This window comes from Agarivorans sp. Alg241-V36 (assembly GCF_900537085.1).
Lineage (GTDB): Bacteria > Pseudomonadota > Gammaproteobacteria > Enterobacterales > Celerinatantimonadaceae > Agarivorans.
Genome location: NZ_UNRE01000008.1, coordinates 57,672 through 173,014 on the forward strand (window position 1 = coordinate 57,672; position 115,343 = coordinate 173,014).

Below are 115,343 nucleotides of genomic sequence, written 5' to 3' on the forward strand. Positions count from 1 at the left end.
ACTATCTTTGGTTTGGGAGAAAAGTGTTACATCTAGTTGGCCAAATGCGTCTCCGGCATACAGTTGTAAACTTGTTACTGAAGCCGCATTAATAAGCAGTGAAGCAATGTAGCCTGAACCGTTATAAACAAAATGCGCTTGTTGGCCATTAATAACAATCCGGTCTAACCCCGTTAGAGCCGTAGCATCAGAACTGTTATTAACCTCTAGGCCAACCATTATTTGTTCATTACTATTAGTTTCAAAACTGTTTATATTAAGTGGGATGTCGATGGCTATGCCTTCGTCAGAGCTTAAGCTTTCTGGCACTTCGAAGAACTGACTGTCATCACCGACTGGATTAACACCCACCACAAAGTCTTGAGTACTCACTTTAAAATCATTGTTTGCTGTTTCTAGGCTTATGGCTTCGAATATCAGCGGAATATCGCCGCTAAAATCGAGAGGTGGCAGTAAGTAGATTTCAGATAACTGATTACTGTCTACACCCCAGGCATGCGTTGGAGCACCATTGAAGCTTCCGCCATCAGCACCATTGTTTTGTAGTAGTTGATAACTGCTGCCATCAAAATAGCTGAGTACAGCTCCTTCTGGCACGCCGTGAATACTTAATGACGCAGTTTCTGAGCCATCTAAGTCTATCTGGTGGGCGGCTAACCCATCTAATTGAATATAGTTGTCTTCGTCTCCGCTGCTGTTTAGTGCATCTAGCAGCACTTGATCGGCAACCGGTTGAACTTCTATCGTTAAGCTGGTGTTTTTGGTTTGGGTATCAAGCAGGCCATCGGCTAAATCAGTGATGTTTGCTGCTATGTCTATGGTAAGTTGGCCACTAAAATTGTTGGGTGGTCTAAACTCAATTTCATTTAACCTAGATGGATCTATTACTGTCCACGTGTCATCTCCGTTATTAGTTATGATTGCTGAGTCACCAATAAAACTGCTATTGGCTGGAACAGCAAAGATTAAGCTATTCACGGTTTCTATACCTTCACCCGGTATATTCGAGTCGCCTAAAACAAAAGCCATATTGAGGTTTGTACTAGTATCTTCTTGGATGACGTTGTTAGTAATGGTAAGGGATATTTCGTCGACGATGGGTTGAACTAAAATACTTATGGCTTGTTGCTCGGAGATGCTATCACCAGTACAGGTATCGGTTACGATCACCGTAACAGGAATGTCTAACTGTCCTGCGTAATTTTCATCTAATCCGGTTATTGTCATCGTTTCTATGGCACTAGCCGAAATTGTATAGCCGGTAACGTTTCCTAATGCGTTGTATTCTGGATAGATTTCAGCGCCTTCTAACTCCACGCCTTCGGGTAAATCGTCTACAGATATGTAAAATGAAATAACGTCGCTAGGGTCATTGGCGATGTCGCCATTTAAATGACCGCTTACGTCTATGTCTTGTCCTTCGTTGGCATCAACGATTGAATTGGATAAATCTCCGGGGGCAGAAGGAGTACAAGGTACTATGTCTCCACCAGAATGACCGCTTACCTGAACTTGCAGTGGGGCTGAAATGTAGCGAGCATCTTCATCGTCTATCACTCTTGCTCTAATTGTAATAGTGACTTGATCAGTATTCAGCGCGCTGTATAAGCTTGCACCAGCCAAAATATCTGCCGCAGTTTCTGCCACAGAGTCACTGGTTAATCCATTTGCCGGAATAATCCAATTGTTGTTGGCTCCCATGATTGCACCGTTCGGGTGTTCTACTTGAAAGAATTCACCTTCTGGGATTACGATTTCTATATAGTCTAAGTATTCAGAACCATCTAAATCTGAATCAACAAAAAGTACGCTACCATCAAGTGAAATAGCGCTCCCGTCGTTGCTTTCTAAGGGGCTTGTGATCGCTTCTAAACGCGTATCCAGTTCAACCCTGCCTGCGACGTCTATTTGTAGGTTTGCAGTGAGAGTCTTAGTATCGGTAGCGCCAGTTGGCGAGTTATCAACTATTTGATAACTAATCGGAATAGTAAAGTCGCCACTAAGATCAGCGTCAGCTCGAATAGTTAATTGTCCGCTAGATAAAAAGTTGGTTAAGTTAGTGGTGTTAGGATCAAACAAGGTGCTTAAGTCTAATCCGCCTGGCGGAACCAGTGCAGGGACGCCATCGATAAATAAATGTAAGTCACTGGGTAAACTAGTGATGGTGTATGAAGTGATACTTTCACTACCATCACTATCTGCGCTTAAAGGAGGCATAAGGTTTAATGAAACATTTCGGTCTTCTACTGCTTGTGTGAATAAATTAGCGCCATCGTTTTCATCCACCGTCGGAGATACTTCTATGTTTACGGTGTATTCAAATTTACCGCTGTCGCCATCGGGCTCAGTAGAAATAGCTTTAATATCGAAGTTTAATTCACCACTAAAGTCATCATCGGTTTTTACAAATAGCTGTGACAGAATGCTATTGTTTACTTGATATATTGCACCTGTTACTGGGTCTTTCCCCACCACTTCTAATGGGTAGGGATTACCAAGGCTATCAACTAAACGTATATTGTCGGGTAGGTTGGTAAGTAGTAAGTTGATGTTCTCTGAGGCGTCATCGTCTGAAGTTGAGAACTCAAAGTCTAAGGCAAACAATTGGTCTTCATTAAAGCTAGCTTGATTACTTATTACATTGTTTACTTGGTCGATAGCCCAGTTACCGGCACCAGCGTCGGCTACCACCGGCGTATCAACTACACCTGTCAGTGATACTGTGATGAGTTGAGCAGAGCTTTCCGCAGTGACTGGAGAGGGAATGAGACCGTCGATGGTCGATTCGCTAGCAATTGCGGTTACACTTAGCGTTAAGCTCTCTGTAAAGGAGCTTATATCTGGCTTAGGTATTAAACTCACTATGCCAGCATCAAGTTCATTAGCTTGTACAAGGTAGGTGTTTGGGCTGCTCAATACTGTAGAACCACCAGATACTTGCCAGCCGTCTTGCACTACAATTTTGTAGCTTAAAGCCTCTGAACCATCGCTATCATTTAGCTGGCCTGCTATCACGTCGCTTAGGTTAATGGCTTGATCTTCTAAGCCTTTAATATTTCTCACTGAAAGGCTAGGTAAATCAGCTTCTGGTTGAACATTAATCGTCACTGTTTGGCTTGTTTGAGCTGTTTGATCGCTTGCAGCGGCAAATGCATTGCCAGCTTCGGTTGCTATGGCAATTAAGGTGAAGGTGAATTGGCCTGCCAAGTTGTTATCGGCTTTTACTGTTATTTGGTCTAGTTGGTTTTGGTTATAGCTTTTGCCTTCGGTTACTGGGTTGCCATTTAAACTAAGTTGAAGCCCGTCGGGTAAATCAGCAAATTGATAACTAAGTGTTTCTGAACCATCTATTGAATCGACTAAGTTAGCTGTAATGTCGAGGGTTTGGTTGCTATCGTCGTCTTCAACCATGCTGTATATATATTGGGATGACACACTCCAAGTTGGAGTGTCTGCTATAGGTAAAACAGATACCTCCAGGTTGCTGCTGATCACGCGGTCACCTGAAAGGGTAGAAATTGTAGAACTAATCGCTAAGGAGACTGAGCTGGTGGTATTGGACTCGTTTTCGGCTGGTTGATAGCTTAATACTCCATTGGGTTTAGCGACATTACCGCTAAACTGCAAATCGGTGATGGTAATAAACCCACCACTAGCAACTAATAAGGTATTGCCAAGAAATAGGCTACCGCCACTTAACGACGTTTCGTTGATAATAATATTGGTAACGGCTTCATTTTGGTCGGTATCGCCAGGGCGAACTTCAATAGATAAAGTAACACTGTTATCTTCTGTTGTTTCTGCATTTTCTGTTCTAATCACCCCTGGAGAATCACCTAGGTTTAAGGTGGCTGTGCTAGTTACCTGGTCGCCGTCATTGTCTTCTACTACGTAGGAAATGGAATCAAGCAATGCAGGAGATTCAGTGACATCGGATTCTGTTGTTAGAACTAGTTCGCCATTGGCGTGTAGGGTTAGTTCACCGTAAACTTCGCTCAACAAATTTGGATTTAGTAAGTCTATGGTCACAGAACTGTTCGCTGCTATAGCGTAGTTAGTTCCCATATAATTGAAGCTAACAATACTAGCCCCGTCGCTGCCACTAACAGTTTCATTAAGTAACTGAGTGCTAAAACTTTCGCCTTCAACCAAGTCTAAACTGCGGTTTTCACTTTGGGGCGTATCGTCGGTAACAGAGACACTAAAGTTTGTACTTGCACTAACATCATTATCTGCGTCCATAGCATTAGTGACAAAATCTAGCGCTAGCAAGTTTTCGCCATTTCCATCGGGATGATCTAAGGCTGCGTAAAGCTCAAATTCTGTGCTGCCATCAGTATTCATTTTTATTTGAAATATCGGTTCTGCTAGATCGTTTGTTGCTACGTACCAACCGCCGTTATTTGCAGCCGCTAGATTGACAGGGCTTCCTCCTGATTGAATACCTAAGGCATTAAATGCTGCTGTATCTAAAAGTATGTCGGTGATTTCATCGCTACCAGCGCTTACTTTAATGGTTGGGTTAACAGTAGAAATACCATTTGCAATGTTGCCATTGGCTAAATCGGATTCATTTACATCAATTTGCCCAGCGGTTTCAATTTTGGGCTCTCTACCATCATAAATAGTGACTATTGAACTTGCAGTAATGCTAGTGCCATCGGTATCGGTGGCACTTATTGGTAGGCTAAGCGACAGAGTTTGATCTTGCGATGAATCTAAATGATCTATAGCGCTGTATAGGTTAAATGTTAACTCTACGTCAATAGAACTATTGGCTGCTAACTCAAAGTCGTCGGGTAAGCTAAGGCTGAATACTACTGTATTGCCATAAACCGCATCGTAAGTGCCATTAGCATTATCTTGCCAGCTTAAGTCCTGGCTATTTTGACTGATGGTATTGCCTAAGCTATCTAAAACTGGGCTACCGTTGGTGATATCAAGGAACAGCTTTTCTATTGGGTCTTGATTAGCGGTTACCGAAACGGTGGTTGTGGCGGTTGAGTTAATAGTGAGCGCTGTGTCTGGATCACGCGGTGTTTCGCTTACTTGTAAGTCTCCTACAGTGACCGCAATGTTATCACTGTCAGTTACAGTTATATCAAGCGCTAGTGATTGGGTGTCATTATCGCTATCTCTTACATTTATCTTAATAGGGAAATGGCTACCGTTGTTTTGGTCTAGCCCTTTATACAGAGAAAACTCATAGCCTAGTGTTTGATTTTGATGATCATCGGCAAAATCGTCAATGACTATAGTGAATACAGGATCATTAACGTCATCAGTATAGGCTGTTAGGGTATTACCACTAGGGCTTACTGCAAATGATAGGCTTTCTCCACCACTGGTCACTGCCGTTTGCTGATTATCGAAAAACAACTCGTCAATCGCGTCACTACCAATAGTTAAATCTACACTGCCACTGGCTGTAACTGTGCCTAAGTTTAATTCCGCTTCATTTAAGTTTAGGCTTTCATTATTAGTTAATTGCGGGTCATTCCCGTCAGCTAGCACCCAGTCAATTAGGCCAGGTTCGTTTGCGGTGCCGTCTAAGTCGCTGGACAAAATAGTGAGCTTAATAAAGCTTAAATCACTGCTGCTAAATTGATTGATACTATCAAACATGGTTAGCGTTGTTTTGCCATTTACCTCGTTGCCATTCGCGTTTGCGCTTAAACTAAGAGTAAAAACCAAGCCAATAAACGGTACTTCTGCGCTAATGGTTTTGCCGTCATCACTCAGGCTGTAACTAAGGTCTAATAAATTATTACCGCTAGTCAGCACTAATGATTTTAAATCAACCAGTGTCGCCTCACTAAACTTAACGCTATCAGGATCTGGGTTGTCGCTACCTGGTTTAATTGTAAAGCTTTCTGTGAAAACGTTGGGCGAGTCACTAAGACTACCTTCGGTATTGTATTTAAAATCATTAACAAAGCTGCCTTGTGAGCCATCGCTAATCACAATGTTATTGTGTGCTGAGGCTGTGTCACCGGAGCTGTCGATCGCTTGGTAGTCAAAGCGCAATTCTTGTGCTTGTTGATGATCTAAATTTCGGTTAGCAACAAATAACCAATAACCTGAGTCATCAACCAATAGATACCCTTGCTCTGTAATGAATACCGCAGGCACAATTCCAACATCTTTAGTGACACCATCAACCGTGACTTGGTTAACCTTGAGCTCGCCATCCAAGCTATAGTCGTTGGCAATAACATTACCAAAAACGCTATCACCTTCTGTAACATGGGCATAGTCGTTAAAAAGCTGCGGCACCGAGTCTTTAACCAAAATTACTAGCGGGGTAAGAACGGTTTCGGTTGTTCCGTCTGTATCATATTGAGTGGCCGAGATTACTGGTGTTAAGAAGGTTTCATCGGTATCAAGGGTATTGTCTAAGGCTTTATAAATTAGGGTTTGAATGGAATTGTCAGCCAAAACACTAAATCTAAACACCAACTCATTAGTATCTGTGGTTCTGCCTTCGAGAACTTTACTGTCTGCTGAATTAAAGATGGTTAAGTTACTTCCGCCAGATTGGATGCTTACCAGCTCGGGTTGTAGTTCGGAAAAAGAGATCTCTTGAGCATCGTAAATATTAACGTTGGAGTTTGTAACTAATACACCAGCCTGATACAAGTCGGTTTCCAATAAGTTATGAGGGTCGGGTTCAGCAAGCAGCGGTAGGGCATCTTGCGTACTGTTTCCAGCTACATCACTCACCGAGCTAGTCAGTGTCCAACTAGCCAACTTATCTAGTTCTCCGGTATCTATATTGTTAGTTAGCCAATCACCGTTTTGATCAACGGTGGCTAAGGCAATAACAGTACGGGAGCCATCTGTGATAGTAATGCTTACTTGTTGGCTTGGCTCAACGCCGCTAGTCGTTCCTTGAAGGCTGGTTAAGACGCCAGCTTTAAATTGAAAGATACTAAAACCATCTAGAGTATCTATATCGATGGTGGGGATACTGGTGTCTAGGGTGATTACGCTGCTAGCTGACGCAGGGTTGCCAGCAATGTCGTTACTTGTGGCTGTTAACTGCAATTCACCGTCGGCCAAGCCACTTAAGTTTTCAACAACCTGCCAATGGTTATCTAAAGAGGTGGTGGTAAATTGTAAACTTGTGCCTAAGCTATCGGTAACGGTAATGTTTACTGGCTGGCCATCTTCTACATCAACCAATACTCCTTCTAAAAGGCTTTGTCCCACTTCGGCTTGGTTGAGCGCGTTATCACCATTTCCTTCAAAACGGGCGCTAATTGAGGCTTGAGTGTCTTTGATGATGCTGGTGGTTGCGGAAACGGAGTTTCCGGCAATATCACTCGTAGCTGCCGTTAAGTTAAGCTCGCCATCGGCTAGGTTACTTAGATTACTGCTAGGTATTAACCACTGTTCGTTGGTGACGGTAGTTTGTAGGTTAAGGCTTGCACCATTTATATCGGTAATTTGAATATTAACTAACTGGCCATCTTCAACATCACTTATTTCTCCAAACAACCGTGTGGCTGGTACTTCTATGGCATTTACATAATTGTCACCTTGGCCATCAATGTTTGCGCTGATGTTAGCTAAGGTGTCCTTATCTATGGTTGAGCTAGCACTCGCTAGATTACCCGCTATATCAGATGTGTTGGCTGTAATGGTTAAGCTACCTTCCGCTAAAGGTGTTAAATCAACATTACTGATTTGCCAGCTATTATTACCAACCGTGGTTTGAAAGCTTAGCTGCTCACCTTTATTGTCTGTAACCGTTACGCTAACAATTTGGCCATCTTCAACAGCTGCAACTTGGCCATATAGTAAAGTGGAAGGGGACTCTATAGCGTTTATATAGTTATCGTTAACCCCATCTATATCGGCAGTCAAGCTTGCGAGAGTATCTTTAATTATTGTAGAGCTGGCTGATGCAGGGTTACCGGCTATGTCTACAGCGCTAACATTAATGGTTAACTCGCCATCTTGTAAGGTCGTCAAATCTGCGCTGGCGATGTTCCAGCTGTTGTTTAGCACTTGGCTGGTAAAGCTGAGTTGCTGGCCTGACTCATCAACAACTTGAACCAGTACCACTTGATTGTCTTCTATCCCGATTATGTTTCCATATAAGGGAGTAATCGCTTGCTCATACAGATTTACGTAGTTGTCACCTTGGCCATCTATTTCCGCTTCAATAACAGCCGTTACATCTTTAATGCTTGAGTCGTTGGCATCGACAAACTGCCCAAAGTAATCTGTCACGCTAGCGTAAACATCAATCGCTCCTTCATTTAGCGATTGAATATCGAGATCTTGGTAGCTGTAGCTATTGTTATTTACAACAGCCTCTACAGTTAGCGTTTGCCCTGCAGAATCGGTAAGCGTAATCACTACGATGCGACCATCTTCTACATCTGGCGCTTCGCCGGTAATTAGTACAGCAGGTACTTCAAACTGGTTTTCGTAGCCATCGCCGCCATCAACAATATTCACTGTTAATTGCGCTTGGTTACTTAATGGAGGAATTTGGTCAGCTTGAGCACCCTGTTGATTGGCATTTGTTACACCTTGCTCTGTCGCTTGTGTATTAAAGCCTGCCTCTGGGAGGGTTTCATCTAATGTGGGCTGTACACGAACAATAAAGGACGCACTTTGACTACCTTGCTCGCCGCTAAGTGTGGAAGTATTCCCAGAGTACAAGGGCGGTCTATCTTGTTGGCTGTTATTAGTCTCTGTGGAGTCGAGTTCACTGTTTGCTAAGGTTTGTTCAACATCACTCACTAGGTTTTTGACTAGGGGGATGCTGATATCGATTATTTCAGTTGGCTCAACCTTGAGCCAACGTCCATCACCCATGACTTTCCAAATTTGACCTTCGATGTCAACGTAGACAACTGGCTTCATCCTTTAGCCCTTACAGTAAACAAAATATACCTAACATTATGTTTAGCACATATTTTTCAACATTGAGCAATTTGTAAACTAATTACTTAAGAAAGCCTTTGACGGCTTCATCTTGTTGTTTGTGGGGTGATGTTAACTTCAAAAATCAACTGTTTGCTAAAACAGGTTCTTGGCTCTCTTATACCTCTAAATAGTGTCCAAGCAACTAACAAACGCTGTGAAGTTGTGCGTACCGTTTACGACAAAGCCTACATTTGCGGCCCAAATTGTTTGTCTTACGTATTCAAAAAGAACCAGTGAATCAATGGTAAGTCTTTTAAATACAACGGTTTATGGCGGCTGCTGGGGTTTGGAACGGTTCTGGCAATAGTTACTGCGGGAACCGTTTATCAAGCTAATAGGGAAAAAATATTATGGCTATTCGTCAATGTGCAATTTACGGAAAAGGCGGTATTGGTAAGTCTACCACTACTCAAAACTTGGTTGGTGCTTTAGCGGAAGCGGGCAAAAAAGTAATGATCATCGGTTGTGATCCTAAGGCCGATTCAACACGCTTAATCTTACACGCAAAAGCGCAAAACACCATTATGGAAATGGCAGCAGAAGCTGGCTCGGTTGAAGACATCGAATTAGAAGATGTACTTAAAGTGGGTTACGGCGGTGTACGTTGTGTTGAGTCTGGTGGCCCAGAGCCAGGTGTAGGTTGTGCCGGTCGTGGTGTAATCACAGCGATTAACTTCTTAGAAGAAGAAGGTGCCTACGAAGAAGACTTAGATTTCGTATTTTACGATGTACTAGGTGACGTTGTGTGTGGTGGTTTTGCCATGCCTATTCGTGAAAACAAAGCGCAAGAAATCTACATTGTTGTATCTGGTGAAATGATGGCGATGTACGCAGCCAACAACATCTCTAAAGGTATTTGTAAGTACGCTGCAACTGGTAGTGTTCGTTTAGCGGGTCTTATTTGTAACTCACGTAAATGTGACCGTGAGGACGAGTTAATTGAAGCACTTGCAGCCAAAATCGGTACTCAAATGATTCACTTCGTGCCACGTGACAACGTTGTACAACAAGCAGAAATTCGCCGCATGACGGTTATTGAATATAACCCTAAATGTAACCAAGCCAATGAATACCGCACCTTAGCCAAAAAGATCATCGATAACCAACTATTCGTTGTTCCTACTCCGGTAACCATGGACGAGCTTGAAGAGCTACTAATGGAATTCGGCATCATGGACGAAGAAGACGAATCAATCATTGGTCAAGTAGCTGAAGAAGTTACTGCATAAGCACTATCAACAGTGATCTTATTGATGCTATAGGAGGCAGCAATGTCAGATAAAAAAGCAGAGACTCAAGCACTGATTGACGAAGTGTTAGAAGTCTATCCAGAGAAAGCCAAAGCCGATCGTAAAAAGCACTTAGGTGCGAACGATAGCGAAGGTGGTAGTTGTATTACGGCTAACCGTAAATCACTACCTGGTGTAATGACCGCCCGTGGTTGTGCTTATGCAGGATCTAAAGGGGTAGTGTGGGGACCAATTAAGGATATGGTGCATATCTCTCATGGTCCAGTCGGTTGTGGTCAGTATTCACGTGCTGGTCGCCGTAACTACTACACCGGTTATACGGGTGTAAATAGCTTCGGAACCATGAACTTCACCTCAGACTTTCAAGAGCGTGACATCGTATTTGGTGGGGATAAAAAACTGTCTACTATTGTCGACGAAATTGAAATGTTGTTCCCATTGGCAAACGGTATTTCTATTCAATCCGAATGTCCAGTAGGGCTAATTGGTGACGACATTGAAGCTGTGGCTAAAACCAAAGGCGCTGAGATTGGCAAAACAATCGTACCAGTTCGTTGTGAAGGTTTCCGCGGTGTGAGCCAATCACTAGGTCACCACATTGCTAACGATACTTTACGTGATTACGTATTGGATAAATCAGAAGGCAAGGAAGTAGCAACCACAGATTACGATGTAGCCATTATTGGTGATTACAACATTGGTGGTGATGCGTGGTCTTCACGTATTTTATTAGAAGAAATTGGTTTACGCGTAGTTGCGCAGTGGTCTGGTGACGGTACTTTACCTGAACTAGAAAACACCCCATCGGTAAAACTTAACTTGGTTCACTGTTACCGTTCAATGAACTACATCTGTCGCCATATGGAAGAGAAATATGGTGTGCCATGGATGGAGTACAACCTGTTTGGTCCAACTAAGTGTGAAGAGTCTTTACGCGCTATCGCTGCAAAATTTGACGAAACCATTCAAGCAAAAGCTGAAGAAGTTATCGCAAATTACAAAGCGCAATGGCAAGCCGTGGTTGATAAGTATCGTCCACGTTTGGAAGGTAAAAAAGTCATGCTTTATGTGGGTGGCTTACGTCCTCGTCACGTAATTGGTGCTTATGAAGACTTAGGTATGGAAATTGTTGGTGCCGGTTATGAGTTTGGTCATAACGATGACTACAGCAAAACGGTTCCAGAAGTGAAAGACGCCACGCTAATTTACGATGACGTTACCGGCTACGAGTTAGAAGCTTTTGCCGACAAACTTAAACCTGACCTTATCGGTGCCGGTGTAAAAGAGAAGTACATCTTCCAGAAGATGGGCATACCTTTCCGCCAAATGCACAGCTGGGATTACTCAGGCCCTTATCACGGTTTTGATGGCTTCGCTATTTTCGCCCGCGATATGGACATGACCCTAAACAACCCTTGTTGGGACAAACTAACTCCACCATGGAAAGCTAAAGCAGATAAAGCTGCAGAAGCTGCCTAGGCGTTAAGTTATATCAGGATGAGTGCTGTTAGCGCTTAAAAATTAACTCAATTCGTAGTTCACAGATGAGTGGCGCGAAAGGAGAAGTAAAATGAGTCAATCAGTAGATGATATCAAACCGGGTTATCCCCTGTTTGAACAGCCAGAATACAAGGATATGATGGCCCGTAAGCGCGCTGAGCACGAAGAAGGCGCAAGTGATGAAAAAGTAAAAGAAATCTTCGAGTGGACCACTACTCAAGAGTACCAAGATCTTAACTTTTCACGTAAAACTTTAACCGTAGACCCAGCCAAAGCTTGCCAACCTTTAGGCTCAGTACTGTGTGCACTAGGTTTTGAGAAAACTCTGCCGTATGTGCATGGTTCGCAAGGTTGTGTGGCCTACTTTAGAACCTACTTTAACCGACATTTCAAAGAGCCTGTTGCTTGTGTATCAGACTCTATGACAGAAGACGCAGCGGTATTTGGTGGCCAGAAAAACATGTTTGACGGCCTGCAAAACTCCTTAGCTTTATACAAGCCAGAAGTTATCGCGGTTTCAACTACCTGTATGGCAGAAGTAATTGGTGACGATTTAAATGCCTTTATCGGTAATGCCAAAAAAGACGGTTATATTCCAGAGGAATTACCTACACCGTTTGCTCACACTCCAAGTTTTGTGGGCAGCCACGTAACTGGTTGGGATGGCATGTTTGAAGGTTTTGCCAAGTACTTTACTGGCAACAAAATGGAAGATAAAACCGTAGGTAGCAACGGTAAAATTAACATTGTACCGGGCTTTGAAACCTACCTTGGTAACTACCGTGTTATTCACAAAATGATGCAGCAGATGGGTGTTGATTACAGCCTGCTTTGTGACCCTTCTGAAGTGTTAGATACCCCTGCAGACGGTGAGTACCGAATGTATGCTGGTGGCACTCCAATTGCGGAGATGGAAGATGCACCTAACGCTATTACTACTTTATTGTTGCAACCAGATCAATTGGTTAAAACTAAAAAATATGTAGAGGGCCAGTGGAAGCATGAGGTACCTGCGCTAAATATCCCAATGGGCTTAGATTGGACCGATGAACTGCTAATTAAAATCTCAGAATTAACAGGTAAAGAGATCCCTGAGTCATTAGCTACCGAGCGTGGTCGTTTAGTCGACATGATGACCGATTCTCATACCTGGTTGCATGGGGTTAGCTTCTCTATTTATGGAGATCCTGATTACCTAATGGGCTTAACCAAATTCTTGCAAGAATTAGGTTGTGAAGTTAAACACATCTTGTGTAACAACGCCGCTAAGCGCTGGCGCAAGAAGATGGAAGCATTGATTGCTCAATCTCCTAGCACAGCTAATGCCGAAATCCACGTAGGTAAAGACCTATGGCACTTCCGCTCATTGGTATTTACCAATAAACCAGACTTTATGATTGGTAACTCTTACGCCAAGTTTATCCAGCGTGATACCAAGGCGAAAGGTGAAGAGTTCGAAGTACCGCTAATTCGTCTTGGCTTCCCGATCTTCGATCGCCACCACCTGCACCGCAACACAACTTTGGGTTACGAGGGCAGCATGTACATGCTAACTACCTTAGTGAACGAAGTGCTGGAAAAACTTGATCAAGATACCAGCGAAATGGGTAAAACAGACTACGGCTTCGACCTAGTTCGTTAATCCTAATGCAGCAAAAGTATGGCCGGAGTCTTGCTCCGGCCACTTTAAGGAACAGAGATGCCAAACCTAATTATTAGCCGTGAAAGCTCAGGTGAACTACAAGCTTACATCGCAAAGAAAGATCTAGAGTTACCCATTAGCTCACTTCAATTTGATCAAGCTGATCAATGGGGCGGGGTGGTTGAGCTAAGTGATGGTAGTAGATTTTTTATAGAGCCAGTAAATCCAGCACCCAGCTTACCCAAAACATTTCGCGCAAGGCGTGCCTAGTTGGGCTAGACCGAGTGGCGATGGGAATAGGCTAAGGAGTACCGATGAAATCTAATATAAACGATAACTTAGCGTTACGATTAGCCGTAGCGTCTAAAGCGATATCTGATATCGAATTAAAACAGTTTGTGGCCTTGTTAGTGGGCCAATGTGGCGAACCTTTAAGTGAAAAGAAACTTAGATCATTAAGCCCAAAAGCCTTACGCGAGATGTTTCAAGCATCGTCAGTAACGGTAGAACGAAGCCAAGTTAACCAGTTACACGCGATCTTAAGTTCAGAGCAAATCAGCCCTATGGAAGCCCCAGAGCTGCCAGAACAAACTCTGCTAAATGGGCCGAAAGTACGGCTGGCCGTGAGCTCAAATAACCTAGAGCGAATAGACGGACATTTTGGTTCCTGTTTACGTTTTCTTGTTTACGAAGTAAGTGCCCAAGGTTTTCAGTTAGTGGATGTTCGCCCGGTAATCGAGAACTTAAGCGGTGATGCCCGCACCAGCTACTTAATTGAGCTAATCGGTGATTGCCAATTGTTAGCAACTTTATCGATTGGCGGACCTGCTGCAGCACGGGTTAGCCGCGCAGATATTTTGCCTTTAAAACAACTTACTCCTCAAGCATCAAGGTCGATATTAGAACGTTTACAAACAGTAATGGACTGCCCGCCGCGTTGGCTAGCAAAGTTATTAGACAAGCAACAGGAGCCTGAGTATGTCTGAGATAGCAGAAAAAAAGACCTGCAGCTGTAAGGGTGAACCACACACTCCAAAACAGCATCAGTGTACTTGTAGTAGCGAAAAAAACGAGACGAATTCACATGCATGCGGCTGTTCATCCAAGCAAGAGAAAGCGCTTGATCAATCTCTTATTGATGATTTATTAAGGCGCTTAGCCAATCAAGATGACTATCAAAAGAACTTACAATGTTTTAAAAAGCATCATGCCAATATACGAATCATTGAATGCAGTGAAGATGATATGGCTGAAAAAGAACCCTTTATGGCAGCAAGCTATTTTGACTTGTTTTTAATGGCTAACGGAACCAGTTGTGCCCGTTTGACCGACAGCCTTGATTTAGCCATAGGCTTGGTTATTGCGTTGCACGAACCTGAGTAGTGACTATGTTAGAAACATCAGGTGATCGTTATCTAAGCTTTTGTAATATCCAGTGTGATGAAAACGCTGATAGGTTTATGGCGATCTTGGTCCAGCATCTAAAGGCTAAACACGGTAATCCATTGTGGCAGGATTATTTTTGGCAAAAGATTGAAGAACAACAGCGTATCCAGCGAGATAACTTACATTTCATTGGTAATCAAACCAATCCTTTGTATGAATATATGGAGGAGTGTGGTGATCAGCAAGCTACAGACTTGCTATATAAAATTGAACAGGAGTGCTGCTAAGTAAATTGCTTGCTTCACTCCTATTTATGTCACTAGAAGCTTACCAGTATTCAGGTTTATTTAGCGCTGCAATACATTGGCTAGCACCTTCGATGCTTGGTATGGTTTGGGCGCTTAAGCTTTGAGCTAACCATCCTTCGGGATGACTTAACTTAAAGGGGGCTTCTATTTGTTGCTCGCTAATTGGGTTAAATCCAACCTTGCTGTAAAAGTTTGGGTCACCGTAGGTGATCACTAGGTTGACTTCTAGCTTGCGAAGTTGCTCTATACCGTGGTTGATAAGCTGTTGACCCAAACCTTGGCCCTGTTGATTGGTCGCTATGGCAACCGGGGATAAAATAAAGGCAACATCATCAGAAGCCAGCAGCATGCGGCTAAAGAAAATACACCCAACAACTTGTTCATTGCTGCTTGCTACAAAACCAATCAAATCTTGCTCTGGCGTGCTAGATATTATGTTGGTAACCAAATCCCCGATAACTTTTCCTTCTTCAGCGCCCTCAGAGTCGCTGAAAACTTGCTCAAATAAGTCTGTAACGGGCTTAGCTAAACTAAGATTGAACAGCGATAGCTTCATAGCGAGTCCTCATTAAAATTTGATTTAGCTTATACCACCAATAACGAGAAAAGTTTGCTTTAAGCCAAAGTTAAGCCATTCCTTTGTACATCGCTATCACACAAACTAAACATTCAATTGCATATTACTTAGATTTTTCTTAGCGTGTTTAGCTAGAGCTTTTAAGGCTATTCATCTAAAAGCAAGCTAGTTATACTATTGTTAGTAATTACTGTTTAAATAATAACTATTAAAGGCTTAAGGATAAGGGAATTATGTCGACAGCTGGTCTTAATCAAACCTCAACCAGTAGCGAACAGGTTATTCGACGCTTATATCAAGTTACCAATGCCCATAACCAAGGCTTTGAAGCTCAGATCCTAGAGCTGCTGCAAATGGGCTTAGAGCGATTCAATCTAGACATCGCTATTTTGTCGAAGATTCAAGCTAACGATTATGTTGTTCAATACTGTGTCACACCAGAAGCAGTAGAGCTAAAGCCAGGGGATAGTTTTACCTTAGATACCACCTACTGCGGTATTACCTGTGAAGCGCAAGCTCCGGTAGCCTTAGAGTATATTGGTGAAAACGATAAGTACGCCAAACATCCTGCCTATAAAGCCTTTGGCTTAGAATCATACATTGGTATGCCTATTCGCCTAAATGGTGAGCTATACGGAACCTTAAACTTTTCTAGTCCTGATCCTTATCCTCGCCACTTTCAAGAAATTGATGTTGATGCCTTGCAATTAATGGCGTCTTGGATCGAAGTTGAGCTGATTCGTAGACAACAAGAAGAACAGCTTAATAGACTCAATCAAAAGCTAAAACGATTAGCAAACTACGACAGTTTAACCGAGATACCTAATCGTCGCGGTATGTACAAAAAGCTAAAGAAAAGCATGAATCTACTCAGTCGTTCGGGCGGAGAGGGTACTTTAGCTATTGTCGACATCGACCACTTTAAAAAGCTTAACGACACCTATGGACATCAACTTGGTGATAAAGCCTTGGTAGAAACCGCTAAGCAAATATCCAAGTCATTGCGAGATTACGACTTCGTGGCACGTCTAGGCGGCGAGGAGTTTTTGATTTGGCTGCCAAGTAGCAATTTAGCCGGTTGCGCCACGGTGTTTAGTCGGGTGATGAAAGCAATTGGCAGTATTAGCCTAACCAAAGAGCCTATCACTGTTTCTATTGGCGCCTACCACCTCAGCTTTAATGAAACCAGTTTGCCAAGTGATTTTGAAATGCTAGCTGACAAAATGATTGCTGTAGCGGATCAAGCCTTATATGAAGCCAAAGAAACTGGTCGAAATAAGGTTGTAGAACGTGTCGGTGTGATTGAAGATCTATCGGTTTAATCGCTAGCTAGTCGCAACACAGCGACTTTTCTTATAGATTTATATTGGTGCTCACTGTAGTGGGCACTCGCTTAGCTAAGCTTTGTTACATTTAACACTCACGTCCATTCTTTCTCTATAGCAAACAGCAAGTCCCCTATTGGTGTTTACCTCGTTTACAAGAAAAGCACTGATGCCAACAGCCCTTTAGTCGAAAACCCAAACCCAAACTTAGCGTTTGTAGTGCGTTCTACAACGATACCTTATTAGACTTTTTATATTATTTATTGATTACTGTTTGGTCAGTGCTTATATAATTCTTCCTGAAAATGTTTACTTGGTGATCTAAGTCAAACGTTAATTAAAATTTGCGTTAAGTAATATATAAAACATGGTTTTATTGTAATTAAATACTCCAAATTTAATTAATGATTTTAATTAAATTGTCGGTTTTATTGTTGTTATTGTACAAATGGTGTGGATTAATAAATAGCTTATTAATATCCATTTAAAGTTGTGTTGTTTAAATGCTTTTAATGGAGTAACTAAACAAGAAATGGAAAACAACATGATTAACAGAAGCAAAATATCTATGGGTATCGCTTTAGCGATTACTGTGACAGCTCCTTTGTCTGCAGCTACGGTTAGCGATGCGGAGTATCGAAATATTGAAGTGAAACATAGTAGTAAGTGCGTCGATTTGTCGGGTGGTAACACCACAAACTTTGCACCGTTTGTTCAATGGACTTGTGGTGAGGATAACGCTAATCAACGATTTGAATTTGTTGAGAGTGGTGATGGGTTTTATAGTTTAAAAATTAAAACCAGTAATAAGTGTTTAGAAGTTAAAGATGGAAACGTAAGTAACGGCGCGCTTATTCAACAATTTGATTGCCAAGCTAACGACAGTAAACAGAATTGGTCATTAATAGATATGAATAACGGTTGGTTTAAATTAAAAAATCAACAAACAGGCAAGTGTTTAGATGTTGCCGGTGCCTATATTCAAAATGGTGACAAATTTCATCAGTGGGCTTGTTTAGCAGATCATCCAAACCAAGAATTTAGGTTTATCTATGATCAAGGCAGTAGTGATAATAGTAGCCCCGACGATCTTGTTGGCACCGTCACTATCCAAGCAGAAGACTTTGTAAGCCAAGGCGGTACATTTGACGACCAGCAGCAAACGCCAGTGAGTAAATATACTGTCGCAGGTCAAGGTGCAATCAACTACATCAATAGTGGTGACTTTGTAGACTACGCAGTAAACGTGGAAAAGGCGGGTATGTACCTAGTTAGTTTTAATGTAGGTACAGCCATTACTGAGAACGCCATTATAGAATTATTGGTAATGGAAAACGGAGTTTGGCGCTCTTACGCGCAGGCCTTTGTTCCAGCAAATGGTTGGGATAACTTTTCAGAGCTTACCGCAAATGGTGAAATAGCGTTACCTGCGGGCGCACAACAAATACGTATTCATGCACTTGGAAGCAACGACTGGCAATGGAACTTAGAGTCTTTTAAATTGGTTTGGCAAGGCGATCTAGATGGTCCAATTGCCCCGCCAGTTTTAGATGATGATAATGATGGAGTATTAAACGCTAACGATTTATGTCCAAACACTCCTGCTAATGAAGCTGTAGACCAAAATGGTTGTTCGCAAAGCCAACTAGATGACGACAATGACGGAGTAAATAACGCTATCGATCTTTGTCCCAATACCCCAGCGGGAGGCTTAGTAGACAATACCGGTTGTGAAGTATCTTCACCAAATATCATAGATGTGAATACAGCAGATCCAAATTTTCCGACATTCGTAAGTTTTACCAATACCACTCCTCAAGGTAAACGTTGGGAAAAAGTTGAAAACTTGTCTGATGAGTTTGAGTTTTGGAATGGCGCTAAGTGGTTAAAAACTAACTGGAATTATGGCAATACACCCGTCAACATGCTGAATAAAAACTCGGGCGTTAGTGATGGCAACCTTTGGATCCAAGCAACGCTAAATGCCGATAGCCCAAACCAATGGTTTGAAACCTCGAGAGTACGTTCAGTCGCTAAAATTAAGTTTCCAATGTATACCGAAAGTCGAATCAAAGTGGCTAACATTTCGGCTTACTCAACGTTTTGGCTAAATAACGGCGACATTAATAATCGTGATGAAATTGATATCATCGAAATTAATCCGGTTCCTACCTGTAATTGTCAGCCAGATTTCCCATGGAAAATGAACTCGCAATACTTTATCGCGAAGAATGGCTCAACTGAACGTAATCATGGTAACTCTGATAATCGCACCGACTTATCCGATGAAAACACTTTACAAGGTGTACTTTGGACCGAGGAGTACCATGTGTTTGGAGCCTGGTGGAAAGATGAACACACCGTACAGTTTTACCTAAATGGGGAACCTGTAAACAGCGTAACAACTCAACAACCATTCACCTTGGAACAGTTCATCATTTGGGATTTGTGGAGCCAAGACTCTAGCTGGGTAGGCGGTCTTCCACAAAAAGAGGATCTCTTAAACAACAATAACAACACCATGAAAGTAGATTGGATACGTACTTGGAAGCTAGTGAACGAGTAATTCATTAGCTAAATTACGCATACTTATAAAGGGCTTATCTTTACGGTTAAGCCCTTTTTGTTATTTGTAGTTACCTGTTGTTGTCTTCTCTTTGTGGTGTTTGCAATCGCTTTGTCGCATTTGCTACAAGATAATATCTATATATTTCAATAGCTAAGCATGTGGAATGCCAATTGCTACTTCCTAGCTGTAGAGCTTTAACAAACAAAGCTGCACGTTGTTATGAGGAGTATGCATGAAACGAAGCGATATAGCCGAGTTATTGGACGAACCTGCTTGCGAGCATAACACCGGAGAAAAATCGGGGTGCGCTAGGCCAGTACCAGGCGCCACTGCCGGCGGCTGCAGTTTTGATGGGGCGCAAATTACCTTATTACCTATTGCCGATGTTGCGCATATTGTCCATGGGCCTATCGCCTGTGCGGGTAATAGTTGGAACAACCGAGGCACTCGAGCATCGGGGCGCAATTTATTTCGCTTAGGTTTTACTACCGATTTGAACGAACAAGACGTCATCATGGGTAGGGCCGAAAAACGTTTACTACACGCGATAAAAACCGTAGTAGAAAAGCATCAACCACCAGCGGTGTTTGTTTATGTTACTTGTGTGCCAGCCCTGGAAGGTAATGATGTAGAAGCCATTTGTAAGCTTGCGCAAAGCCGTTGGCAGGTGCCAGTAGTAGCAGTTGATGCAGCTGGTTTTTATGGCAGTAAAAACCTAGGTAATCGAATTGCCGGTGAGGTGATGGTTAAACAGGTGGTTGGTAGTGCCGAGCCGCCAGCAAAACCGTTAATGCAGCACGACCCATCGCGGCAGGTAAACGATATTGTGCTAATTGGTGAATACAATATTGCTGGTGAGTTTTGGCATGTATCGCCCTTATTAGAACGCCTAGGTTATCGCGTGTTGAGTTGCATGTCGGGAGATACCCGTTTTCACGAAATTCAAACCATGCACCGCGCCGATGTTGCCATGGTGGTTTGCTCCCGAGCACAAATTAATGTTGCCCGAATGCTAGAAGAAAGCTGGAATATCCCTTGGTTTGAAGGCAGCTTCTATGGCATTGAAGATACCTCAGCGTCGTTACGCAGTTTTGCAAAACTATTAGGCGATGCGCAAGTTAGTCGCGAAACTGAAGTTTTAATAGCCCAACAAGAATCTCAAATCCGCCTGCAACTACAACCTTATATACAACGCTTAAAGGGCAAAAAGGCCCTGCTGTATACCGGTGGTGTTAAGTCATGGTCGATTGTGTCGGCGCTGCAAGAGCTTGGTATTAGTGTTGTAGCTACCGGAACCAAAAAATCTACTGCTGAAGACAAAGCAAGAATTAAACAAATAATGGGTGACGAGGCCTTAATGCTAGATGAAGGTGGAGCTCAAAATCTGCTTAATGTAGCCCAGCAACATCAAGCCGACTTAATGATCGCTGGCGGCCGTAACATGTATACCGCCTTAAAAGCGCGTTTGCCATTTCTCGATATTAACCAAGAGCGAGAACACGCCTATGCCGGTTATCAAGGCATGCTCACCTTTGCTAAAGAACTTTGCCGCACCTTAGACAGCGCGATTTGGCCGCTAGTGACAAGTGATGCCCCATGGACCAGCGCTGCGCCAACTAAGGAGAAGTAGCATGACAAAGAAAGTTACGATCAAGCGTACCGCTCTGGTAGAGCAACCCTTAAAAACCAGCGCTGCTACTGGCGCTACTTTAGCGTGCATGGGCTTAGATAACTCAATTCCTTTAATGCACGGCTCGCAGGGTTGTGGGGCTTTTGCCAAAGTTTATTTAATTCAGCATTATCGCGAGCCAATCCCGCTGCAGAATACTGCCATTGATCATATAGCAGCAGTAATGGGCGGAGACGACAATCTATCAAGCGCGCTTAAGCTACTGTGTGAAAAACACCAAGCCAGCCTAATTATAGTGATGACTACCGGCCTAACCGAAATGCAAGGCTGCGATGTTGCAAGAGTGGTGCGAGAGTTCAAAGTGCAAAATCCGCAGTTTGCAACAAGTCATATAGTCAGTGTTACCACGCCAGACTTTAGTGGGTCTATGCAAAGCGGTTTTGCCAGTACTATTGAAGCCTGTGTTCAACAGTTGTTAGTGGATAAACAGCTAAGTGTGCCAAAACCTAGCGAGCAGATTCAACAGCTAAACGTGTTTGCATCCTGTGCTTTAACCAGCGCAGATTTGGAGTTGATCACCCGCTATTGCGAGGCATTTGGTTTCAATGTTGTGTTGTTGCCCAACCTAAGTGATTCCTTAGACGGACATTTAGCAGAAGAGGACTTTTCGGTTACCTCTACCGGAGGAACCAGCCTAAGCAAGTTAGCAAGCAGCGTTTACAGTACTGCTAGCTTGGTATTTGGTGACTCTATGCTGCCAGCAGCAAGCCTACTTGAGAAACATTTCAATATTCCTAGTGTTGCTATGGGCACCGGTATGGGCATGCAGCAAAGCGACTTATTGGTGATGAAGCTGGCTGAACTTTCTAATAAACCGGTTCCGCAGTGGATTACACGGCAAAGAAAAAGGCTTCAAGATGCCTTACTCGACTGTCATTTTCTATTATCGGACGCTAAGGCCGCGCTTGCCTTGGAGCCAGACGCCGCTGCTGGTTATTGCACGCTTTTGGCTGAAGTAGGAGTGAGTGCAGAGCTAGTAGTCACCACGCTTAATACACCTAATTTAGACCAACTGGCTGCCCAAAATGTGGTAGTAGGGGACTTATCCGATCTAGCTGGCGTAGTGGATGACTGTGAGTTAGTGGTTGGTAATACTCATTGCGCCAATACGTGTGAGCCCAGCACACCAGTATTGCGAGCGGGTTTTCCGTGTCACGATCGATTCGGCAACAGCGACATCTTACAGGTGGGTTATGAAGGTGCTCGGCAACGGCTGTTTGCCATGGCTAACTTGCTAAAAGCTAATCATCAAGATGAAGTGCCGGCGCATAAAAGCGCTTATCGCTTTGAACCCGCTAGTTGTACTTCACTGCCATTAGATAGCTAGGGGCCAAATATGAATGCTATGCAAAGACAATTACGCATTATTGAGGATGGCCAACAACGAGAGCATGTGTTCAAAGTGGCCTTCGCTAGCGAAAGTAAACATTGTGTCGATCAGCATTTTGGTAGTGCCCACACCTTTTTAGTTTATGGCTTTGGCGAGCAGCATATTCAGTTGCTAGAAGCACTGCAGTTTGAGCAAGCTAAACCAGGCCACGACAAAGGCCGTTTGCAGCAACGAATCAACGCGCTAGCCGGTTGCGCAGCAGTGTTTAGCAATGCTTGTGGCCATAGTGCTAACCAACTGCTTAAGCAGCACGGTATATGCAGCCTAATGGTAGATAGCGACACCGAGCTGAGTGTATTGCTAGGAGACATACATTTACAGTTTGTTCACCAACCTCTGCCTTGGATGTATCCCCAGGCCTTAGATGCTTTAGAAAAAGAGCAGCGCTTAAATGAATTACTCGACGAGCCCTGGTAGGGCCCTCATCAACTTTTAAAATAAGGAAATTATCATGAGTGATGAAAAATACATGGGTTTAACCCGTGATGGAACGTCTTGGGAGCCGCAGTTTGTAACGGCGCTTGATCAAGATGCCTGTATTGGTTGTGGACGTTGCTACAAAGTGTGCCCACGCGACGTGTTTGACTTAGTTGAACGCGAAATAGATGAAGACGATGAAGCATATGATGACTACGAAGATGATGTAGTGATGGTGATGGAGCTAGCCAATGCCGGTGATTGTATTGGCTGCGCTGCATGTTCTACGGTTTGTGCCAAAAACTGTCACACCCACACTCCAGCAAGTGCCTTGGTTTAGGAGGCATTGTAGATGGCGCAAATAACAATGCAGGTTATTAGTGTCGACAATGGCAAGGTAGTGTTACAAGGCCAGCGTGCTAGTGCTTGCGCATCATGCGCCAGCAAGAGTACTTGCTTATCCGTTAGTGAAGAACAATCCGGTATGTTAAATGCCGAGTTCACCAGCACTGGCGACTTAGAGCTTGGCCAAAACATTAAGCTAAACTGCCAAGATAGCTTTTTACTCAAGGCTATCTTGGCAGTGCTTATGCCCGCGTTGTTAGGGTTAATTGGTTTTGCCTTGTTAGCTAATTACTTCTTTACTTCTAGCTTCCCAGAATCCATTGAGTATATAAACCTAGCGGCATCCCTATGTGGTTTTGCTTTAGGACTAATGCTTAGCCGACACTTAGCAAAACCTTTAATTAGCCAGCTAAATCAGCAACTGTCTTTTAAGTTATTGACAGAGCCTGAAAAGATTAATGCTCGTATCTTGAGACACTAATGTTAGCTTTAGTTAACTTTTCCCAATTTCAAACTTACTCGTCAAGCTACTTCAGCTTAACCAAGGTACTTTATTTTTTTGTTGTTTGTGACCATTTGCTCGCCATCAATTGTAGTCACTTGACGACAGCAATGAATGAATTTTAATCTATTAGAAACAAAGACAATGCTGGCTGCTTGGTCAAGCGCTTATCTATAAACCTAAAGGTTTGACGATGAATGGATACGATGAGTAATAGTCAGAATACGAATATCCCCTTGGTGTTACGTGAAAATGTAGAGTTTTTTGCATCAATGTTCAAAGAGATTGACCATAAAACTTATGACTTGATACGTGCAGCAATGATACCTAGTGATATTCATAGCGACGCAGATTATGAGTACTTACCAGAAACCTGTTTAAAGAATGTCTTAGAGATATTGGCACAACATTTAGCCAATGACCGGCTTGGTTGGCTATTTATTCGTTCTTGCAAAGAAACGTTTGTTCCTCGAATGCTGGCAACTATTCCCCAAACTGGCACAATCAAATACGCACTAGAACAGTTTTGTGAAGCCTTAAAGCATCAATCTACCGATGCAAATCTTTATCTCGAACAAGCGGGCAATACTTGGTGGTTGGTGCGAGAAAAACGAGGCGTCAATGAAAGCTGGTTTAAGTATGCAGAGATGTTTTCAGTTATTTGTATGGCGGAGTTGTTAAGAGCCCTAAGTGATGAGCAGTGGAGCCCAATGCAAATTGGCATACAAAGTTACAGTATTGAAGACTTTGCCAAACTACCTTCACTAGAACATGCTCAATTCTTTACGAAAAGGCCTGTAACGGCGTTAGAAATACCAGAAAAAATCCTTTTCTCACCAGCGATATTCAAACCTCAATTTCTAAAGAGCGCTTCCGATACGAACCTTAAAGCGATAGAGGCGCTAAGTTTTAGAGAGCAATTTATCTTTGCTATAAAACCTTATTTGTCGATGGGAAAACTGCCAATTAAGCTCGCCGCCGACATTTTGCGTTTAAATGTAAGAACTTTGCAGCGTAGGCTTAAAGCAGAAAACATTGTATATAAACAATTTATTGAAGAGTTAGTTTTTGAACAGGTGGAAAAACACCTGCAACATAACAACGAATCTATTACCCAACTGGCAAACCGTTTTGGATATTCAGATACCGCTCATTTCACACGTTCATTCAAGCGTATTTACAAACAATCTCCATCTACTTATCGCAAACAATTCAGCAACAAAAACTAGCTTAGGGCAGTGTCATCAAATGGCTATTGAGTAAGCGCTTTTATGTGCTAACTTGTTAATAGAGTTAATTTAGCCGGCACATTCTAGCAACCTATTGGTTACATCATCATTAGGCTATGCTTAATTTCAGCCCTGATACTTAGCCTAGTTATAAGAGCATGTTTGCCAAATCTCTAGAGATATCTTTTAAAAGACTAAGTTGCGCAGATTGGTTTGTTAGCTAAAAAACTCAATCACTCGTTAGGTTTCAACTATCGAAAGGATTCGGTTGAATGAAAACAATGTTTAATTTTAAGCAAGTACCTGCTGTGTGTATCGCTGTTTTCTGCGGCGGTATTACAGGGCCTTCTATGGCGGCAAATTTTGAAAGTCCAGATTCTGTAGAAAACACCATTGCTCAACAAAAAAATCAGCAACTAGGTTGGCGTGAAAAACTAGCTAAGGATGGATTTACCTTTGGAGCCGACTATTTTGCTCTTGGCCTAGCTTCCGGCGATGGTGCTAACGGTAATTCTGTAAATGCAGCTTCTGGTGTCGCTAGGCTTTATGGTGCGTGGAATCTAGTTAATCAAAACGCCAGTAATAGTGGCAGCCTAGTTTGGAAAATAGAGCATCGTCATGCGTATGGCGATAGCTCTCCAAAAAACTTCGCGTTTATTGACAATTTTTCAGGTAAAGACGGCCTTGGTTATGCTGGTCTTATTGCACCTGCTTTTAGCGACCAAGGCTTTCGAGTGACCGATTTAAACTGGAAGCAAAAGATAAACGGCGGTAAAGGTACCGTGATTATTGGCTGGCAAGATGTCACTAATTATGTCGATGTATATGCACTGGCGAGTCCTTGGTCAGGTTTTACTAACTTGGCATTTTCAACAGGGTCGGGGGTAATGGGCTTACCCGATGACGGTATTTTGGCTTTATCTGCTGGCCATATGCTGGGCGAAAACTTCTATGCTGTAGCTGGTATTGCTGACGCTAATGGAAAATCTGACGACTTACTTGATGGGTTTAATAGTGCATTTGGCAGTGATGCTGCTTACTTCTCAACCCTAGAACTAGGTTGGACGGCTTCACAAGAGCAAATCTACACTGACAATATCCATTTTACTTTATGGAATTTTGGAGAGGGCACTCGGCACAACTTAAACTACCCAGCCCCCGGTTATACCGATGGTGGCAAGGGGATTAACTTTTCCTGGAGCCAGTTTGTAAGCCCTCAGCTAATGCCCTTTGTTCGTGGTGGCGTATCTGAAGGGCAAGTCGCTCTTTATGATAAGTCGTTAAGTGCTGGTTTTGGGTATTTTGGTTTAGGCGCTGCAAAAAACAATTTGGGTTTTGCGATTAATTGGTCAGAGATTAATGAAGAAATTTTGAGACCTATAGCAAACACCGAAGAGCAGTGGACAACTGAGCTTTATTACAACATGCAATTTGGCGACTACTTACAAGTCACCCCTGATATTCAATTTATTAGAGACCCAGCATTTTCTAATCAAAGCAATGCTTTGGTTTTTGGCATTCGAGCTCGAGTATTTATTTAGATAAGTGTGTTTAACCTGGAACACGATGACTACGTTTAAGTTAAGAACAAACCCAAACTGTAAGGATACTGACATGAAGAAGACCTTAATCGCGTCATCACTAGCACTGATGACGTGTTTTGCCTATGCAGCAGAAGACACCCAACTCCCACAAACTTTGTTTGAGAATGTCGATATTTTTAATGGCACTGAAGACAAGTTATATGAAGATCATTTTGTTTTGGTGGAGGGCAATAAAATCACCTCTATTTCAGCTAAAGTGATTTCTGTTCGTGATGACGCTTTAGTTATTGACGGCAAAGGTAAAACTTTAACCCCAGGCTTTATTGAAAACCATGCTCACTTAATGCTGATGGGCCCAACTTTGCCGGCAATGGAGTCAAACACTACGTGGGAAGACTTTGCAATACACGGTACTCGTATGGCGGAAATGTATTTAATGCAAGGTTTTACAACGGTTCGTGATGCCGGTGGAGCTAATGGTGGTTTAAGAAGGGCTATTGATGCTGGAGAAATTGTTGGGCCTCGCTTCTACCCTTCAGGCGCTTTTTTAGGAACACGTGGTGGCCATGCTGACTTTGCAAGCTTTACAGCACCTGTTGGTACCGAAAGTAATTTCAGTCGACTAAATCTGGCGCAAGAAGTCGACAGTGTTGCTGAAGTGAAAAAGTATGCTCGTAACAACTTCCGTATGGGAGCCACTCAGTTGAAATACATGCAATCTGGTGGTGTTGTTTCAGCCTTTGACCCATGGCAACTATTGGCAGGGTCTCCCGAAGAAGTGGGTGCGGCAGTGCAAGTGGCAGAAACTTACGGCAGCTATGTTATGGCGCACTCATATAGAAGAGAAGCTATTATTGCAGCGCTTAATTCTGGGGTTAAATCCATTGAACATGGCTTTATGTTTGATTGTGAAATATCAGAGTTAATGGAAGAAAAGGGCGCTTACATCACCACAAACCTTACGGCCTTTGATCCAAACTTGTTGGAGATCCCAGCGGTTAAAAATGTTGCGTCTAGCTTAGCTAAAGCCAAATCAGCATCTGCAGCCTTTAAAGACTATATCCCCAATATGAAGGAATGCCCGGCTCCCCGTGGTTTTCAAACAGACTGCGTAGGCTCTGTGGATGCTTGTAACATTCAAATTGCTTATGAAAAGAAACTCAATAACGATTTCTTTGGTCCTTTTGAGTCACTAAAAACATTAACGTCGGTTGGCGGTGAAATTGCCAAATTGTCTGGTGACTTCATGAACCCTTACCCAGATGCAAAACTAGGTGTGATTGAGAAAGGAGCTTATGCAGATATTTTACTTCTTGATGGTAATCCTTTTGAAGATTTCTCGGTTGTAGGTACTGGTGACCAATGGTTTGGTGCAGAAAAGCGACCAGACTCACCAGAAACAATACAGCTTATTATGAAAGACGGTGTTATCTACAAAAACAGCCTTTAGTTAGCCAGATTGCTTCATTGGCTTTAATGAGTCAATGAAGCTTCTTCCCAAGATTTTAGTACCCACTCATAAGAGAACCTAAACCTTGAAGAGTTTGATAGTGCTTATTGTATCCCTTGTTTCATTTTATAGTTTTTCTGCTGAGCTAATACAGTTGGACTGGAAAGATTTGAAACCTGAATCCACACATCCACAAATTTCTTTGCCTGAGCTTAGCTACGACCAAAGATCTGCCTTACAGGAAGTATTTACACTCAGTCAATATGATGATGCTCAAACTGCTGAGAAACTCGCGGTGCTTAAAAAGGCGTTGAAAGCAGAAGGCTTAGATGCTGATGAGCTACTGATGCTTCGTGAAAAATACATTGAAGGCCAAAGGTTAGCGGCTGAAACAATTATTACTGATTTCGATGGAGAAAAAGTTCGTATCCCTGGTTTTTTAGTGCCCATTGAGTTTTCAGCTCCTTTAGTGGCAACTGAATTTTTACTGGTTCCCTATGCAGGAGCATGTATCCATATGCCACCTCCTCCTGCGAACCAAATAGTGCAGGTTTCCTATCCTGATGGATACGAAGTAGAAACGGTGCAATATCCTGTGTGGGTTGAAGGAGTTATTTCTTCAAAGCTAACAACGGATAATGTTTATCTCGTAGATGGTGAAACAAATGTAACAATGGGCTATTCAATGAACGCCTCTTCAGTCGTTAACTATCATTAACGGGTGAAACCACATTCTTTTGGAGTGCTAATCAAAGAGTCTCATGTTGACTCTGTTTTCTTTGCCTTTCATAGTTACTTTTAAGGTCTCGAATAAATACTAACTACCTGCTAACAAACGACAAAGCTCTGTAGTGAAGCTCACAATTTCTAACTAAATGTGATTTAACTCACACTGCGAAGTTTGTCGTACTGCACTAAAACCCCGTTATTACAAACACTTACGTGTTTATCGCCCTAGGTATCCCACTTGCAACACTCTACATAGGTGCTAACCCCTTGTTGATGAGTTTGCTGCCAATGAGCAAGAAACGCTGTGTTCTAGGTTCCCAATGGCTTATCAACACTCAGTTTTAGGCAGCATTTGTCTTTAGCAAGGGGTTATCACCACTACAAATTTATAAAACATTGTGGGGTAGCGTATGTGGAATTATTCAGAAAAAGTTAAACAGCATTTCTTTACACCTAAAAATGCTAAAGCTGTCGACCATGCAAACGCTATTGGCGATGTAGGCTCTATATCTTGCGGTGACGCTCTACGTTTAAGCCTTAAGGTCAATCCTGATAGTGATGTAATAGAAGATGCGGGATTTCAAACCTTTGGTTGTGGCAGCGCTATTGCTTCTTCATCAGCATTAACCGAAATGATCATTGGCCGAACCATCGACCAAGCAATGAGCATTTCTAATCAGGACATTGCCGACTTCTTAGATGGCTTACCACCAGAAAAGATGCATTGTTCGGTAATGGGAATGGAAGCGTTGCATGCGGCTGTGGCGCAATACCGCGGTGAAGAAGTCGCCGAAGAGCATGAAGAAGGCGAGTTAATTTGTAAGTGCTTTGCTATCGACGATGCCTTGATCAAGCGAGTAGTTGCGCAAAACAAGCTAGAAACCTTAGATGATGTTATTAACTACACCAAGGCCGGCGGTGCTTGTGCAGCTTGTCACGAGAAAATCGAGTGGGTACTTGAAGAATGCTTAGGCGCTCCCTTAGCTGAGCCAGAACCAGTTAAAGCCAATCCAACAGGCGCAACCAGCATTGTGGCGCGCATTCGAATTATTGAACAAACCCTAGAGCAGGTTAGACCTCAACTACAAGCCGATGGCGGAGATATTCAGCTGTCGGATGTAGACGATGACATGGTGTTTGTATCACTCACTGGTGCCTGTTCTGGCTGTGGTTTATCAGCGGGTACGCTGGCGATGATCGAGCAAAAGATCAGCCAAGCACTTGGCGAAACCATTACTGTTTATCCCGTTGGCGCAGCTAGCTTAGCGTAAGGAGCTTTAGCATGAGTACTTTAACCACCTTAACAAATCACACTGAGTTAGCTTATTTAGATAACAACGCCACCACCCAAGTGGACCAAGCGGTGTTGCAAGAGATGTTGCCTTTTCTTAGTGAGTTTTATGGTAACCCTTCGTCAATTCACCGTTTTGGTAGTCAAGTTGGCCAAGCCATCGAGAAAGCCAGAGAGCAGGTGCAAAAACTAATTGGTGCTAGCCATGCCAGTGAAGTCATCTTCACGTCGTGCGCAACCGAAGCCAGTGCTACGGCTATCCTTTCGGCAGTAGAGGCTTTCCCAAGCCGTAAAGAAATAGTTACCTCGGTAATTGAACATCCAGCCACCTTACAACTTTGCCAAATGCTAGAGCGCAAAGGCTACACCATTCATTGGATAGGCGTAGACCAACGCGGCCGTTTAGACATGGAAGCTTACAAGGCAGCATTAAGTGATAATGTCGCTATTGCCAGTTTTATGTGGGCCAACAATGAAACCGGAAGCCTATTTCCTATCCGTGGAATGGCGGAGTTAGCCAAGCAACATGGCATTGTATTTCATACTGATGCGGTGCAAGTGGCGGGTAAGTTGCCAATCCAGGTTGCAGACAGTGGCATAGATTTATTGTCTATTTCTGGTCACAAGTTCCACGCGCCAAAAGGCATTGGCGCTTTGTATTTACGCCGCGGCGCTAAGTTTAGGCCTTTATTGCGCGGAGGTCACCAAGAACGAGGTCGCCGAGCAGGTACCGAAAACAGTAGCGGCATTGTAGGTTTAGGCAAAGCTGCCGAGTTGGCAATGCAATCGATAGAGCAAGATTCAGCACGCATTAAACTAATGCGAGATCGCTTAGAAATGGGCTTGTTAGCGAGAGTGCCTAATTGCTTTGTAACCGGCGATCCTAAGCACCGAGTGCCAAATACCAGCAATATTGCTTTTGAATTTGTAGAGGGCGAGTCTATTTTGCTGATGTTAGACCAACAGGGTATTGCGGCGTCTTCGGGTTCGGCATGTACCTCGGGGTCACTTGAGCCATCACATGTAATGCGCGCAATGGATATTCCCTACACCGCAGCTCATGGCGCGATTCGTTTTTCATTGTCGCGCTTTACCACTGAAGCCATGGTTGATCAGGTACTTGCAGTGCTGCCGGAGATTGTTGAAAAACTTCGTATGCTGTCTCCTTATTGGGATGCCAGCAGCAATCAACCCGCTAGCGAAAGCTTTAGTCCTGTATACGCCTAGTTGTTGTTAGGGAGGGTATTAGCATGCTGATCATTAATGACACCACACTACGTGATGGCGAACAAACTGCTGGCGTGGCTTTTAATGCCGAAGAAAAGCTAGCGATAGCCTGTAGTTTAGAGCAAGCCGGCATTAGCGAACTAGAAGTAGGCGTGCCTGCCATGGGCGAGGCTGAGCGCGAAGTGATTAAAACACTTTGCAGTGAACTGAGCCTGGCAAAAACCATGGGTTGGAGCCGTCTGCATCAACATGATATCGCTTTGGCTGCTGGTTTAGGTTTAGATTTACTCGACGTGTCGATTCCTGCTTCTAAGCAGCAGCGGGAGTCAAAGCTAAAAGTGACACCTCATCACTTGTTTGCTCAACTAGAAAAGGGCATTAAACAAGCTTTAGACCTTGGATTGTCAGTTTGTGTAGGTATGGAAGATGCCTCACGAGCCAGCCTTGACGAGCTCTACCTAATTGCCGAAAAAGCCCAAAGTTTTGGTGCTAAGCGGGTGCGTTTTGCAGACACGCTTGGCTTGCTTGATCCTTTTGCCTGCGAAGTTTTCATTGGTAGTTTAAAACAGCGCAGCGATTTACAGCTGGAAATGCACGCCCATAACGATTTAGGCATGGCTACTGCCAATACACTTGCCGCAGTTAAAGCTGGAGCAGATTCAGTAAATACTACGGTAACCGGATTAGGTGAGCGGGCAGGCAACGCCGCACTTGAGGAAGTGTTAATGGCGCTAAATGTTACCCAGTTGGCCGGCAACCAAGTTATTCCACCGGTAGATCTAAAAGCGCTTAATCCTATCTGCGAGCTAGTGGCAAAAGCGTCTGGGCGCAAGTTAGGCTTGAGCAAAAGCATTGTAGGTAAACAGGTATTTACCCATGAGTCGGGCATTCATGTAGACGGTTTGCTAAAAGACCCAAACAACTACCAAGCCTTTGCGCCAGAGCTGATTGGCCGTAAGCACAGTGTGGTTCTAGGTAAACACTCTGGTGTGGCTGCGATTAAATCGGTTTATCAAGATTTGGGCATCGCTTTAAATTTTGCCCAGTGTCAGGCCTTGCGCTTAACCCTAAGTGCGTGGGCCGAAGCCAATAAACGCAGCCCTAACGCCAAAGAGCTGTTGGGGTTTTATCGCCATAGCATCAGTCAACATTTAGATGCAGTGTGCATTAGCTAAGGAAAAATATATGCAAGCAAATCCATTAGCTAAACAGAGCGAAGAAGAACTAGATATTAGTGAGCTAGCCAGCGCCGAAGATTTTCTTAATCACTTTGGGGTTAACTACCAAGCTAGTTTGGTTCGAGTTAAGCGAGTGTTGTTTATGCGCCTGCTTAACCAAGTATTAGTAAAGCAAGATTCAAACAGTTTTAGTGACTATCAAGCAGCGGTTAGCAAAGCATATTGTCTTTTAGAAAAAGGCGTTGTGTTGGCACACCAAGTGCCTAACTGTGACGCTTGCGAAGGCTGTGAATAAAGAGGTATAGCAGATGAATTCAGCAAAATTTGGTTACGGATGTAAAGTTCGAGTGGTTGAAAACATTCGAAACGACGGCAGCTTTCCTGGCTGTAAAAAAGGCGCTTTACTAGTGCGACGCGGCGCTACCGGCTATGTACGCCAATCGGGATACTACCTGCAAGATCAGATTGTTTATCAAGTGCAGTTTATTACCCGAGGATTAACCATTGGTTGTAAAGAGCATGAGTTGATTGATGCCGAGCTAGTTTGGCAGCCTAATCGGTTTGAATATGGCGACAAAGCCGAGTTAACCCTTAGTTTGTCTCAGCAGGGTGAAGTGGTCGCCAAAAAAGGCACGGTGGTAGATGTACTAGCAGTGCGTCGCAAAGCTAAAACCAGCCCTTGTTATCGTATTCAATATGGCGAGTTAGATGTAGAAGTGCCAGAGCGTGCACTTACAGCTTTGCAAGAAGAGGAAGCCGCGTATGTTAGATAGCAGCCAAGCCTATATCACCATGAAAACCAGTATTGCTTTATTTGATCTTAATACTGATCAGCTAAGTGAAAATCAGCACGCCGAGTTGCAGCGAGTGGTGTGTAAAACCATTAGCATCCAACAAAAGGTGTTAGCAGCAAAAGAGGCTGAAAAGGTTTATGTTGACGAGCCGCAATTAGATAAAGCCCTGGCACTGATTAAACAAAACTTCGAATCTAACGCAGCCTATGATCAAGCCTTGTTAGCCAACCAACTTTCTGAGTATGGTTTGCGAGAAGCATTGCGAAACGAGCTAAGCAGTGAAGCGGTGTTAGCCTATATAAGCAAAGACGTTCCGGAAGTAACAGACCAGCAGGCATTAGCCTTTTACCAGCGCTATCCAGAGAAGTTTTTACAAGTAGAGCGCCGCGCTGCTCATCATATTCTGCTTACCATTAATGAGCAGTTTAAAGAGAATACCCCGCAGCAAGCAAAGGCTCGAATTAGCGCGCTGGCCAATAAGGTAAACAGTAGCAATTTTGAAAAGCTGGCCGAGCGACATTCAGAGTGCCCGACTGCTGTGAATGGAGGTTATTTAGGCCTTGTGGCTAAGCAACAGCTATTGCCAGAGCTAGACGAAGTATTGTTTAAGATGCCAAGCGAAAGCTTTAGCCCACCCATTTATACAGGTATGGGCTATCACTTGTTGTGGTGTAAACAGCATCAAGCCGAGCACAAAGTAAGTTTCGACGATGCCAAAATAAAAATTCAGCAGTCTTTGTATCAGCAGGCACAAAAGCAGCAACAAAGATTATGGCTGAGCCGAACCTGTAAAGGTGAAAATTTAAACTAACGCTGTCTATACATTTTGCTTTCGCCACTAATAACTAAAACAATAATAGTGTTTTGGCTATAGCTTGAAATTAGTAGATTGTACTGGTTTGGCTTGCGCTCACTTCCTAAAAGTGTTGTCTGTGCTTGGTTACTCTATTGGAGGTAGTATAAGTTTCGACGCTTTACACGTTGCGCTTACTTATTGGTCACTATCTACTTACATAAATAACAAAAACTGAAATCTAAAGTTAACTCAAATGTAACAAATGACATTTAGCTTAATCCGCACAACAAAAGAGAGTACTCAACTAGGATATAGCAAAATGAGCAAGGAAATATTTAACCCAACTCGCTTCAATAAAAGTAACAACCCTACCTTTAATGAAGTATTAGACGTACGCATGTCTCGCCGTAAAATTCTTAAAGGAGGTCTTGGCCTAGGTGCTATGGCTACCTTTGGTGCCTTTGGTTTAGCTGGCTGTAACTCTTCTAGCAGCACTAATACTGGCGGCGCTGCAGCCCCTAGTGCAAGCTTAAACTTTAACTCTATTGCTGGTTCTAAACTTGACGCAGTAAGCGTTCCAGAAGGTTACACCGCTCAGGTACTAGCTCCGTGGGGCCAACCTATTAATGCTGTTGCATCAGCTTGGAAAGACGACGGCACTAACGATGCCGTAGACCAAAACAATGCCATGGGTATGCATCATGACGGTTTACATTTCTTCCCACTAAACGATGCCGGTACCGATGGCTTACTAGCGGTAAACCACGAGTACATCGACCAAAATGCCTTACACCAAAACGGTAGCGACCGAGATAACGCCGGTATTCGCAGCAGCGTAGACCAAGTACGTAAAGAAATTGCCGCACACGGTGTAAGTGTGATTCGCATTCAGTTGCAAGAAGACGGTCAGTGGATGATGGTTGAAAGCGACCCACTAAACCGCCGTTACACTGGCGCAACGGTTATGGACATTTCTGGCCCATTGGCTAACTCAAGCCTATTGGTTACGCCGTTCTCACCAGATGGAAGCCAAGCCCGCGGTACCTTAAACAACTGTGGTAATGGTTACACGCCTTGGGGCACTTACTTAACCTGTGAAGAAAACTGGCCGGGTTACTTTATCAACCTAGGCACCACCACCGAAGAGCAAGACCGCATTGGTTTAGATACCTCGGGTACTGCGCGTTATGGGTGGGAAACGTTGGCTGGTCATGCCGACGAGCGTGTAGACGAATTCTCTCGCTTCAACGTTACCCCAAGTGGTGCTAGCGCCATGGACGATTACCGTAACGAAGCAAACGGTCACGGTTACATTGTAGAAATTGACCCATACACGGCAAACTCTCGCGCAGTTAAACGTACCGCTTTAGGCCGTTTCCGCCATGAAGGTTGTACCTTTGGTACCCTAGAAGTAGGTAAGCCAATTGTATTTTATTCTGGCCACGATTCGCGCTTTGAATACATGTACAAATTTGTATCTACCGCAGTGTGGGAAGCAGCAGACGCAGAAGCAAGCGACCGTTTAGCCATGGGCGACAAGTACATGGACGAAGGTACTTTGTATGTTGCTAAGTTTGACGCCGAAGGCGTTGGCCACTGGTTACCACTAACCCTAGAAGCTGCTGCAGCTGAAGGTGGCACATTAGGTGACCACTTCTATTCTTTAGAAGCCATTATTCTAAATACCGCTGGCGCCGCTGACTTAGCAGGTGCTACGCCAATGGATCGCCCAGAATGGTGTGCAGTAGACCCAATCACTGGTTCGGTTTACTTAACCCTAACCAACAATACTCGCCGCGACGAAACTACTGGTACAAACCCAGCTAACCCACGTTTAAACAACAAGTTTGGCCACGTAATTCGTTGGGATGAAGGCGAAGCCGCAACCGACTTTAGCTGGGACATCTTTGTATTTGGTTCACCAGCAGATGGTGACGAAGCCACTAACTTATCTGGCCTAAGTGAGTTTAACCAGTTTGCTAGCCCAGATGGCCTAGCCTTTGATAAGCGAGGAATTATGTGGATTCAAACCGATAACGGCGCCGAAGAAGTAACTAACTACACCAATGACCAAATGTTGGCAGTAGTTCCTTCTACCATTAACGACGCAGACGGTAACGCCGATACCATTAACAGCGAGAACCAAGGCGAATTACGTCGCTTCTTCGTTGGCCCTAATGGTTGTGAAGTTACTGGCTTTACCATAAGCCCAGATTACACCACCATGTTTGTGTGTATTCAGCACCCTGGTAACTGGCCATACAGCAACAATGCTGCAGAAGAAACGCCGGTAGGCATGGATCTTCGTCCTCGTGCATCGGTTGTTGCTATTCGCAAAGCCGATGGTGGCGAGCTAGGTGTGTAGTTCAAACTAGCAACCTTAATAAACAGGCTCATTTGGGCCTGTTTTAGTGACTTGTTTAAGGAAAAAGAAATGGCTGGAATTAGTGTATGGCAACTAGCAATTATTGCAGTAATTGTTGCCCTGTTGTTTGGAACTAAGCGTTTACGCGGCTTAGGTGGCGATTTAGGTTCTACCATTAAGGGCTTTAAGCAAGCCATGAGTGACGAGAATGCATCGCAAAATGTTAGCAGCTCAGTAACTGCAGAGCAGGGCGACAGCAACAAACAACTTGGTAGCTAACTATGTTTGACGTTGGCTCTTTAGAGCTTGTGCTTATTGCTGTTCTAGGCCTAATTATTTTAGGCCCGCAACGACTGCCTAATGCATTACGCACCGGATTCGCCTGGTACAACAAAGCAAAAACAACGGTGGGCGATGTTTCAAGTAAAATTGAAAAAGAACTAGAGTTAAGCGATGTAAAAGAAACGCTTAACCAACAAGTAAAAGTACCCACCAAAATATCCTCTGCACCCTTAGTGAACAAAGACACTAGCAAGTAAGCTCAGCTAAGCTTTTACTAAACCCCACTAAGGCATTAAGCTAAGCAGCTGCCGTTTTCATCTAGCTAAAGCGGCACTTAATTTATATGAGCCTATAAATGCTGCTTAAGGAAACCCAGTGGAAACTGACATTTTGTCTAGCTTAGCCTTACACCTTACTATTATTTTGTGCGCTGTTGCCTTGGTAGTGTGGGGCAAGGTACTAAGAGACTGCAAAAGCTCTGCTGGTAATTCAGCATCCAGTAACGATACCTCTACCGGTACTACGCTCATTGTGTGTGGTGGTTTAATGGCAATAACCCAAGTGTTTAAATTACTTGAACTGTTTGCTTAAACACTGCAGCAAGCTTACTGCTATAACAAAGACTACATCTTAGATTAGGGAACGCTATGGCCATTACCGGCGAATGTTTTTGTGGTGCTATAAAATACCAAGTAGATGGTGAGTTACACGATGCACGCTCTTGCCATTGTTCCCGCTGCCGCAAGGCGTTTAGCGCCCAAGCCTCTGCTTATGCCTTAGTTAAACCGGGTGAGTTTTCTTGGTTAGCTGGCGAAAGTTTGCTTACTTCTTACATCGGAGAACAAGGCTTTGGTTTACAGTTTTGCAGTAAGTGTGGTTCAACCTTGGTAGGGGTATATCAAGAAGAAGTTCATGGTGTCACCTTGGGCTGCTTGAACGGAGACCCCAATATAAAGTTAAGTCGCCATATTTATGTAGATTCAAAAGCCAGCTGGGAACTGATTGCCGACGGCGTTCCACAGTTCAAGAAACAAGCCCCTTAGACCTTATCCTTAACGCTCATAGTTTTCCCCTCACAAAACCAGCTAGATTCGCAAAACTAGAAACAAAAGAAAAACGATAAGTCTTTATTTTTATACAGTGGTATTTGTTTTCCACGAAATTTGCCAATAAATTAATCCTAACTGTGCGCGTTTAGGCTTGAGCTGAAAAAATACAAGCGTAGTATCAATCACTTAGCTTAGTGTTAATTTAGATAATAGGTTTATTAACTGTGCATGCGCGTTTTGCCCAAAAGTGTATTGAACCTTTTTCCTATTTATTCATTAAATTCAGATATTTAGTTGTGCGCGTTTTTACTGGTCTAATGTAGTAAACGCGCATGCGCACTATACAAATGTTAAACGTCCTAAGGAGTTAGAGTGGCGATAAGCAAAAGTGAACATACATTAGAGTTAGTCCAAGATCTCTTGGATGATCTTGAGCTAGGTCGCTCCTCTGGTGAGAGCTTAATCCTTAAAGCATCACGCCTTGCTCGAATTGTTGGGGCTGAAGAAATTAAAGAATGGCTAAGATTCGAGCTAGGTGGATTTAAAAGTAATAATGATACGTCCTTAAAGTACATGGGGCTTACTGGCCGTTGGACTAAGCGGGAGGATAATAAGGGGTATTGGGTTCCACTCGCACAAATCGAAGCGCTCATTGAGGCTGAAAAGTCCAAGTTAGCAGTGATGCGAATTCCTGACTCTTCAGGTGATTATAACCATGCTGCTTCAGTGGCGACACGGGCAATGAATGACGCCTCGTCAAATATTTCCAAATTCAGCGGGATAAGAAGCAAGGTAATGGCTCGCTTACACCTCTTTGTTACGGATGTTTACTACGAGAAGGTGTTTGACCATCTATCAGAATCCATTTTCGAAAGTTACAAAAGAGATGTTGATAATCTAATTTCTGAAAACTGTGGTGATGTAATTGACCAGATCCCATCCGCGATGGAGCGGTTAGGATCAGGGGATTCCGAAGCCATTAGTCACGCTTTAACCACTTGCCGAAGAATCATTGAATCATTTGCTGATTCAATTTTCCCTTCTACGGATGAAACTATTGAGATTGGAGGGAACGAATTAAAACTAGATGCAGGTAAGCACCAAAATAGAATTAATGCTTATATACACAACAATTGTGGCAGCAAATCAAGGAAGCAGCGTTTTAGGCAGAATCTTTCAAACTTATTCGATAGGGTTTCGACTGGTGTACATAAAGATGTTTCAGCTGAAGAAGCAAAGGCGTTATTCTTGAATACATACCTTTTTCTAGGTGAAGTTCTGCACCTCAGAAAAGACGTTTAACAAGGCGCTGTTGTCTGACTGTTTTTCCGCTGCGCTCCAAAACAGCCGCAAAGCGCGGCGTTATAACTCTAAAAGGTAATAGAAGAGGTTATGGATTACAGGAAGGGATTGGACGCCATCGTACAGGCTCGAAGGGATGCTTTTAAACTATCACCTGCCATAGTTTTTTGTTTGGCTGCAGGAGTTATTGCTGGAAATTACGTTTCGTTCTTAGCCCCGATTTTTGGAATTGCTGCTTTTGGCATTTTCTATAGGCGCTTGTGGCTAGCTGCCAAAATTAACTGTCCGAGATGTAGTGAGCCATTCGGAACTGATTCAAAAGTTGTTTTTGGTGTTGGTACACATTGTTGTCAGAACTGTAGCTTAAGTATTCATCATGACAAATAACAATGCAAAACAAGAAACAGCGCAGCTTTCGGCTGCTTGGACTCGCTACGCTCATTTTTGTTTGCGTCGTTAAATGTATAGGAATATTCCCAATTTATTCGCTGTAACCTTTATTTTGTATACTGCGACAAGTGCTCAAGGCCAAAGTATGACTAATAGTAACGATTGGAAGTTAAAGCTTCGCTATGGGAAAGAAACAACTCTTTATACTCATTACACGGTTTTAGCTGAGGGGGTCTGTGGTGAAATTAAAGAGGGGTTTTCTTGCCCTAAAGGTAACGCGATTATGGGTATAAAAGTTTGGGCAACTGATATAGATGAATCCTCTGATATGGTTATTAGTATTGGCAACCAAATTGGTTTCGAAGTTACTGGTGAAATACAGATCTATTCAACCGAGCCAGAAGAACCGCCTAGAGAAAATCCACATGGCTATGACATTCAGTTCACGCCATTTGATTAGCCTTAACACATTTCACAAGGAATTTTAACGAAACAAAAAAAACAGTAGGTTACCTTTGGCTACACCATAAAACCCACCATTTTTGTCCGCTTAATGCGGCGTTAAATATCACAATAATGTATAGCTTCGAAGATATAAAAGAACGATCAGAATCAGAAAGTGAGCTTGTAGTTAGCTACGCCGATGCTATGGACTTACTTTTGCTTTTCGAACAAAGTGATACTCAAGTTCTTGGGTGGGACGGTTGGCTCAAATACGAAAATGGTAAGCTAGGTAGCTCTCAAAAATATCAAGGTACAGTTGATCTGTCTGATTTGCCAAACTCATCGGCAATAGCGCTTGTAAAAAGTACTATCATGCGGGCGCATACTGAGTGGGGAGAAGAACCGGAGGTTAATGGTGCAAGTTTACTATTTTGCATCACGACCGGCACTTAACAAGCAAAGCCAACATCGCCCTATAGGCTGAACGTACTAATGCGCTTTGATGTTTTGCGTGCTAGCTTGCCATTTGGGAAAGTCGAATTACAAGGATGTAAAATGCTTCAGAGAATTCAATCTAAAATTTCAGGAAAGCTAGTATTGGCGTTATTTTTTGCCGCTAATTTGGTATACCTGACAATGCTATTTTATAGCATCCCCATGCTCCTTAAGTATTCCGGTGGACTACCAATATTTGATATGTCTCCATTAGGATATAGATACCAAGAAGCGATGGCATTGTTAAAGGCACTAGGTGAGGAAGGCCGTAACGCCTATGCGTCTATACAATTATCACTGGATATACTTTATCCGCTGTTGTTTGCGCTTTGTTACTTCGCATTGCTTCAGTGGCTAATTCGCCTAGGTGAATTAAGTAATCGTTTTTGCTTGTATCTATCAATTATCCCCATTTTTGTATGTGTGTTTGACTACGCAGAAAACATTTGCATCTGGTTGATGATTCAGGCTTTTCCAACTATTTCCGAAAATCTAGTGCTTACTAGTAGCACTTTTACATTGTTAAAAAGTGTATCAACAATGATTTACTTTATCGGGTTGATATTGGTAGTTGTTTTTCTGATAAGTCGTCGGATAATTCGACTAGTGGTGGCGAAAGCAAGCTAACAAAACATCAAATCCTCTGCTCAAATGCTTGTCATTTTTTCTTGGTAAAGTCTGTGCCAAGCTTTCGTGCAGGTTTGTTAAGCAAGATGCGTTAACTAGAGGTGGTAAATTATATGGCAAGATTAATTTTGGTTTGTGGTCCTACTGGAGTGGGTAAAACAACGTACTCGCTGTCTCTAGCTAAAGAAATAGCAGCAATAAAATTTTCTATTGATCCATGGATGCAAACGCTATTTTCAAAAGACATGACCAGCCTAGATTTCGAATGGATGATGGAAAGAGTGAATAGGTGCTCAGAACAAATTTGGGAAGTGAGTCAACAGATTTTAGCAGTTAATGGAAACGTGATTTTGGATCTTGGTTTCACTACCAAGGACCAAAGGGATGTTTTTGCTAATCGTGCTAGAGAAATTGGTTTAGACCCAGAAATTCACTATTTGAACGCTTCTACAGATATACGTAAGCAGCGTGTTAATAAACGAAATACAGAAAAAGATCCAAGTGTTTATGCTTTCGAAGTGACAGACATGATGTTTAACTTTATGGAGCCAAGATTTGAGGTTCCTGATCAAGATGAACTCAAAAATGGTCGTACAATCAATGCATAGTAATCGGGCGAACTAAGGGCGCGTACTAGTTTGCAAGGTGTTATGCAGTAGCAGAGAGATATAAGTGGCATTAGAAATTTTCACAAACAAATGGACTTGGGCCGCTATAAGTAGCGCTGCGCTAATAGTTGCAGCTTTTCTACTTTATTTCGCCAGCTTTGGGCCAGTAACAGCTCAAGAAGCTAGAGACAACAAGGCCATCAAGGATTTTGGTCTATGCCTTACCGTTAGAGTGTTTTCTAAGAACTTGAGAGCGTGTGATCGTTTCTATTTAGAATATTTGCCAAACAAAACAGACCCCATCTTTAAGGAAGAAATTGTTGATGTGGAGAAGCTTGAACCACAACAGATAGTCGCTACTTATAGGGATGTGAATCGGCTGTTAGTGGACCACGGTTTAGAGCCATACCCAGAGCTCAACTAATTGTCCCATGGCCAACTAGTCGATTACATTCGATAACAATGTTTAAAGTAGAACAAATAGCGGCGGGCTGTTACTCATTTACCACCACCTTTAGTCAACCATTTTCTCTTAGATAGCCCTTAGGCTTATATGGATAGCGGACAGAATGAATCTAACAAATAAAGATGTTTTGCTTACAGTTTTTGCGACAGTTTGTGGCTTGAGCTTAGCGTTCTCTTCTGTGGCTTTAGCTCAAACAAGCGAATCAAAGGGACTTCATCTAGAGAGCTTTTCTATCTCTCCCAAGGACCAAGCTAATTCTGAGTTTGGATCATGGAAACTTAAAGGTTTAACCGTCGCTGATTTATGGGAGCCTCTGCAAAAGTTTGAAAACCGACACTTAGGCTACCAACAAGATGCTTCCATGTGGGTTTACTCGAACATGCCTTACGTTGTGAACCCTGAGGGGATAGCTGTTCATAAAATTTTCTGGCAGCGAGATAGAGTTAGCCTTGAATGGTTATACCCCAATAAACAAAGCTCGGAGTCGCCTTGGAGCGCGAAGCAAATACCTAAACCCATTAAAAGTGAATTGCTAAAGGACCCAAAAATTTCAAAATACGCTGAGTTCAATGAGGCGACACCGTATTATTTATGGCACGGGGCTGCGATTAGCTATGTTTCTGGATTGATTGAACCGCCTAATCTTAAATTGGTGATTAGAAACCAAGCAGAAACCCCAGCGAAGGTTTACGGTATTAGAGCGAAAAACGTGTACTCAACTGGCGGTGACGGAGGCGCTGGAGCAAGGCCTTCTGAAGCGGTGAATAAGCAGCAAACTATACAGTTAAATCACCAAAACCCAGTCTCTGATCTTATTTTTAACTCAGCTGTAGTTATCAAGTCTACTGATGCTGCCATGCTACAAGTTCAACCAATAGTCGTTGACGCCACGCAAGGTGATGGTGAAGGCGAGCTGACTTACAATCTATATATTCTTTACGACAATGGTGACGAAAGAGTGGAGCAGTTTGTGGGGACATTTGTGCAAAGTGATGCTCTAAGCCAGATGCCACTTTGGTAAGCCTTAAAGCATCTTCAAACTTTTAGTAAAGATACAGATATTGGTGTCATCACGCTTACTCAAAAAATCGATAGCTAACAAAACGCTGTAAGGAACAAGCCTTGGTATTTAACTTTGCAGAGCTAGAATCTGCTTCCGAAAATTGGACGTTAACAATGATAGCGGTTACGCCAGCTTGTATAGGGTGTGGGTCACTATGGCTAGAGGAGTTACAAGATATCTCTCTGATCTCTTCTACGGCTGTTTCCGAGCCAAGCACATTCGCGATACTGATGTTAGGGTTGTTTGGCTTGATTACCCGTAGAAAGCAACTGTAGCGTTTACACTATAATTGCTGAAATACGTATTGCTCATTACTTAAACGGAACCGCTTCGCGTTCATAACAATGATTAGTTTTCGTTTAGTAATGTTTTGTGTGGTAATAGACGTTTTTATAGTTAATCAATAAAGAGAATGAATATGGTAGATACAGCTATTAATAAGTACTGTCCTCGCTCAGGTAAAGCTGTTGTTCCTGATTCTCTTACGGAATATAAAGGCCTTACCGTTGGCTTTTGCAATCCAGGCTGCCGAGATGATTTTTCTCAAAATGTTTCCGACCGCCCAAACGACACTATTTATTTTGATGTCCTCATCAAAGAGAACAATCTGTAGTACTTACTGTAAATACAAAAGCTCACATTACAACGGCGTGTATGCTGGTTCATAAGCCACTTCGGCGACACGCTAGACTCCTCTTTTTTCCTCAAGCACCATATTTAGCCCTTTTGGTATTCTGCTACGAGTTAGAAGCAGGCTCGAGATTGATTGGTCTGTTCATGCTAATTAAGTCGTCCTGCCGACCATCGTAAAACTACATTGGCTGTGATTTCAACGAATCCACAAGCAAAATGGGGCGCGACCGTTTCTTGTGGAGTAGAGAGCCATAAGTGGCTCTTGAATCATTTCAGTTAGTAAATCTCTAACAATTGACTTTTATTCGCTTTTTAAGTAATTATTGATATTTATAATAATTAATAATATTCAATCAAATTAATCTTAAGAAAGGAATGACCATGCCTTTAAAACAATTATATAGGCTTGCAACACTGTTGTGTTTTGCCAGCTTTAGTTTACTGGTACATGCTAGCGGCGAGCAGCAAATTGCTTCAGCATATAAAAACAAAGTCAGCGACCTTCAAGTTAATAGCTCAGGTTACGTTGTTAGGGTGCTAAGTGACGATGAAGAAGGCTCTCGCCATCAGCGTTTCATTCTTAAGTTGGCCAATGGTCAAACCTTGTTGGTTGCTCATAATATTGATTTATCACCTCGCCTTAAGAATTTAAGAGTGGGCGATAAAGTTGAGTTTTACGGTGAATATGAATGGAATAGCAAAGGTGGGGTGGTTCATTGGACCCATCATGATCCCGCCGGACGCCATGTTGATGGTTGGCTTAAGCACCGAGGCGTGCAATACGATTAAGCTTACCAAGACCAAAACTGTATCAATTTTTTAAACAAGGAAAGCGTTGTATGTTTAAGCAGTATTGTAAAGCGTGTGGTGAAGACACAGACCATAAAGAACTAATGAAGCAGAAACCATCTAAATATGGCACCAGTAAAACAGAACGCTTTAAAGCATTTATGGAAGGATTTTTTGGTGGCACAGCAAGTACCTTAGGTGCTTCTCTAGATTTATTAGACCGCTACGTAGTTTGCCAAAAGTGCGGATGTAAAACCTTAGATAACAAGGGTGAAGAGTTTCAGTAAATGATGTAGCTTTGGATTCTATCCCATTTAGTTTGCTTACATTTGTAAACAATAAGAGTGCATTTTGTTGCACTCTTTTTATTTGTGAGCTTTTCATCATAATTGGTTTAACTTGCTGTTTTTTATTACAAATGATGCTAAATTCTTGCTCGGATTTTAAGTGAACCCTATCTTATAATGAGTGACAGTTTGCTTATATTCGACGATTAGATTTTTAACAGTAAAGGAATACCAATGAAGTTTTTTAGACATGTTGTAGCCGCGGTAGCTTGTGTATATTTAGCTGGTTGTGCTTCTGGTGCGCAAGTAGCAAATATGGTTAATAAAGGGGAACAACAGCAATTCCCTCAAGAAATACAAGAAAACCTAGCTTTGTCTTCAGTGACTGGTGGTGAAGAAACCAACCCCGCTTGGACTTCTGAGATTAGTGATAAAGCATTTTCAGAAGCGATTAAACAAAGCTTAGTAGAACAAGGTTTGTTTTCAGACGATGGTAATTACCAATTGGCGGTTGAAATGGTTGAAATTGAACAGCCTCTTTTTGGTTTAGATATGACAGTTACCACCACGGTTAAGTATACCTTGACCGACAAAGAAACAGGCAAAGTATTATTTGACGAGACGGTGAATGCTCCTTACACAGCAACCGTTGGTGATGCCTTTGCCGGTGTTAAACGCTTGCAACTGGCTAACGAAGGTTCTGGACGTGAAAACATTAAAGGTTTACTAGAGCTGCTTTCTAAACTAGATATTAACGCCGACCAAATTAGCATGGTTAAGTAGTTAGCGTTTGATTTACGCTAATTAGTTTAGTCAAAATAAGGCTCCGAGCTGCTTTAGCTTCGGAGCCTTTTTAGTGTTAAATACTAAACTCAGCTTTAAGCTGTTCTAACCAGCCAGCTAAACGCTCTGCATGTAACTCGCTTTGGTTATCGTTATCTAATACTAAGCCGGCAAATTTACCGTTTTCTAGCAGGGCAGTTGAATCATCAAACTCATAACCCTCTGCTGGCCACTCGCCAACTAACTCTGCGCCGGTTTCTGCAATGGCATCATAAAGTTCCCCTAAGCCATCGACAAATTCGCTGGCGTAGTTTACTTGGTCGCCCAACCCAAATAACGCTATCTTGATTCCCGAAAAGTCAGCAACGTCTAGCTGTGGTAAAAACTCGTCCCAGCTCTCTGCCTGACAATCTGCGGCTAAGCCGGGTAGTTGACCTTCACCTAAGGTTGGTGTGCCCAAAATAAGCATTTTGTAACTGCTAAGGGTGTCGATATCAACACGATTAATGTTAAGTGGCTTATCGCTTAGCTCTGCACCTAACTGTTGGTGAATTTGTTTCGCTATTTTGCGTGTGGTTCCGGTGTCGGTTCCAAAAAAGATACCTACATCTGCCATGATAGTACTCCTTACATTGCTGGCCTAGTTACTCTATTGCAAGATGTAATCCAATAATTATATTGTATAATTACAATGACTTATAATCATTAGATGGAGCTTTGTTTGAAATGGCACAGTGGAATAGCAGAATTTGTTTGTTTTAAGACGAAGCAAGTTTGTTAAATAGTAAAAATAAGCAATAAGGGTTTAGCTTATTGCTTACAAAAAAATAGAGTAGGGAGCTTGTATAAGTTAATCGTCGTCATCGTCTTCGTCTTCGATAGGCGGCGTCCAAGTGATTGGTCGGTAAACCTCTATTCGATCGCCTGCAACTAATTGACTCTCAAGGGTGACAAGCTTGCCAAATACGCCAACTTTTTGTTTATCTAATTCAATTTCTGGGCATAAATCTAAGATGCCAGATTGATGCAAGGCGTTAATAACGCTGCTTTCTTCTACTACATCAACATTAATACAAAGCTGCTGCTGTGGTGTTGCGTATGCGATACTAACTAACATTTTTATGCTCCTCTACTGAACGCTAACTTTTGCAGTGCAAGCCACTTGGGGTTTTGCTTTGTTCTCTAGTTTTTGTTGAATAATTCGGTGCAGGCTTAGTAAGCCGCCAAGAACTAAAAAACCGCCGGGTGGCAATATTACTAATAGTAAGCCTCGGTAATCCGGAATTATCGTGAATTCTATTGCCTTAAAAGCCGAACCTAACAGTATGTGAGCATCGGCGAACAAGGTGCCTGAGCCGAGTATTTCCCTGATGCCGCCTAAAAACACCAATACCCAAGTAAAACCAAAACCCATGGCTAATCCATCTACCACTGCAGGCAGTGGAGCTTGTTTACTGGCAAAGGATTCAACTCGGCCTAAAATGGCGCAGTTGGTTACAATAAGCGGAATAAACAAGCCTAGTACTTTATGTAGCGGGTGTACCCAAGCATTAAGCAGCATGTCTGTAATGGTTACCAGGGTAGCAATCATTAAAATATTGATGGGAATACGCACCGAGCGGCTTACGTAGTTTTTTGTTAGCGCGCTGATTAAGTTAGCCATTACCATTACGACTAAGCTCGCTAAACCAAGCCCCAAACCATTGGTAGCACTTGAGGTCACCGCCAGCAATGGACACAGCGCCAAACATTGGCCGAGCACTACGTTGTTATTCCATAGGCCGTCAGCAATGATGTTTTTGTAGTTACTCATGCTTTTACTCCTTGTTTAGCTGCTAGATCACTTAAGGCTTGGTGTACTGCATTAACCACTGCTCGCGGGGTAATGGTTGCACCGGTAAATTGGTCAAATTCGCCGCCATCTTTTTTCACTGCCCAGGCTTTGCTTGAGGTATTGCTTAAGCTTTTTTGATTAAAACTAAGGACCCAAGGGTTTTTAGCAATTTCGATTTTGTCGCCTAGGCCAGGTGTCTCGCTATGGCTTAGTACTCGTACCCCTAAAATGGTTAATGAAGCATCTACACCCACTAGCAAGTTAATTGGTCCGGCATATCCTTTGGCGCTTACTTGCACTACGTAACCGCTGGCTTGGCCTTGTTGATCTAAGGCGTTATATACCGTGTATTGCCGGTCATTCACTACAAAAGGATGTTCTGTAGCGAGTAAGGCGTTTTGGTATTGAGAACTAGGCATTACTCGTTCAATGGCTGCAAGTTTGTCTTCATTAACGCGTTGAGCGATAACTGGCGAGGTAATGGTGTTTAAGCCCAACAATAAGGCGCTGGATAATCCAACGGCCACGGCTAAGGATAATGATTGATAAATACTGCTATTAATGTGTTTTTCAACGCAAGGTAAGGTCATAACTAGGCTCCTTTGCTGCGTTTAAATAGAGATTGGCTGCCAAAGATTTTGGGGCGTAAATAATGGTCAATGACTGGCGTACCAGCATTCATAATCAGCACAGCAAAGGCCACGCCTTCTGGATAACTGCCAAAACTGCGAATTAGCCAAATGAGCAAGCCACAACCGGCGCCAAACAACAATTGTCCACGCGGGCTAGTAGGTGAAGTCACTAAATCAGTTGCGATGAAAAATGCCGCTAGCATCGCACCACCAGACAGTAAATGGGAGAAAGCTGAAGCGTAGTCTTGCGGATTAATCCAATGAGCGATACTGGCGGGGATCGCAATCCCAAGTAGCAAGGAGCAGGGGATGTAAGGTCGAATAATGCCGCGCCAAATTAAAAATAAACCGCCTAAAGAAATGAGCAAAGCGCTAGTTTCGCCTAAGCTGCCGGCATGGGTACCTATAAGCAATTCATTCCAAGCTTGAACTTGGTTTAAATCTGCCAAAGGTGTAGCAGCACTTACTCCGTCAATTCCCATCCATTGTTGGCTAAACGCTAATCCCTCAGCACCTAGGCTTGGGCTACTGGTAGCTTGCCAGTTGGTTAACTCGATAGGAAAGCAAATAAGTAACATTACCCGGCCAAGCATGGCGGGATTAAAAGGATTGTGACCTAATCCGCCATATACATGCTTGCCAATCATAATGGCAAATGCACAGCCAAAGCTTGCTATCCACCATGGCGTGCTGGCGGGTAAGCTCATTGCCAGCAATAGAGCTGTGAGTAGTGAAGAACCATCAACACTGCTTAGCCAGTTTTTGCCTTGTAGCTGTAAGCAAACTACTTCGCTTAGCCAAGCGCTGATGCAGCAACTCACCAGCACCGTGGCGGCAGGTAAGCCAAATAGCCAAACCCCGTGTAAGGCTGCTGGACTTAGTGCCAGTATTACCAAATACATGATGTTGGTGGTAGATAAGCCCGAATGGGTATGCGGTGCTGCTACTGGGTTATATGCGGCCATTAGCTTTCTCCTTGAGTACTGCGAGCGCGGGTGGGGCGTTTACGTTTTGCTGCTTTCGCCGCTTTTTTAGCTGCGGCTTCACGCGCTAAACGCTGTTGGCGAGCTTCGGTGAGTTGGCGAGCTAAGTTAGATTTTTGGGTCATGCTGCGTTGCGCATTGATATTGGATTTCGCATGTTGAAAATACTGCACCAAAGGAATACTCGAGGGGCAAATGTAGCTACAAGCACCACATAATAAACAAGAATCTAGACCAAACTCCTGCGCGCCCTGCCAGTCATCGTTGTTGCTATGCGCGGCCATTTGGAAAGGCATTAAACCCATTGGGCATACTTTTACGCAGTTACCACATCGCACACAGTCTTGGCTTTCCCTTTGATTAATTTTTTCTTCGCTTAACGCTAATAAACCGCCAACACTTTTATCGATGGGAACAAAAGGTGATGGCAATACTTGCCCCATCATTGGTCCACCAGCAATCATTCTTTTGGCTTCTGCTTTTAAGCCACCACATTCGGCAATGACCTGAGAAACTAAGCTTCCGATAGGTACGGTAATATTGGCTGGCGACTCTACTGCATCACCAGATACGGTGATCACGCGCTCGATCAATGGGCGTTGGTAACGTACCGCCTGATAAACCGCTTTTGCGGTAGCTACGTTGTGTACCAATATTCCCTGGGAGGTACTAAGCTGGCCAGGCTGTATAGCAATACCCGTTACGGCTTTAATTAAATGACGCTCCGAGCCCATTGGGTAAAGGCTGGGAACAATTTTTAAACTAATCCCGGTAAAGCCATCGCTGGCCTGTTTTATTGCACTTATAGCCTCTGGTTTGTTGTCTTCGATGGCAATTATGGTGGAGGTTGCCCCAATAGCCTTAGCCATTACTTTAATGCCGGCTATGATCTCGGCTGCTTGCTCCCGCATTAGCCGATCATCACAGGTTAAATAGGGTTCACATTCACCACCGTTAATGAGCAAGGTATGTACTTTTAACTTGCGCGCTAAACGAAGCTTTATACCGGTTGGAAATCCAGCTCCGCCTAAACCCACAACGCCGGCTTTAAGTACCCGTTCTACTATTTGTTCATGGCTAAGCTTTTGGTAATCACTGGAGGGATAATCTTCACCCCAATGTTTATCTCCGTTATTTGCAATCACCAAGGTTTGGCTTTTAATGCCCGAAGGGTGGCTGCTTAAAAAAGGTTTAATGTCTTCAACGGTGCCATTTACCGGCGAATGCAAAGGCACCGTCATGTCGTTGCTGCCGCGGGCGATAAGCTGGCCTTTTGTTACTTGGTCGCCAATCGCAACTAGGCTATTAAGCATTGAGCCATTGCGTTGCTGCATACCCAAATAAACGCGGTCTGGGACAAAGCTTTTACTAATGTCTTGTTGCTGGGTGAGTTCTTTATAACCTTTAGGGTGAACACCACCATTAAACGGTTTTGGTTTTAAGCTAAACATGTTCGCTCCTTAGGCCGTTTGCGGTTTTGGCCATTGCCAAGTATTAAGCTGAACTTGTTGGGCTTGCATGCTTAAACATCCTTGCTGGCAAGCCTTCTCGCATAAACGACAGCCGGTACATACTTGGCTAATTACCGTATGCATTTGTTTGCTGGCACCAACAATGGCGTCAAAGGGGCACGCTTTAAAGCATCGAGTACAGCCACTACATTGGCTTTCATCTATATAAGCAACTACCGGAACAGCATCGGGGTCATTGCTAACTTCTACGCCCAATAAACTGGCTATGCTTGCCGCTAAGGCGTTACCGCCTGGAGGGCAACTAGTTGGCGCTAAGTTACCTTTAACCATGGCTTCGGCAGCTTGGCGACAACCGGGTTCGCCACATTGGCCACATTGTCCGCCGGGTAACAAGGCTTCTAGTTCATCAACTCTTGGATCGCCTTCCACTTTTAAAGCCTTAGATGCCCAACCCAGTAACGCTCCTAGGCTTGCACCGAGCAAGATAAGTAAGATGATGGAAATAATAATCATGTTTGGCTCCTATTGGCTCACTAAGCCGCTAAAGCCTAAAAAGGCCATAGACAGCAAGCCAGCTGTAATAAATGCGATGGGAAGCCCCTCAAAAGCAACAGGCACTTTGGCAAGTTTTAGTCGCTGGCGTAAACCGGCAAACAACACAATCACCAAACTAAACCCAGCTGCAGAGCCAAAGGCATAACAAAGGGTTTCGATGAAGTTCATGTTGTTTTGTACAACCAGCAAAGCAACGCCTAGCACTGCGCAGTTGGTGGTAATTAGCGGTAAGAAGATCCCTAAGGCTTGGTAGAGCTCTGGGCTATTCTTTTGAATGATAAGCTCGGTAAGTTGAACTACTGCGGCTATTACCAAAATAAGCACTAAGATCCGCATCACTTGAATACCTAAAGGAGCTAATAGCAAAGCTTCAATTACCCAAGCGGCAATGGCGGCTAAACACAACACAAAGGTGGTCGCCAACCCCATTCCCAGCGCACTATCAATTTTGCTTGATACCCCCATAAACGGACACAATCCCAGGAACTTGCCTAAGACCACGTTGTTTACCACCGCAGTACTAATGAATATAAGCAGGTAGTCAGCCATTCTTTTCTCCACACAGTTTTGTTGCTAATGGCTGTGTTGCAGGGCGTGTACCAAGTTGGGGAGATGAACCAAATTGGGGAAAGAACCCAAGTATTACTAGGTTCTGGCGATGCTACGCCGGTGTAATCGCTAGTGTTTTAAGGGTGGTAAATACGACAAATTTAACTGATAAATTAGTTAAATTTGTTGTAAATCAAACAATGTTTATTCAACAAGCCCTTGTGGCACAGCGAGTTAGCGAAAGGAATGCCGCTTGCATTGCCCTTTGTGTTCAGCAGTTAAGCCAGCAATGCAAAGGATTGATTGAATGATGAATGAACTTAAATCTACCTTAGAGCAAGCTTTCGAAGAACTTGCTCCTTTAAGCGAAAGACAAATCCTATCGCAATGCTTTAGTGTGTTAGAGCAAATGCCAATGGCTATGTCGGTAAGTGACTTAGACGCAAACTTTATGTTTGTGAATAAACGTTTTGCCGAAATCACCGGTTATAGTCAAAAAGATTTGATTGGCAAAAACCATTCCTTACTAAGTTATAAAACCACCCCTAAAGAAGTTTACCAAGCGCTATGGGCTTGCATTAGTAGTGGAGGAAACTGGAATGGACGATTAGTTAATAGAAAAAAATCAGGCCTGCGTTACCTCGCGGAATTATCGATAACCGGCTTGAAAAATAAACAGGGTGCTATCACTCATTACGTTAGTGTCCATCAAGATATCAGCGAACGACATCAGCAGCACACCAAAGCGGCCAACCAAAAGTTGATGGTAGAGGCAGTACTAAATACCGCGCCGGTTGCGATTGCCTTATTAGACCAATCGCAACAAGTGGTACTAGATAACCTATCTTACAAAACTTTGCGAAGCGATTTTAACGATGAGCCCGTGAGCATTGCCTTAGAGCAACTAAAAGGAAATGATTCAAGCGATGGTGCTTTTAACGAAGGGCAAACCTTTAATGTGGAAGTAGGCAAGGGCAAACGTAAACGTTGGTTCAGTTGTTGCCTCTCTTCGGTGAATATTAATGGTACTGAGGTTGATGACTATTTTGTCCCAAAACTTAGTCGCTATTTGGTCATCACTCTCAGTGAGGTAAGTAAAGAACGGCGCAGACAAGCGCAGCAGCAGTTGTCGGAGTTGCGCCGCTCTACCGAAGAATCTGAAGCCTTGCACAGTATGCAAGAAGCTCTGCATGCGGCGATTCATCAGATTCAAGGGCCAATCAATATGATTGACTCTGCCTTGCAAATGTTTTGTGGGGGGGCTAACAACTGCGCTAGAACAGCAGCCATGCAGGCAGGCTTAGAAGCAGGGCACGCAGCCATTGCTCAATTAGAAAGCGCCTTACCGCGCAAACCACACGAGCCAACTCAGTCGCTTAATATTAATCAGCTGGTTCATGAAGTAACCGAGTTATCTAGCGACCGACTGCTAAATCGCAGCATCACTATGCAGCTTAGTTTAAATGGCACACTACCTTCGTTAACTGGGCAACCTTCTCGACTGCGCGTGGCCTTAAAACAGCTTATCGATAACGCCATTGAGGCAATTGATTATGGGAAGAAAACCCGCAGAGAAATTGTTTGCAGTACTCAATTGGTGGATGAAGAAATCGAAATCACCGTGGAAGACAGCGGCCCTGGCATTAAAAAAGAACTGCAACTGAAAGTATTTGAACCCTTTTACAGCACCAAACCCAGTAACAATAGCGGCTGTCGTGGCGTTGGTTTAAGCATTGTTCAGCAAGTGGTTAGCGAACATAGCGGTACCGTTCAGTACCTATCTACATCTTTAGGCGGCTGTAAAGCACGCATCGTACTTCCTCTTCGTAGACGTAAACGAGGTGAATAATGGAATATTCAACGAAACGCGAATCTCATATTGCAGAAAAACATTTAGCTGCCTTGTACGACGTTAGCAGCGTATTAACCAACAGCTTAGATTACAAACAAAGCGTGAACAAAGTGCTGCAGGTCTTGCACGATAAGGCCATGTTGCAACACGCTATGTTAGCGCTCATTGCAGAAAACGAACAAATGCTTAGCGTAGATACGGTGCACACGCCAAATCATGAAAATGGCAGTGTGGCTAAAAACATTCGTTATCGTCCGGGTGAGGGCATTGTAGGCACGGTGCTTACTCAAAAGCAGCCGATAGTATTAAGCAAGGTGTCTAATGATTTACGCTTTGCAGACAAGCTAGATCTTTATGCTTTAGATTTACCGTTTATTGCGGTGCCGATTAAAAAGTCTAACGAAGTATTAGGTGTGCTTGCTGCTCAACCGCAAATTGATGCGCCCGAAAAGCTAGCCTTGTTTACTCGTTTTCTTGAGATGACCGCTAACTTAATCGCTAAAAGCGTATTACTGGCCAAAGACGTTGCGGTGCAAACCGACCAACTAGAGGCTGAGCGCGATAGATTGCGCCGCAAGGTAAGAAGCAATTACAGCATGGACAACATTGTTGGCCACTCGCGGGTAATGCGCAGAGTATTTGAGCAGATCCGTTTGGTGTCTAAATGGGATAGCACGGTGCTGATTCGCGGCGAGTCAGGCACAGGTAAAGAGTTAATTGCTAATGCAATTCACTACAATTCGCCACGGGCTACTGGACCATTTATCAAACTAAACTGTGCTGCTTTACCGGATAACTTGCTTGAATCCGAGCTATTTGGTCATGAAAAAGGCGCCTTTACCGGCGCGGTTAAGCAACGCAAAGGCCGCTTTGAAATGGCCGACGGCGGCACCTTGTTTTTAGACGAAATTGGCGAAATTTCTTCTGCGTTTCAAGCAAAGCTATTGCGAGTATTACAGGAAGGAGAATTTGAAAGGGTAGGCAGCACTCAAACCATTAATGTTGATGTGCGGATACTTGCCGCGACTAACCGTAATCTTGAAGAAGAGGTAAAACAAGATCGCTTTCGAGAAGATTTGTATTACCGACTGAACGTAATGCCGATGTTCCCGCCACCGTTGCGCGATAGAATCGAAGACTTACCGGATTTGGCAGAGTTTTTAATTGATAAACTCGCTAAGCAACAAAGACGTGAGTTACAACTTACCGACGGTGCAATTCGTATGATGATGGCTTACGATTGGCCGGGTAATGTTCGCCAGTTAGAAAACTTGCTAGAGCGTGCATCGGTGATGAGTGAGAGCGGGGTGATTGACCAAGACTTGATCGTTATTGATGGCTTAGACGGGCCAAAAATAAGTCCGCGACCCAGTATGGAAAAAGTCACTCTGGATAGCCCTGAAATGGATGAAAGAGAACGGGTTATTGCTGCTTTAGAGCAGGCCGGATGGGTGCAAGCAAAAGCGGCGCGTTTACTTAATATGACGCCACGACAAATTGCTTATCGTATTCAAGTTATGAACATTAATGTAAGGCAACTTTAATGGAACAGCTGGCATTTTCCGATGTGGCGGACTTATGCCAGTTTATGCAACAGCGGCTTAGCTATACCAATCAACATCAGCGTTAGCAAGCCGCTTTAACCGGATAACATTGGAAAACTCCCTCAGAAACTCTACGTGAAGGTCATGACTTTTGTCATGACCTAGCCGCTTTGCCAAAAGACAGTTGTTCCCACCTTAGCTACCAGAACATGGCTAAGTTTATAAACTACTAGCCGCGTTAAGGCTGTCGTATTTGCAACAATTACTACAGACAAGCTCACAAGCTCCAAAAAAAATTGCATTTAAGTTACTGTAATTAAAAGAAAAGCTAGTTGGAATAGCCCTTGCACTAGTTACTTTATAGTAGTGAACAAGGAAGCTTTTCATGACAATACGAACACTTAAGCCATCCGATGGAGATAATCCATTAAGCTTAAAAGCCAGCGAGCAAGCCGCCTTGGTAGCGAAGCATCCTTGCTTTTCTAAAGAAGGCCACCAATATGCACGGATCCACTTACCGGTAGCGCCAGCGTGTAATATTCAGTGTAACTACTGTAATAGAAAGTTTGATTGCAGCAACGAAACCCGACCTGGAGTGGTGTCTAAATTACTGTCTCCCGCTGCAGCAGCTACCCGGTTTGTAAAAGTTAAACAGCATGTGCCTGAAACCCAGGTGGTGGGAATAGCAGGTCCGGGTGACCCACTGGCAAATCCAAAGGCAACCTTAGCCAGTTTAAAAGCGATAGCCAAGGTAGACGATGAAGTTCACCTATGTGTATCGACCAACGGTTTAGCCTTAGTCGATCAGCTTGATTCCTTACTTGCTGCTGGCGTTAAACACTTAACCATTACCATTAACTGTATTGATGCAGATATTGGTCAGCGAATTTATCCTTGGGTGTATTTCAATCAACGCCGCTTGCACGGACGCGAGGCTGCTCAAACCTTAATTGATCGTCAGCTACTAGGTTTAGAGGCTGCAATTAAGGCAGGAATGTTAGTTAAAGTGAACACCGTACTGATCCCTGGGATCAACGACTTCCACGTAGAGTCTTTGGCTAAAGAGCTCGGTCGCTATGGTGCCTTTATTCACAACATTATGCCTTTAATCTCTGATCCATCGCATGGTACTTACTTTGGATTAATGGGGCAGCGAGAGCCCAGCAAAGAGGAGTTAAACCTTGCAAGAGAGCAAGCAGGACAAAGCATGCAGCAAATGACGCATTGCCAGCAATGCCGTGCCGATGCAGTGGGTAAACTTGGCCAAGATGTAGATATTGGCGAGCTAGAAAGCAGTAGCACCTTACCAGTACCTAAGACCATAGAAGTCGCAGTTGCTAGCAAGAGCTTAAGTTTAATTGACCAGCATTTTGGCCATGCTACTCAGTTCTTGCACTATCAAGTTAGTGGCGACGAAATCAAACAACTTGATAACTTTATATGGCAACAATATTGCGAAGGCGGTCAGCAGTGTGACGAATCTGCAGCTAAAGACTTAAGCCAACTACAACACTTCGACAAAATTCTGTGTAGCCGAATTGGTTTTGCGCCTCAACAAGAACTCTCGGAGTTTAAAGTGCAAGTGAGTACCGATTATGCACTGCGCGATGTGGACTTAGCACTTAAAGAGCTTCAGCAAGATTTACGTTCACAAGCAGAAACTAGCAATTCACCTTGCAGCATGGGGGAGTGTAGCTAATGGCTTTAACTATCACTAAAGCATGTATCGCCTGTTATGCCTGTAAGGAAGTATGTCCAAGTAAGGCAATTATCAGTGATGATAAACAGTTTTCGGTTATCGCTCACCGTTGTGATGAATGTGCAAATAACCTTAACGGTGCCCAGTGCGCTCAAATCTGCCCAGTAGAAACCGCCATTGTTGATGCAAAAGGGCGTGCATTAAATCCGCCAGGCTCCTTAACGGGTTTGCCTCAAGACGCCAATGTTATCGAGCTAAGTTAGGAGGGTTTATGGAATCACAAATAGTTCAAGAAACTCAACAACCAATGAGTGAAGCGTGGCTTCAAGCCTTATCTCGTGTTTGCCCGCCAATGTCTTTACATAATCGCAATTGGTTTGAACAGATTATTCATAGCCAACTTAACGGGCAAGCGGAATTGCCCTATGGCCTGGGTTTAGATAACGCCAGTTATATGGACTTAAAGCGAGCCATTGCCAGCGACGATATAAGTAAACAAGAGTTGCTTTGGAAACAACCTTTTAAAGCTAGCCTTCGTAAACGCGCTCAAGTACTTGAAGAGGTTTTTGACTTGCGCATGCAGGAACGCAATGAGCTTAGTTCGCTGCTGTTTGCGCATTGTAACGACAAAGTGCCCTTTGCCTTTCAAATGGCCATTGTGGTGGCTACGGCGTGTTTATCTCAATCGCATCTTTGGCACAACCTCGGTTTACGTAACCGCAGTGAATTAGGTGACTTGCTTAAGTACAACTTTCCTTTATTGCATCAGCAAAATACCAACAACATGCGTTGGAAACGTTTCTTCTACCGCCAACTTTGTCAGCAAGGTGGAGATTACGTTTGCAGAGCGCCTAGTTGCCAAGAGTGCTCGAGTTACAGTGAGTGCTTTGTATAAGTGTGTTGTATAGGCGCTTTGTATACGCTCTTAAGCGTAGATTTCTAACATTATGAGTATGCTTACTGGAGTCGTAATGATGAATTGTAAAAAGCTAAGCAAATGCACAACGGCACTTTATTTAGCCTTTGTTGGAGCGTTTGCTAATGCTACAGAGGTACAAGTCGCCGTTGCCGCTAACTTCTACAAACCGATGTTGGCCATTGCTCAGATGTATGAAGCTGATTCTCAACACAAAGTGTCTATATCTGTTGGCTCCACCGGAAAACTTTACGCTCAAATAGCCAATGGTGCGCCTTTTGATCTGTTTTATGCTGCTGATCAACTACGCCCAAGCAAACTTGTAGAATTGGGTTTAGCCGAGCCTAACAGCCAACAAACCTATGCCTTGGGCCGTTTAGTATTATGGTCGAAACAAAGTAACTTGGTTGATAAAAATGGCGCTGTATTAAATTCCGAAAACTTTAACTACTTAGCGATTTGTAATCCTAAAACTGCACCCTACGGCGCTGCAGCGTTAAGCACTTTAACTAATATGACTTTGCTTGATTCCTTACAGAGCAAATTAGTAGAAGGTCAATCAGTGGGGCAAACATTTCAGCAAGTTAGCAGTGGTTCCGCCGAACTAGGGTTTGTAGCTCTGTCTCAAGTACTTAACGATGGCAAGTTAGAAAGTGGCTCGATGTGGCTAGTGCCAGACTCTTTTTATAAGCCAATTAAGCAAGACCTTGTGCTATTAAACCGAGCTGCTAACAACCCAGCAGCAACATCGCTGATAGCGTTTATGAATACGCCGAAGGTTAACGCGCTTATTAAACAGTTTGGCTATGGCTTGCCTGCACAAAGTGCTTTCAATAGGACTTAACTATGCCCGAGATAACGGTAGTGTTTTTAACCCTAAAACTGGCATTGGTGGTTACTGCTATTTTGTTGCTAATTGCTACGCCTTTGGCCTGGTGGCTGTCGCAATCTACATCTGTATTAAAGCCTTATGTAAGCGCTATATGCACCTTGCCCTTAGTATTGCCTCCGACGGTGTTAGGCTTCTATCTGTTGTTAATATTGGGGCCAAATGGCCCTTTGGGCGAGTTAGCAAACTACCTTGGCATAAAAAGTTTACCGTTTTCTTTTAGCGGTATTGTGATTGCCTGTGTAGTCCATACTTTGCCCTTTGTGGTTCAGCCAATACAAAACGCCTTTGAAGCCATTGGCCGTAAACCCTTAGAAGTAGCCAGCACCTTACGCGCTAACTCAGTGCAAACTTTTTGGCGAGTGGTATTCCCGCTAGCACGCCCCGGTTTTTTTACTGCAGCTGTGATGGGGTTTTGTCACACCATCGGAGAGTTTGGAGTGGTGCTAATGATAGGAGGCAACATAGCAGGAAAAACTCGGGTTATGTCTATAGAAATATACAATCACGTAGAAGCAATGGAGTACCGAGAAGCACATTGGTTAGCGGGTTGCTTGGTATTGTTTTCGTTTGTGTCTTTGTTGCTTATTCATGCCGTGAACGAGCGATACAAGGGAAGGGTATTAGCATGTGTTTAAAGCTTAAGATAAAAGCCCTACGTGGCGATTTTTACTTAGATGTTGATCTTGAATTAGCCAGTACCGGAGTAAGCGCTTTGTTTGGTGCATCTGGCTCTGGGAAAAGCTCTTGTTTGCGCGCTATTGCAGGCCTTGATAGTTTGCCAAATACCCTTATAAGTTTTAACCAAGAAGTTTGGCAGGATACTCAAGAAGGGCTCTGGCTAGCGCCACATAAACGTGACATTGGTTACGTATTTCAAGATGCCAGCTTATTTCCCCACTTAAGTGTTAAACAAAATCTGTTGTTTTCTGGTCAGCTCAACAAGCAAGAGCAATCTGAGTCCTTAACAGAAGTGTGCATGCTGTTAGATATACAGCATTTAATTAATCGTATGCCTGGCACTTTATCGGGTGGCGAGCGCCAGCGTGTTGCCATCGCCAGAGCTTTGCTTAGTAAACCTAAGCTCTTGTTAATGGATGAACCTTTATCAGCCTTAGATGACAAACTAAAACAAGAAATCATCCCTTACCTTGAGCAACTACATCAACACTTATCAATACCCATTGTCTACGTAAGCCATGACATTAACGAAGTAAAACGCCTAGCTGACACCATGATTGTTTTAGAAAAAGGCCAAGTAGTGAGCCAAACAAGCCTAAGCCAAAACCAAAACATAGCGCCTATTACCGCTAAGCCTTATCTAAAAGCAGTGTAAAAGGCCAATGCGAGTTTGCATTGGCCTAATACTGTTTATGAGCTTTTGCTTGCTTGTTCCGTGGCTATTTCTTGTTCCAGTAGTTGGGTGGTATGTCCCGGGGAATGAGTGGAGCGCGCCAGTAGTTGGTACATTGCGGGAATAACTAACAAGCTAATTACCGACGCAAAGGCCATACCGAACAGCACTACAGTTCCTACCGATATTCGACTTTCTGAGCCAGCGCCACTAGAAACAATTAAGGGTACAGCTCCGGCTACCGTGGTAAATGCTGTCATCATAATAGGCCTTAGTCGCCTTGATGCTGCTTCTAGAATGGCTTGATTAAACTCGATACCGCGATCGCGCAGTTGGTTAGCATACTCAACAATCAAAATACCATTTTTGGTTACCATACCAATTAACATGATCATGGCGATTTGGCTGTAAATATTTAAGCTTTCGCCCATCAAATACATGCCTGCCAGACCACCAAACACGCCCATAGGAACTGTTAGCATTACAATCATTGGATTAATAAAGCTTTCAAACTGAGCGGCCAGCACTAAGTAGGCGACTAACAAAGCAAGCAGGAAGATGATAGCGGTGCTGCTTTGATTTTCTTTGTAGTCTTTAGACTCTCCGCTGTAGTTAATACTGATATCGCTGGGCAAGGTGTCTTTTGCTAGCAGCTCTAAGTGATCAAGTGCGTCACCCAGTGTATAACCTTGATTAAAGCTGCCTGATAAAGTGACTGCTCGCTGTTTGTTTAAGCGACTAAGGCGACTTGCAGAAGCAATTTCTTGAATGTTGGTAACACTGTCTAGGGTAATCAAATCGCCCTTAGCGGTGCGTAAGTAAATTTTGCTAAGGTCGGTGGCACTGTTAAAACCTTCCTCACCGCCACGAATATAAACATCATACTCTTCACCGCGATCTACAAAGGTAGTTTCACTGCGACCACCAAGCATGATCTCTAAGGTATCGGAGATTTCGCTAACACTTAATCCCAGCTCGGCAGCTCGCTGCCTATCAATATTAACAATGAGTTCCGGTGTTTTTTCCGAGTAGTTAATATCTAAGGCGGTGATGCTAGGGTGTTGCTCGGCTTTCTCCATAATCACTTGTCCCCAGTGATTCAACTCCGAGAAGCTAGAACCTGCAAGCACAAACTGAATGGGATCGTCAGATTTACCTCTAAAGCCCGGTTGCCGTGGTCGAATAGAAATGTCGGCAATATTTCCTAAGGTTTTACGCAATAAGGCTACAACGTCTGCGGCATTCTCCTCACGATCTGCCCAGTCTTCTAATTGCACAATGATAAACGCGGTGTTATCACCGGCTCGGCCACCAAAAGCAGGGGTTTGCATGTTAAATGACTTGATCAAACCCTCGCCGACTAAAGGCATAATTTGCTGCTCAACATTGTCCATGTTGGTAGTCATTCTGTCGTAGCTGGTGCCTTCAGCCCCCTTAATCATGATCAACACTACGCCTCGGTCTTCTACCGGTGCTAGCTGAGAAGGGATAGCCTGGATTAGCCCAACACTGCCAATAACACAGAGAATAATCGCTGTTGGTGCAGCAGTTCGGGTATTCATTATTTTTGTTAGTAAAGCTTGATAGGCAGGAATTAGCTTGGCAAATAGCTTATCCATTAGCTGACTAACTCGGCTAGGGCGCGAATTAAGGCTTAGCAGCTTACTCCCAAGCACCGGGGTTAAGGTGAGCGCAATCAGTGATGACAAAATAACGGCCACAGATAGCAGCACCGAGAACTCGGTAAACATTTTACCTACCATGCCATCCATATAGGCGATGGGCAAAAACACCATTACCAATACCAATGTGGTTGCTATCACCGCAAAACCGACTTCTCGGGTGCCGCGATAAGCCGCAAGCAAGGGCGGTGTACCTTTTTCTATGTGATGGTAGATGTTTTCCACCACCACAATGGCATCATCGACCACTAATCCAATGGCCAAGATAAGTGCCATTAAGGTGATTAAGTTGATTGAGAAACCAAAACTTTGCGCAGCAATAAACGCAGCGATAAGTGAAACCGGCACCGTAATAGCGGGGATAATGGTGATTTTTGCTTGGCCTAAAAATATGTATAACACTATCACCACCAAGCCGCCGGTGATCATTAAGGTTTGATAAACCTCATCAATGGCTTGCTCGATAAATACCGTTGAGTCGTAGTCGACTTTTAGCTCGGTTCCGTCTGGCATAAAACTTTGTAAGCGGTCGACTTCTTGAGTTACTTTGGTAGCTACATCTAGCGGGTTTGCATCTAACTGAGTAACAATACCTAGGCTTAGGTTTAAAATACCGTCACTTTTAAAGGTAGAGTTTTCGTTTTCAGCACCAACAAAAACGTCGGCAACATCTTTTAGGTAAACGTGAGTACCGTCACCGCTGGTGCGAACTCGTAAGTATTCAAAGTCTTCTGGTTCTGCGTATAAACGCTCGGTGCGAACTGGCATTACGGTGGTGTCATTTCTAATTTCACCACCGGGTAATTCTAAGTTCTCTTGTTTTAAAGCCGTTACAATGTCGCTTGGCGTAACCTGCCTTCCTGCCATTAGTGTTGGATTAAGCTTTACGTACATAACCTTGTACAAAGCACCAGTGAGTTCAATTGAACTTACACCGCTAATCAGGTTAAACCGGTCAATCAATACGCGTTCTGCGTAATCGGTGAGCTCGGTTCTATCCATTTTGCTAGAGTTTAGATTGATGTAGATTGACGCTTCACCAGAACCGTTATCTTTTGAAACTACCGGGTCGGTAATGTCGTCAGGTAAGCTTCGTTTGGCACGTTCAACTGCATCACGTACATCGCTTACGCCTTCTGTTAGCGGCCAACCAAGAAGAAAGGTTACCGTTACACGCGACATACCATTACGCGAAACCGAATCTATTTGGTCTATTCCGCTAATTCCCGATAACTGATCTTCTATCACCGAGGTTATTTGGCTATCAATAATACTGGCCGAAACGCCTTCATAACGTGTTGAAATAGTAACAACTGGGTTTTCGACATCGGGCATTTCCCTTACCGCTAGCTGGCTAAATGACACTAAGCCAAATACACAAAGCAGCAAACTTAAAACTATGGCAACAACTGGGCGTTTAACCGAGACATCAGAGAGCAACATTAAATCTGCTCCTGATCTTTAGCCGATGACGACTCTTGAGCTTGAGAGTTTGCGAGTTGCGAAGACACATCTTTTACATTGGCGCCATCTCGAATATTGACTAAACCTTGCACCACGATGTTGTCGTTAAGGGCTAAACCATGCTCAATAAGGGCAAAATTATTTATTCGCGCGCCAAGCTGTACCTCAGTGCGATGGGCCACTTGCTGGTTGTCTACTACATAAACGTACCTTTTGGTGCCAGAGTATTCTATGGCTTGCACTGGGATCATTGCCTGGGTAGTTGGCGGCAAGGTGAGGGTGGTACGCATCATCATGCCGGGTTTTAACAGCTTGTCAGGGTTGTCGAAATTAACTCTTACTTTTAGGTTTAGGGTATCCCTGTCTACTCGGGGATCGATAACATCGATAGAGCCGTTAAATTGATGTTTAGGCCAAGCTGGAGTGGTCGCTTTTATTGCCATTCCTTTACTTAACAGCGATAGATACTGATCAGGAACATTTAAATCAAGCTCTAAGGTGTCTAGGTTATCGAGGTTTAACAAAGCTTGATTAGCAGTAATTAATTCGCCTTTGCTTATGTCGACTAAACCAATTACACCGTTAAACGGCGCTTTTAGGTGGTGGTCGTCAAGATTTGATTGAGCAGACAGTAATCTTGCTTCTGCGATAGCAACACTAGCTAATTGCGCATCGAAACTAGTTTGCGATACCGCTTTACGTTTTAGCAGTTGTTCGAACTCGTTAAGCTTACGTTTCTCATCTTCTAAATAAGCTTCGGCTTCGGCGACCATTGCTCGAGCTTTTACGTCATTTAACTTAAGCAGCTGTTGGCCAGATTTAACCTCTTGATTAGAGCCAACCTTTATCTGTTCTATTTTACCGGTAACTTCGGCGGCAATATGCACAGACTGCTTAGCATCAAGAGTGGCAATTAAGCTCAATTTTTGAGAAAGAGAATGCTGCTGAACTGACTCGGTAGTCACCAGTGTTGGCGCAGAGCGGCGAGGCGAGTCCTTATTGTCTGCTTGCAGATTAAAGTAAACAAAGGCAAGTAAACTAACAATTAACACCGGAGGCAAAACAAAACGTAAATACATGACAGCCTATAAAACGTAAATTAGGAGCCTTATTTTAACGTGTACTTGTTTCATTAGGCGTAAACCAAGTGTAAAGAAATGCAAAGCTTTTACTGAAATTAAGGTTTTCAATCAATGTACAGACAATAGACATCTACGCTAAGGATATACGTATTTTGATCGATGCAGAAAATATGGGGAGAATTTTAGAAGCTGAAAGTTTGGTATTCGCGAGTGGATTTGAACCACCGACCCCTACCATGTCAAGGTAGTGCTCTAACCAACTGAGCTACGCGAATATAGTTTTAAATTTTTGGTACAACCGAGTGGATTCGAACCACCGACCCCCACCATGTCAAGGTGGTGCTCTAACCAACTGAGCTACGGTTGTATTATTAGGTTTTACCCTACGCAGCGAAAGGTACTGTAACTCTAAGCGGTCGTCAACCGCTGTTAAAGAATATGAGAGTTGTATGCTCAATGATTAAGCAGTACTGGGTGACGTGCAAGAGTGAACTTGAATGTGGACTGTTTCTCTAAAGCTTATTTACAGCTTTCTATAATCAATTTCCATTGCGTTACGTGTTGTCGATTTGCCTGTTTAAATTCAACATGAATGGCGTGGGCACGCTCTAATAGCACGGGATGGGATTGTTGCATTAGCGGTGACAGAGAAGGCAACACTAAGCCGGCACTCTGGTCTAACTCTGCCAGATAATCTTGAACTTTTACCGTATAAACTTTGCTTAGTATGTTCTGCAGTATTTGATATTTCTCTTCACTCTCATGACAACTAAACTGACGAGACGCTAAAGCGGCAGCAACCTGACTAAGCCAAGCGCTTGTTGCGTTTAACTCTTGCAGCAAAGCAACAATGCTTGCTCCTTTCTGCAGCCTTTCACTTAAGCTTAATAACTGTTCTTTATCAATGGTGTTACTTACATTTAGCTGTTTATGAATATGGCTTAATTCCTGTAGGTTTAACGCTAACGCGCGATAAGCAGAGAGGGGGTTAACACTTAGCCTTTGTAGGCTAATCCACAAGTGTCTTAGACTTTGCTCATTGAGCAAGTAGTTATGCCAATACACATCAATTGCGGCTAACTTAGTTTTTAGAATATGCGCAAGAGAGAGCCTTAACTCCGGTTTAAGCTGAAGATCGTTTAAGCAAGTTTGTAGTCCACCAATAAATTCGGAGTGCCACACTAAGCGGTAATCTGCGCTGGCATGTTTACCTAGGCTTGAACTTTTCTCAAATACCAATTGGTCTAAACCACAAGATTTTAGCGCTAAGCTGTCTAGCAGCGAAAGTGTTAGCTCGGGCTCTACTTGTAAACCGTCTCGCCAAGAAATAGTAGGAAGGGTTGGAGTATGGTTTGGCGCTTCTATGGATATTGAAAGCACACGGTTTAGCCGTGTGCTGTAGTCTAGAAATAGCCGCTCACTAGGTGGCTTAAGCCAATGCAACACACCATAAGCACCTGCTGTTATGCTGGACAATATAAACAGGTATAGGGTGAGTTGCTTTTTACTCATGCTTCCTTATTGATTAGGTGAAGTTTGTCTGGGTTGTTACTTGCCCATATTAAGCGCCAGCATAAACCGATAGCACAGGCCGTTAGTGCTAATACAATAGCTATCCAAAAACCGATCACTCCCATAGGCTCTTCAGTGAAGTAACCTGTAAAGGTAAGTATAGAGCCCACGCCTAAACCTATTGGCCAAAAGCTAATAAGGGTAACAATTAAGATGAAGCGAGTATCTTGGTAGCCCCTAAGTGCACCGCCGCAACAAACTTGAAGCGAGTCGGATAACTGGTAAGTAGCGGCCAATAAAAAGAGTGGAGCCGCAATTGCAGCAACCGTAGTGTTTTCGGTATACCAACCAATAATGTTGTGACGAAATACAATGGTGGCGCTGGCAATAAATAGGGTAATGATAATAGACAATATAATTCCGCTGTAAGCGGTGATCTGTGCTTTATCTAGCGATTTCTCACCCATAAAGTTACCCACTCTAATGGTAAGTGCGATACCAATACTTAAGGGCAGCATAAATACCATTGAGGTAAAGTTAAGTGCGATTTGGTGGGCCGCTACAATGTCTGCACCAAGAGGAGAAAGTAGTAGGGCAATCATCGAAAACAAGGTCACCTCAAAGAATATTGCACCGCCGATAGGTAAACCTAGTTTGAAAATTCGTGAAACTATTGGCCAGTCTAGTCCGTTGTATCGCTCAAATAGCTTTAATGGCAGTAAGGTTTTGCTTCTAGTGGCATAGACCAACATCGCCAAGGCCATAAACCAATTCACCATAGCGGTTGCTACGCCACAACCTGCGCCGCCTAATTTGGGCATGCCATATAGGCCGTTGATGAAGATGTAGTTAATGGGAATGTTGATGAGCAAGCCTATAATACCAATCAGCATTATGGCCTTTATGTTAGAACATGCTTCGTTTACCCCTCTTAATACTTGGTATAAAGCAAAGGCGGGTAAACCAAAACTAACAAAATAGAGATATTGTTTGGTTAAGCCGACCAGTTGTTCTTCAACATCCATGATATTAAATACATTTGGCGCAAACCAAAGAACAACCCAAGCAACGGCAGCTAGAAGCATAGAAATCACTAAAGCTTGGCGAAAAATGTTACCACCGTTGTGCGCTTGCTTAGCGCCAATTTGATAGGCTACTAGCGGCGTTACTGCCATTAATATGCCTTGAAGTAGCAAGATTATTGGGTTAAAAAAGCTGGCAGCTACAGCTACAGCGGCTAAATCAGTAGGGCTTACTGACCCCGCCATAATCGTATCGACAAAACTCATGCCGGTTATGGTAAGTTGGGCAACTACAATAGGACCTGCCAGTCGTAAAATGGCAAAACACTCTTTAGAAAAACGTTGTTTAAAACCCAGGAAAAAATGCTTCATGTTCACCGGAATAGTTCAGAGTAAAAGAAAAGTTGTCAAAGTCGAGTTATCACCAGGTTTCATGCAACTCTGGGTTGATTTAGAGGATACCGAGGGCTTGAAAATAGGTGCCAGTGTTGCCGTTAATGGAACGTGTTTAACGGTGGTCAACATTAGCAAACAAGGTGTTCAATTCGACTTGATTCAAGAAACGCTAAGTCTAACAAACTTAGGCACAATAAAAGAAGGGGATTTAGTAAATATTGAACGCGCTGCGAAGGTGGGTGATGAGATAGGCGGCCACTTAGTCTCTGGTCATATTCATAGCACTGCCGAAATCCTTGAATTACAACACTCAGAAAACAACTTAGGCATTCATTTAAGCCTAGAAAAAGCTTGGAAAGACTACGTGATTTACAAAGGCTTTATTTCAGTAGATGGCGCTAGCTTAACTGTAGGCAAAGTAAGCGAGCAAGGGTTTTGGTTACATATTATTCCTGAAACGCTTCGGGTAACTACTTTAGGCAGCAAGCAAGTAGGGGATTTGCTGAATATTGAAATAGACAGCGGAACTCAGACAGCCATAGATACCATTAAAAAGCTTGCAGAAAACGGTGAACTAAAACGCTGGTTAGGCTAAAAGTACTGTTCGTCGTCGGCGTCTACAAAGGCTAATAACTTGTCGTTGCTTTCATCTACTTGTAAGCGACAATGAATTGGGTTGCAACAAACTCGGCAGTCTTCATAGAAATCTTGGTTACCATTGCTCGCATCAATAATTAGCGGCGTATGGTGACCACAGGTTGGGCAGGAAATCATTTTTTCGACATAGTTTTTCATAACAACTACTCCAATATGTCCACCTTTCAATTATGGTTCAAATTCGCAAGAACCACGAGTCTTCAGATCAATAAACCATAAGCTATTGAAGTTATCTGCGCAGACCTTTAATATTGCGCATCTTTTAAGTGCATTAAGTACTCAATTTTATCGACTAAATCATGTGATGTTGCGTAGGCATCACCACTGTATGAGCAAGGATAAATATGCCAGTTATTACTCTTCCTGACGGTAGTCAACGTCAATTCGAAAACCCAGTTTCAACTTTAGATATCGCTGCAGATATTGGCCCAGGCCTAGCTAAAGCGTGTATAGCAGGCCGTGTAAACGGCGAACGCGTAGATGCTTGTGAGCTTATTTCTGAAGATTCACAAGTAGCGATTATCACCGCTAAAGACGAAGATGGTTTAGAGATTATTCGCCACTCTTGTGCTCACTTATTGGGTCATGCCATTAAACAAATGTGGCCAGAAACCAAAATGGCCATTGGCCCAACAATTGATAATGGTTTTTACTACGACATTGATTTAGAGCACTCGCTAACTCAAGAAGATATTGAGAATCTTGAAAAGCGCATGAAGGCGCTGGCTAAAACCAATTACGATGTGGTTAAGAAAACAGTTCCTCTTGCGGAAGCAAAAGCGGTATTCGAAGAACGCGAAGAGCCATACAAGCTAGAAATTATTGAAGGCATTGAGGCAAGCGCTACTCCAGGCCTATATCATCACGAAGAATACGTAGATATGTGTCGTGGTCCTCACGTGCCAAACATGAAGTTTTGTCATCACTTTAAATTGATGAAAGTTGCCGGTGCTTATTGGCGTGGTGATAGCAAAAACAAAATGCTACAACGTGTATACGGCACAGCATGGGCAGATAAAAAGCAACTTGCTGCTTATTTAAAGCGCCTTGAAGAAGCTGCTAAGCGTGACCACCGTAAAATCGGTAAACAGCTAGATCTTTACCACATGCAAGAAGAAGCACCAGGTATGGTGTTCTGGCATGACTCAGGCTGGACAATTTTCCGCCAGTTAGAAAGTTACATACGCGAACAACTTTCTAAATACGAATACCAAGAAGTTAAAGCGCCACAAATCATGGACCGCAGCTTGTGGGAGAAATCAGGTCACTGGGATAAATACTCAGATGGCATGTTTACTACCCAATCAGAAAGCCGTGAGTACGCTGTTAAACCAATGAACTGTCCCGGTCATGTTCAAATCTTTAACCAAGGTTTGAAGTCTTACCGTGATCTTCCGTTACGTATGGCGGAGTTTGGCTCTTGTCACCGTAACGAGCCATCTGGCTCTTTGCACGGTTTAATGCGCGTACGTGGATTTACTCAAGATGATGCCCACATATTCTGTACAGAAGATCAAATTCAAGACGAAGTAGCCTCTTGTATCGACATGGTATACGAGACATACAAAACCTTTGGCTTTGAAGAAATTGAAGTAAAACTCTCTACGCGTCCTGAACAACGCGTTGGTGATGACGAAACTTGGGATAAATCTGAAAAAGCTTTAGCTGATGCACTAAGCTCTAAAGGTATCGAGTTTTCATACCTACCAGGCGAAGGCGCCTTTTATGGTCCTAAGATTGAGTTCACTCTTCACGATTGTCTCGATAGAGCATGGCAATGTGGTACCGTTCAACTAGACTTCTCTATGCCTGGTCGCTTGGCGGCTTCTTTTGTAGGTGAAGATAATGAACGCCATGTGCCGGTAATGATTCACCGCGCTATTTTAGGTTCTATTGAACGCTTTATCGGTATTTTAACCGAAGAATACTCGGGCTTTTTCCCGACATGGTTAGCTCCTCGCCAAGTTGTGGTGATGAATATTACCGATAAACAGGCCGATTTTACCCATCAAGTAGTAAAAAAATTAAATAAACAGGGCATTAGAGCCATTGCGGACTTGAGAAATGAGAAGATAGGCTTTAAAATCCGCGAACATACTCTAAAGCGTATTCCTTACTTACTGGTTGTCGGCGATAAAGAAGTCGAAAGTAATGAGGTTGCGGTTAGAACTCGTAAGGGCGATGACTTAGGCAAATTTGCAGTAGACAAGTTTGTTGAGAAGATTAAGCAAGAAATCGCCAATCGTGACAATAATTGTATTGAGGTATAAATTATAAAAACCGGAAGACGTGGTCAGCAACAAGCTGCAAGAGCACATAAGATAAATGAAGAAATTCAAGCCCAAGAAGTACGCCTTAACGGCTTAGATGGCGAGTCCATTGGCATTGTAAGTTTGAATGAAGCGCTAAACATCGCTGAAGAATCTGGCGTTGATTTAGTTGAAATTAGTCCGAATGCTGAACCACCTGTTTGTCGGGTCATGGATTACGGTAAGTTCATTTACGAGAAGAGTAAATCTGTAAAAGAACAGAAGAAGAAGCAAAAACAGATTCAGGTTAAGGAAATTAAATTCCGACCTGGAACTGACGAAGGCGACTATCAGGTAAAACTACGCAACCTGGTTCGCTTTCTAGAAGAGGGTAACAAAGCTAAAGTAACGCTACGTTTTCGTGGTCGTGAAATGGCACACCAGAGCCTCGGCTTTGATCTACTAAATCGCATTAAAGGTGATTTAGAAGAGTTAGCAGTTGTGGAAGCTTTTCCAAAAATGGAAGGTCGCCAAGCTGTTATGGTGTTAGGCCCTAAAAAGAAGTAACTAAGGCTTCCAAGTAACGAACAGCTTACTTTAACAGTAAGCTGTTTTTGTTCGCCTTTAGTTATATGTTGTTAATATCGCAATGCGGAGTGCATGTAAAATGCCAAAAATGAAATCGAACAAAGGCGCTGCTAAGCGCTTTAAGAAAACTGCTTCTGGTGGTTTTAAATACAAACAAGCTGGTCTTCGTCACATCCTGACTAAGCGCCGTACTAAGGTTAAACGTCACCTTCGTCCGAAGGGTATGATTGCTGCTTCTGATGTTGCATCAATTGTTCGCATGTTGCCGTACGCATAAGTTTAGAGGAAATTAAGAATGGCCAGAGTTAAACGCGGTGTACAAGCACGTGCACGTCATAAGAAAGTCTTAAAACAAGCCAAAGGTTACTACGGAGCACGTTCACGTGTTTATCGCGTAGCCTTCCAAGCGGTAATCAAAGCGGGTCAATACGCTTACCGTGACCGTCGTCAGCGTAAACGTCAATTCCGTCAATTATGGATTGCACGTATTAATGCTGCTTCTCGTCAAAATGGTTTGTCTTACAGCCGTTTCATTGACGGACTTAAAAAAGCATCTATCGAAATCGATCGTAAGATCCTAGCTGATATTGCTGTTTTTGATAAAGCAGCATTCACAGTATTGGTAGAAAAAGCAAAAGCTGCTTTATAAGTTTTATCAAGTTTGTGAAAAGGGAGCTTAGGCTCCCTTTTTTATTGCCTTTTTAGTCTCTCAAATTGGCTTGTTTAGCCATAACTCCTCTGACGACTCTATTGGTATCTAGCTACCTGCTTAAATAGCCAACAAACTCCTGTAAAAATCCTTATCAAACAAGCTTCGGCGCTAGCCAACAGCGATTCATTAAAGTACTATTTCCGGTCTTATTAAATACTAAAAATCAGCCGTTCCCTTGGCGGAATATGAGGAAATCATGCTAGATCTTGATGCGCTAATCAATCAGGCGAAGACTCACATAGAAGCAGCTTCTGCGATTAACGAACTAGATAACGTTCGCGTAGAGTACTTAGGTAAAAAAGGGTTAATGACTAAACAGCTACAGGGACTTGGCAAATTATCGCCTGAAGAGCGTCCTCAAGCTGGGCAACTTATTAACCAAGCCAAACAAGCTATCCAAGAAGCCTTAAATCAAAAACGTGAGCTGTTAGTTCAACAAGAACTAAACGCTAAATTGGCGGCCGAAACCGTTGACGTTACATTACCAGGTCGAACCGATGAATTAGGCGGTTTGCATCCTGTAACAAGAACCATTGAACGTATTCAAACGTTTTTTGGTGAGTTAGGTTTCCAAGTTAAATCTGGTCCAGAAATCGAAGATGGTTTCCATAACTTCGATGCACTGAATATTCCCGAGCATCACCCAGCGCGTGCTGACCACGATACTTTTTACTTTAATCCCGATTTGGTATTACGTACCCAAACTTCTGGTGTACAAATCCGAACCATGGAAACCGAAAAGCCGCCAATCAGAATTATTTCTCCTGGCCGAGTATACCGCAACGATTACGACCAAACGCATACGCCTATGTTCCATCAGGTTGAAGGTTTGATGGTAGACAAGAATGTTAACTTCACCGAGTTAAAAGGCGTGTTGTACGATTTCTTGCAAAACTTTTTTGAAGAAGACATGCAAGTGCGTTTTCGTCCTTCTTATTTCCCATTTACCGAGACATCCGCTGAAGTTGATGTACTAGGTAAGAATGGTTGGTTGGAAGTACTTGGTTGCGGAATGGTTCATCCAAACGTATTACGCGCAGTAAACATTGACCCTGAAGAGTACACCGGTTTCGCCTTTGGTATGGGTGTAGAACGTTTAACTATGTTGCGTTACGGCGTAAACGATTTACGTTCATTCTTCGAAAATGACTTACGTTTCCTAAAACAATTTAATTAAGGGTTAATTGAGATGAAATTTAGCGAATCCTGGCTAAGAGAGTGGGTTAACCCAAGTGTTTCTCGTGAAGAGTTAGCCGAACAAATTACCATGGCTGGCCTAGAAGTAGATGGCGTAGAGCCGGTAGCAGCTGATTTTAACGGTGTTGTTATTGGTGAAGTCGTTGAGTGTGGTCAACATCCAGACGCCGACAAACTTCGCGTTACTAAAATTAATGTTGGTGGTGATGAGCTGCTTGATATTGTTTGTGGCGCGCCAAACTGTCGCCAAGGTTTAAAAGTAGCGGTAGCTACTGTTGGTGCAGTTTTACCTGGCGATTTTAAGATCAAAAAAGCCAAACTACGTGGTCAACCATCGCACGGTATGTTGTGTGCTTACAGTGAACTGGGCATTAGCGACGAGTCAGACGGCATCATGGAACTACCTAGTGGTGCGCCTATTGGCACTGACTTACGTGAGTACTTAAAGCTCAACGACGTAATCATAGAAGTTGATTTAACCCCTAACCGAGCTGATTGTTTAAGCCTCCGTGGTTTAGCGCGTGAAGTTGGAGTACTTAACCAACTAGACGTAGCAGAACCGCAGTGGCAAAACGCTGCAATTAGCATTGAAGATACGTTCGCAGTAAATGTTGAAGCCACCGAACAATGTCCACGTTATTTAGGCCGTGTGATTAAAGGTGTAAACGTAAAAGCAGCTACGCCTCTTTGGATGCAAGAACGCCTACGTCGCAGCGGTATTCGCTCAATTGACCCGGTAGTTGATATCACTAACTACGTGTTAATTGAACAAGGCCAGCCAATGCACGCCTTCGATTTAGCTAAGTTAACTGGCTCAATTGACGTTCGTTTAGCGAACAATGGTGAAAAGCTGGTATTGCTAGACGGTAACGAAGTTGAACTTAAAGACAATACCTTAGCAATTTGTGACCAAAGCGGCCCAATTGCAATGGCGGGTATTTTTGGTGGCGAGAAAACCGGTGTCACCGAAACGAGCCAAGATATCTTTTTGGAATGTGCCTTCTTTAGCAAGTTAGCGATTACCGGTAGAGCTAGACAGTATGGTTTACATACTGACTCATCTCACCGTTATGAACGTGGTGTTGATTATCAACTACAAAATCAAGCAATGGAGCGTGCTACCCAACTACTGGTAGAAATCTGTGGTGGTGAAGTAGGTCCAGTGATTGAAGCCGGCGACCAGGCTAAACTTCCTAGCGCTAAAACTATTGTTCTTCGCCATGCTCGTTTAGAAAAAGTTGTTGGTTATAACTTTGCTAAACAGCAAGTTACCGAAATCCTTACCCGTTTGGGTATGTCCGTAACAGAAACCGAACAAGGTTGGGAAGCAACGGCACCAAGCTATCGCTTTGACATGGATATCGAAGAAGATCTAATCGAAGAAGTAGCTCGCATCTACGGTTACAACAACATTCCAAATGTTTCTCCGGTTGCTTCATTAAAGATGAGTCAACACCAAGAAGTAGAGTTGCCAGCAGCCAAAGTACGCCAACTACTGTGTGCCCGTGGTTACCAAGAAGCGGTAACTTACAGTTTTGTAGACCCTAAACGTCAACAATTGCTGCACCCACAACAAGAAACAATGGTACTGCCACACCCAATATCGGTAGAAATGTCGGTAATGCGTTTAAGCTTACTTACTGGTTTGCTAGACACAGTTTCTTACAACCAGAAGCGCCAGCAACCTCGAGTTAGAGTATTTGAATCTGGCTTACGTTTTGTACCTGATCAAAATGCAGAAAATGGTGTAAGCCAAACTGCGATGTTGGCTGGTGTTATTAGCGGTAATGCTAATCAAGAAGCATGGAATAGCACCGAACGTGAATTAGACTTCTTTGATATTAAAGGTGATGTAGAGGCACTGATTCAGCAAACTGCCGATGCAGAATCATTTAGTTTTGAAGTGACTCAAAATCCTGCTCTACACCCTGGCCAAGCTGCAAATATTTTACGTAACGGCGAAGTAGTCGGTTATGTTGGCGCATTGCACCCACAGCACCTTAAAGCTTTCGGCTTAAGCGGGAAGATTTTTGTATTCGAGCTTGAGTTAGCGGCTGTTACTGTGCGCAATTTACCAGATGCTCAGCCTGTTTCTAAGTTCCCGGCTAACCGTCGTGACTTGGCTTTATTGGTATCACAGCAAGTAAAAGCTAGCGATTTATTAAATTGCATTAAGAAAGTTGGCGGAAATCAATTAGTTGGCGTAAACTTATTCGATGTATACAAAGGGAAAGGCATTGCAGACGATATGCAAAGTATTGCTATCAGTTTAACTCTGCAAGAACAAAGCCGCACCCTTGAAGAAAAAGAGATTGCCGCTACAGTTGATACCATTGTAGAGGCGTTACGTACAGAGTTTGACGCATCCTTGAGGGACTAGTTATGGCATTAACTAAAGCTGACCTGGCAGAAAATTTGTTTGAAAACTTAGGCTTTAGCAAAAGAGAGTCTAAAGAAGTAGTAGAAGCTTTTTTTGAAGAAATACGGGTGGCTTTGGAAAGTGGGGAGCAAGTCAAAATTTCCGGCTTCGGTAACTTTGACCTAAGGGAGAAAAATCAACGCCCTGGTCGTAACCCGAAAACGGGCGAAGACATCCCCATCTCTGCGCGTCGAGTAGTCACCTTCCGACCTGGGCAAAAGCTCAAGAGTAGGGTAGAGAACGCCGAACCTAAGTAGATATTTAGGGTATTAAAAAAGGAAGCCAATTGGCTTCCTTTTCTTTTAGTGTCTTAAAGTATTGATTCTAGTGATTTAAAATCTGACTTAAGAACAACTTAGTCCGGTCAGACTGAGGATTTTCGAAGAACTCTACGGGCTCATTCTCTTCGATAATTTCACCTCTATCCATGAATATCACTCGGTCGGCTACCTGTTTAGCAAAGCCCATCTCGTGAGTTACACAAAGCATGGTCATACCTTCGTTCGCTAGCTCAACCATAACATCAAGTACTTCACGAACCATCTCAGGGTCTAAAGCTGAGGTTGGTTCATCAAATAACATAATAGATGGATTCATACACAAGCTTCGAGCGATAGCCACACGTTGTTGCTGACCACCTGAAAGTTGCCCAGGGTACTTATCGGCTTGCTCTGGAATTTTAACCCGTTCTAAGTATTTCATTGCTGTGGCTTCAGCTTCCGCTTTCGGTATTTTTTTCACCCAAATTGGCGCTAAGCAACAGTTTTGTAAAACCGTAAGGTGAGGGAACAGGTTGAAGTGCTGAAAACACATACCTACTTCACTTCTCACTGTTTCAATACTTTTAAGGTCACTTTGTAACTCTGTACCATTAACGACTATGTCACCTTTTTGGTGTTCCTCTAAACGGTTAATACAGCGAATCATGGTCGATTTACCTGAACCAGAAGGTCCACAAATAACAATTTTTTCGCCTTTGGTTACGGTAAGATCTAAGTCTTTTAGTACGTGAAACTCACCGTACCATTTGTTCATTCCCTTGAGCTGAATAACGACTTCAGGGTTTGTTTGATTAGATGTCATGTAAAATTTCCTTATTAATGCCCTGTGTGTAGTTTCTTCTCAAGATGAATCGAATAGCGAGACATACCGAAACAGAACACCCAAAATACAAAAGCGATAAATACGTACATTTCTGTAGAGAAACCAAGCCATTCGGGATCTGCTAGTGCAGATTGACCAATAGCCAATAAATCGAATAATCCAATAACTAATACCAGGCTGGTATCTTTGAAAAGCGCAATAAAGGTATTAACAATTGAAGGGATGGTAATCTTCAATGCCTGCGGCAAGATGATTAAACCCATAGATTGCCAATAGCTTAAGTTTAGTGCTTCACCTGCTTCGTACTGACCTTTGGGGATAGCTTGTAGGCCACCGCGTATTACTTCTGCCATGTAGGCTGATTGGAACATGATGATGCCGATCATCGCGCGAAGTAGTTTGTTAAAGTCTACTTCTGAGCCTACAAACAGCGGCAGCATTACAGATGCCATAAACAACACGGTGATTAAAGGTACAGCACGCCAAAACTCAATGTAAATAGTACAAAAGCTTCGTACTATTGGCATATGAGAGCGACGCCCAAGAGCCAATAAAATACCAAAGGGTAAGGCTGCTACAATGCCTACAATAGCTAATACCAAAGTAAGCATTAAGCCACCCCATTGGTGAGTCTCTACTTTAGGTAAGCCAAATGAATCACCGAGCAATAAGAAAAATACAATTACCGGGTAGATAACTAAGCTAAAAATTGCAATTTTAGGTTTATGCGGTGTTTTCTCATAGACCAATGCAGCGATTAGAATCAGGAAAGTAACAAAGACTATATTAACTCTCCAGCGCTCAGCAGAAGGGTAAAAGCCATAAATAAGCTGAGAGAAACGATCTGCTACAAACACCCAACATGCGCCATCACTGGTACAAGCATCTCGACTATCACCAATCCAATCTGCCTCTAAGATCACCCATTGGAATGCTGATACCAGTGGTGGAACGATTAGGTAAAGAATAAACAGCGTAAAAAAACTGTTTATCCATGAAGAAAACAAGTTTTTCTTTAGCCAACCCACTAAGCCTACACTGAGGTTAGGTGGAGCTAAATCAGGTTTAAATTGATGCTCTGACATATTAACGCTCCACTAAAGCCATTTTCTTGTTGTAAATGTTCATCAAGATTGAGGTAGTAATACTGATGGTTAAGTAAACCGCCATGGTTAGAGCAATTACCTCAATAGCTTGTCCGGTTTGGTTAAGGGTTGTCCCCATAAATACTGATACTAAATCAGGATAACCAATCGCAGTCGCTAATGATGAGTTTTTAGTAAGGTTTAGATATTGGCTGGTAAGTGGTGGAATAATTACGCGCATAGCCTGGGGAATGATCACCAGCTTTAAGGCCTGAGTGCGGGTTAAACCGAGAGATTCAGCGGCTTCACTTTGCCCCTTACTCACAGCCAAAATACCTGAACGTACAATCTCGGCTATAAAGGCGGCAGTATAGGTGGTTAAAGCAACGAGCAATGCAGCTAGCTCCGGAATTACCACCATCCCCCCTTGGAAGTTAAAACCTTTGAGTGCCGGGTAATCCAAAGAAATAGGCATACCCATTACGAAAAACACTAGTAATGGCAGTAGTACAATTAGTCCAGCGGATACCGAAAACACAGGAAACGGCTGACCAGTGGCCATTTGTCGTTTTTTAGCCCACTTGGCAATAATGAATGACCCAATAATTGCAGCAATAAAGGCAAACACAACAAGGTTTCCGCCGGCTTCCAAGACTGGACTAGGCATGTATAAGCCACGAACGTTAAGGAAAACGGCTTCACCTATATGAGCACTTTGCCTAGGACTTGGCAAAGCACGAAGTACCGCAAAGTACCAAAAGAATATTTGAAGTAATAGAGGAATGTTACGCATGGTTTCAATGTAAACCGTGGCAACTTTTGAAATTAGCCAGTTATTAGATAAACGCGCCACACCCATAATAAAGCCGAGTATGGTTGCGAAAATGATACCTAATATTGATATTAAAATTGTATTTAACAGTCCAACAACGAAAGTTCGACCAAAAGTGTGGCTTTCATCGTATTCGACTAAAGATTGAATAATGCCGAAGCCCGCTGTTTGGTTCATGAAACCAAAACCAGTGGTAATGCCACGTTGTTCTAAGTTGAAAAGCGCGTTACTGATGATGTAATAGAAGAAGCCAATAACACCGATAACGACAATAATTTGGAAAACTAGCGCTCTTACGTTGGGATCAAACCAGATCTTACGAAGACTATTTGCTGAGTTATCCTTTGAAGAAGGATGAGCAGCCATATGTTGTAACCTAGTAATGTAGGATTAAAACGAAGAGAGCAGGGCAAGCCCTGCTCTAATAAGGTAGAAATTAACGAATTGGTGGAGCGTATTGGAAGCCGCCATCATTCCATAGTGCGTTAACACCACGGGCGATTCCTAGTGGAGAGCTTGCACCTACGTTTTTCTCAAAAGACTCACCGTAGCTACCTACTTGCTTAACAATGTTGTAGCCCCATTTGTCATCTAAGCCTAAACCTTTACCTTTAGGGCCTTCTAAACCTAAGATACGACGAACGTTAGGGTTAGTTGACTTAAGCATATCGTCAGCGTTCGCTGAAGTTAGGCCATATTCTTCTGCATTGATCATTGCGAATAGAGACCACTTAACAATGTTTAACCATTGGTCATCACCTTGACGAACAACGGGTCCTAGAGGCTCTTTAGAAATGATTTCTGGCAATACCATCGCGCTATCTGGCTTAGCTAATTTGATGCGTAGTGCATAAAGCTGTGATTGGTCTGAGGTTAGTACGTCACAACGACCGGCTTCAAAACCTTTAACTGTTTGGTCTGAAGTATCAAATACTACTGGAGTGTATTTCATACCATGTTCACGGAAGTAATCCGCTAAGTTAAGTTCAGTTGTAGTACCTGATTGAATACAAACGGCTGCGCCGTCTAACTCTTTTGCTGAAGAAACACCCAGCTCTTTACTTACCATGAAACCTTGGCCGTCATAGTAGTTAACACCGGCGAAGTTCAAACCTAGTGAGCTGTCGCGGGTTAGCGTCCAAGTAGTGTTACGAGAAAGAATATCAATCTCTCCTGATTGAAGTGCTGTAAAGCGCTCTTTTGCAGTCAGGGGAGTATATTTAACTTTTGATGCATCACCTAAAACGGCTGCAGCAACAGCGCGACATACGTCTACATCAAGTCCTTGCCAGTTGCCGTCAGCATCTGGGTTTGAAAAACCAGGCAAGCCGGTACTTACGCCACATTGTAAGAAACCTTTACTTTTAACATTGTCTAACGTTCCTTCAGCTGCACTTGCGTTGGCAGCAAAAGCTAGTGCAACAGCAGCAACAGCTGCTTTAATATGCGTGTTTTTTAACATGTTTTCTTCCCTGTACAGTTTGTCTTCTATTGTGGGGTATATCACTCGAATAATTTGCTTGAGTGCTAATTTGAGCCAATAACAACATAAACATTCAAATATTGGGTGTCAACATTATTGTAACACCGCAATCGCGTGAGAATGCCGAATAACTGACCACTAGCGCAAATCTATTCAATATAAATGAATATAGTATCAAGCCGCTTAAGAATTTGGCTTATCAAGTTTTTATTGCGCTAGATCAAGATTAGCACAGCTGATGATAATTCCCTGATTTAGTTACCTTAAAAGTCCTAAAAGCGAGATATGTCGCAAAAGTTTAATTTTGAATGGCGTAATGGAAGTAGAAACTAGATATTTTGGTTTATGTCGAAATTCCTACTAGCTAGTATGTTAATACTTAGTTAATAAACAGTCTAAAGCGCGCTGTTACAACTTAAGTAGGATGGGGTCTTATGCTGGCTTATTATATATTTATAGTGGCTTGTACCTGAATTAGATGAAAAGAAGATGAATATGAAAAAAAATGTCATTGTTTTAACTGGGGCAGGTGTTTCTGCTGAGTCAGGTATCCAAACATTTAGAGATTCAGATGGCCTATGGGAAAAGCATCGGGTAGAAGATGTTGCCACGCCCGAGGCTTATCAGCGCTCACCAGATTTCGTTGACCAATTTTATAATCTACGCCGTAAGCAACTACAAGATGGCAATGTTCATCCAAACCCCGCTCACTTTGCATTAGCGGAGCTTGAGCAACATCAAGATATCGAACTACTGGTTATTACTCAGAATATTGACGACTTACATGAGCGTGCAGGCAGCAAAAATGTATTGCATATGCACGGCGAATTACTTAAAGCCCGTTGCCCAGTAAGTAATCAAACCACAATATGGAAACAAGATTTAGGGAGTGATGTACTGTGCACTTGTTGTCAGTTCCCAACTCGGCTTAGGCCCCATGTAGTTTGGTTTGGCGAAATGCCAATTGGTTTAGATAGAATTTATCACCAGCTGAACCACTGTGATATATTTATGGCGATCGGTACATCCGGTCATGTTTTTCCTGCAGGAGGGTTTGTTCACGAGGCTGCTAGCCATGATGCTCGCACTATTGAACTAAACTTAGAACCCTCGGAAATGCAAAGTGAATTTGGCGAACGTTATTACGGACCCGCCAGCGAATTAGTACCTGAGTTTCTTAGTGAGCTCACTTCAGAACTAAGAGTTAATAATTGAAAAGAATAATTTTACCGGGATTGCTAGCAGCACTTTTAGTTGCTTGTGAACAGTCCCCAGAGCAGCAAGCGCAATCACAAAACTTACCTCCGCTACACGAAATCGAAAATGTTCAACAGAAGAAGCAAACTTTTACCGACTTTATTACTCCTCTAATAGAAGCGAGTAATAGCAAAATTTTACAGCAACGCTCTGATGTAGAAGATATTAATGCCGAGCTTATTGCAGGCTCAGTTCTCTCTAACAAACAGAAACAAACTTTAAGCGAGCTTTCAGAGCTTTACCGAGTAGAGCAATCATTGGATGAAAAAGCCCAAGTGCAACAACTGTTAGTTAAAGTGGATTTAATTCCACCAGCATTAGTACTGGCACAAGCGGCGAATGAATCTGCTTGGGGAACCTCGCGATTTGCACGCGAAGGTAATAACTTGTTCGGTCAGTGGTGCTATAAAAAAGGTTGTGGTTTAGTACCTTTAAACCGTAACGATGGCGCGAATCACGAAGTAAGAAAGTTCGATAGCGTATATGAGTCAGTTAGCGTTTACATGAACAACCTAAATAGCCACCCGGCTTACAAAGGTTTCCAACAACAACGAAATCAGGCTCGCGCTAGCGGGGAACTAAATGCGATAGAGCTGGCTACTCAACTGAGTAGTTATTCCGAACGCGGCCAAGCCTACGTTGAAGAGTTACAGCAAATGATGAGGGTTAACCAAAAACTGTGGCCAACCCGCACACCGATAATAGCGGGTTAAAGCTCAACAACTTGAACAATACCAGCTTGGCTATGTTGGCTTGGCTGGTCTTCTAACTCTGGAGCATCAAAACCAATATCACCGCCGTTGATAATCCCGCTATCACGATTTATTGATTTAAAGTCGAACTGTTGATGGTCGAGTAGGTGCGAAGGCACAACATTTTGAACCGACCTAAACATTGATTCGATTCGACCAGGAAAACGCTTTTCCCAATCATTTAGCATTTGTTTAATTGCCTGACGTTGTAGGTTCTCCTGTGAACCACAAAGGTTACAAGGAATGATAGGAAAAGATTTTAGCTCAGCATATTTTTCCATATCGCTTTCTTTGCAATAGGCCATCGGGCGAATAACGACATGTTTACCATCATCACTCACAAGTTTAGGTGGCATGGTTTTAAGCTTGCCACCGTGGAACATGTTTAAAAATAAGGTTTCTAATATGTCGTCACGGTGATGGCCAAGGGCTATTTTTGTAGCGCCAAGCTCAGTAGCTGTTCGATACAATATCCCACGGCGCAAACGCGAGCATAACGAGCAGGTTGTCTTACCTTCTGGGATCTTATCTTTAACAATCGAGTAGGTATCTTCTTCTACGATTTTGTATTCAATGCCTAAGCCGTCAAGATATTCCGGCAATATATGCTCTGGAAAGCCCGGTTGTTTTTGGTCTAAGTTAACGGCAACAATGTCAAAATGTATCGGGGCATGAGCGCGCAAGTTCATTAGGATGTCTAGCATTGCATAACTGTCTTTACCGCCAGACAAACAAACCATTACCTTGTCGCCGTCTTCTATCATGTTGTAATCGGCTATTGCCTGACCAACATGACGACGAATTCGCTTCTGAAGTTTGTTGTGGTTGTATTGTTGTTTAGCTGTAACTGACATAGTGTGTTCCCAATAAAAAAGCGGGGCTATTATATAACCCCGCTTTGCTTAAGCAATGTTTTACGTCAGTTAAGCACTATCTATTTTTGGAAAGGACTCACAAAGTTTTGTGGTTTAAGCGCCAGCAGATCACAATCTAATTGGTCAATAACATGCTCAGCGGTATTACCAATTAGTGCTGCACTAAAGCCGCTTCTTCCAGATGTTCCCAATATAACGATTTCGGCATCTATATCGTTGGCCACCTCCGGGATTACATCGTCCGGCAAGCCTTCTTCCAGGTGGGGCGTTATCGTTTGTTCAAATTGTTCTTCAACAAACTTATTGAGTGCCGTTTTATGAAACTCCATAACGTTCTTGTTGTATTTTAGGGGATCAAAATCAGGTAGCTCTATAGCAATGTTTACCGGTGCAGCTGGGTAGGCTGTAACTACATGTAAGTTAGCATCGAGTAACTTGCTGAGATCTTTCGCCTCGTTGGCTATTCTTTCATTTAACTTGTGGTGTTCGTCATCTTCGGCGCCTGCGTGTATAGCAGCAATAATTTTGCCTTCTGTTGGCCAATCATGCTCTTTAACCATTAGCACAGGAGTGGGGCACTTACGTAAAATATGCCAATCGTTCGGCGTAAAAATAATCGACTGCAAGGTAGGATGTGGGTGAGTAGCTTTAACCACTAGGTCGTGACCAAAGTCTAGAACTTCTTCAATAACACTCTCGTATAATCGATTATTCCAAACTACCTTGGTTTCTATTTCTATCCCAGCGGTATTTGTTGCAGCTATTACTTCATTTAACCAAATATTACGTTCCTCTATAACGCCTGAGCGCATGGCTTCACGTTCTTCGCCTGAAAGCATAGAGGTCATTTCGTAAGAAAAGTCATAAATAGTGAGTAGAGCTTTGATTTTTGCCTTGTCTTCTTTTTGTGCAAGAAACACTGCACGAGACAAAGCCGCCTGGGTGTCGTGAAGGGGGTCTATAACCACCAAAATATTACGATACTTAATCATAAAGCAGCTCCTAGAATCGTCTGGAATAGCTACTTAACTTTAGCTCAATTTGTAGGAAATAAATTAGAGATAGTTAACACTGACCTAGATTTTTTACCATAGATTGATGTAAATCAGGTCAGTGATATTAGATACTTAGCTTTGTTTGGTACCAGCTAGTTGGCGAAGGGCATCACGATCTGTGATTGAAATATATTTACCTTTTACGGCAATCATATCGGCTTTTTGAAAACGTCCTAGTAAACGAGAAATGGTTTCTACGGTTAGTCCTAAGTAGTTACCGATATCACCACGCGTCATGGTTAAACGGAACTCTCTAGGAGAGAAGCCTCTTTCTGAAAAGCGTTGTGATAAACCATAGATAAAAGCAGCTAAACGTTCTTCTGCATTTTTCTTGCTTAACAACAAAATCATTTCTTGGTCTGCAACAATTTCATTGCTCATTAAGCGCATCATTTGACGGCGTAATTTAGGCATAGTGGCAGACAATTCATCCATGGTATCGAAAGGAATTTCACATACCATAGATGTTTCTAGTGCTTGAGCAAAACTTGGGTGCTCTTGGTTGTTGATAGCATCAAAACCAACTAAATCACCAGCTAAATGAAAACCGGTAATTTGTTCATCACCTTGTTCGGTAATGGTGTAAGACTTAATTGTGCCCGAACGGATGGCATATAAGCTTTTAAGCTTATCGCCAGCGGCAAATATTTCTTCGCCTTTCTGAATCGGCTTTTTACGCTCAATAATACTATCTAAGCGATCTAGCTCAGTCTCGTTAAGAGAGAAAGGGATACATAACTGGGCGATACTGCAATCTTGGCAGTGGATTTCACATCCACCAGTTTGGATTCTTTGACTAGCTTTTGGGTTAATGCTCATACTCAAACTGTGCTATAGGAGTTCGAGGCAATTCTACTCTTTATGTAATAAATTTTCTAGATCTATTGCTACAACAATGTAACAACTTGGTAGAGGCCTAAACTTAAAACACTTAGCCCTGAACAAATTTGTAATAGGCGATTTGTCATTAGTTTAGTCAGTTGTTGTCCTAACAACACAGCCAGCAACATCACACTAAAAGTGCCTAAACCAAAACTAAACATAACTCCGGCACCATTTAGCCAATTAGCTTGGCTCGCACTTAGTACTAAGGTGGAATAAACCAATCCACAGGGCAACCATCCCCAAACCATACCTAAAGGCAAACTGGCTAGCGGGTGTTGTAGTGCTAACACTTTGCTCGCCTTAGGTTGTAGCTTTGACCACAAGCCTTTGCCAAGTTGTTCAAAGGGAGTAAGTATTGACCACCACCGAGTCAGGTGGATGCCCAGCAAAATCAGCATTATCGCAGCAAACCACTGCAAACCAACCAACATATAAACCGAGCGATGAACTTGGCTAATGGCTTGAATGGAACCAGCAACAATAGCGCCGGCAATAGAGTAGCTTAAGATGCGACCGAGGTTAAAACCGATGCTCACTAACAATTTCTTTGAAGAGTTGTTAGCACGAGATCCTAATATGCAAGCAATGCCGCCACACATAGCAATACAGTGAGTAGCACCTAGCAAACCAGTGATAAAGGCAGCTGTAAAATCAGCTTGGGCTATCATCGTCTTGTTTGCTCTTATTTTTATCGTCAAACAGTATGTTGACGCCTTGACGGTCTAGGTCCTCAAACTGTTCGCTTTTTACAGCCCAGAAAAATACACCAATTCCTACACATACAAAGATGAGAGCGATAGGAATCAAGACAAAAATAATACTCATTGCTTGTTTAACCTTAAGGAATTAGTGAGTACCGCCAAAGACGATAACGACATACCAATAGCGGCCATATAGGGAGTAACTATACCCGCAACTGCTAATGGCAGTATCAAGGCATTATACCCCAAGGCCCAAGCGAGGTTTTGCGCAATAATCTTTTTGGTTTTCTTGGCAAGGTCTACTGCGGTAAGCAAGGTAGTAAGTCTGCTGCCTAACAACACGGCGTCCGCACTAGATTTTGCGATGTCGGTGCCTAAGCCCATAGCTATCGACAGCGGCGCAGCAGCCAACACTGGGCCGTCGTTTACGCCATCGCCGAGCATTAGCAGGTGAGGGGAACTTTGTGTTTTATTCTTCACAACGTCGAGTTTTTGTTGTGGCAATGTGCCACTGGCAATGTCTGTGATATGTAACTGTTTAGCAACATACTCCACTTGGGCGGAGTCATCTCCAGTTAACATAGAGAGCGAAATATCTCTTGCTTTTAAACCTTTCGAAAAACTCACCGCATCTTTTTTGATTGTGTCTGAGAGGTAGATTCTAGCAGACAAGCCATTATCAACCATCAATACCAATTCAAGCATTCCTGCAATCGGCTCTGCAGCTTGCTTACAAAAAGATGCCTTGCCTAATTTTAACTGTTTACCATCTACCATTCCGCTCAAGCCCAAACCGGTATGGTGCTCAATATTAGTTGCGGTTAAGCCTTGGTATTCACTAAAAGCATTAGCGATTGGATGGGAGCTTTGAGCTTCTAAAGCGCCAATTAGTTGAAGAGTCGTTGCCTCATCGGTGACGCCAAGGCAGTTTACTTGTTTAATTTGTAACTTGCCCTCGGTAAGCGTTCCCGTTTTATCAGATACCACAGACGTCACTTTAGCTAAGCTTTCTAATACGTGTCCACGTTTAACCAATAAACCAGTTTTAGACAATTTATGGGTGGCAGCCGTTAATGCAGCTGGTGTTGCTAAAGATAAGGCGCAGGGGCAGGTTGCAACTAAAACTGCCAAAGTAATCCAAAAAGCATCTTCTGGAGAATGGAAATGCCAGAAGGTGTAGGTGAGTGCGGCGATTACGAGTAAACCAAAAACAAAATAGCGGGCTACGCTATCGGCTATTGTTGCTATCTTAGGCTTTTCACTTTGGGCTTGTTCTTGTAAGCGCATAATATTAGCGATAAAGGTATTTTGAGATACCGCTTCTACTGCTAAATGAACCGTTTGCTCATGGTTAATAGTACCGGCAAAAACTTTGTCACCTAGTTTTTTTGTAATAGGTAAAGACTCGCCGGTTAGCGACGATTCATCAAACTCACTTTCGCCAAACACTACCTGTCCATCGGCAGGTACTACCTCGCCGGGCAAAATTACGATGATGTCTGAATGCTTAAGCTGGCTTGCAGCAATTTTTTGCTGTTGACCGGATTTATCCAGTCGCATGGCTAACTTAGGCACTAGTTTCAGCATATTTGAACTAGTTTCACTGGCCTTGCGTCTGGCTCGTAACTCAAGCAAACGGCCAAGCAGTAGCAAAAAGGTGAACATGGAAACTGACTCAAAATAAACTTCGCCAGTGCCGTTTACCGTGGCATAAAGTGATGCGCTATAGGCCCCCAATAAAGCGATGGAGACCGGTACGTCCATATTTAGCGTTTTAGCTTTTAAGCTTCGGTAAGCGCCAAAATAAAAGGGCTGTGCTGAGAACAACAATACTGGAGTCGCCATAATTAGGCTCACCCAGCGGAAATAATCTCGATAGATTAGTTCCATGTCATCAAACAGATCACCATAGAGGGCAATGGCAAACATCATTACTTGCATGGTGGCTAGGCCGGCGACGCCTAATTTGAGCAGATGGCTGTGGTATAGTTTGCGATCTATTTCTTCTTGCTTATCGGTTTGGAAAGGTGTCGCGTTATAACCAAGCTTATGCACACTTTGCAGTAGCTGACTTAACTTAACTTGCTGATCATCCCATACAAGCGTTGCACGTTGAGTCGTGGAGTTTACGTGAATTTTCTGAACGCCAGCGATATGCGATAACTGTTTTTCTATTAACCAAGCACAAGCGGCACAGGCAATGCCTTCGATAGAGAGCAGAACCTCTTTGCTGGTTTCGTTTTGAGCAACAAATTCTAACTGTACGCTTTCGTCGTCATATTCCAGCATTTTAACTAGAGCGTCTGGCACTAGATCTTGAGCGCTAGGTGCGGCAGCTGTTCTGTGCTGGTAATAGTCTTCTAAGCCGCTTTCTATAATTGTTTGCGCTACGGCTGCACAACCTTGGCAACACATTGCTTGAGAGCTGCCAAGAATTGAAACATGTAAATTTACGCCCTTGGGAATAACTTCGTTACAGTGAAAACACAGGCCTTGATTACTTGCCATCTATTTCTTCTGCTGTGTAAAGCGGGAGTTGTAACTCTTCCTGTAATCTCCAGGTATCATCCATTGGACTAATGCGAATAAACCAACGGCCAGATTCATTAAGATCATCGCCAAAGCGGTAGCGACCGTTTGCATCAGCAGTTACGACATAACTGCGGTCATTTTTAGCCAGAGTTTTATGCGCTAACTCGACTTTCAGTGGTTGGTTTTTTAAGGATTCAGGCAATGACATATCCAATACCAAACCATTGGTAGCAGGCGAAACAGATGCTTTGATCCCCATTTGTCCTGCTTTTTGGATTAACGATAAGTCAGCATTTATTGCCTTGCCTTTTTTGTAGTAAGACTCAACTACCATGTCGTTGTTGGTTGTAGCAGCAATATAAAAAGTAGTTAAGCTAGCAATTACTGCAGCCATAGGCAGCGCGATTAAAAACCACGGCCAAAATTGTTTATACCAAGCTTGTTGCATAACAGCATACTTCCATTCACAAGGGGGCTTAAATATAACAAAAAAAAACGACGCATAGGCGTCGCTTTTTATAAATTTTAAGTCTATTCGCTCTTAGAAAGCTGATATACGTAGGCAGAAATAAGCTGGATCTTATCTTCTCCTAGAATATCCTTCCAAGCAGGCATCACGCCGTTACGACCATAACGTAGAGTTTCTTCAACCGCGCGACGTGAACCACCGTATAACCAAATACCATTGGTTAAGTTTGGTGCGCCAAGCGTTTGGTTACCAGTGCCGTCAGCGCCATGACAAGCGGCACATACTGCAAAGCGGTTTTTACCGTTAGCTGCATCTACATCATTAACCTTACGGCCAGATAAGCTAAGAACATAGGCGGTAACTTCTTTAATCCCGTCATCACCCAATACTTCTTCCCAACCAGGCATTTGACCTTGGCGGCCATGCATAAGAGTAGTTTTAATCGCTTCGCCGCTTCCACCGTATAACCAATCACCGTCGGTTAAGTTAGGGAAGCCTTTGCCACCACGTGCCGAAGAACCATGACACTGCGAACAGTTTTGTAGATACAAGCGTTGGCCAATTTTAACCGCTGCAGGATCTTCAGAAAGTTCTTCTACGCTCCGGTACTCGCCAGATTCGTTGTAAGCAACTTGGCGGAAAACTTCTCCAAATCGAGCATCGGCTTTTTCAAGTTCACCTTGATATTGGTTAGCAACATTGCCTTCGTATGCGGCTACGCGTTCTTGGCCTTCAGCAATGCTCTTAATACCCATTTCTGAGCTCTTCCAACCAAGGAAACCCTGCCAGTTACCTAAACCTGGGTAGGCTGCTAAATACACCAACGAGAAAATAATGGTGATAATAAACATGTAAGACCACCACTTAGGAAGAGGGTTGTTTAACTCCTCAATTCCATCAAACTCGTGGCCCATTGACTCACCTTCTTTAATGCCGGTGTTGTTCTTGTTACACGCTCTAAGCAGCAAATAACATCCTAGAATGCTGCCTAAAGTTATTACAGTAATCCACACGCTCCAAAATGTGCTCATTTTTTCTGTGCTCCTTCAAATTCCTTTGTCGGGCTAGTTTTAGGCTCGTCGGCAAAAACCAAGTTGGCAGCTTCAGTAAAATCCTTTTTGCGTTTCTTGCTGTAGGCCCAGGCAAAAATGCCAATAAATATCGCCATTAAGAATGCAGTGTATAGGCCGCTAAATGTACCAAAGTCCATAACTAACTCCTTATTTTAATGCTGTACCCAACACTTGTAAGTAAGCTATTAAAGCTTCCATTTCGGTTTTGCCTTTAACGGCTTCTTCTGCACCTTCGACGTCAGCGTCGGTATAAGGCACACCAAAATGGTTTTTAAATAGCGCTAGTTTCTTACCAGTTAACGAGCCATCTACTAGGTTTTCCTCTAACCAAGGGAAACCAGGCATGTTTGACTCAGGTACTACATCGCGTGGATTAATAAGGTGTACGCGGTGCCACTCATCTGAATAACGTTGGCCAACACGTGCTAGATCAGGTCCAGTTCGCTTAGAACCCCACAAGAATGGATGCTCCCATACACTTTCACCGGCTACCGAGTAGTGGCCATAGCGTTCTGTTTCAGCACGGAAAGGGCGAATCATTTGGCTGTGGCAGTTACTACAGCCTTCGCGAATGTAAATATCGCGACCTTCCATTTCCAGAGCAGTGTAAGGCACTAGGCCGTCTACTGGCTCAGTGGTTTCCGGTTGGAAAATTAGCGGGGTGATTTGCACTAAACCACCAAAACTAATCGCGATAACAATGAATATGGCCAGTAAGCCAACATTCTTTTCGATTAACTCATGCTTCATGTTATGCCTCCTGTCCGTGTTCAATCGCTTCTAAAGAGCCTTTCTCTGCGGTAATTGTTTTATAAGCGTTGTAAGCCATAACAAACATACCGCTTAAGAAGAACACACCACCTATAAAGCGAACAAAGTAGAATGGGTAAGAAGCCTGCAACGACTCAACAAATGAGTAAGTTAAGGTGCCGTCTTCGTTTACCGCACGCCACATCAAACCTTGCATAACACCAGAAATCCACATTGCTACGATGTATAGAACAACGCCGATTGTAGCTAGCCAGAAGTGAGTATTAATCAGCTTGGTGCTGTACATACGACCTTGGCCGAACAACACGGGAATTAAGTGATAAACACTACCAATAGATACCATGGCTACCCAACCCAAAGCACCAGAGTGAACGTGACCAACAGTCCAGTCAGTGTAGTGAGATAAGGCGTTTACGGTTTTAATTGCCATCATTGGGCCTTCGAAGGTAGACATACCGTAGAAAGATAATGAAACAATTAGGAAACGTAGAATTGGATCGTAACGTAGTTTATGCCAAGCACCAGACAAGGTCATAATACCGTTAATCATACCGCCCCAAGAAGGAGCAAATAAGATAAGAGACATCACCATACCTAAAGACTGCGCCCAATCAGGAAGTGCAGTGTAATGTAGGTGGTGAGGGCCGGCCCAAATGTAAATTGATACTAGCGCCCAGAAGTGAACGATAGATAAACGGTAACTATATACCGGGCGACCTGCTTGCTTAGGAACGAAGTAGTACATCATGCCCAAGAAGCCCGCTGTAAGTAAGAAACCAACCGCGTTGTGGCCGTACCACCACTGAACCATTGCATCAACGGCGCCAGCGTAAATAGAGTACGACTTAGTCATAGTTAGCGGAATGGCAGCATTGTTTACAATGTGCAATACAGCAACGGTGATAATAAAGGCACCAAAGAACCAGTTAGCTACATAGATATGCGAAGTTTTTCTTTTGACCAAGGTGCCAAAGAAGACTATTCCATAAGCCACCCATACAATCGCGATTGCTATGCCAATTGGCCATTCTAGTTCCGCATACTCTTTTGATGTAGTGAAACCCATAGGCAGTGTTATCGCAGCCGATACGATAATCAAATTCCAACCCCAGAATACGAAGGAGGCGAGAGGGCCACCAAAGAGTCGGGTTTGACAAGTACGCTGTACCACGTAAAAAGAACAAGCCATTAATGCACTGGTACCAAATGCAAAAATAACGGCGTTTGTGTGAAGGGGACGTAACCGGCTATAAGTTAGCCAAGGAGTATCGAAGTTAAGGGCAGGCCAAATTAATTGCGCCGCAATTAATACACCAACACCCATGCCTACTATACCCCAAACAATGGTCATTACAGTAAACTGGCGAACAACCGTGTAGTTGTAATCAGTCTCTGTGCTAGCTGCTTGGTTCATAAATACATGCTTCCGTTGCTATTTATTATTTGTTTAAGCGAGTTTGATGCAATGGCATCAACAACATGAAACGAATTGTTAAACTACATTCACGTTTAGCACGAATAGAGCCTATAACCAGTAGCTTAACGGCGCGATCATACTTCATCGACTAAGCAAATAACAGTTTGAAAAACTAGTTATTTGCATATCTTCGCTAAATATTTAACAAATCTTTTCCAATCAACAAACCGCATTGATCTAGATCAATTATGAACCAATAATTTACATTCGCGTAACCAAAAAACTGCTTTGCGCAACATTATATTTCAGCCATGCGCTTTAGCTCGGGGCTAGAGCCAATAAGACCTAGTTCAAAACATTCGTGTTATTTTGGTGAAACGCTTAATTTTTATTCGTTGTTGTTATTAAATTGTTGATTTTAAGACTATAGTTACAACTGATTATTTTGATCGATGGATTGGTAAGCAAGGATACTTTATGGAAAACAGGGCCACTGTTCTTATTGTGGATGATACCCCAGAGAACATCGACGTATTGGCAGGCATTCTGCGAAATGATTATAAATTACAAGTGGCACGTAATGGCGACATGGCATTAAAGATTGTTTCTAAGGCCAATAAACCCGACCTAATACTGCTAGATATTATGATGCCAGGTATAGATGGCTTTGAAGTGTGTCGCCGCTTAAAAGAAGATTTAAGCACTCGCCATATTCCCGTTATTTTTGTAACAGCCAAAATTAGCCCCGCTGATGAACTAAAAGGTTTAGAGCTTGGCGCAGTAGACTACATCACCAAACCAGTAAGCCCCCCGGTGGTAAAGGTTAGGGTAAAAACCCAACTCGCTTTGTACAACCAAAACCGCGAATTAGACCGTAAAGTTAAACAACAAACCGATGTTATCAACACTACGCGATTACAGATCATTCAACGCTTAGGCCGAGCTGCAGAGTACAAAGATAACGAAACGGGTATGCATGTTATTCGAATGAGCTACTACTCTCGAATACTTGGTTTAGCCGCTGGAATGAGTGAAAGGGACGCCGACATTCTAATGAATGCCGCACCTATGCACGATATTGGCAAAATAGGCATTCCAGATCGGGTTTTACAAAAACCTGGCAAATTAGACGCCGAAGAATGGGAAATAATGCAGAGCCATGCCTTAATAGGTGGCGAAATTCTTGGCGAGGGCGATAGCTCAGAATTACTTGAACTGGCTCGAACAGTCGCTTTAACTCACCACGAAAAATGGAACGGAAAAGGTTACCCTAATGGACTTGCTGGGGAAGATATTCCCATTGAAGGGCGTATTGTAGCCATAGCAGACGTTTTTGATGCTCTCACTTGTGAACGTCCTTACAAAAAGGCTTGGCCAGTAGAACAAGCTATCGAACTCTTAGAAAGCGAAGCCGGCAGCCATTTTGACCCTAGATTAGTGCCATTGTTCATCGAAGCTCTTCCAGAAATACTAGAAGTAAAAGAACGATTTAAAGAGTCACTAGAAGAATAAAAGCTTAACCGCGAAGGAAGCGCGTTTACATGCAACTAAATAAACTTACCGTGCTAATCGTTGATGATATGGCACCAATAAGAAAAATCACTTACGAGCAATTAAGACGCTTTGGCATTGGCCAAGTCATACAGGCAGAGAACGGAGCGCAAGCACTAAATGTGCTAAAAAAGCGAAACGTAGATCTAATATTGTCTGATTGGAATATGCCGGTAATGACTGGTATTGAATTTCTAAAACAAGTCAGACAGTCAGAAACATGGCGGCATATTCCGTTCATTATGATTACCGCAGAAGCAGAACGCGATAGAGTTTCTGAAGCCATTGGCCAAGGCGTAACCGATTTAATTATTAAACCGTTCACCACCGCGTTGTTGCAAGCAAGGTTACAGCAAGCAGCAAAAGGCGATGTTAGAAATCGTCAATCACTCGTAAACGAAGACGAGCCAGAATTAGAAGAAGTTCAATTGGCCGACCCCGAGCCAGAGACTCCAGCCCCCATAGCTACAACTAAGCAAAACACCATATTAGTCGTGGACGATACTCCAGAAAATTTAACCTTGTTAGGGGGATTACTACGTGATGACTACCGTGTACTACTCACTAAAACCGGTAAAAAGGCATTAGAGATCTGTTGCTCAGAAACACCACCAGACCTTGTATTACTTGATGTAATGATGCCAGAAATGGACGGTTACGAAGTATTGGAGAAGCTTCGCCAACATCCTAACTCGCAACATATTCCGGTTATCTTTGTTACTGCTTTAACCGAAATTGGCGATCAAACCAAAGGCCTAGAAGGTGGAGCAATTGACTACATCACTAAGCCCATTCAACCAGAACTACTAAAACTTAGAGTGCGTAATCATCTGCGCTCAGTCGATCTACATAAACACCTACAAAGTGATTTAGATAATCTAATCGAAAAAGAGAAGCTAAAAAACAGTGTGGATCAGTTGTTAAGGCACGATTTAAAGGGCCCAATTGCCGGTATCGTTGCCTTAGCTGAACAAATAAAAACCGATCGTCAAGCAACTGCTAGTATTAACGAAAGCTCAGTGATGATAGACGAACTGTCTATGCAGTTACTCAACATGATTAACCTATCAACCGAGTTATATAAAATCGAGCAGGGCCGCTTTGAACTTAAGGCTAAGCCATTTTCTGTACATTTAATGCTTAAGAAAATGTTAACCGTAGTAAGAAAAACTTTTAGCACCAAGCAACTATTAATGTACTTAGAGCCAGAAGAAGAAGATCCAGGTAACGAAGTATTAGCCTTAGGTGATCAGTCCTTAAGTTATTCGCTGTTTTTTAATCTGCTTAAAAACGCCTGTGAAGCAGCACCTAGCCGCAGTCGAGTTTCAGTATCGATTAACGTTGTAGATCAAAAGGTTCAGGTGACTACTGAGAATGTAGGCGCAGTGCCCGATGCCATTAGAGAAAACTTTTGGGAAAAGTATGTTACGTCAGGAAAAGATACCGGCACTGGCTTAGGCACGTATTCGGTTAGCTTACTTAGCGATGCGCAAAATGGCGAAGTTAGTATGCGTACCAGCGATAAAGACAATACCACTACAATTACTGTGGCGCTGCCACTCTCAAATTAGTTTTAATCGGATAACGAGGAACTACGATGAAAAACCTACTCACAGCTTTTAGTGTCACCTTATTGTTTATTAGTAGCTTTAGCTTTGCAGGTGTAGAGGAAGACAGGGCTGAATACAATAAATCAGCCAACGAGACCATCGCTAAATTTAAACAAGAAAAGCCCGATATATCGGGGAAAATGTCCAGCGGTGTGGGCTATGCAGTATTCAGCAACGTGGGCGTTAATTTGTTTGTTATTTCGGCTGGCGGTGGAACCGGTATAGCGGTTGATAACGCCTCAGGTAAGAAAACCTATATGAAAATGGGCGAGGCTGGCGTAGGCTTTGGTTTAGGTGTAAAAGATTTCCGTGCATTAATGATCTTTAAAACTCGGGAAGCCTTTGACAAGTTTGTAGAAAGTGGTTGGTTATTTGGCGCCCAAGCAGATGCAGCAGCAACCGCTGGTGATAAAGGTGGTTCTGCCGAAGTAGAAGGCGCCATTGGTGATGTAGAAATTTATCAGTTAACTGAAGCCGGGCTGTCTTTAGAAGCCACCATTAAAGGCACCAAGTTTTGGCAAGATGGTGATTTAAACTAAAAATTGCAGCTACACTTTAATAGCCAGCGATAAGCTGGCTTTTTTATTAAGGGCTTCGCATGATGCAACTGGTCACTTTTACTCTCGTTGTCGCTTCGTTGTTAACTAGTGTTTTTGCCTGTGCTTTAGAATTCAAAGCTGTTTCAACTAACGCAAATGCGCTCATTCAACAATGGCACAAACAAGAGTTACAAGCGCAAGGTGGTGAGTTTGGCTCGCATGGTTGGTGGCCATGGGGAGTAGGCGGGTTTGACTACGACAACGACGGTGATGTAGATCTTTACCTTTCTCACCACGGTACGCCAGGTGGCAAGTTATTAGTTAATCAGTTGATACCTAGTGGCGTTCTAGAATTTAAAAGCCTTAGCACTAAGCAGAAATTACCAGGCGCCGACGACAAACCGTGGTTTTTTGATTTTAACGGTGACGGTTGGCTCGACATAGCGGCATTTTCTGATGAGAAAAAGAATCCCTATGTAATAAACAAGCAAGGCGAATTTAACGTAGCTTCGCCTAAAGAAACCTTTTCTCCAGTGTCCTATCCAAAAACAGTTACAGACCTTAATCAAGATGGCTACTTAGATTTAGATGCAGGGCGCAAAGGCGCGTTCTTATACCAAGTCGATAAACAAACATTCCAACGCGATAAAAGCTACGACTCTAGTGACAACAATCTTCTGCCTTTAAAATACCAACAGATTGAACAAGACTTTAAGGCCAACAATAAAAAGAACCGATTTTTCCGAGCAACTACCTACCAGCACTTTATAAACCGTTCACCAATACCAAGCCCAATGCTTGCACCTATTGATCTCAATAACGATCAACAGAAAGACATTATTGTAGCTGGACACGGCGGCTATGGCGGCGATCACCTAGGCTGGTATTTTCTAGCAAGTAACCAAGGTTACACATTATCAAACAAGTCGCTCAAGCTTCCAGAACACGCAACACCAATCTTTGTCGGTGATTTAAATGGCGATCATCGCCAAGACTTAATCACAACCGGTAAAGGAAAAGGCGACGTTTATCTGCAAACAGACAAAGGTTTTGTTAAGCAAAACTCCCCATTAAGCAAAATGCTAAATGCCGGTGCACCTTATCTTGTTCGAGTATTTGCAGTGGACTTTGACAACGACAGAGACTTGGATCTGCTACTTTCTAATCCACGGAAAAAGTACGGGAGAGTTTGGGAAAACGATGGTCAAGGGAAGTTTAAACAAGTACTAAGCTTTAATGGCTGGGATTCTAACCCAGTGTTTATCACTGATCTAAACAACGATTTACGCCAGGATATTGTGATAGGTGGAGCTAGCAATCAGCAGCTTCAAGTGTTCTTAAATACCGGGCAAAATCAACAAAACAGCCTGTACATTTACCCACGCTATAAACAGCCCAACCCATATGCAGTTGATGCAGTAGTTAAGATATATAACGGTGAAAACCTAATCGAGCAACAAAGGGCGAGGTGGGACGGTTTGCCTTTGGTCTTCTCGTTAGGAAAATTAAGCAAAGTTACTGCAGAGATAACATTTAGTGATGGAACAACAGATCGTTACCAAGATTTAGTCGCCAATCATAATTACACACTTATTTATAAAGGCGGCAAATTTATCGGTCATATTCCGGCTAACTTAGTAGCTCAGTATTAGTGGAAAAGGAGTAGGGCAAAGCGAGCACTTTGCCCAAACAACTAAAATTCTTTTGGTGCAAATCCGGTAACTTCTTTAACGCCCATTTCACGGCCTAGTGCTGTCATTGGGTGTACTACCACCAAACCTTTCACAGACTTCTTCAACTTACCCATATCTGCTTGTTCTTGTTTAGTCAGCACGCGGTTAAAGGGAAGGGACTTAACATCGCCGCCTTGTTGGCTTATTTTTTTGGTTTGCTGAGCTTTAACACTTTTTAGTTTTTTAGTTAGTGCGGTAATCGTAGTATTGAACTGATTAATCATCACAGTATCACCACGCTCGTGGGCGGCATCTAACTTACGTTTTGCCGTGTCTAATTTATTGTGAATTGATTGAAGTTCATTTTTTAAGTTCATTGTAAATCCTAAGGCTCACATCGAGCATTCATCATTCAGGCCTGTTAGCCAATCGCTTATTATAGCAGTAAGTTTGGCTTAGGTTTTACATTTATAGAGCAAACAATTTATGGGCCTAATGCCGATAATGCTATTTATCGGCAATTGCTTTTAAGGTTATAATGTCATTATTATTCAGTAGCTTATATTCGACCATGCTAATGCTTCCGCCGGCCATTCCACTGTTTGATTCCATTCAATATCTTGAAGACGGTAATGCAATCGTTAACCAACATCTTGCAGAAATCACCGTAAGTGCGGTTAGCGATGCAGGCTTCGTTTATGAATACGCAGTAGATTGGTTGCTGGAACAGCGTCACAGCGAAAACAATTACAAAACTTATCGAAGCGAACTCACCAGCTTTTTACATTGGGCTTATACCGTTGAGCAAATATCCTTATCTTTGGTGACGAGACGGGTACTTAGTAAATATTTAGACTACTGTTGCAAGCCGCCGCTGGAGCTAATCGCTTATCGAAATGTTGCCCAGTTTGTTGTAGATAAACAGTTAAAAGAACGAGTGCCAAATCCACAATGGCGGCCATTTTTAGGCAAAAAAATAGACGGTATTGAACAGCCTTATCAAATTAGTGACAAAGCGCTAAAAACCAAATTAGCGGTTTTATCTTCGTTTTATGCCTACTTAATTAACGAAGAATATACCGAACGCAACCCAGCTATGGCCTTAATGAAGAATGGTCGATTTAAAGCTAGCAGCCAGCACACCATTAGTGGCGAAGACCTAGAAGACATAAAATCTTTTAGTGACTTACAGTGGTCTTACGTTATGAGCGCTGCAAATCAATTGGCCAAACAAACGCCCGAGGAAAACCAACGCATTTTGTTTTTAGTTAGCCTTATGTACAGCTGCTATTTACGAATATCCGAAGTAGCAGCAAGGCCTGGCTTTTCTCCGATAATGGGACAGTTTAAACGCGATACTAAAACTTCTGTATGGGGCTTTTATATACCGCGCAGCAAAGGCGGGAAAAAACGAACCGTTGCTGTGTCTAAACAATTATTAGAAGCCTTACAGCGTTACCGACGTTTTTTGCAGTTAGCACCGTTGCCAACACCCAACGAGAAAACGCCATTATTTGTAAGACACCGAGCAGCAGGCCGTGGCAGAGACAGCGGATTACTCAATGCTAATCTAGGCATTCGCCAATTAAGAGAGCAAATCTACATTCTCATTGAACAAGCCGCCAAGCTTGCAGAGGCAGACGGCTTTAAACAAGACGCCAATGAAATTCGCCAACTAACGCCACACAGCATTAGACACACCGGAATATCTCACGACATTAACTTAGTCGGTCGACCGTTATCACATGTGCAAGCCGACGCTGGCCACGATAGCATCGACACCACATCTCAGTATTTGCATACCTCACGCGTAGAACGCCATCAGTCTGCTGAACATAAGCCTTTGGATCACCTAAAGTAAATGCTATTTCTACGCGGCATTACAGGCAAACTTCTGTGGATTGCTAAAATCACACCCATAAGGCGCATAATGTATATTATGTTAAATTGAATATATTGCTATCTATATAAATCAATCACTTACAAATACTGCAATTGCCGCACTCTCCAAGCCCCGTATTTATTGGGGTGAATATCAATAAATGTTGATTTTGCTCATTAGCGACAAAAACCAAATGCTATGTAATATAAATCGTTGAGTTAATTTTGACGGCAGCTATCGCCCAACTCAATGATTCTATTATAAAAATAATTTTGAGAAATATTGTAACTGTGAGCTATGTCACGCATATCAAGGAGTTTTGCACATGATTAATAGCCAACTTTATCCAACATTTAACGGTTCAGACTTAAGAAGCTACTTTGATTCACCGGCACAAGTTGCCGACTACTTCGGTATTCCAGAGCGTACTGCTCGTGATTGGTATAAAAAGAATCAAGCGCTCTCAACAGCTAAACGCCTAATGGATGTTGCCGCAAGTGGGTTTTTACCATGCTCTATGGGCTGGGAAGATTTCAGGATTTTTAACGGACTACTTTATACTCCCGCAGGACAATGTATAAAGCCTGAGCAACTGCAAGCAATTTGCACTGCATTTGATTTACCCCAATATGAACGCGTTCAGAAATGGCTTAATAATAGAAGAACAGCGAAAGTCCCCGACTGGGTTACCGAGGAGCAATCTAACTCAAAGGTTGTTTCATTTAAGTAATGGTTTTCTAAGTTGAGCTGTCAACATTAACTATTAGTTATACTCAACTATATCCACCTTGAACTCTGAAGGTATAGCAATGGCTTTGTAAATTGCTATATCTCTCCCTTTTACAGCATTTACAACTTTTAATTGATTTTCATTGGACATCCTTTCGCCAATACAGATAGAACGAATAACAGCTTTATCTAATTGGTAGGCGTTTCCTTTCATTACGTCGTCATTTGAAATTAGTCTGAGTTCTTCCTCATACCCCCATACACTATTTTTGGTTGCGTAAATTTTGTCACTATAGTCATGAATCCGCCTGCCACTTTCAAGCATTTCGAGCAGGTTTAATTTGAATGGCTTCTCTGTATAGTCAACATCACAATAACCAATGTTAAGAGGCTCTGGTTGCTTGTTTAAGTCATATTCTATGCACATCCCTTTTAGACCGTCCGCATAATGCCCCCATAACAAAGGATGCCTATTGGTTTTGGAGAGACTAAATATCTTTATACCATTTTTGATTCTTTCAAGTGCGCTCTTGTGAAGCGGAAAGAGAGCCCGCTCGAGTAAAAACAAGGTTTGCTCTTTTTCCGCTGTAGTCATGCTCCCTAAGAGCTTTTCAAAATCTTCTTTGATAAATTTATGTTCAGGGTTAGCGAACTCGAGAAATAAGTCTAGATTGGAATGAAAGTCTTGAATGCTAACCCCTGAAGTCAGGTCATAGAAAAGCTCAAAGGGGTCATTGAATTTTTCAACATACGAAAACCACAGTGTATTGTTGATGATTGAGCCAATGCTAAGTTCATTAACTTCTCTAAATTTATAAAGCGGTAAAAATTTCGTCACTAATTTGCCTTTAATGAAAGCCTGTAAGTTAGTCGAAAAACGTTATCGATTAGCATTAACCTCTATTACATTTTCTATTGTTGACTCAGGCGCTTCATCAGCTTGTGTAGGATTAACAAGAACCACTAGGAACAGCATAAAAGATATAGCTGCGATAACGGGGATAACTATATTTCTAGCATGCTTAAATTGCTTCTCGCCACCTTTAACCCTTTCCCACTCAGCCTTTAAAATATCCTGAGAGCACGAATTTGCTGAATCTATTGCTTGTAAAGCTAGTGTATAATCAGAGCCTTTTTCTTGGTTGATTTTATTTTGAGTTTGAATCACTTTATCTAGCAAACCATTCAACTCATTGTGCCTAGACTCCGCTTTATTCAACCGAAGCTTTATTCGATACAATGCGTCTGCGCCCTCAAATCTCATTTTTCCTACTTGGTCCGCAGTGAATCTAAAACGCGCTACATCCTCGTCTTCATTATCAGGGCTCCTAGCCTCTTGCATAACTCGACAAAGAGCTCTGGCTGATGAAAAAAAAGCTGCCAAGTCTACTCGCAAACCATCTATCCAAGCCTGCCTGAATTCTGAAGTCTTTTGCTCTTTGCTTAAAGTCAGGTTTACAAATGAAATGAGCGCGGTGATTAGCGCAGCCATGATTGTAGCAATAGGCGCTAAGGGTACATTACTAAATTCTATACTCATCTATCAATCAGACCCCATTATTTCATCAAGCTTCTTTTTGGCGTAGTGAGCTAGTAGCTTTTGACCACCATCGAATACTGTTTTAAAAGGAGCATCTTTGAGTTCATTTTTAATCTTTGCCATTACCTCTTTATTCTGTAAAGACTTTGAAAAATCATGACCCTTTTGAGTTAGACGGATATTGTTTTTGACTAGAATTACGGAGCGATTGCCATTTAGCCGTATTCCTGCTGTTAGTAGCCCATCGCGCAACCCGTGTTGATTACTTATCAGTTCATTATCAATTAACAGCTGCACATGAAATAGAAATTTCTCATCAATGAACTCGTCACCAATATCAATACCTGAATCCTTTATGTCAAAAATTGTTAAATGAGCCGTGTTGGATTCAAGAAAAACATTCAAAATCGATGCTATATAATCGTAATCTATCTTCATGTAACACCTAATAAAATGGTGGCTTGCTGACAATGAGCTTAGATTATCATCTTTGCAGGAGAGCATCAAAAAAGCCCGCTAATGCGGGCTTTTTTATTTAAACAACTTAAACGCTTTCTTGCGGCTGGTTTTTCGCTTAGTGGAGCGTTTTTTCTTGGTGGTTTTGCTCTTAGCTTTCGCCTTAACAATGCCGCCGCCTTTAGCATATTTATAACCTGGCTTAAGCTTGCCTTTCTTTGCGCCGCTTTGATAAGTGGCTTCTTTCTTACTCGCCATAATTAGCTTTCCTTTTTAGTGGCTAGCTCTTGCTGCCATTCATGTTTGTCCATGCGTGATAGCAAATCCAATTTAAAAAAGTGAAGCGGCAATGAGCAATTCAACCGGTGCAAAGCCTAGCTCGCCAAGTGTGTTAAACATGCCCTAACCCTCTATCACTTCGTTCAGCAAGATAAGTGCTGTAACAACTACGATATTTAAGTTCATCTTGGTTAAAGCAGTAGCACTTAGAGAGTAATCCTCTCACTGTCGCTCCTTTAATATAAAAAGTTTGTTTGTTGCTGAGATAACCATTGGTACCTATACTTTTTAGCTAGTGAGTCGCAACTTAATAAAGGGAGTTGATTATGGAAATTGCAATCGGTATTGCTGTTTTCGCCGCCATTATAGGAATTGGTATAGCCATTTTAGCCTTTTCGTTTATACGCCCACCTAGACCAGAACGTATTGAAACTATCAATATAGATCTTAAGAGTAATTTGAATTGGATATGTCGCTCATCGTACTGCAACTATGTGGGTGATTGGGCTGTGACTACGTCTGTTAATTTTGGTGAAGAAGCGGAGTTACTCGCAGTGTCGGTTCACTTAGTGCAATTTAACCAAGCAGGCGATAGAGCAGTTAACCAAGTATTGATTAGTGAGAACGCAACAGGCGACTTCGAATTAGCTACCACAAATAGACAGTTTTTTCCGGCAACAGGGCTTTATAAGATAAGTGTAAGAGCCCAGACAGTCGGCGGCTTTATCAACTCGAATACCATAGACGTATTTTTTAACTATGAAGACTCATTTCAATACATAGATTTTGGGCGTTCGTCAGGGAGCCCAAGTGTTTATATGGATCCACAACGCGCCTTTTACAGACGTGCATTTAGCTTTTTAGCACCAGATACAGAAAAAGTTGCAGTGCCAGAGCTAGTAGAGAAAGATAAAAGTTCAGCCATTATTAGAACCTGTCCAAAATCAATGAAACTAGAAAAAGTAGAATACCTTGAAGGTTACCACCCGGTACCAGGGTCAGATGATCCGAATTTAGGTGTACGTACGATCATTGTTTCGATATCTAGACCGGGCGATAGTTCTCCTGTGGAGACGATTGAAGTTCCAAGAGAATCAATTAAAGAGTTAGCGCAAAGCCTGATAGTTGAGCAGGGAATTGAAACCTTGGTTGAAATAAGGGACCCTGACCGCACCGGCTACTCAGTTTCAAGAACAACCTATAGTATCGCTTTTCATTTTAGTCGTATCCCATAAACGCAGGTGGTGACATAAAATACAGCGTCGTCTTTTTAATTCCAGCCAAAAAGCGGCTGCAGCCATTACCACCAAACCGCGAAACGTAGGCCGCTGTAATGGCTTACTTTTTCTATGGTTCCTTTGGTTAGATCTTGCTGTAGCTCTAGTTTATAAACGCGCTTATCCATACGATTAAGTAAGCGCCAATGCAGTACTAAGAAAAAAGCAATCAAGCCAGAGTGCAGTGTAAACTCTAAATCTGTTAAAGCCTGCCACATGCCCTAGCCCTTAATCACTTTGCCAAGCACGATAAGCGCCCTATCCTTTTCGTTCTAAGCCATATAAACCAGCCTTGATGGTGCCAATCATTGGATTGAGTCCGGGCCCTTATACAAGAGCTTTGCAGTGCTTAATCAATAATTGACCTTAGACATATTTATTTTGAATACAGTTTTAACTTCCTTTGGATGAACTAAAATCTAAAGGCTGAGTTTTTCTAAATACGCTGTTCAGCTGACTCTTAAACCTTTAACAACTTCCCCAGAGGATACAGTTATGAAAGAGCTGATTGTTTTAGCGGTGCATGGCATGGGGCAACGCAAACCTAACTTTGCCGATGGATTAGAAGAGAAACTGACTGATTACCTTGGCGTAGATGTAATGAATAAGGTGTCGTTACAACGCGTTAAGTATTACTCGGCCTTACAGGCCCCGCAAGACCAATTGTTGAATGACATTTGGGGTAAATACCACAATCAATTTAGCACTATATCCAACTTTGGGCGGCGTTTTTTTATGAACTCCTTTGCCGATGCTACAAGCTTAGAAGTAGCTGGGCGTAGGCAAACCGATGAGTACATGAATATTGTTAAAACAATACAAGCCGCTATGTTTAAGGGCATGGATGACTGCGGGTTTAACTTAAACGTGCCAGTGGTGATCATCTGCCATAGCCTTGGCGCTCAGGTCGTTTCTAACTACTTTTGGGATGCGCTAAATAGAAGTAACGCTAAGGTTTGGGATAAACACCACAATGACTTTTTGACGAATATTAGTGATGACAAAATCGCTTACCTAAAAGGTAGCCGAGTAAAACTGCTATTTACTACTGGTTGTAACGTTCCCTTGTTTTTGGGCGGTTTAAGCCAGCGACTGTGTTTTGATAAGCCTAACCCCCAGTTTAGTTGGCTTAACTATTTTGATGCAGATGATTGGTTAGGTTGGCCGCTGAATGACTTAGGCCCTAGTTACCAATTTGTGGTAGATAAGTGTGTTCAGGTTGGCGGGATTATTAGTGGTAATACTCCATGGAGCCATACCCAATACTGGACAGACGATAAGGTTTACCAACCTTTCGGCGACCACTTACGCGGCTATTTGGGCATGTAACAAAGCCAGTTGTTTAATTAGCCGTGCAATCTAGTTGGTTGCACGGCAAGTTGTTTACAGCACTTCGGTTTTGCCACTGCGATCGTATGAAATAACCGGGCTTAACAGTGGCTCGTCTCTACCGAGGTATTTGGCAAGAATAACCAGTAATACCACCGTGGTTTTAGGAAGAGCTTCGGTAAACAAGCCACTAAACCAACCTCTCACCTTTATAAAGGATTGCATTGTGCTAACCAGCTCCTCATTGGCTTGGTTAACCATGTTTATGTAGGCTTTTGGATCGGTACTGTCTAGCGATTCTATTTGCTCACTTAGCTTGCTATATATATCCACAAACTGTGAAAGACGCTGCGCGTTGCCTAATATGGTTTGTACTTTCTTTTGTAGAAGACTATGCGAGGTATGAGCGCCCGAAGGTGCCGAACTGGTAACTTCGGTATCTAAAAAGGCTTCTAGCTGTCGCTTATTGATCTCATCAGCTTTGCTGGCGTATTCGATTTGGCCTTTCTCGGTGCTAGATAATGTCATGTTGTAGAGTAGTTCTATTGCACTGGCTTCTATTTCATTTGGGATTGCCGCAGCTAAACTGCGGATATCTTTGGCACTTAAGCTTAACTGGCACTCGATAATGGAGCGCGACAATTGCTGGCTTTGGTGCAGTACTTTAAAGCGCTCAAGAGCTAATAGGTAACTTTTGCTGTCGATTAACGGCAGTGGCTCATGGCTTAAGGGCGCTAAAAACTGCTGCATTTCTGTTGGGGTCATTACCCCTTTGTCTTCAAAACTTAAACCAATACCGATGTTGGGGCTTGCGCCAAATTTAAGCGCCGCTAATACGTCGAAGGCACTTACAAACTCAGCGCTTCTGCTTTCTTTAAGGGTTTTAGAACTGTGCCTAATTACGTTGTCTGCCTTAAGTTCAAGCAGCTGACCGGTGTGATCAACTTTGGCTTTGGCTAATTTCTCAATCACACTTTGCTGGGAGAATTGAAAATCATCGCCTAAGTTAAATTTAAGGCCGACTTCTTTTCGTAGCTTACAGCTTTTTACTAACCACCCCGACAAATTGCTGATACTGCCTTTTGTCTTCATGGTATTAAGTGCGTCTATATCTATTGGCTTGCCCAATAGAAGATCTTGATACAGTTGTTGTGACGTTGCTGAGCTAACCTTTTGGATGTGAAAACTTAGCATTGCTTCGTTAGTGGTTTGCTTGCCTTGAGTGCCATACAAAGATAAACCAAGCTGTAGATCACCGGCCTTTTTAATGGCTAAGCTAAGGGTTGTGCGCGCTTGGTTGTATTGTTCTAACCAAGTGCTTACACAATCACTTAAGGCTGCATTTAATTGTTGCTGATTTAACTGATCTTTTAGTTTGGTTTTGGCGCTTTTGACTTGTTTAAGCGGCTTGAGCAATGGGCTTACTTTGTCTTGAGCTTGCTCGGCGATTGAGGCTATTTGTTCTGCTACCTTTTCTTTAGCCTTATTGCAGCCTTTAGCAACAAATTCATCGAGTTTTAGTCGGGTTAACATTGCAGGGCTTAAAAAGGTGTTTTCTTGTAAATAGTGACTTATTTGCTCAGACACATTATTAGGGTTACTCATCCACTGCATTGGTTTTAAGCTTAAAGCTAGCGAGAGCTTTTGTTTTACCACCTCGCCCAACTCTGCTGATATGCCTTCGTTATCGCCATCGGCGAGCAGTAAGGCGATGTCTTTCCAATCTTGGTCGCTAAGCGCTTGCGCTAAGTGATCGTCTAACTGCTCAACTAGCCAAGTGCCCGGCTCTTTGTAACCTTCAAGCAGGGATTGTAGTTGTTGCGCGGCACCGTCGAGCTTTTCTAATGGTGTTGTAAGGTAGGCTTCGGCTACTTTATCTAAACCTTCTAAGTTAAGCATTGCGTCTAGGCTTACGCCCTGTTCCTTACTACTGCTGGTAACTTGGTACATGGCTATTTGTAAGCCAATATCCGCAGGTTTTACGACTAGCTTAAACTCTCCGCTGAAGGCGTAATTAGCCTTAAACGATACGCCAGCTGTTGCGTTTAGCTTTATATCTAATACTTGGTTGCTGCTAGATACACTCCACACATGGCCTAAGGTGGCGGTTGTTGAGGTAGATATGGCTCTAGTTTGGTTAACAATGAGGCCTTGAACAGCATGCTTTGGATATTGCGCATTGATGGTTTTGGCTAGGTTTTCTAGCGAAAACAAAGGTAACTTTTCTTTGGCTAGTTGAGCCAAAAAGCCAATTAACTTTTGATCATGTGCCACGGCGCACACTACTTTGACTTGCCACTTAAGATGAGCGTTGCTGGTATTTGCTAAGTTAAGTAATTTGATTGGCAGATTAACACTTAGTCCGGTGTTTAATTGCAAGGCTTGATCAAGCGCTACAGTAGCCATATTAACTTGCTGAAACTCACTATATTGCTGGCTATCTGTTGGTTGTACTAGGTCAATGATTAGGTGGCCGCCGATGCGACCATTTATATCCAAACCTGTCGCTAAAGGCACTTTCCATTGTTCTGTTGCTAACACTAGTGAAGGATCGGTGGCTACCTGCTCGATAAATGAAAACAAGCTTTTAAGCTCTGAGGCATCTATACCTAGTTTGCCTAATAGTTTTTTAGCGCCATTGTCTAATGCTTCCCAGGCTTTAGCCTTGCCTTGTTCAACAACAATCCCCTCTACCTGCTCAACTTTTTCAACAAGCTTATTAAGCGCTAGATTTAGATCTAAAAGTGCCATTTTCGAATCCTTTCAACATGGTGGCTAGATAAAAACTGTGAGAGTAAGAACCACACTAAGCATAGTTTAGTTAGTCGTCAGAGCGTCTACAAACACGCTAGATTCAATCGTTAATACGGTACCCATGGTCAGCAATAACTAGTACCGGTTTGAAAGATGACCATCAAAATAGCCGACTATCTCCCTGCGAATATTAATATCTTTTATATCAATAAATCGTGAAGCGATTCACTTTCCTCACATTTGCTATCGATATAATCATCAACAAGGTTTGTAACCTTATTTGTACCTTTTCTACACATTTAAAAAATTCAAAGAGCTTGCTAACAACCGAAAGCCAAGAAAGGTACCTAACTCTAATAAAGTGGGAAAAACTAATGATAAAAAGAACCTTAGTAGGTAAAGGCTTTATTGGCCTTACATCTATGTTACTAATTAACGGCTGTATATTTGACGACGATGCCATAAGTTGTGAAGCCCCTTTAGCATCCAATGCTGACGGAACCGCATGTGTTAGAACCGCCCCCTACTCGGTGCCTTTGTTTTTAAAAGGTAGCTTTAGTGGATGGTCGGCTGAAGACCAATTTAAATTGAGCTTTAGCGAAGACATTTACCGCCTAGACAACGTAGAGTTTCTAGCCGGTGTGCATGAATTTAAAGTAGCCGACGAAAACTGGACTTTAGAAACGACCTTTACTGCAAATATTGACCAACTCACCCAACTTGATGCCAATACCGATTACCCGCTAACCACTGGCGAAGCTGCTGCAAACATGGCCTTGGTACTCGAATCTTCTGGCGTGTATGACTTTGTATTGAGTGTTGGTGAGGATTTAGCGTCACCAGTGTTTAGCTATAAAGAAGATGTTCCCCCTTTAGGGCAAAAGATTTACGTTCGTGGTGGCTTTAACGGCTGGACGAGTGATGATGAGCTTAAATACTTAGGCGACAACAAATACCAATTAACTAAGCAAATAGCGCCCGGTAATCACGAGTTCAAAATAGCCTATGCTGATTGGTCTAGCGAATGGGTTCTCGATAACGAAGATGCTGTGGTAGCTGTGCTTGATGAAAGCTATACCTTAAGTGAAGGTGGACCTAACAGTAGCTTTTTTGTAACCGAAACAGCCTTCTACCAGTTTACAATTGATGCTAGCCAACCGTCTGCCTTAGTGTTTATGGTTACCGAAACCGACGGCAGTGGTGATGTAAGCATTGATCCTCATTTAGAACACGAGCTCGTTCACGAGGTGGTTTACGACAATGTTTTAGATGACGGAACAAGCAAAGCTAAGTTTTCAGTTAAAACCGCCAGTGACGAACTTCGAGAATACGCTCAATCTACTTCTCAAGATTTACGTGATCCGGGCAATGATTACACTGTATATAAAGAACTGGAAGGACAACCTAGCTCGCGAACAGGCAACATAGCCTTTGATGCTCTATTTGCATTATCGTTGAACGAAACCCTGCAAAACAGCGTAAGTGAGATCGTAGATGATAACTATAACGGTGGCGAAGCTATTCCCTGTGATTGCTTTGAAACCGGAGCTAAATGGCATTATGTTTGGACGCGAGACTTATCTTATGCAGCTAATTTAGGCCTGGCTTTAATTGACCCTCAACGGGTTCAAAACTCCTTAGAATTTAAGCTTTCACCTTATCGAGATGGTCAGGCCAAACCTGTCTATGCCAAAGGCTCTAACGATGGCTTACAAATAGTGCAAGATACGGGCACCGGTGGAAGCTGGCCAATTAGTACCGACCGAGTAGCATGGGCTTTAGGTGCAGAAAAACTTCTCCATAATCTAACAGGGGAAGCGCGAAGTGGGTTTATAGCCAAAGCTTACCCTGCACTGGTAAACACCTTAGAGAATGACCGAATAGCGGCCTATGACGCTAACGACGAGTTATACAGAGGTGAACAATCATTTTTGGATTGGCGTGAGCAAAGCTATGCCAGCTGGATAGTAAATGACATATCTAGATTAGGTAGCAGTAAAGCCCTTTCAACCAACGTTTTGCACTACAAGGCAATGCTACTTGCCAGCGCATTAGCAAATGAGCTTGGCAACAGCGCTGATTCTACTAAATATCAAGAGTGGGCTAGCGATCTAAAAGCGGCTATTAATCGGGAGTTTTGGTTAGCCGATAGAGGCTTATACAGCAGCATCATTGCAGGCCATCAAGACGCTGCTCCCTTGTATAAATTTGACTGGTTAGGTCAAGCATTGGCAGTTGTAACCGGAGTAGCGGATGAGAGCCGTGCTGCCAGCGTTGTAGCCAATTATCCGCACGGTGATTTAGGCGCACCCGTAATCTATCCTCAGCAGCCTAATATAGCGATTTACCACAACCGAGCAGTATGGCCATTTGTAACAGCTTATGGTTTAAAAGCTGCGATAAATACCAACAACGTGGCTGTTGCTAATGCGGCCTACGATACCTTAATTAGGTCGGCATCGTTAAACATCTCCAACATGGAGAACCTCGAGTGGTTGAGCCTTAAACCTAATCTATTGGATATAGATAACCCTGGCTTATCTGGGCCAGTGATTAATTCTACACGGCAGCTTTGGTCAGTTGGTGCTTACGTTGGTATGGTGGTAGATGGAGTATTTGGACTGCAAACTGATGAAATGGGTTTAACTCTTAAACCGTTTATAACCAGTAAACTTCGTCGCAATCTATTTACCGATAGCAATAGTGTTCGCTTAGAGGGCTTAACTCTTCGTGGCCATAATATTAATCTGCAAATCACCTTACCAAGCGCTAGCGAGGATACCGGTTACTATCCGGTGCAAAGTGTTAGCCTTAATGGTGTAGATGCTAGTTCGTCAATTGATTGGAGCGCGCTGACCGAGACCAATGACATTGTGATTACCCTAGGTAGTTTACTTAACGGTAGAACGGATATAACTATGGTAACTGCTGCGCCATTAGAGAACGAAAACCCTGAAGTATTTGCGCCACTAGAGCCAAGCATTGAGCGAGTATATTTAGAAAACGGTTTATTGGCTGTAGAGCTAAGCGATAGCCAAAATACAGCCCAGGTAAACTACCGTATTTACCGCAATGGAGAACAAATAGCGGCCAACCAAGCACTAGGTGTTTATCAGGATAACATTGCGCCACAAGCTGGTGTTGCTGCTTGCTATAGTGCCGAAGCAGTGTTTGTTAGTTCAAACAACGTTTCCCACCGCAGTGAACCATTGTGCTTTAGCGCTAGTCAAGAAGTGTTGGTAGATGACTCTCGAGTAATCAGTAACTTAAGTATTAGCCCTGCAGATGACATCATCTCGCAACCTTACTTAAGCCAGTGGGGGCAGCCTGATGATACCTTTGTGTTAAACAATCTGCAGATTGATGCCAATGGTACTTACAACATCCAAGTTAAATACCATAATGATCATAACGCCATTAACTTAGGTGTGACTAACGCGACGAAATGGTTGCTTGTTCGCAATAGTGATGGTGATGTTGTTGCCGAAGGTCTATTGCAAATGCCTCATGCGCGCACCCGTAGCGGAACAAAGCCTTTGGTTTACTCCACACCTTTTACTGCTGATCTAGAGATGGGCGCATACAGTTTAAGCCTGCATGACTTTTACAATATGAGTTATCTAGAAGCTAACAGTACTTTTACCGACACTAGAGAATCAGCTATCAATCGTGTTGATCTTGCAGCAATCAAAGTAGAACCAAGCTTTTAACTAAAACGATAAGCCAGTGCTTAAATCACTGGCTTTTTTCTTCACTACTTAGCATGAAACGCGATAGGCCACATAAAATCTAAAGGCACGAAACCGTCTCCTAAGTATAGATTTGGTTTATCTGCCGAGGGTTGGGCGTAGTATTGCGGAGTTAGTTTGCCTACGGGTACCGAAAACGGAAAGTAGGTTTCTGTTTCTGGATTAATGGCTGCAGTAGCGTGGCAGGTGTGGCAAGAAGAGTTGAAGCTAGCCCAGTAACTAGGTTGTGCGGTGTTAGGCGCCCCTGCAAAGTCTTCCATGTCGGTATGACCCAATATTACCGGAACTTTCCCTTCGGCATTTACGGTATAACGTATTTGAGTACCATTGGGGGAATAGTGCTCAAAGCCAAAGTTACTAATACCACCTTGTTTAAGTATCTTATCTCTTTGCTTCTCTGACATTGGCTCACGTTGGGTGACAAACTTGTCGCGCACATGTTCTAAGCCTGGGTTACCGTTAAATTCGAATGTGGTCCAAAACCAGCTGGGTTCCTCGCTATAAAACAAATCATCATTGTTTTTTAGAGAACGCATTTTGATCATGATGTGCACTCCCCTCCACCAATACTCGCCAGACTCAAACTTAAATGTGAGAGCGCCTTTGGGTGCACCTCCAGGAGGTACTTTTAGCCATGAAGCTTTTAGTTCGATAGAGCCCACAGGCATGTCTACTTGATTACCAGCTTTTAGGTAAGTTAACACGCCAAGTTTGGTATTTAACTTGGCTGTTTCAGTTAGATACTTGTAGCCAACAACGTTACGGGTAACCTCTTCATTGGCAGAATCAGGGTCCGTCATCGATACTTCGCCGGCTAACACTTTCTTAGAAGTCACTTCGGTAATGTCGGCGCGATTTTTCTCTGTAAATTTAAAGGTTGGAAAGGTTTTAAATGTGTCATCATCAGTAGCCCATGCCATCCATTGGGGGACTAGATTTGATTTGGATACACCATGACCATCTTTGATTAACTGGTTAATTCTGGTGAATACCATCCATGCAAATTGTTCGCGAACTCTTAGATCATCATCAAAAGCCATAGTGGTGCAATCTGCAGCAAACTGTTGATCAGATTTGTTAAACCAATCATGTTCACATTGATCATAGTTAGAAGCTGAACAAGCAGTAGAAGCTATGGCTACACTTAAGCCAAACAAGCTTTTAGAAATAGTATTTAACTTTGTCATATCAGGTCCTTAGCCTTGTTGTTAAGCCCGATCCTTTGAGCCGTATTGCAGTTCTAATACTTCAAAGATCTATGTCGATGCTCTACAAAGGCTAGTTCGCACCAAACTAATTAACAAATCCAATATTAGCTAGTCAAGGCCTCGTACTTTGTCAAACTGTCAATGTTGACAGTAACCAAACTCCCCAGTAAGTGCTTTAATTTACTTAACTATTCGTAACAACGACTAGTTCTCGCGTTCTGTTCAACTTGAGAGTGGTTGGCTATGGCCACTCCCACCCCTAAATATTTTGTTGAATATGTTTTGCCTTTGTATTGCCACTTTTTTAAGTGGCTTTTTTTTGCTCGAATGACTCTCCCTTACAGCCTTAGCTTTAAAAGACCCCTTATTTAGTTTATTTGTAATAAATATTGCTGTATAAGCCTGCACTAATTAATTTGTTTCGGGGGAATATATGTCTAAGTTCTTTTTTAAAGGTCGCATTGAGAAAAAGCCAAAGCATGAAAGCTTTGGATTTAACACTAAGCGAGAAGTAAAAATTGGAACCGAAGAAAACCCTTTATCTCTGTTGGTAAACAGCGAAGAGCGTAAGCAGGAGCTGAGCCAGCGAGCAGCTGAGCATGAGCTATTTGTAGATGTAATCGTAGATAGCGAAGCTGAAGAAAATATTGAACAGCTAGAGCTGTTAATTGCTAAACCTAGCACCAAGGTGGTAGAAAAAACACCTAAACGCAATGACCCTTGCAGTTGTGGAAGCGGCAAAAAATTTAAAAAGTGTTGCGGATAAAAAGGAAGCGAAGGCTTCCTTTTTAAGGATTACTTTAAGCTCTTCCAGTGGATCTCTATTTCATTGTCGTCACTGGTTACATAGGCAGATTCTTCGGTAACCGTGACTGACATATCCATGGTGCGTTGAGTGAAGCTGGCTAATGTAACCATTTCTTCCCAGCTAAACTGCCACACTTCTGCGTCCAACAGCTTGATTTTATTCTCTGTTTGTTGCCACCAAGTGTCTGATTTTGAATTAAAACTGTATACCTTCGCTTGTTTCGCCAACCTTGTTGCTTTTTTAATTCGCTCTGGTGTTGGCTCACCTACATCTATCCACAGCAAGGTGTCGCCTTCTAGAGATTTTTGCCATATGTCGGGTTGCTCTACTTCGCTAAGCCCTTTGGTGAACTCTAGATCTGCTTCAGCATTTAAACAATAAGCCATAGTGCGCGCCATCATTCGCTCTAGGGTTTCAGATGGATGCTGAGCAATAGTGAGGTTGATAGTGTCGTAATAATTGCGGTTTAAATCTGATAAGGAAATGCGCAATTTATAGATTGTAGGTTTAAGTGCCAAAAGAAGGCCTTCTCAACAGTAATGCTAAGCAAGTCACTTAGCTGAATAATGCTGTGAGAATGCGCCTTTTAAGGATAAAACTCAATAAAAACTTAGTCTGGGTAAGCGTTTCTTATTTCTAGGAATTCATCAAAGTCATTGACAAGAATATCAACCAGTTGCGGATCGAAATGCTTGCCTTTTTGTTCGCTAATGAATTGTTTGATCTCGTCATTGCTCCACGGCTCTTTATAAGAACGTTTAGAGCCTAGGGCATCAAATACATCGGTAATAGCCATGATTCGCCCAACAAGTGGTATATCTTCTCCAGCAAGTTGACGAGGGTAACCGCTGCCATCCCATTTTTCATGGTGACACAATGAAATCTCTGCGCCTAAGCGGGCAATAATTTTATTTGAATCAGCCAATAGGTCATAACCCACTTGCGCGTGGGTTTGCATAATTTTCCATTCTTCGGCATCTAACTTACCAGGCTTATGCAAAATAGACTCTGGGATAGCAATTTTACCTAAGTCGTGTAACGGCGCTGCGTGTTTAAACGCTTCTACAAACTCTGGATCGAAATCGAGTTTTTTGGCCATTAACTCACAAATCAACGATACCCGTTTTACATGAGAACCGGTTTCTTTACTGCGCTGCTCAATAGCGTCACCAATAATGAATATCAGCTCTTTTTGAGTATCTTGAATTTCTTCTTTAATGGTGAGATTTTCAAAAGTGAGGGCAATATTGGTGGCGAATACCTCAAGTAAACCTTTTTCGATATCATCTAGAGGATTCTCGTGTTGTACGTACAACAAGCTCACACTTCGACTATCAGTTGGGTAAAAGCCTACGTAACAGTTATCTGTCACTAGTGTTTTCTTTTCATCTAGAGCACGTTTTAGTAACTGTTTTACTTCTTCCGGGATTTTACTTTGGTCAAAGTTGTATTCGTTATGCTCGTTGGTAACAAAATCACCGGTAGCAGCAAGCACATTAAAAGACTGATGACGAAGCACATCTTCGGTAAGTGTTGTGATGTACATAGCCGAGCTTTCAAGCTGAAACAGCTCAACCAATTGTTTTAGCACCGCAGAGCCAAAGTGATACAAGGTTTTACTTTTAAGCACCAAAGATGTGGACTCAATAACCTTTATCAAGCCTTGACGGTGGCGCTCAATAAACAAGATATCTCGGTAAGAGCGAATAGCAGAATAGGTAATGGTTTTAAGCTTAGTGGCGGTTAACTCGGTTTTACTTTTGTAATCATTAATATCGTAGTCTTTAATGACCGATTCTTCGGGAGCCTGCCCTGGTTGGCCGGTTCGCAAAATTAAGCGGGTTGCATGATTTTCTTTGGTTTCTCTAATCCACCTAACTAGTTCTAAACCAGCATGGTCGGTTTCCATGACTACGTCTACGAGTGCGATGGCAATATCGTTATGCTCTTCGAACATACGTTGTGCTTCTTCAGCACTGTAGGCCGACAAAAACTCGAGCTTGTAACCATCAATTTCCACATCAGATAATACTAATCGTGTTACAGAATGAATTTCTGCTTCGTCATCAATGACCAGTAACTTCCATGTTGGTTTGGTAACTTCTTCTGAAGGCTCGTCGATATCATCGATGAAAAGAAAGTCACTCATGCCCTGCTCCATTATTCTTAGTTACACTAAAATTAGAACAGCAACTGCATAATATCAAAGACTATTATGAAGTTGCTGAAGAAAACTTAGAGGCTAAGCGCGTTATTGCTTGGTTATTGATTCAAAAACTAGCAATAGTTCGATAAAATCAATTCAAACTCAATCACTTGAAATCTATGGAAAGTAGACTCACTAGCCAAAACATACTGCCTCCTGTAATCATCTTATCGATCGCGAGTGCACTGCTTATTTGGCATTCATCATTATCGGCAAGTACTCATGACATTATTTACTGGATGCCTTATGGCTTAGCAGCAATTACTGCAATGTTGGCACTGCAGTTTAACCGCCGACAATTAATCGCGGTGGTGATTGTAAACACCTTTAGCTACTGGCTCATCGCCAGTTATCTACAGCAACCGTTAAGTATCCCAGAAGCAAAGTTTGCCTTTACTGCTGTATGTTTATTTATCCCGATTAACTTAGTGTTAAACCAGTTCATCAATGAAAATGGCAGTACCACGCCTCGCGCACTAACTATTTATGGATTTTTGTTAGTACAAATGGCCGGCATCTCGCTAGCGCTAAACTTTTT

Annotated in this window: 110 protein-coding genes and 2 tRNA genes (2 of these 112 cut by a window edge); 70 read left to right on the top strand and 42 right to left on the bottom strand. The window is 42.8% G+C overall.

From position 1 onward, the window contains the following. Positions 1-8,880 carry the 5' portion of an RTX toxin gene (locus G6R11_RS17645; protein WP_163134394.1) on the bottom strand. The gene continues 846 nt to the left of window position 1, outside the view, so the window shows 8,880 of its 9,726 coding nt (coding positions 1-8,880); it begins with the start codon at positions 8,878-8,880; its stop codon lies beyond the left edge, outside the window. 413 nt (positions 8,881-9,293) lie between these two features. Here G6R11_RS17645 and nifH point away from each other — a divergent pair, with 413 nt between their 5' ends. The 7 genes from nifH (at position 9,294) to cowN (ending at position 15,008) form a co-directional block, all read left to right on the top strand. Next, positions 9,294-10,172, top strand: coding sequence for a nitrogenase iron protein (gene nifH / locus G6R11_RS17650; RefSeq protein ID WP_163134395.1), 879 nt, complete (start codon positions 9,294-9,296; stop codon positions 10,170-10,172). A gap of 42 nt (positions 10,173-10,214) precedes the next feature. Continuing rightward, positions 10,215-11,672, top strand: a complete 1,458-nt coding sequence (gene nifD, locus G6R11_RS17655; protein ID WP_163134396.1) for a nitrogenase molybdenum-iron protein alpha chain — start codon at positions 10,215-10,217, stop codon at positions 11,670-11,672. Between the two features lie 91 nt (positions 11,673-11,763). Further along, positions 11,764-13,335 (top strand): nitrogenase molybdenum-iron protein subunit beta, encoded by a 1,572-nt coding sequence (nifK, locus tag G6R11_RS17660; protein WP_163134397.1) that lies wholly within the window; start codon positions 11,764-11,766, stop codon positions 13,333-13,335. 57 nt (positions 13,336-13,392) lie between these two features. Then, positions 13,393-13,605, top strand: a complete 213-nt coding sequence (gene nifT, locus G6R11_RS17665; protein ID WP_163134398.1) for a putative nitrogen fixation protein NifT — start codon at positions 13,393-13,395, stop codon at positions 13,603-13,605. Positions 13,606-13,649: 44 nt separating this feature from the next. After that, complete coding sequence (locus G6R11_RS17670; protein ID WP_163134399.1) at positions 13,650-14,321, top strand: NifB/NifX family molybdenum-iron cluster-binding protein; 672 nt, start codon at positions 13,650-13,652, stop codon at positions 14,319-14,321. Further along, positions 14,314-14,718 carry a hypothetical protein gene (locus G6R11_RS17675; RefSeq protein ID WP_163134400.1) on the top strand — a complete coding sequence of 135 codons (405 nt, stop codon included), beginning with the start codon at positions 14,314-14,316 and terminating at the stop codon, positions 14,716-14,718. Before G6R11_RS17670 ends, G6R11_RS17675 begins: the two co-directional genes overlap by 8 nt. Before the next feature lie 5 nt (positions 14,719-14,723). Then, entirely contained in the window at positions 14,724-15,008 is a 285-nt protein-coding gene (cowN, locus tag G6R11_RS17680; RefSeq protein ID WP_163134401.1) for a N(2)-fixation sustaining protein CowN, read from the top strand. A gap of 40 nt (positions 15,009-15,048) precedes the next feature. Here cowN and G6R11_RS17685 read toward each other — a convergent pair whose 3' ends face one another. Next, complete coding sequence (locus G6R11_RS17685) at positions 15,049-15,585, bottom strand: GNAT family N-acetyltransferase (RefSeq protein WP_163134402.1); 537 nt, start codon at positions 15,583-15,585, stop codon at positions 15,049-15,051. Between the two features lie 254 nt (positions 15,586-15,839). Here G6R11_RS17685 and G6R11_RS17690 point away from each other — a divergent pair, with 254 nt between their 5' ends. The 34 genes from G6R11_RS17690 to G6R11_RS17855 all read left to right on the top strand — a co-directional run bounded on the left by G6R11_RS17690 (position 15,840) and on the right by G6R11_RS17855 (position 45,665). Next, positions 15,840-16,928 carry a sensor domain-containing diguanylate cyclase gene (locus G6R11_RS17690; RefSeq protein WP_163134403.1) on the top strand — a complete coding sequence of 363 codons (1,089 nt, stop codon included), beginning with the start codon at positions 15,840-15,842 and terminating at the stop codon, positions 16,926-16,928. Between the two features lie 547 nt (positions 16,929-17,475). After that, entirely contained in the window at positions 17,476-19,497 is a 2,022-nt protein-coding gene (locus G6R11_RS17695; RefSeq protein ID WP_163134404.1) for an RICIN domain-containing protein, read from the top strand. A gap of 235 nt (positions 19,498-19,732) precedes the next feature. Next, the gene (nifE, locus tag G6R11_RS17700) at positions 19,733-21,130 is read left to right on the top strand and encodes a nitrogenase iron-molybdenum cofactor biosynthesis protein NifE (RefSeq protein ID WP_163134405.1); all 1,398 of its coding nucleotides are present in this window, start codon (positions 19,733-19,735) and stop codon (positions 21,128-21,130) included. A 1-nt stretch (position 21,131) separates the two neighbouring features. Continuing rightward, positions 21,132-22,517, top strand: a complete 1,386-nt coding sequence (nifN, locus tag G6R11_RS17705; protein ID WP_163134406.1) for a nitrogenase iron-molybdenum cofactor biosynthesis protein NifN — start codon at positions 21,132-21,134, stop codon at positions 22,515-22,517. Positions 22,518-22,526: 9 nt separating this feature from the next. After that, positions 22,527-22,997 carry a NifB/NifX family molybdenum-iron cluster-binding protein gene (locus G6R11_RS17710; RefSeq protein ID WP_163134407.1) on the top strand — a complete coding sequence of 157 codons (471 nt, stop codon included), beginning with the start codon at positions 22,527-22,529 and terminating at the stop codon, positions 22,995-22,997. Between the two features lie 34 nt (positions 22,998-23,031). Then, complete coding sequence (fdxB, locus tag G6R11_RS17715) at positions 23,032-23,337, top strand: ferredoxin III, nif-specific (protein WP_163134408.1); 306 nt, start codon at positions 23,032-23,034, stop codon at positions 23,335-23,337. A gap of 12 nt (positions 23,338-23,349) precedes the next feature. Further along, entirely contained in the window at positions 23,350-23,823 is a 474-nt protein-coding gene (locus tag G6R11_RS17720) for a SoxR reducing system RseC family protein (protein WP_163134409.1), read from the top strand. A 227-nt stretch (positions 23,824-24,050) separates the two neighbouring features. Continuing rightward, positions 24,051-25,073: an AraC family transcriptional regulator gene (locus tag G6R11_RS17725; RefSeq protein ID WP_163134410.1), complete on the top strand. Its 1,023-nt coding sequence runs from the start codon at positions 24,051-24,053 to the stop codon at positions 25,071-25,073. A gap of 272 nt (positions 25,074-25,345) precedes the next feature. Next, entirely contained in the window at positions 25,346-26,614 is a 1,269-nt protein-coding gene (locus G6R11_RS17730; protein WP_205472909.1) for a carbohydrate porin, read from the top strand. A gap of 73 nt (positions 26,615-26,687) precedes the next feature. Next, on the top strand, positions 26,688-28,067 hold the full coding sequence (locus tag G6R11_RS17735) for an amidohydrolase family protein (RefSeq protein ID WP_163134411.1): 1,380 nt from the start codon (positions 26,688-26,690) through the stop codon (positions 28,065-28,067). A gap of 100 nt (positions 28,068-28,167) precedes the next feature. Next, on the top strand, positions 28,168-28,785 hold the full coding sequence (locus G6R11_RS17740) for a DUF3299 domain-containing protein (protein WP_205472916.1): 618 nt from the start codon (positions 28,168-28,170) through the stop codon (positions 28,783-28,785). Between the two features lie 421 nt (positions 28,786-29,206). Then, positions 29,207-30,067 (top strand): Fe-S cluster assembly protein NifU, encoded by an 861-nt coding sequence (gene nifU / locus G6R11_RS17745; RefSeq protein WP_163134413.1) that lies wholly within the window; start codon positions 29,207-29,209, stop codon positions 30,065-30,067. Positions 30,068-30,078: 11 nt separating this feature from the next. Then, a complete protein-coding gene (nifS, locus tag G6R11_RS17750; protein WP_163134414.1) occupies positions 30,079-31,314 on the top strand; it encodes a cysteine desulfurase NifS in 1,236 nt (411 codons plus the stop codon). 23 nt (positions 31,315-31,337) lie between these two features. Further along, positions 31,338-32,489 carry a homocitrate synthase gene (gene nifV / locus G6R11_RS17755; RefSeq protein ID WP_163134415.1) on the top strand — a complete coding sequence of 384 codons (1,152 nt, stop codon included), beginning with the start codon at positions 31,338-31,340 and terminating at the stop codon, positions 32,487-32,489. 10 nt (positions 32,490-32,499) lie between these two features. Continuing rightward, positions 32,500-32,787 carry a nitrogenase-stabilizing/protective protein NifW gene (locus tag G6R11_RS17760; protein WP_163134416.1) on the top strand — a complete coding sequence of 96 codons (288 nt, stop codon included), beginning with the start codon at positions 32,500-32,502 and terminating at the stop codon, positions 32,785-32,787. A gap of 13 nt (positions 32,788-32,800) precedes the next feature. Continuing rightward, positions 32,801-33,265 (top strand): nitrogen fixation protein NifZ, encoded by a 465-nt coding sequence (locus G6R11_RS17765; protein ID WP_163134417.1) that lies wholly within the window; start codon positions 32,801-32,803, stop codon positions 33,263-33,265. After that, positions 33,255-34,097: a peptidylprolyl isomerase gene (locus G6R11_RS17770; protein WP_163134418.1), complete on the top strand. Its 843-nt coding sequence runs from the start codon at positions 33,255-33,257 to the stop codon at positions 34,095-34,097. Before G6R11_RS17765 ends, G6R11_RS17770 begins: the two co-directional genes overlap by 11 nt. A 304-nt stretch (positions 34,098-34,401) precedes the next feature. Then, entirely contained in the window at positions 34,402-36,447 is a 2,046-nt protein-coding gene (locus G6R11_RS17775; RefSeq protein WP_163134419.1) for a PhoX family phosphatase, read from the top strand. Between the two features lie 69 nt (positions 36,448-36,516). Beyond that, complete coding sequence (gene tatA / locus G6R11_RS17780; RefSeq protein WP_163134420.1) at positions 36,517-36,726, top strand: twin-arginine translocase TatA/TatE family subunit; 210 nt, start codon at positions 36,517-36,519, stop codon at positions 36,724-36,726. Positions 36,727-36,728: 2 nt separating this feature from the next. After that, entirely contained in the window at positions 36,729-36,986 is a 258-nt protein-coding gene (gene tatB / locus G6R11_RS17785; RefSeq protein WP_163134421.1) for a Sec-independent protein translocase protein TatB, read from the top strand. 118 nt (positions 36,987-37,104) lie between these two features. Continuing rightward, positions 37,105-37,320 (top strand): hypothetical protein, encoded by a 216-nt coding sequence (locus tag G6R11_RS17790; protein ID WP_163134422.1) that lies wholly within the window; start codon positions 37,105-37,107, stop codon positions 37,318-37,320. Positions 37,321-37,376: 56 nt separating this feature from the next. Then, entirely contained in the window at positions 37,377-37,772 is a 396-nt protein-coding gene (locus G6R11_RS17795) for a GFA family protein (RefSeq protein ID WP_163134423.1), read from the top strand. 378 nt (positions 37,773-38,150) lie between these two features. After that, positions 38,151-39,080, top strand: a complete 930-nt coding sequence (locus G6R11_RS17800; RefSeq protein ID WP_163134424.1) for a hypothetical protein — start codon at positions 38,151-38,153, stop codon at positions 39,078-39,080. Between the two features lie 535 nt (positions 39,081-39,615). Further along, the gene (locus G6R11_RS17805) at positions 39,616-39,930 is read left to right on the top strand and encodes a hypothetical protein (protein WP_163134347.1); all 315 of its coding nucleotides are present in this window, start codon (positions 39,616-39,618) and stop codon (positions 39,928-39,930) included. 116 nt (positions 39,931-40,046) lie between these two features. Then, complete coding sequence (locus tag G6R11_RS17810; protein WP_163134425.1) at positions 40,047-40,367, top strand: hypothetical protein; 321 nt, start codon at positions 40,047-40,049, stop codon at positions 40,365-40,367. A gap of 39 nt (positions 40,368-40,406) precedes the next feature. After that, complete coding sequence (locus G6R11_RS17815; RefSeq protein WP_163134426.1) at positions 40,407-41,036, top strand: hypothetical protein; 630 nt, start codon at positions 40,407-40,409, stop codon at positions 41,034-41,036. Between the two features lie 113 nt (positions 41,037-41,149). Then, positions 41,150-41,644 carry an ATP-binding protein gene (locus tag G6R11_RS17820; protein ID WP_163134427.1) on the top strand — a complete coding sequence of 165 codons (495 nt, stop codon included), beginning with the start codon at positions 41,150-41,152 and terminating at the stop codon, positions 41,642-41,644. 64 nt (positions 41,645-41,708) lie between these two features. Further along, on the top strand, positions 41,709-42,068 hold the full coding sequence (locus G6R11_RS17825; RefSeq protein ID WP_163134428.1) for a hypothetical protein: 360 nt from the start codon (positions 41,709-41,711) through the stop codon (positions 42,066-42,068). Between the two features lie 145 nt (positions 42,069-42,213). Next, positions 42,214-43,131, top strand: a complete 918-nt coding sequence (locus G6R11_RS17830; protein ID WP_163134429.1) for a hypothetical protein — start codon at positions 42,214-42,216, stop codon at positions 43,129-43,131. A 155-nt stretch (positions 43,132-43,286) separates the two neighbouring features. Beyond that, on the top strand, positions 43,287-43,448 hold the full coding sequence (locus G6R11_RS21985) for a PEP-CTERM sorting domain-containing protein (protein WP_370525673.1): 162 nt from the start codon (positions 43,287-43,289) through the stop codon (positions 43,446-43,448). A 143-nt stretch (positions 43,449-43,591) separates the two neighbouring features. Further along, entirely contained in the window at positions 43,592-43,786 is a 195-nt protein-coding gene (locus G6R11_RS17840) for a YHS domain-containing protein (RefSeq protein ID WP_205472918.1), read from the top strand. A 401-nt stretch (positions 43,787-44,187) separates the two neighbouring features. Further along, positions 44,188-44,595 carry a DUF3465 domain-containing protein gene (locus G6R11_RS17845; RefSeq protein WP_163134432.1) on the top strand — a complete coding sequence of 136 codons (408 nt, stop codon included), beginning with the start codon at positions 44,188-44,190 and terminating at the stop codon, positions 44,593-44,595. A 50-nt stretch (positions 44,596-44,645) separates the two neighbouring features. Then, on the top strand, positions 44,646-44,882 hold the full coding sequence (locus G6R11_RS17850; RefSeq protein ID WP_163134433.1) for a hypothetical protein: 237 nt from the start codon (positions 44,646-44,648) through the stop codon (positions 44,880-44,882). Between the two features lie 234 nt (positions 44,883-45,116). Then, positions 45,117-45,665, top strand: coding sequence for a hypothetical protein (locus tag G6R11_RS17855; RefSeq protein WP_163134434.1), 549 nt, complete (start codon positions 45,117-45,119; stop codon positions 45,663-45,665). Between the two features lie 76 nt (positions 45,666-45,741). Here the strand turns inward: G6R11_RS17855 and G6R11_RS17860 are convergent, their stop codons facing one another. The 8 genes from G6R11_RS17860 to rsxA form a co-directional block, all read right to left on the bottom strand. Next, on the bottom strand, positions 45,742-46,281 hold the full coding sequence (locus G6R11_RS17860) for a flavodoxin (RefSeq protein ID WP_163134435.1): 540 nt from the start codon (positions 46,279-46,281) through the stop codon (positions 45,742-45,744). Between the two features lie 234 nt (positions 46,282-46,515). Further along, positions 46,516-46,782, bottom strand: coding sequence for an RnfH family protein (locus G6R11_RS17865; RefSeq protein WP_163134436.1), 267 nt, complete (start codon positions 46,780-46,782; stop codon positions 46,516-46,518). A 12-nt stretch (positions 46,783-46,794) separates the two neighbouring features. Next, positions 46,795-47,478, bottom strand: coding sequence for an electron transport complex subunit E (locus tag G6R11_RS17870; RefSeq protein WP_163134437.1), 684 nt, complete (start codon positions 47,476-47,478; stop codon positions 46,795-46,797). Further along, positions 47,475-48,089, bottom strand: coding sequence for an electron transport complex subunit RsxG (gene rsxG, locus G6R11_RS17875; protein ID WP_163134438.1), 615 nt, complete (start codon positions 48,087-48,089; stop codon positions 47,475-47,477). Before rsxG ends, G6R11_RS17870 begins: the two co-directional genes overlap by 4 nt. A 2-nt stretch (positions 48,090-48,091) precedes the next feature. Continuing rightward, positions 48,092-49,096 carry an RnfABCDGE type electron transport complex subunit D gene (locus G6R11_RS17880; protein WP_163134439.1) on the bottom strand — a complete coding sequence of 335 codons (1,005 nt, stop codon included), beginning with the start codon at positions 49,094-49,096 and terminating at the stop codon, positions 48,092-48,094. Next, on the bottom strand, positions 49,096-50,565 hold the full coding sequence (gene rsxC, locus G6R11_RS17885) for an electron transport complex subunit RsxC (RefSeq protein ID WP_163134440.1): 1,470 nt from the start codon (positions 50,563-50,565) through the stop codon (positions 49,096-49,098). The genes G6R11_RS17880 and rsxC overlap by 1 nt, the downstream gene beginning before the upstream one ends. Before the next feature lie 9 nt (positions 50,566-50,574). Next, positions 50,575-51,099, bottom strand: coding sequence for an RnfABCDGE type electron transport complex subunit B (locus G6R11_RS17890; RefSeq protein ID WP_163134441.1), 525 nt, complete (start codon positions 51,097-51,099; stop codon positions 50,575-50,577). 9 nt (positions 51,100-51,108) lie between these two features. Then, positions 51,109-51,690 (bottom strand): electron transport complex subunit RsxA, encoded by a 582-nt coding sequence (gene rsxA / locus G6R11_RS17895; RefSeq protein WP_163134442.1) that lies wholly within the window; start codon positions 51,688-51,690, stop codon positions 51,109-51,111. Positions 51,691-51,997: 307 nt separating this feature from the next. Here rsxA and nifL point away from each other — a divergent pair, with 307 nt between their 5' ends. From nifL to modC, 8 genes are all read left to right on the top strand, one after another. Beyond that, entirely contained in the window at positions 51,998-53,539 is a 1,542-nt protein-coding gene (gene nifL, locus G6R11_RS17900; protein WP_163134443.1) for a nitrogen fixation negative regulator NifL, read from the top strand. After that, positions 53,539-55,086, top strand: coding sequence for a nif-specific transcriptional activator NifA (gene nifA, locus G6R11_RS17905; protein WP_163134444.1), 1,548 nt, complete (start codon positions 53,539-53,541; stop codon positions 55,084-55,086). The genes nifL and nifA overlap by 1 nt, the downstream gene beginning before the upstream one ends. Positions 55,087-55,471: 385 nt before the next feature. Further along, positions 55,472-56,785 carry a nitrogenase cofactor biosynthesis protein NifB gene (gene nifB / locus G6R11_RS17910; protein WP_163134445.1) on the top strand — a complete coding sequence of 438 codons (1,314 nt, stop codon included), beginning with the start codon at positions 55,472-55,474 and terminating at the stop codon, positions 56,783-56,785. Then, a complete protein-coding gene (locus G6R11_RS17915; RefSeq protein ID WP_163134446.1) occupies positions 56,785-57,048 on the top strand; it encodes a 4Fe-4S dicluster domain-containing protein in 264 nt (87 codons plus the stop codon). Before nifB ends, G6R11_RS17915 begins: the two co-directional genes overlap by 1 nt. 8 nt (positions 57,049-57,056) lie before the next feature. After that, positions 57,057-57,680, top strand: a complete 624-nt coding sequence (locus G6R11_RS17920) for a nitrogen fixation protein NifQ (RefSeq protein WP_163134447.1) — start codon at positions 57,057-57,059, stop codon at positions 57,678-57,680. 76 nt (positions 57,681-57,756) lie between these two features. Then, positions 57,757-58,545: a molybdate ABC transporter substrate-binding protein gene (gene modA / locus G6R11_RS17925; protein ID WP_205472920.1), complete on the top strand. Its 789-nt coding sequence runs from the start codon at positions 57,757-57,759 to the stop codon at positions 58,543-58,545. Between the two features lie 2 nt (positions 58,546-58,547). Next, positions 58,548-59,228 carry a molybdate ABC transporter permease subunit gene (gene modB / locus G6R11_RS17930; protein ID WP_163134448.1) on the top strand — a complete coding sequence of 227 codons (681 nt, stop codon included), beginning with the start codon at positions 58,548-58,550 and terminating at the stop codon, positions 59,226-59,228. Further along, positions 59,219-59,926: a molybdenum ABC transporter ATP-binding protein gene (modC, locus tag G6R11_RS17935; protein ID WP_163134449.1), complete on the top strand. Its 708-nt coding sequence runs from the start codon at positions 59,219-59,221 to the stop codon at positions 59,924-59,926. The genes modB and modC overlap by 10 nt, the downstream gene beginning before the upstream one ends. Positions 59,927-59,961: 35 nt before the next feature. Here modC and G6R11_RS17940 read toward each other — a convergent pair whose 3' ends face one another. The 6 genes from G6R11_RS17940 to G6R11_RS17965 all read right to left on the bottom strand — a co-directional run bounded on the left by G6R11_RS17940 (position 59,962) and on the right by G6R11_RS17965 (position 67,078). Continuing rightward, complete coding sequence (locus G6R11_RS17940; RefSeq protein WP_163134450.1) at positions 59,962-63,069, bottom strand: efflux RND transporter permease subunit; 3,108 nt, start codon at positions 63,067-63,069, stop codon at positions 59,962-59,964. Further along, positions 63,069-64,169, bottom strand: coding sequence for an efflux RND transporter periplasmic adaptor subunit (locus G6R11_RS17945; RefSeq protein ID WP_163134451.1), 1,101 nt, complete (start codon positions 64,167-64,169; stop codon positions 63,069-63,071). Before G6R11_RS17945 ends, G6R11_RS17940 begins: the two co-directional genes overlap by 1 nt. Before the next feature lie 201 nt (positions 64,170-64,370). Next, positions 64,371-64,447 (bottom strand) — tRNA-Val (locus tag G6R11_RS17950). A 15-nt stretch (positions 64,448-64,462) separates the two neighbouring features. Next, positions 64,463-64,539 (bottom strand) — tRNA-Val (locus G6R11_RS17955). A 152-nt stretch (positions 64,540-64,691) separates the two neighbouring features. Further along, complete coding sequence (locus G6R11_RS17960; RefSeq protein WP_163134452.1) at positions 64,692-65,684, bottom strand: DUF3080 family protein; 993 nt, start codon at positions 65,682-65,684, stop codon at positions 64,692-64,694. Further along, complete coding sequence (locus G6R11_RS17965; RefSeq protein WP_163134453.1) at positions 65,681-67,078, bottom strand: MATE family efflux transporter; 1,398 nt, start codon at positions 67,076-67,078, stop codon at positions 65,681-65,683. The genes G6R11_RS17960 and G6R11_RS17965 overlap by 4 nt, the downstream gene beginning before the upstream one ends. On the opposite strand from G6R11_RS17965, the gene G6R11_RS17970 reads away from it, so the two are divergent. Next, positions 67,077-67,697, top strand: coding sequence for a riboflavin synthase subunit alpha (locus tag G6R11_RS17970; protein ID WP_163134454.1), 621 nt, complete (start codon positions 67,077-67,079; stop codon positions 67,695-67,697). The genes G6R11_RS17965 and G6R11_RS17970 overlap by 2 nt on opposite strands. Here G6R11_RS17970 and G6R11_RS17975 read toward each other — a convergent pair. Then, positions 67,694-67,897, bottom strand: a complete 204-nt coding sequence (locus G6R11_RS17975) for a CPXCG motif-containing cysteine-rich protein (protein WP_163134455.1) — start codon at positions 67,895-67,897, stop codon at positions 67,694-67,696. The genes G6R11_RS17970 and G6R11_RS17975 overlap by 4 nt on opposite strands. A 206-nt stretch (positions 67,898-68,103) precedes the next feature. Here G6R11_RS17975 and thrS point away from each other — a divergent pair, with 206 nt between their 5' ends. The 7 genes from thrS to ihfA all read left to right on the top strand — a co-directional run bounded on the left by thrS (position 68,104) and on the right by ihfA (position 75,181). Further along, positions 68,104-70,029, top strand: a complete 1,926-nt coding sequence (thrS, locus tag G6R11_RS17980; RefSeq protein WP_163134456.1) for a threonine--tRNA ligase — start codon at positions 68,104-68,106, stop codon at positions 70,027-70,029. 3 nt (positions 70,030-70,032) lie between these two features. Next, positions 70,033-70,575 (top strand): translation initiation factor IF-3, encoded by a 543-nt coding sequence (gene infC / locus G6R11_RS17985; RefSeq protein ID WP_084681800.1) that lies wholly within the window; start codon positions 70,033-70,035, stop codon positions 70,573-70,575. A 100-nt stretch (positions 70,576-70,675) separates the two neighbouring features. Beyond that, positions 70,676-70,873: a 50S ribosomal protein L35 gene (gene rpmI, locus G6R11_RS17990; RefSeq protein WP_016401507.1), complete on the top strand. Its 198-nt coding sequence runs from the start codon at positions 70,676-70,678 to the stop codon at positions 70,871-70,873. Positions 70,874-70,891: 18 nt separating this feature from the next. Beyond that, positions 70,892-71,245 (top strand): 50S ribosomal protein L20, encoded by a 354-nt coding sequence (gene rplT, locus G6R11_RS17995; RefSeq protein ID WP_016401506.1) that lies wholly within the window; start codon positions 70,892-70,894, stop codon positions 71,243-71,245. Positions 71,246-71,504: 259 nt separating this feature from the next. Continuing rightward, positions 71,505-72,485 carry a phenylalanine--tRNA ligase subunit alpha gene (gene pheS, locus G6R11_RS18000; RefSeq protein WP_163134457.1) on the top strand — a complete coding sequence of 327 codons (981 nt, stop codon included), beginning with the start codon at positions 71,505-71,507 and terminating at the stop codon, positions 72,483-72,485. Positions 72,486-72,497: 12 nt separating this feature from the next. Continuing rightward, positions 72,498-74,885 carry a phenylalanine--tRNA ligase subunit beta gene (pheT, locus tag G6R11_RS18005; protein ID WP_163134458.1) on the top strand — a complete coding sequence of 796 codons (2,388 nt, stop codon included), beginning with the start codon at positions 72,498-72,500 and terminating at the stop codon, positions 74,883-74,885. Positions 74,886-74,887: 2 nt separating this feature from the next. Further along, a complete protein-coding gene (gene ihfA, locus G6R11_RS18010) occupies positions 74,888-75,181 on the top strand; it encodes an integration host factor subunit alpha (RefSeq protein WP_016401503.1) in 294 nt (97 codons plus the stop codon). A gap of 67 nt (positions 75,182-75,248) precedes the next feature. Here ihfA and G6R11_RS18015 read toward each other — a convergent pair whose 3' ends face one another. From G6R11_RS18015 to G6R11_RS18030, 4 genes are all read right to left on the bottom strand, one after another. After that, entirely contained in the window at positions 75,249-76,007 is a 759-nt protein-coding gene (locus G6R11_RS18015) for an amino acid ABC transporter ATP-binding protein (RefSeq protein WP_163134459.1), read from the bottom strand. Between the two features lie 14 nt (positions 76,008-76,021). After that, the gene (locus G6R11_RS18020; protein ID WP_163134460.1) at positions 76,022-77,113 is read right to left on the bottom strand and encodes an amino acid ABC transporter permease; all 1,092 of its coding nucleotides are present in this window, start codon (positions 77,111-77,113) and stop codon (positions 76,022-76,024) included. A gap of 1 nt (position 77,114) precedes the next feature. Continuing rightward, the gene (locus G6R11_RS18025; RefSeq protein ID WP_163134461.1) at positions 77,115-78,311 is read right to left on the bottom strand and encodes an amino acid ABC transporter permease; all 1,197 of its coding nucleotides are present in this window, start codon (positions 78,309-78,311) and stop codon (positions 77,115-77,117) included. Positions 78,312-78,381: 70 nt separating this feature from the next. Beyond that, entirely contained in the window at positions 78,382-79,407 is a 1,026-nt protein-coding gene (locus tag G6R11_RS18030; RefSeq protein ID WP_163134462.1) for an amino acid ABC transporter substrate-binding protein, read from the bottom strand. 516 nt (positions 79,408-79,923) lie between these two features. Between G6R11_RS18030 and cobB the strand changes: the two genes are divergently transcribed. Together cobB and G6R11_RS18040 are read left to right on the top strand one after the other, a co-directional pair. Next, the gene (gene cobB / locus G6R11_RS18035; protein WP_163134463.1) at positions 79,924-80,643 is read left to right on the top strand and encodes a Sir2 family NAD+-dependent deacetylase; all 720 of its coding nucleotides are present in this window, start codon (positions 79,924-79,926) and stop codon (positions 80,641-80,643) included. Then, a complete protein-coding gene (locus tag G6R11_RS18040; protein ID WP_163134464.1) occupies positions 80,640-81,398 on the top strand; it encodes a glucosaminidase domain-containing protein in 759 nt (252 codons plus the stop codon). The genes cobB and G6R11_RS18040 overlap by 4 nt, the downstream gene beginning before the upstream one ends. Here the strand turns inward: G6R11_RS18040 and ttcA are convergent. The 11 genes from ttcA to ccoN all read right to left on the bottom strand — a co-directional run bounded on the left by ttcA (position 81,395) and on the right by ccoN (position 91,212). After that, the gene (ttcA, locus tag G6R11_RS18045) at positions 81,395-82,291 is read right to left on the bottom strand and encodes a tRNA 2-thiocytidine(32) synthetase TtcA (protein ID WP_163134465.1); all 897 of its coding nucleotides are present in this window, start codon (positions 82,289-82,291) and stop codon (positions 81,395-81,397) included. The genes G6R11_RS18040 and ttcA overlap by 4 nt on opposite strands. Before the next feature lie 80 nt (positions 82,292-82,371). Continuing rightward, positions 82,372-83,304, bottom strand: a complete 933-nt coding sequence (uspE, locus tag G6R11_RS18050) for a universal stress protein UspE (RefSeq protein ID WP_163134466.1) — start codon at positions 83,302-83,304, stop codon at positions 82,372-82,374. A gap of 135 nt (positions 83,305-83,439) precedes the next feature. After that, on the bottom strand, positions 83,440-84,186 hold the full coding sequence (locus tag G6R11_RS18055; protein WP_163134467.1) for an FNR family transcription factor: 747 nt from the start codon (positions 84,184-84,186) through the stop codon (positions 83,440-83,442). Positions 84,187-84,254: 68 nt separating this feature from the next. Next, positions 84,255-84,920, bottom strand: coding sequence for a sulfite exporter TauE/SafE family protein (locus G6R11_RS18060; RefSeq protein ID WP_163134468.1), 666 nt, complete (start codon positions 84,918-84,920; stop codon positions 84,255-84,257). Continuing rightward, positions 84,904-85,077 (bottom strand): cbb3-type cytochrome oxidase assembly protein CcoS, encoded by a 174-nt coding sequence (gene ccoS, locus G6R11_RS18065; protein ID WP_163134469.1) that lies wholly within the window; start codon positions 85,075-85,077, stop codon positions 84,904-84,906. The genes G6R11_RS18060 and ccoS overlap by 17 nt, the downstream gene beginning before the upstream one ends. Beyond that, positions 85,074-87,461: a heavy metal translocating P-type ATPase gene (locus G6R11_RS18070; RefSeq protein WP_163134470.1), complete on the bottom strand. Its 2,388-nt coding sequence runs from the start codon at positions 87,459-87,461 to the stop codon at positions 85,074-85,076. Before G6R11_RS18070 ends, ccoS begins: the two co-directional genes overlap by 4 nt. After that, positions 87,451-87,933 (bottom strand): FixH family protein, encoded by a 483-nt coding sequence (locus tag G6R11_RS18075; protein WP_163134471.1) that lies wholly within the window; start codon positions 87,931-87,933, stop codon positions 87,451-87,453. The genes G6R11_RS18070 and G6R11_RS18075 overlap by 11 nt, the downstream gene beginning before the upstream one ends. A gap of 83 nt (positions 87,934-88,016) precedes the next feature. Further along, complete coding sequence (ccoP, locus tag G6R11_RS18080) at positions 88,017-88,985, bottom strand: cytochrome-c oxidase, cbb3-type subunit III (protein ID WP_163134472.1); 969 nt, start codon at positions 88,983-88,985, stop codon at positions 88,017-88,019. After that, the gene (locus tag G6R11_RS18085) at positions 88,982-89,164 is read right to left on the bottom strand and encodes a cbb3-type cytochrome c oxidase subunit 3 (protein WP_163134473.1); all 183 of its coding nucleotides are present in this window, start codon (positions 89,162-89,164) and stop codon (positions 88,982-88,984) included. The genes ccoP and G6R11_RS18085 overlap by 4 nt, the downstream gene beginning before the upstream one ends. A gap of 10 nt (positions 89,165-89,174) precedes the next feature. Beyond that, a complete protein-coding gene (gene ccoO, locus G6R11_RS18090) occupies positions 89,175-89,777 on the bottom strand; it encodes a cytochrome-c oxidase, cbb3-type subunit II (RefSeq protein WP_163134474.1) in 603 nt (200 codons plus the stop codon). 1 nt (position 89,778) lies between these two features. Then, positions 89,779-91,212, bottom strand: a complete 1,434-nt coding sequence (gene ccoN / locus G6R11_RS18095) for a cytochrome-c oxidase, cbb3-type subunit I (protein ID WP_163134475.1) — start codon at positions 91,210-91,212, stop codon at positions 89,779-89,781. Positions 91,213-91,692: 480 nt separating this feature from the next. On the opposite strand from ccoN, the gene G6R11_RS18100 reads away from it, so the two are divergent. The 4 genes from G6R11_RS18100 to G6R11_RS18115 are packed head-to-tail and all read left to right on the top strand — an operon-like array spanning position 91,693 to position 96,567. Next, the gene (locus G6R11_RS18100) at positions 91,693-92,727 is read left to right on the top strand and encodes an HD-GYP domain-containing protein (protein WP_163134476.1); all 1,035 of its coding nucleotides are present in this window, start codon (positions 91,693-91,695) and stop codon (positions 92,725-92,727) included. Between the two features lie 29 nt (positions 92,728-92,756). Next, positions 92,757-94,337 (top strand): hybrid sensor histidine kinase/response regulator, encoded by a 1,581-nt coding sequence (locus tag G6R11_RS18105; protein ID WP_163134477.1) that lies wholly within the window; start codon positions 92,757-92,759, stop codon positions 94,335-94,337. Positions 94,338-94,363: 26 nt separating this feature from the next. Further along, positions 94,364-94,915, top strand: coding sequence for a YSC84-related protein (locus G6R11_RS18110; protein WP_163134478.1), 552 nt, complete (start codon positions 94,364-94,366; stop codon positions 94,913-94,915). 59 nt (positions 94,916-94,974) lie between these two features. After that, positions 94,975-96,567 (top strand): VCBS repeat-containing protein, encoded by a 1,593-nt coding sequence (locus tag G6R11_RS18115; protein ID WP_163134479.1) that lies wholly within the window; start codon positions 94,975-94,977, stop codon positions 96,565-96,567. Between the two features lie 41 nt (positions 96,568-96,608). On the opposite strand, the gene G6R11_RS18120 is transcribed toward G6R11_RS18115, so the two are convergent. Continuing rightward, positions 96,609-96,965, bottom strand: coding sequence for a YibL family ribosome-associated protein (locus tag G6R11_RS18120; RefSeq protein WP_163134480.1), 357 nt, complete (start codon positions 96,963-96,965; stop codon positions 96,609-96,611). 161 nt (positions 96,966-97,126) lie between these two features. Here G6R11_RS18120 and G6R11_RS18125 point away from each other — a divergent pair, with 161 nt between their 5' ends. Beyond that, positions 97,127-98,449, top strand: coding sequence for a site-specific integrase (locus tag G6R11_RS18125; protein WP_240352502.1), 1,323 nt, complete (start codon positions 97,127-97,129; stop codon positions 98,447-98,449). A 346-nt stretch (positions 98,450-98,795) separates the two neighbouring features. Continuing rightward, entirely contained in the window at positions 98,796-99,200 is a 405-nt protein-coding gene (locus G6R11_RS18130) for a DUF3653 domain-containing protein (RefSeq protein ID WP_163134481.1), read from the top strand. Between the two features lie 33 nt (positions 99,201-99,233). Here G6R11_RS18130 and G6R11_RS18135 read toward each other — a convergent pair whose 3' ends face one another. The 4 genes from G6R11_RS18135 to G6R11_RS18150 all read right to left on the bottom strand — a co-directional run bounded on the left by G6R11_RS18135 (position 99,234) and on the right by G6R11_RS18150 (position 101,453). After that, entirely contained in the window at positions 99,234-100,037 is an 804-nt protein-coding gene (locus tag G6R11_RS18135; protein ID WP_163134482.1) for a DUF2971 domain-containing protein, read from the bottom strand. A 42-nt stretch (positions 100,038-100,079) separates the two neighbouring features. After that, a complete protein-coding gene (locus G6R11_RS18140; protein WP_163134483.1) occupies positions 100,080-100,739 on the bottom strand; it encodes a hypothetical protein in 660 nt (219 codons plus the stop codon). A gap of 3 nt (positions 100,740-100,742) precedes the next feature. Beyond that, entirely contained in the window at positions 100,743-101,177 is a 435-nt protein-coding gene (locus G6R11_RS18145) for a DUF2513 domain-containing protein (RefSeq protein ID WP_163134484.1), read from the bottom strand. A 93-nt stretch (positions 101,178-101,270) separates the two neighbouring features. Then, positions 101,271-101,453, bottom strand: a complete 183-nt coding sequence (locus G6R11_RS18150) for a hypothetical protein (protein WP_163134485.1) — start codon at positions 101,451-101,453, stop codon at positions 101,271-101,273. 347 nt (positions 101,454-101,800) lie between these two features. Here G6R11_RS18150 and G6R11_RS18155 point away from each other — a divergent pair, with 347 nt between their 5' ends. Further along, positions 101,801-102,709 (top strand): hypothetical protein, encoded by a 909-nt coding sequence (locus G6R11_RS18155; protein ID WP_163134486.1) that lies wholly within the window; start codon positions 101,801-101,803, stop codon positions 102,707-102,709. 65 nt (positions 102,710-102,774) lie between these two features. Here G6R11_RS18155 and G6R11_RS18160 read toward each other — a convergent pair whose 3' ends face one another. Then, the gene (locus tag G6R11_RS18160) at positions 102,775-102,969 is read right to left on the bottom strand and encodes a hypothetical protein (protein ID WP_163134487.1); all 195 of its coding nucleotides are present in this window, start codon (positions 102,967-102,969) and stop codon (positions 102,775-102,777) included. A gap of 277 nt (positions 102,970-103,246) precedes the next feature. Here G6R11_RS18160 and G6R11_RS18165 point away from each other — a divergent pair, with 277 nt between their 5' ends. Then, positions 103,247-104,080 carry a hypothetical protein gene (locus G6R11_RS18165; protein WP_163134488.1) on the top strand — a complete coding sequence of 278 codons (834 nt, stop codon included), beginning with the start codon at positions 103,247-103,249 and terminating at the stop codon, positions 104,078-104,080. 54 nt (positions 104,081-104,134) lie between these two features. Here the strand turns inward: G6R11_RS18165 and G6R11_RS18170 are convergent, their stop codons facing one another. Further along, a complete protein-coding gene (locus G6R11_RS18170; RefSeq protein ID WP_163134489.1) occupies positions 104,135-106,831 on the bottom strand; it encodes a hypothetical protein in 2,697 nt (898 codons plus the stop codon). A gap of 377 nt (positions 106,832-107,208) precedes the next feature. On the opposite strand from G6R11_RS18170, the gene G6R11_RS18175 reads away from it, so the two are divergent. After that, positions 107,209-110,544: an esterase gene (locus G6R11_RS18175; RefSeq protein ID WP_163134490.1), complete on the top strand. Its 3,336-nt coding sequence runs from the start codon at positions 107,209-107,211 to the stop codon at positions 110,542-110,544. A 44-nt stretch (positions 110,545-110,588) separates the two neighbouring features. Here the strand turns inward: G6R11_RS18175 and G6R11_RS18180 are convergent, their stop codons facing one another. Beyond that, a complete protein-coding gene (locus tag G6R11_RS18180) occupies positions 110,589-111,770 on the bottom strand; it encodes a hypothetical protein (protein ID WP_163134491.1) in 1,182 nt (393 codons plus the stop codon). A gap of 454 nt (positions 111,771-112,224) precedes the next feature. Here G6R11_RS18180 and G6R11_RS18185 point away from each other — a divergent pair, with 454 nt between their 5' ends. Then, entirely contained in the window at positions 112,225-112,557 is a 333-nt protein-coding gene (locus tag G6R11_RS18185; protein ID WP_163134492.1) for a PBPRA1643 family SWIM/SEC-C metal-binding motif protein, read from the top strand. Positions 112,558-112,586: 29 nt separating this feature from the next. Here the strand turns inward: G6R11_RS18185 and G6R11_RS18190 are convergent, their stop codons facing one another. Both G6R11_RS18190 and G6R11_RS18195 read right to left on the bottom strand, forming a co-directional pair. Then, positions 112,587-113,117, bottom strand: coding sequence for a YaeQ family protein (locus G6R11_RS18190; protein ID WP_163134493.1), 531 nt, complete (start codon positions 113,115-113,117; stop codon positions 112,587-112,589). Between the two features lie 92 nt (positions 113,118-113,209). Next, positions 113,210-114,748, bottom strand: coding sequence for a DUF3369 domain-containing protein (locus G6R11_RS18195; RefSeq protein ID WP_205472922.1), 1,539 nt, complete (start codon positions 114,746-114,748; stop codon positions 113,210-113,212). Positions 114,749-114,924: 176 nt separating this feature from the next. On the opposite strand from G6R11_RS18195, the gene G6R11_RS18200 reads away from it, so the two are divergent. Then, a protein-coding gene (locus G6R11_RS18200) for a GGDEF domain-containing protein (protein WP_163134495.1) crosses the window boundary here: on the top strand, positions 114,925-115,343 show its start. Its footprint extends 802 nt past the window's final position; 419 of the gene's 1,221 nt are visible here — the first part of the coding sequence; the start codon lies at positions 114,925-114,927; its stop codon lies beyond the right edge, outside the window.

What these genes read in the sequence shown, in the direction of transcription:
- nifD (WP_163134396.1), top strand. Translation starts at nt 10,215, where the DNA reads ATGTCAGATAAAAAAGCAGAGACTCAAGCACTGATTGACGAAGTGTTA.
- ccoN (WP_163134475.1), bottom strand. Translation starts at nt 91,212, where the DNA reads ATGAACCAAGCAGCTAGCACAGAGACTGATTACAACTACACGGTTGTT.
- G6R11_RS18030 (WP_163134462.1), bottom strand. Translation starts at nt 79,407, where the DNA reads ATGTTAAAAAACACGCATATTAAAGCAGCTGTTGCTGCTGTTGCACTA.
- nifH (WP_163134395.1), top strand. Translation starts at nt 9,294, where the DNA reads ATGGCTATTCGTCAATGTGCAATTTACGGAAAAGGCGGTATTGGTAAG.
- G6R11_RS17890 (WP_163134441.1), bottom strand. Translation starts at nt 51,099, where the DNA reads ATGATTATTATTTCCATCATCTTACTTATCTTGCTCGGTGCAAGCCTA.
- G6R11_RS18055 (WP_163134467.1), bottom strand. Translation starts at nt 84,186, where the DNA reads ATGAGCATTAACCCAAAAGCTAGTCAAAGAATCCAAACTGGTGGATGT.
- nifS (WP_163134414.1), top strand. Translation starts at nt 30,079, where the DNA reads ATGAGTACTTTAACCACCTTAACAAATCACACTGAGTTAGCTTATTTA.
- nifV (WP_163134415.1), top strand. Translation starts at nt 31,338, where the DNA reads ATGCTGATCATTAATGACACCACACTACGTGATGGCGAACAAACTGCT.
- G6R11_RS17690 (WP_163134403.1), top strand. Translation starts at nt 15,840, where the DNA reads ATGTCGACAGCTGGTCTTAATCAAACCTCAACCAGTAGCGAACAGGTT.
- G6R11_RS17710 (WP_163134407.1), top strand. Translation starts at nt 22,527, where the DNA reads ATGAATGCTATGCAAAGACAATTACGCATTATTGAGGATGGCCAACAA.
- G6R11_RS17865 (WP_163134436.1), bottom strand. Translation starts at nt 46,782, where the DNA reads ATGTTAGTTAGTATCGCATACGCAACACCACAGCAGCAGCTTTGTATT.
- G6R11_RS17845 (WP_163134432.1), top strand. Translation starts at nt 44,188, where the DNA reads ATGCCTTTAAAACAATTATATAGGCTTGCAACACTGTTGTGTTTTGCC.
- G6R11_RS17720 (WP_163134409.1), top strand. Translation starts at nt 23,350, where the DNA reads ATGGCGCAAATAACAATGCAGGTTATTAGTGTCGACAATGGCAAGGTA.
- nifK (WP_163134397.1), top strand. Translation starts at nt 11,764, where the DNA reads ATGAGTCAATCAGTAGATGATATCAAACCGGGTTATCCCCTGTTTGAA.
- G6R11_RS18155 (WP_163134486.1), top strand. Translation starts at nt 101,801, where the DNA reads ATGGAAATTGCAATCGGTATTGCTGTTTTCGCCGCCATTATAGGAATT.
- G6R11_RS18195 (WP_205472922.1), bottom strand. Translation starts at nt 114,748, where the DNA reads ATGAGTGACTTTCTTTTCATCGATGATATCGACGAGCCTTCAGAAGAA.
- G6R11_RS17830 (WP_163134429.1), top strand. Translation starts at nt 42,214, where the DNA reads ATGAATCTAACAAATAAAGATGTTTTGCTTACAGTTTTTGCGACAGTT.
- thrS (WP_163134456.1), top strand. Translation starts at nt 68,104, where the DNA reads ATGCCAGTTATTACTCTTCCTGACGGTAGTCAACGTCAATTCGAAAAC.
- G6R11_RS18015 (WP_163134459.1), bottom strand. Translation starts at nt 76,007, where the DNA reads ATGACATCTAATCAAACAAACCCTGAAGTCGTTATTCAGCTCAAGGGA.
- G6R11_RS18150 (WP_163134485.1), bottom strand. Translation starts at nt 101,453, where the DNA reads ATGGCGAGTAAGAAAGAAGCCACTTATCAAAGCGGCGCAAAGAAAGGC.
- G6R11_RS18105 (WP_163134477.1), top strand. Translation starts at nt 92,757, where the DNA reads ATGCAACTAAATAAACTTACCGTGCTAATCGTTGATGATATGGCACCA.
- G6R11_RS18120 (WP_163134480.1), bottom strand. Translation starts at nt 96,965, where the DNA reads ATGAACTTAAAAAATGAACTTCAATCAATTCACAATAAATTAGACACG.
- G6R11_RS18115 (WP_163134479.1), top strand. Translation starts at nt 94,975, where the DNA reads ATGATGCAACTGGTCACTTTTACTCTCGTTGTCGCTTCGTTGTTAACT.
- G6R11_RS18085 (WP_163134473.1), bottom strand. Translation starts at nt 89,164, where the DNA reads ATGGACTTTGGTACATTTAGCGGCCTATACACTGCATTCTTAATGGCG.
- rpmI (WP_016401507.1), top strand. Translation starts at nt 70,676, where the DNA reads ATGCCAAAAATGAAATCGAACAAAGGCGCTGCTAAGCGCTTTAAGAAA.
- G6R11_RS17840 (WP_205472918.1), top strand. Translation starts at nt 43,592, where the DNA reads ATGGTAGATACAGCTATTAATAAGTACTGTCCTCGCTCAGGTAAAGCT.
- G6R11_RS18125 (WP_240352502.1), top strand. Translation starts at nt 97,127, where the DNA reads ATGTCATTATTATTCAGTAGCTTATATTCGACCATGCTAATGCTTCCG.
- nifT (WP_163134398.1), top strand. Translation starts at nt 13,393, where the DNA reads ATGCCAAACCTAATTATTAGCCGTGAAAGCTCAGGTGAACTACAAGCT.
- G6R11_RS17735 (WP_163134411.1), top strand. Translation starts at nt 26,688, where the DNA reads ATGAAGAAGACCTTAATCGCGTCATCACTAGCACTGATGACGTGTTTT.
- G6R11_RS17970 (WP_163134454.1), top strand. Translation starts at nt 67,077, where the DNA reads ATGTTCACCGGAATAGTTCAGAGTAAAAGAAAAGTTGTCAAAGTCGAG.
- G6R11_RS17685 (WP_163134402.1), bottom strand. Translation starts at nt 15,585, where the DNA reads ATGAAGCTATCGCTGTTCAATCTTAGTTTAGCTAAGCCCGTTACAGAC.
- G6R11_RS17850 (WP_163134433.1), top strand. Translation starts at nt 44,646, where the DNA reads ATGTTTAAGCAGTATTGTAAAGCGTGTGGTGAAGACACAGACCATAAA.
- tatB (WP_163134421.1), top strand. Translation starts at nt 36,729, where the DNA reads ATGTTTGACGTTGGCTCTTTAGAGCTTGTGCTTATTGCTGTTCTAGGC.
- G6R11_RS18185 (WP_163134492.1), top strand. Translation starts at nt 112,225, where the DNA reads ATGTCTAAGTTCTTTTTTAAAGGTCGCATTGAGAAAAAGCCAAAGCAT.
- G6R11_RS18060 (WP_163134468.1), bottom strand. Translation starts at nt 84,920, where the DNA reads ATGATAGCCCAAGCTGATTTTACAGCTGCCTTTATCACTGGTTTGCTA.
- G6R11_RS18070 (WP_163134470.1), bottom strand. Translation starts at nt 87,461, where the DNA reads ATGGCAAGTAATCAAGGCCTGTGTTTTCACTGTAACGAAGTTATTCCC.
- fdxB (WP_163134408.1), top strand. Translation starts at nt 23,032, where the DNA reads ATGAGTGATGAAAAATACATGGGTTTAACCCGTGATGGAACGTCTTGG.
- cowN (WP_163134401.1), top strand. Translation starts at nt 14,724, where the DNA reads ATGTTAGAAACATCAGGTGATCGTTATCTAAGCTTTTGTAATATCCAG.
- G6R11_RS17810 (WP_163134425.1), top strand. Translation starts at nt 40,047, where the DNA reads ATGTATAGCTTCGAAGATATAAAAGAACGATCAGAATCAGAAAGTGAG.
- G6R11_RS18145 (WP_163134484.1), bottom strand. Translation starts at nt 101,177, where the DNA reads ATGAAGATAGATTACGATTATATAGCATCGATTTTGAATGTTTTTCTT.
- G6R11_RS17765 (WP_163134417.1), top strand. Translation starts at nt 32,801, where the DNA reads ATGAATTCAGCAAAATTTGGTTACGGATGTAAAGTTCGAGTGGTTGAA.
- nifL (WP_163134443.1), top strand. Translation starts at nt 51,998, where the DNA reads ATGATGAATGAACTTAAATCTACCTTAGAGCAAGCTTTCGAAGAACTT.
- G6R11_RS17770 (WP_163134418.1), top strand. Translation starts at nt 33,255, where the DNA reads ATGTTAGATAGCAGCCAAGCCTATATCACCATGAAAACCAGTATTGCT.
- G6R11_RS18130 (WP_163134481.1), top strand. Translation starts at nt 98,796, where the DNA reads ATGATTAATAGCCAACTTTATCCAACATTTAACGGTTCAGACTTAAGA.
- G6R11_RS17960 (WP_163134452.1), bottom strand. Translation starts at nt 65,684, where the DNA reads ATGAGTAAAAAGCAACTCACCCTATACCTGTTTATATTGTCCAGCATA.
- G6R11_RS17945 (WP_163134451.1), bottom strand. Translation starts at nt 64,169, where the DNA reads ATGTATTTACGTTTTGTTTTGCCTCCGGTGTTAATTGTTAGTTTACTT.
- pheS (WP_163134457.1), top strand. Translation starts at nt 71,505, where the DNA reads ATGCTAGATCTTGATGCGCTAATCAATCAGGCGAAGACTCACATAGAA.
- G6R11_RS18180 (WP_163134491.1), bottom strand. Translation starts at nt 111,770, where the DNA reads ATGACAAAGTTAAATACTATTTCTAAAAGCTTGTTTGGCTTAAGTGTA.
- G6R11_RS18165 (WP_163134488.1), top strand. Translation starts at nt 103,247, where the DNA reads ATGAAAGAGCTGATTGTTTTAGCGGTGCATGGCATGGGGCAACGCAAA.
- rsxG (WP_163134438.1), bottom strand. Translation starts at nt 48,089, where the DNA reads ATGACCTTACCTTGCGTTGAAAAACACATTAATAGCAGTATTTATCAA.
- pheT (WP_163134458.1), top strand. Translation starts at nt 72,498, where the DNA reads ATGAAATTTAGCGAATCCTGGCTAAGAGAGTGGGTTAACCCAAGTGTT.
- G6R11_RS17670 (WP_163134399.1), top strand. Translation starts at nt 13,650, where the DNA reads ATGAAATCTAATATAAACGATAACTTAGCGTTACGATTAGCCGTAGCG.
- ccoS (WP_163134469.1), bottom strand. Translation starts at nt 85,077, where the DNA reads ATGAGTATTATTTTTGTCTTGATTCCTATCGCTCTCATCTTTGTATGT.
- G6R11_RS18020 (WP_163134460.1), bottom strand. Translation starts at nt 77,113, where the DNA reads ATGTCAGAGCATCAATTTAAACCTGATTTAGCTCCACCTAACCTCAGT.
- G6R11_RS18140 (WP_163134483.1), bottom strand. Translation starts at nt 100,739, where the DNA reads ATGAGTATAGAATTTAGTAATGTACCCTTAGCGCCTATTGCTACAATC.
- G6R11_RS17965 (WP_163134453.1), bottom strand. Translation starts at nt 67,078, where the DNA reads ATGAAGCATTTTTTCCTGGGTTTTAAACAACGTTTTTCTAAAGAGTGT.
- G6R11_RS18175 (WP_163134490.1), top strand. Translation starts at nt 107,209, where the DNA reads ATGATAAAAAGAACCTTAGTAGGTAAAGGCTTTATTGGCCTTACATCT.
- nifN (WP_163134406.1), top strand. Translation starts at nt 21,132, where the DNA reads ATGACAAAGAAAGTTACGATCAAGCGTACCGCTCTGGTAGAGCAACCC.
- nifA (WP_163134444.1), top strand. Translation starts at nt 53,539, where the DNA reads ATGGAATATTCAACGAAACGCGAATCTCATATTGCAGAAAAACATTTA.
- nifE (WP_163134405.1), top strand. Translation starts at nt 19,733, where the DNA reads ATGAAACGAAGCGATATAGCCGAGTTATTGGACGAACCTGCTTGCGAG.
- G6R11_RS21985 (WP_370525673.1), top strand. Translation starts at nt 43,287, where the DNA reads ATGATAGCGGTTACGCCAGCTTGTATAGGGTGTGGGTCACTATGGCTA.
- modC (WP_163134449.1), top strand. Translation starts at nt 59,219, where the DNA reads ATGTGTTTAAAGCTTAAGATAAAAGCCCTACGTGGCGATTTTTACTTA.
- ihfA (WP_016401503.1), top strand. Translation starts at nt 74,888, where the DNA reads ATGGCATTAACTAAAGCTGACCTGGCAGAAAATTTGTTTGAAAACTTA.
- G6R11_RS17860 (WP_163134435.1), bottom strand. Translation starts at nt 46,281, where the DNA reads ATGGCAGATGTAGGTATCTTTTTTGGAACCGACACCGGAACCACACGC.
- G6R11_RS17795 (WP_163134423.1), top strand. Translation starts at nt 37,377, where the DNA reads ATGGCCATTACCGGCGAATGTTTTTGTGGTGCTATAAAATACCAAGTA.
- rsxA (WP_163134442.1), bottom strand. Translation starts at nt 51,690, where the DNA reads ATGGCTGACTACCTGCTTATATTCATTAGTACTGCGGTGGTAAACAAC.
- G6R11_RS18075 (WP_163134471.1), bottom strand. Translation starts at nt 87,933, where the DNA reads ATGCAACAAGCTTGGTATAAACAATTTTGGCCGTGGTTTTTAATCGCG.
- tatA (WP_163134420.1), top strand. Translation starts at nt 36,517, where the DNA reads ATGGCTGGAATTAGTGTATGGCAACTAGCAATTATTGCAGTAATTGTT.
- G6R11_RS17760 (WP_163134416.1), top strand. Translation starts at nt 32,500, where the DNA reads ATGCAAGCAAATCCATTAGCTAAACAGAGCGAAGAAGAACTAGATATT.
- G6R11_RS17920 (WP_163134447.1), top strand. Translation starts at nt 57,057, where the DNA reads ATGGAATCACAAATAGTTCAAGAAACTCAACAACCAATGAGTGAAGCG.
- G6R11_RS17815 (WP_163134426.1), top strand. Translation starts at nt 40,407, where the DNA reads ATGCGCTTTGATGTTTTGCGTGCTAGCTTGCCATTTGGGAAAGTCGAA.
- ccoO (WP_163134474.1), bottom strand. Translation starts at nt 89,777, where the DNA reads ATGAAGCATGAGTTAATCGAAAAGAATGTTGGCTTACTGGCCATATTC.
- G6R11_RS18025 (WP_163134461.1), bottom strand. Translation starts at nt 78,311, where the DNA reads ATGGCTGCTCATCCTTCTTCAAAGGATAACTCAGCAAATAGTCTTCGT.
- G6R11_RS18110 (WP_163134478.1), top strand. Translation starts at nt 94,364, where the DNA reads ATGAAAAACCTACTCACAGCTTTTAGTGTCACCTTATTGTTTATTAGT.
- rplT (WP_016401506.1), top strand. Translation starts at nt 70,892, where the DNA reads ATGGCCAGAGTTAAACGCGGTGTACAAGCACGTGCACGTCATAAGAAA.
- G6R11_RS18160 (WP_163134487.1), bottom strand. Translation starts at nt 102,969, where the DNA reads ATGTGGCAGGCTTTAACAGATTTAGAGTTTACACTGCACTCTGGCTTG.
- modB (WP_163134448.1), top strand. Translation starts at nt 58,548, where the DNA reads ATGCCCGAGATAACGGTAGTGTTTTTAACCCTAAAACTGGCATTGGTG.
- G6R11_RS17855 (WP_163134434.1), top strand. Translation starts at nt 45,117, where the DNA reads ATGAAGTTTTTTAGACATGTTGTAGCCGCGGTAGCTTGTGTATATTTA.
- G6R11_RS17915 (WP_163134446.1), top strand. Translation starts at nt 56,785, where the DNA reads ATGGCTTTAACTATCACTAAAGCATGTATCGCCTGTTATGCCTGTAAG.
- ttcA (WP_163134465.1), bottom strand. Translation starts at nt 82,291, where the DNA reads ATGTCAGTTACAGCTAAACAACAATACAACCACAACAAACTTCAGAAG.
- cobB (WP_163134463.1), top strand. Translation starts at nt 79,924, where the DNA reads ATGAAAAAAAATGTCATTGTTTTAACTGGGGCAGGTGTTTCTGCTGAG.
- G6R11_RS17975 (WP_163134455.1), bottom strand. Translation starts at nt 67,897, where the DNA reads ATGAAAAACTATGTCGAAAAAATGATTTCCTGCCCAACCTGTGGTCAC.
- G6R11_RS18100 (WP_163134476.1), top strand. Translation starts at nt 91,693, where the DNA reads ATGGAAAACAGGGCCACTGTTCTTATTGTGGATGATACCCCAGAGAAC.
- G6R11_RS17775 (WP_163134419.1), top strand. Translation starts at nt 34,402, where the DNA reads ATGAGCAAGGAAATATTTAACCCAACTCGCTTCAATAAAAGTAACAAC.
- G6R11_RS17675 (WP_163134400.1), top strand. Translation starts at nt 14,314, where the DNA reads ATGTCTGAGATAGCAGAAAAAAAGACCTGCAGCTGTAAGGGTGAACCA.
- G6R11_RS17940 (WP_163134450.1), bottom strand. Translation starts at nt 63,069, where the DNA reads ATGTTGCTCTCTGATGTCTCGGTTAAACGCCCAGTTGTTGCCATAGTT.
- G6R11_RS17730 (WP_205472909.1), top strand. Translation starts at nt 25,346, where the DNA reads ATGAAAACAATGTTTAATTTTAAGCAAGTACCTGCTGTGTGTATCGCT.
- G6R11_RS18170 (WP_163134489.1), bottom strand. Translation starts at nt 106,831, where the DNA reads ATGGCACTTTTAGATCTAAATCTAGCGCTTAATAAGCTTGTTGAAAAA.
- uspE (WP_163134466.1), bottom strand. Translation starts at nt 83,304, where the DNA reads ATGATTAAGTATCGTAATATTTTGGTGGTTATAGACCCCCTTCACGAC.
- modA (WP_205472920.1), top strand. Translation starts at nt 57,757, where the DNA reads ATGATGAATTGTAAAAAGCTAAGCAAATGCACAACGGCACTTTATTTA.
- ccoP (WP_163134472.1), bottom strand. Translation starts at nt 88,985, where the DNA reads ATGAGCACATTTTGGAGCGTGTGGATTACTGTAATAACTTTAGGCAGC.
- G6R11_RS17695 (WP_163134404.1), top strand. Translation starts at nt 17,476, where the DNA reads ATGATTAACAGAAGCAAAATATCTATGGGTATCGCTTTAGCGATTACT.
- nifB (WP_163134445.1), top strand. Translation starts at nt 55,472, where the DNA reads ATGACAATACGAACACTTAAGCCATCCGATGGAGATAATCCATTAAGC.
- rsxC (WP_163134440.1), bottom strand. Translation starts at nt 50,565, where the DNA reads ATGTTTAGCTTAAAACCAAAACCGTTTAATGGTGGTGTTCACCCTAAA.
- G6R11_RS17805 (WP_163134347.1), top strand. Translation starts at nt 39,616, where the DNA reads ATGACTAATAGTAACGATTGGAAGTTAAAGCTTCGCTATGGGAAAGAA.
- G6R11_RS17880 (WP_163134439.1), bottom strand. Translation starts at nt 49,096, where the DNA reads ATGGCCGCATATAACCCAGTAGCAGCACCGCATACCCATTCGGGCTTA.
- nifU (WP_163134413.1), top strand. Translation starts at nt 29,207, where the DNA reads ATGTGGAATTATTCAGAAAAAGTTAAACAGCATTTCTTTACACCTAAA.
- G6R11_RS17870 (WP_163134437.1), bottom strand. Translation starts at nt 47,478, where the DNA reads ATGAGTAACTACAAAAACATCATTGCTGACGGCCTATGGAATAACAAC.
- G6R11_RS17820 (WP_163134427.1), top strand. Translation starts at nt 41,150, where the DNA reads ATGGCAAGATTAATTTTGGTTTGTGGTCCTACTGGAGTGGGTAAAACA.
- G6R11_RS17725 (WP_163134410.1), top strand. Translation starts at nt 24,051, where the DNA reads ATGAGTAATAGTCAGAATACGAATATCCCCTTGGTGTTACGTGAAAAT.